89 protein-coding genes, 1 tRNA gene and 1 pseudogene are annotated in these 85,993 nt (G+C 65.7%); 55 read left to right on the top strand and 36 right to left on the bottom strand.

Annotated elements, in window-relative coordinates; translation table 11 throughout:
* The 10 genes from KNW02_RS20865 to KNW02_RS10945 form a co-directional block, all read right to left on the bottom strand.
* A partial coding sequence (locus tag KNW02_RS20865) for a phage portal protein (protein WP_252733705.1) occupies positions 1 to 398 on the bottom strand: 398 nt, incomplete at its 3' end.
* A gap of 27 nt (positions 399 to 425) precedes the next feature.
* Positions 426 to 2,213, bottom strand: a complete 1,788-nt coding sequence (locus KNW02_RS10985; RefSeq protein WP_216033316.1) for a terminase large subunit — start codon at positions 2,211 to 2,213, stop codon at positions 426 to 428.
* Positions 2,197 to 2,667, bottom strand: coding sequence for a phage terminase small subunit P27 family (locus KNW02_RS10980; RefSeq protein WP_216033315.1), 471 nt, complete (start codon positions 2,665 to 2,667; stop codon positions 2,197 to 2,199). The genes KNW02_RS10985 and KNW02_RS10980 overlap by 17 nt, the downstream gene beginning before the upstream one ends.
* A gap of 51 nt (positions 2,668 to 2,718) precedes the next feature.
* Positions 2,719 to 2,964, bottom strand: coding sequence for a DUF7220 family protein (locus KNW02_RS10975; protein WP_216033314.1), 246 nt, complete (start codon positions 2,962 to 2,964; stop codon positions 2,719 to 2,721).
* Positions 2,961 to 4,337, bottom strand: coding sequence for a site-specific DNA-methyltransferase (locus KNW02_RS10970; RefSeq protein ID WP_216033313.1), 1,377 nt, complete (start codon positions 4,335 to 4,337; stop codon positions 2,961 to 2,963). The genes KNW02_RS10975 and KNW02_RS10970 overlap by 4 nt, the downstream gene beginning before the upstream one ends.
* Before the next feature lie 110 nt (positions 4,338 to 4,447).
* A complete protein-coding gene (locus KNW02_RS10965) occupies positions 4,448 to 4,792 on the bottom strand; it encodes an HNH endonuclease (protein WP_216033312.1) in 345 nt (114 codons plus the stop codon).
* Positions 4,793 to 4,930: 138 nt separating this feature from the next.
* Positions 4,931 to 5,311 (bottom strand): DUF6362 family protein, encoded by a 381-nt coding sequence (locus KNW02_RS10960; RefSeq protein WP_216033311.1) that lies wholly within the window; start codon positions 5,309 to 5,311, stop codon positions 4,931 to 4,933.
* Positions 5,304 to 5,519 (bottom strand): hypothetical protein, encoded by a 216-nt coding sequence (locus KNW02_RS10955; protein ID WP_348524714.1) that lies wholly within the window; start codon positions 5,517 to 5,519, stop codon positions 5,304 to 5,306. Before KNW02_RS10955 ends, KNW02_RS10960 begins: the two co-directional genes overlap by 8 nt.
* A gap of 327 nt (positions 5,520 to 5,846) precedes the next feature.
* Positions 5,847 to 8,006, bottom strand: a complete 2,160-nt coding sequence (locus tag KNW02_RS10950; RefSeq protein WP_252733704.1) for an AAA family ATPase — start codon at positions 8,004 to 8,006, stop codon at positions 5,847 to 5,849.
* Between the two features lie 77 nt (positions 8,007 to 8,083).
* Positions 8,084 to 8,284, bottom strand: a complete 201-nt coding sequence (locus KNW02_RS10945) for an indoleamine 2,3-dioxygenase (RefSeq protein ID WP_216033309.1) — start codon at positions 8,282 to 8,284, stop codon at positions 8,084 to 8,086.
* A 123-nt stretch (positions 8,285 to 8,407) separates the two neighbouring features.
* On the opposite strand from KNW02_RS10945, the gene KNW02_RS10940 reads away from it, so the two are divergent.
* A complete protein-coding gene (locus tag KNW02_RS10940) occupies positions 8,408 to 8,647 on the top strand; it encodes a FitA-like ribbon-helix-helix domain-containing protein (RefSeq protein WP_018000085.1) in 240 nt (79 codons plus the stop codon).
* Positions 8,644 to 9,078, top strand: coding sequence for a type II toxin-antitoxin system VapC family toxin (locus tag KNW02_RS10935; protein WP_011748362.1), 435 nt, complete (start codon positions 8,644 to 8,646; stop codon positions 9,076 to 9,078). Before KNW02_RS10940 ends, KNW02_RS10935 begins: the two co-directional genes overlap by 4 nt.
* Here the strand turns inward: KNW02_RS10935 and KNW02_RS10930 are convergent.
* The 3 genes from KNW02_RS10930 to KNW02_RS10920 form a co-directional block, all read right to left on the bottom strand.
* Entirely contained in the window at positions 9,066 to 9,782 is a 717-nt protein-coding gene (locus tag KNW02_RS10930) for an RNA polymerase sigma factor (protein WP_216033308.1), read from the bottom strand. The genes KNW02_RS10935 and KNW02_RS10930 overlap by 13 nt on opposite strands.
* A gap of 97 nt (positions 9,783 to 9,879) precedes the next feature.
* Complete coding sequence (locus KNW02_RS10925) at positions 9,880 to 10,119, bottom strand: hypothetical protein (RefSeq protein WP_216033307.1); 240 nt, start codon at positions 10,117 to 10,119, stop codon at positions 9,880 to 9,882.
* An 89-nt stretch (positions 10,120 to 10,208) separates the two neighbouring features.
* Positions 10,209 to 12,398 (bottom strand): hypothetical protein, encoded by a 2,190-nt coding sequence (locus KNW02_RS10920; protein ID WP_216033306.1) that lies wholly within the window; start codon positions 12,396 to 12,398, stop codon positions 10,209 to 10,211.
* 339 nt (positions 12,399 to 12,737) lie between these two features.
* Here KNW02_RS10920 and KNW02_RS10915 point away from each other — a divergent pair.
* From KNW02_RS10915 to KNW02_RS10895, 5 genes and pseudogenes are all read left to right on the top strand, one after another.
* A pseudogene (locus KNW02_RS10915) lies at positions 12,738 to 13,184 on the top strand (DUF2924 domain-containing protein); the annotation flags it as partial.
* Positions 13,185 to 13,270: 86 nt separating this feature from the next.
* A complete protein-coding gene (locus KNW02_RS10910) occupies positions 13,271 to 14,593 on the top strand; it encodes a recombinase family protein (protein ID WP_216033305.1) in 1,323 nt (440 codons plus the stop codon).
* Between the two features lie 26 nt (positions 14,594 to 14,619).
* Positions 14,620 to 14,982: a hypothetical protein gene (locus KNW02_RS10905; RefSeq protein ID WP_348524713.1), complete on the top strand. Its 363-nt coding sequence runs from the start codon at positions 14,620 to 14,622 to the stop codon at positions 14,980 to 14,982.
* A gap of 73 nt (positions 14,983 to 15,055) precedes the next feature.
* Positions 15,056 to 18,193 carry a site-specific DNA-methyltransferase gene (locus KNW02_RS10900; RefSeq protein WP_216033303.1) on the top strand — a complete coding sequence of 1,046 codons (3,138 nt, stop codon included), beginning with the start codon at positions 15,056 to 15,058 and terminating at the stop codon, positions 18,191 to 18,193.
* A gap of 4 nt (positions 18,194 to 18,197) precedes the next feature.
* Positions 18,198 to 20,990, top strand: coding sequence for a BPTD_3080 family restriction endonuclease (locus tag KNW02_RS10895; RefSeq protein ID WP_216033302.1), 2,793 nt, complete (start codon positions 18,198 to 18,200; stop codon positions 20,988 to 20,990).
* Positions 20,991 to 21,036: 46 nt separating this feature from the next.
* Here the strand turns inward: KNW02_RS10895 and KNW02_RS10890 are convergent, their stop codons facing one another.
* The 4 genes from KNW02_RS10890 to ychF all read right to left on the bottom strand — a co-directional run bounded on the left by KNW02_RS10890 (position 21,037) and on the right by ychF (position 23,291).
* Positions 21,037 to 21,423: a hypothetical protein gene (locus KNW02_RS10890; protein ID WP_216033301.1), complete on the bottom strand. Its 387-nt coding sequence runs from the start codon at positions 21,421 to 21,423 to the stop codon at positions 21,037 to 21,039.
* Positions 21,420 to 21,683, bottom strand: coding sequence for a DUF6429 family protein (locus tag KNW02_RS10885; RefSeq protein WP_216033300.1), 264 nt, complete (start codon positions 21,681 to 21,683; stop codon positions 21,420 to 21,422). The genes KNW02_RS10890 and KNW02_RS10885 overlap by 4 nt, the downstream gene beginning before the upstream one ends.
* A gap of 350 nt (positions 21,684 to 22,033) precedes the next feature.
* Positions 22,034 to 22,123, bottom strand: a tRNA-Ser gene (locus tag KNW02_RS10880).
* Positions 22,124 to 22,193: 70 nt separating this feature from the next.
* On the bottom strand, positions 22,194 to 23,291 hold the full coding sequence (ychF, locus tag KNW02_RS10875; RefSeq protein ID WP_216033299.1) for a redox-regulated ATPase YchF: 1,098 nt from the start codon (positions 23,289 to 23,291) through the stop codon (positions 22,194 to 22,196).
* Between the two features lie 162 nt (positions 23,292 to 23,453).
* Here ychF and trpA point away from each other — a divergent pair, with 162 nt between their 5' ends.
* Complete coding sequence (trpA, locus tag KNW02_RS10870) at positions 23,454 to 24,251, top strand: tryptophan synthase subunit alpha (protein ID WP_216033298.1); 798 nt, start codon at positions 23,454 to 23,456, stop codon at positions 24,249 to 24,251.
* A 56-nt stretch (positions 24,252 to 24,307) separates the two neighbouring features.
* Here trpA and KNW02_RS10865 read toward each other — a convergent pair whose 3' ends face one another.
* Positions 24,308 to 24,820: a hypothetical protein gene (locus tag KNW02_RS10865; protein WP_216033297.1), complete on the bottom strand. Its 513-nt coding sequence runs from the start codon at positions 24,818 to 24,820 to the stop codon at positions 24,308 to 24,310.
* Positions 24,792 to 25,508, bottom strand: coding sequence for a helix-turn-helix transcriptional regulator (locus tag KNW02_RS10860; protein ID WP_216033296.1), 717 nt, complete (start codon positions 25,506 to 25,508; stop codon positions 24,792 to 24,794). The genes KNW02_RS10865 and KNW02_RS10860 overlap by 29 nt, the downstream gene beginning before the upstream one ends.
* A 566-nt stretch (positions 25,509 to 26,074) precedes the next feature.
* On the opposite strand from KNW02_RS10860, the gene KNW02_RS10855 reads away from it, so the two are divergent.
* From KNW02_RS10855 to KNW02_RS10825, 7 genes are all read left to right on the top strand, one after another.
* Complete coding sequence (locus KNW02_RS10855) at positions 26,075 to 29,161, top strand: hypothetical protein (protein ID WP_216033295.1); 3,087 nt, start codon at positions 26,075 to 26,077, stop codon at positions 29,159 to 29,161.
* Between the two features lie 127 nt (positions 29,162 to 29,288).
* Positions 29,289 to 31,505 (top strand): hypothetical protein, encoded by a 2,217-nt coding sequence (locus tag KNW02_RS10850; protein ID WP_216033294.1) that lies wholly within the window; start codon positions 29,289 to 29,291, stop codon positions 31,503 to 31,505.
* A gap of 119 nt (positions 31,506 to 31,624) precedes the next feature.
* Positions 31,625 to 33,520, top strand: coding sequence for a type I secretion system permease/ATPase (locus KNW02_RS10845; RefSeq protein ID WP_216033293.1), 1,896 nt, complete (start codon positions 31,625 to 31,627; stop codon positions 33,518 to 33,520).
* Positions 33,513 to 34,853, top strand: coding sequence for an HlyD family type I secretion periplasmic adaptor subunit (locus tag KNW02_RS10840; RefSeq protein WP_216033292.1), 1,341 nt, complete (start codon positions 33,513 to 33,515; stop codon positions 34,851 to 34,853). Before KNW02_RS10845 ends, KNW02_RS10840 begins: the two co-directional genes overlap by 8 nt.
* Positions 34,854 to 34,992: 139 nt before the next feature.
* Entirely contained in the window at positions 34,993 to 35,616 is a 624-nt protein-coding gene (locus KNW02_RS10835; protein WP_216033291.1) for a MarR family winged helix-turn-helix transcriptional regulator, read from the top strand.
* Between the two features lie 74 nt (positions 35,617 to 35,690).
* Entirely contained in the window at positions 35,691 to 36,437 is a 747-nt protein-coding gene (locus tag KNW02_RS10830; protein ID WP_216033290.1) for a hypothetical protein, read from the top strand.
* Positions 36,438 to 36,492: 55 nt separating this feature from the next.
* Positions 36,493 to 36,957 (top strand): TlpA disulfide reductase family protein, encoded by a 465-nt coding sequence (locus tag KNW02_RS10825; RefSeq protein WP_216033289.1) that lies wholly within the window; start codon positions 36,493 to 36,495, stop codon positions 36,955 to 36,957.
* A 10-nt stretch (positions 36,958 to 36,967) separates the two neighbouring features.
* Here KNW02_RS10825 and KNW02_RS10820 read toward each other — a convergent pair whose 3' ends face one another.
* From KNW02_RS10820 to KNW02_RS10795, 6 genes are read right to left on the bottom strand one after another with little or no spacing between them, the layout of a single operon-like run.
* Entirely contained in the window at positions 36,968 to 38,173 is a 1,206-nt protein-coding gene (locus tag KNW02_RS10820) for an NnrS family protein (RefSeq protein ID WP_216033288.1), read from the bottom strand.
* Positions 38,170 to 38,877, bottom strand: a complete 708-nt coding sequence (locus KNW02_RS10815) for a 5-formyltetrahydrofolate cyclo-ligase (RefSeq protein WP_216033287.1) — start codon at positions 38,875 to 38,877, stop codon at positions 38,170 to 38,172. The genes KNW02_RS10820 and KNW02_RS10815 overlap by 4 nt, the downstream gene beginning before the upstream one ends.
* Entirely contained in the window at positions 38,874 to 39,917 is a 1,044-nt protein-coding gene (locus KNW02_RS10810) for an NAD(P)H-dependent flavin oxidoreductase (RefSeq protein WP_216033286.1), read from the bottom strand. Before KNW02_RS10810 ends, KNW02_RS10815 begins: the two co-directional genes overlap by 4 nt.
* A gap of 28 nt (positions 39,918 to 39,945) precedes the next feature.
* Positions 39,946 to 40,290 carry a carboxymuconolactone decarboxylase family protein gene (locus tag KNW02_RS10805; protein ID WP_216033285.1) on the bottom strand — a complete coding sequence of 115 codons (345 nt, stop codon included), beginning with the start codon at positions 40,288 to 40,290 and terminating at the stop codon, positions 39,946 to 39,948.
* On the bottom strand, positions 40,283 to 40,771 hold the full coding sequence (locus tag KNW02_RS10800; RefSeq protein WP_216033284.1) for a hemerythrin domain-containing protein: 489 nt from the start codon (positions 40,769 to 40,771) through the stop codon (positions 40,283 to 40,285). Before KNW02_RS10800 ends, KNW02_RS10805 begins: the two co-directional genes overlap by 8 nt.
* A gap of 15 nt (positions 40,772 to 40,786) precedes the next feature.
* Positions 40,787 to 41,230, bottom strand: a complete 444-nt coding sequence (locus KNW02_RS10795; RefSeq protein ID WP_216033283.1) for a group III truncated hemoglobin — start codon at positions 41,228 to 41,230, stop codon at positions 40,787 to 40,789.
* 89 nt (positions 41,231 to 41,319) lie between these two features.
* Here KNW02_RS10795 and KNW02_RS10790 point away from each other — a divergent pair, with 89 nt between their 5' ends.
* The 10 genes from KNW02_RS10790 to KNW02_RS10745 are packed head-to-tail and all read left to right on the top strand — an operon-like array spanning position 41,320 to position 46,786.
* On the top strand, positions 41,320 to 41,736 hold the full coding sequence (locus KNW02_RS10790) for an RrF2 family transcriptional regulator (RefSeq protein WP_216033282.1): 417 nt from the start codon (positions 41,320 to 41,322) through the stop codon (positions 41,734 to 41,736).
* An 18-nt stretch (positions 41,737 to 41,754) separates the two neighbouring features.
* Positions 41,755 to 43,380 (top strand): cytochrome-c oxidase, cbb3-type subunit I, encoded by a 1,626-nt coding sequence (gene ccoN / locus KNW02_RS10785; protein ID WP_216033281.1) that lies wholly within the window; start codon positions 41,755 to 41,757, stop codon positions 43,378 to 43,380.
* A gap of 4 nt (positions 43,381 to 43,384) precedes the next feature.
* Entirely contained in the window at positions 43,385 to 44,113 is a 729-nt protein-coding gene (gene ccoO, locus KNW02_RS10780) for a cytochrome-c oxidase, cbb3-type subunit II (protein ID WP_216033280.1), read from the top strand.
* Entirely contained in the window at positions 44,110 to 44,280 is a 171-nt protein-coding gene (locus tag KNW02_RS10775) for a cbb3-type cytochrome oxidase subunit 3 (RefSeq protein ID WP_216033279.1), read from the top strand. Before ccoO ends, KNW02_RS10775 begins: the two co-directional genes overlap by 4 nt.
* Positions 44,277 to 45,149, top strand: coding sequence for a cytochrome-c oxidase, cbb3-type subunit III (gene ccoP / locus KNW02_RS10770; protein ID WP_216033278.1), 873 nt, complete (start codon positions 44,277 to 44,279; stop codon positions 45,147 to 45,149). The genes KNW02_RS10775 and ccoP overlap by 4 nt, the downstream gene beginning before the upstream one ends.
* Positions 45,146 to 45,304 (top strand): hypothetical protein, encoded by a 159-nt coding sequence (locus tag KNW02_RS10765; RefSeq protein WP_216033277.1) that lies wholly within the window; start codon positions 45,146 to 45,148, stop codon positions 45,302 to 45,304. The genes ccoP and KNW02_RS10765 overlap by 4 nt, the downstream gene beginning before the upstream one ends.
* A 13-nt stretch (positions 45,305 to 45,317) precedes the next feature.
* A complete protein-coding gene (locus KNW02_RS10760; RefSeq protein ID WP_216033276.1) occupies positions 45,318 to 46,115 on the top strand; it encodes a DUF2189 domain-containing protein in 798 nt (265 codons plus the stop codon).
* The gene (ccoS, locus tag KNW02_RS10755) at positions 46,112 to 46,324 is read left to right on the top strand and encodes a cbb3-type cytochrome oxidase assembly protein CcoS (protein ID WP_216033275.1); all 213 of its coding nucleotides are present in this window, start codon (positions 46,112 to 46,114) and stop codon (positions 46,322 to 46,324) included. Before KNW02_RS10760 ends, ccoS begins: the two co-directional genes overlap by 4 nt.
* Positions 46,272 to 46,505, top strand: coding sequence for a hexameric tyrosine-coordinated heme protein (locus tag KNW02_RS10750; protein WP_216033274.1), 234 nt, complete (start codon positions 46,272 to 46,274; stop codon positions 46,503 to 46,505). The genes ccoS and KNW02_RS10750 overlap by 53 nt, the downstream gene beginning before the upstream one ends.
* Positions 46,502 to 46,786 carry a DUF6522 family protein gene (locus tag KNW02_RS10745; protein ID WP_216033273.1) on the top strand — a complete coding sequence of 95 codons (285 nt, stop codon included), beginning with the start codon at positions 46,502 to 46,504 and terminating at the stop codon, positions 46,784 to 46,786. Before KNW02_RS10750 ends, KNW02_RS10745 begins: the two co-directional genes overlap by 4 nt.
* 33 nt (positions 46,787 to 46,819) lie before the next feature.
* Here KNW02_RS10745 and KNW02_RS10740 read toward each other — a convergent pair whose 3' ends face one another.
* From KNW02_RS10740 to KNW02_RS10720, 5 genes are all read right to left on the bottom strand, one after another.
* A complete protein-coding gene (locus KNW02_RS10740; protein ID WP_431356754.1) occupies positions 46,820 to 47,218 on the bottom strand; it encodes a pseudoazurin in 399 nt (132 codons plus the stop codon).
* A gap of 140 nt (positions 47,219 to 47,358) precedes the next feature.
* Positions 47,359 to 48,051 (bottom strand): Crp/Fnr family transcriptional regulator, encoded by a 693-nt coding sequence (locus tag KNW02_RS10735; RefSeq protein WP_216033271.1) that lies wholly within the window; start codon positions 48,049 to 48,051, stop codon positions 47,359 to 47,361.
* Between the two features lie 151 nt (positions 48,052 to 48,202).
* A complete protein-coding gene (locus KNW02_RS10730; RefSeq protein ID WP_216033270.1) occupies positions 48,203 to 48,502 on the bottom strand; it encodes a metal-sulfur cluster assembly factor in 300 nt (99 codons plus the stop codon).
* Positions 48,499 to 49,029, bottom strand: a complete 531-nt coding sequence (locus KNW02_RS10725; protein ID WP_216033269.1) for a DUF2249 domain-containing protein — start codon at positions 49,027 to 49,029, stop codon at positions 48,499 to 48,501. The genes KNW02_RS10730 and KNW02_RS10725 overlap by 4 nt, the downstream gene beginning before the upstream one ends.
* A complete protein-coding gene (locus tag KNW02_RS10720; RefSeq protein WP_216033268.1) occupies positions 49,026 to 50,360 on the bottom strand; it encodes a hypothetical protein in 1,335 nt (444 codons plus the stop codon). The genes KNW02_RS10725 and KNW02_RS10720 overlap by 4 nt, the downstream gene beginning before the upstream one ends.
* 471 nt (positions 50,361 to 50,831) lie before the next feature.
* On the opposite strand from KNW02_RS10720, the gene KNW02_RS10715 reads away from it, so the two are divergent.
* Genes KNW02_RS10715 through KNW02_RS10685 form a run of 7 tightly spaced genes read left to right on the top strand, consistent with a single transcriptional unit; the run spans position 50,832 to position 59,518 of the window.
* On the top strand, positions 50,832 to 53,018 hold the full coding sequence (locus tag KNW02_RS10715) for a NosR/NirI family protein (RefSeq protein ID WP_216033267.1): 2,187 nt from the start codon (positions 50,832 to 50,834) through the stop codon (positions 53,016 to 53,018).
* 17 nt (positions 53,019 to 53,035) lie between these two features.
* Positions 53,036 to 54,994, top strand: coding sequence for a TAT-dependent nitrous-oxide reductase (gene nosZ, locus KNW02_RS10710; protein ID WP_216033266.1), 1,959 nt, complete (start codon positions 53,036 to 53,038; stop codon positions 54,992 to 54,994).
* Positions 54,995 to 54,998: 4 nt separating this feature from the next.
* Positions 54,999 to 56,330, top strand: coding sequence for a nitrous oxide reductase family maturation protein NosD (locus tag KNW02_RS10705; protein WP_216033265.1), 1,332 nt, complete (start codon positions 54,999 to 55,001; stop codon positions 56,328 to 56,330).
* Positions 56,296 to 57,195, top strand: coding sequence for an ABC transporter ATP-binding protein (locus tag KNW02_RS10700; protein ID WP_216033264.1), 900 nt, complete (start codon positions 56,296 to 56,298; stop codon positions 57,193 to 57,195). The genes KNW02_RS10705 and KNW02_RS10700 overlap by 35 nt, the downstream gene beginning before the upstream one ends.
* The gene (locus KNW02_RS10695; protein WP_216033263.1) at positions 57,192 to 58,016 is read left to right on the top strand and encodes an ABC transporter permease; all 825 of its coding nucleotides are present in this window, start codon (positions 57,192 to 57,194) and stop codon (positions 58,014 to 58,016) included. The genes KNW02_RS10700 and KNW02_RS10695 overlap by 4 nt, the downstream gene beginning before the upstream one ends.
* Positions 58,013 to 58,603, top strand: coding sequence for a nitrous oxide reductase accessory protein NosL (locus KNW02_RS10690; protein WP_252733701.1), 591 nt, complete (start codon positions 58,013 to 58,015; stop codon positions 58,601 to 58,603). The genes KNW02_RS10695 and KNW02_RS10690 overlap by 4 nt, the downstream gene beginning before the upstream one ends.
* Positions 58,604 to 58,606: 3 nt before the next feature.
* Positions 58,607 to 59,518, top strand: a complete 912-nt coding sequence (locus tag KNW02_RS10685; RefSeq protein WP_216033262.1) for an FAD:protein FMN transferase — start codon at positions 58,607 to 58,609, stop codon at positions 59,516 to 59,518.
* 20 nt (positions 59,519 to 59,538) lie between these two features.
* On the opposite strand, the gene KNW02_RS10680 is transcribed toward KNW02_RS10685, so the two are convergent.
* Entirely contained in the window at positions 59,539 to 59,766 is a 228-nt protein-coding gene (locus KNW02_RS10680; protein WP_216033261.1) for a hypothetical protein, read from the bottom strand.
* 129 nt (positions 59,767 to 59,895) lie between these two features.
* Between KNW02_RS10680 and KNW02_RS10675 the strand changes: the two genes are divergently transcribed.
* Genes KNW02_RS10675 through KNW02_RS10650 form a run of 6 tightly spaced genes read left to right on the top strand, consistent with a single transcriptional unit; the run spans position 59,896 to position 65,271 of the window.
* Positions 59,896 to 60,348 carry a c-type cytochrome gene (locus KNW02_RS10675; protein ID WP_216033260.1) on the top strand — a complete coding sequence of 151 codons (453 nt, stop codon included), beginning with the start codon at positions 59,896 to 59,898 and terminating at the stop codon, positions 60,346 to 60,348.
* 21 nt (positions 60,349 to 60,369) lie between these two features.
* The gene (locus tag KNW02_RS10670; protein ID WP_216033259.1) at positions 60,370 to 61,740 is read left to right on the top strand and encodes a cbb3-type cytochrome c oxidase subunit I; all 1,371 of its coding nucleotides are present in this window, start codon (positions 60,370 to 60,372) and stop codon (positions 61,738 to 61,740) included.
* Between the two features lie 4 nt (positions 61,741 to 61,744).
* Positions 61,745 to 62,548, top strand: a complete 804-nt coding sequence (locus KNW02_RS10665) for a CbbQ/NirQ/NorQ/GpvN family protein (RefSeq protein ID WP_216033258.1) — start codon at positions 61,745 to 61,747, stop codon at positions 62,546 to 62,548.
* A 14-nt stretch (positions 62,549 to 62,562) separates the two neighbouring features.
* Entirely contained in the window at positions 62,563 to 64,485 is a 1,923-nt protein-coding gene (locus KNW02_RS10660; RefSeq protein WP_216033257.1) for a nitric oxide reductase activation protein NorD, read from the top strand.
* Positions 64,485 to 65,021 carry a cytochrome c oxidase subunit 3 gene (locus tag KNW02_RS10655; protein ID WP_216033256.1) on the top strand — a complete coding sequence of 179 codons (537 nt, stop codon included), beginning with the start codon at positions 64,485 to 64,487 and terminating at the stop codon, positions 65,019 to 65,021. Before KNW02_RS10660 ends, KNW02_RS10655 begins: the two co-directional genes overlap by 1 nt.
* A 4-nt stretch (positions 65,022 to 65,025) precedes the next feature.
* Positions 65,026 to 65,271, top strand: a complete 246-nt coding sequence (locus KNW02_RS10650) for a cytochrome C oxidase subunit IV family protein (protein WP_216033255.1) — start codon at positions 65,026 to 65,028, stop codon at positions 65,269 to 65,271.
* Here KNW02_RS10650 and KNW02_RS10645 read toward each other — a convergent pair.
* Together KNW02_RS10645 and KNW02_RS10640 are read right to left on the bottom strand one after the other, a co-directional pair.
* Positions 65,264 to 65,980: a Crp/Fnr family transcriptional regulator gene (locus KNW02_RS10645; protein WP_216033254.1), complete on the bottom strand. Its 717-nt coding sequence runs from the start codon at positions 65,978 to 65,980 to the stop codon at positions 65,264 to 65,266. The genes KNW02_RS10650 and KNW02_RS10645 overlap by 8 nt on opposite strands.
* Positions 65,981 to 66,248: 268 nt before the next feature.
* A complete protein-coding gene (locus KNW02_RS10640) occupies positions 66,249 to 67,364 on the bottom strand; it encodes a pyridoxal-phosphate-dependent aminotransferase family protein (protein WP_431356753.1) in 1,116 nt (371 codons plus the stop codon).
* Positions 67,365 to 67,517: 153 nt separating this feature from the next.
* On the opposite strand from KNW02_RS10640, the gene KNW02_RS10635 reads away from it, so the two are divergent.
* From KNW02_RS10635 to KNW02_RS10625, 3 genes are read left to right on the top strand one after another with little or no spacing between them, the layout of a single operon-like run.
* A complete protein-coding gene (locus KNW02_RS10635) occupies positions 67,518 to 68,216 on the top strand; it encodes a type 1 glutamine amidotransferase (RefSeq protein ID WP_216033252.1) in 699 nt (232 codons plus the stop codon).
* Positions 68,213 to 69,571, top strand: coding sequence for a glutamine synthetase family protein (locus KNW02_RS10630; protein WP_216033251.1), 1,359 nt, complete (start codon positions 68,213 to 68,215; stop codon positions 69,569 to 69,571). The genes KNW02_RS10635 and KNW02_RS10630 overlap by 4 nt, the downstream gene beginning before the upstream one ends.
* Positions 69,568 to 70,878, top strand: coding sequence for an NAD(P)/FAD-dependent oxidoreductase (locus KNW02_RS10625; protein WP_216033250.1), 1,311 nt, complete (start codon positions 69,568 to 69,570; stop codon positions 70,876 to 70,878). Before KNW02_RS10630 ends, KNW02_RS10625 begins: the two co-directional genes overlap by 4 nt.
* Here KNW02_RS10625 and KNW02_RS10620 read toward each other — a convergent pair.
* Complete coding sequence (locus KNW02_RS10620) at positions 70,875 to 71,336, bottom strand: tellurite resistance TerB family protein (protein ID WP_216033249.1); 462 nt, start codon at positions 71,334 to 71,336, stop codon at positions 70,875 to 70,877. The two genes, KNW02_RS10625 and KNW02_RS10620, sit on opposite strands and share 4 nt — an antisense overlap.
* A gap of 261 nt (positions 71,337 to 71,597) precedes the next feature.
* Here KNW02_RS10620 and KNW02_RS10615 point away from each other — a divergent pair, with 261 nt between their 5' ends.
* Positions 71,598 to 72,521, top strand: a complete 924-nt coding sequence (locus tag KNW02_RS10615) for a cation diffusion facilitator family transporter (protein WP_216033248.1) — start codon at positions 71,598 to 71,600, stop codon at positions 72,519 to 72,521.
* 57 nt (positions 72,522 to 72,578) lie between these two features.
* Here the strand turns inward: KNW02_RS10615 and cobS are convergent, their stop codons facing one another.
* Complete coding sequence (cobS, locus tag KNW02_RS10610; protein WP_216033247.1) at positions 72,579 to 73,550, bottom strand: cobaltochelatase subunit CobS; 972 nt, start codon at positions 73,548 to 73,550, stop codon at positions 72,579 to 72,581.
* Between the two features lie 165 nt (positions 73,551 to 73,715).
* Between cobS and KNW02_RS10605 the strand changes: the two genes are divergently transcribed.
* The 10 genes from KNW02_RS10605 (at position 73,716) to KNW02_RS10560 (ending at position 82,419) form a co-directional block, all read left to right on the top strand.
* Positions 73,716 to 74,123 carry a sigma factor gene (locus KNW02_RS10605; RefSeq protein WP_216033246.1) on the top strand — a complete coding sequence of 136 codons (408 nt, stop codon included), beginning with the start codon at positions 73,716 to 73,718 and terminating at the stop codon, positions 74,121 to 74,123.
* On the top strand, positions 74,120 to 74,473 hold the full coding sequence (locus KNW02_RS10600; RefSeq protein WP_216033245.1) for a hypothetical protein: 354 nt from the start codon (positions 74,120 to 74,122) through the stop codon (positions 74,471 to 74,473). The genes KNW02_RS10605 and KNW02_RS10600 overlap by 4 nt, the downstream gene beginning before the upstream one ends.
* 102 nt (positions 74,474 to 74,575) lie before the next feature.
* Entirely contained in the window at positions 74,576 to 75,580 is a 1,005-nt protein-coding gene (locus tag KNW02_RS10595; protein WP_216033244.1) for a DUF808 domain-containing protein, read from the top strand.
* A 173-nt stretch (positions 75,581 to 75,753) separates the two neighbouring features.
* Positions 75,754 to 77,073 (top strand): sn-glycerol-3-phosphate ABC transporter substrate-binding protein UgpB, encoded by a 1,320-nt coding sequence (gene ugpB, locus KNW02_RS10590; protein ID WP_216033243.1) that lies wholly within the window; start codon positions 75,754 to 75,756, stop codon positions 77,071 to 77,073.
* Between the two features lie 57 nt (positions 77,074 to 77,130).
* On the top strand, positions 77,131 to 78,177 hold the full coding sequence (locus tag KNW02_RS10585) for an alpha/beta hydrolase (RefSeq protein ID WP_216033242.1): 1,047 nt from the start codon (positions 77,131 to 77,133) through the stop codon (positions 78,175 to 78,177).
* Positions 78,174 to 79,052, top strand: coding sequence for a sn-glycerol-3-phosphate ABC transporter permease UgpA (gene ugpA / locus KNW02_RS10580; protein WP_216033241.1), 879 nt, complete (start codon positions 78,174 to 78,176; stop codon positions 79,050 to 79,052). Before KNW02_RS10585 ends, ugpA begins: the two co-directional genes overlap by 4 nt.
* On the top strand, positions 79,052 to 79,900 hold the full coding sequence (gene ugpE / locus KNW02_RS10575) for a sn-glycerol-3-phosphate ABC transporter permease UgpE (RefSeq protein WP_216033240.1): 849 nt from the start codon (positions 79,052 to 79,054) through the stop codon (positions 79,898 to 79,900). Before ugpA ends, ugpE begins: the two co-directional genes overlap by 1 nt.
* A gap of 1 nt (position 79,901) precedes the next feature.
* Complete coding sequence (locus KNW02_RS10570) at positions 79,902 to 80,909, top strand: sn-glycerol-3-phosphate import ATP-binding protein UgpC (RefSeq protein ID WP_216033239.1); 1,008 nt, start codon at positions 79,902 to 79,904, stop codon at positions 80,907 to 80,909.
* An 82-nt stretch (positions 80,910 to 80,991) separates the two neighbouring features.
* Positions 80,992 to 82,089: a M4 family metallopeptidase gene (locus tag KNW02_RS10565; RefSeq protein ID WP_216033238.1), complete on the top strand. Its 1,098-nt coding sequence runs from the start codon at positions 80,992 to 80,994 to the stop codon at positions 82,087 to 82,089.
* Between the two features lie 45 nt (positions 82,090 to 82,134).
* Entirely contained in the window at positions 82,135 to 82,419 is a 285-nt protein-coding gene (locus KNW02_RS10560) for a protealysin inhibitor emfourin (protein WP_216033237.1), read from the top strand.
* Positions 82,420 to 82,524: 105 nt separating this feature from the next.
* Here the strand turns inward: KNW02_RS10560 and KNW02_RS10555 are convergent, their stop codons facing one another.
* Positions 82,525 to 83,109, bottom strand: a complete 585-nt coding sequence (locus KNW02_RS10555; RefSeq protein WP_216033236.1) for an NADPH-dependent FMN reductase — start codon at positions 83,107 to 83,109, stop codon at positions 82,525 to 82,527.
* A gap of 156 nt (positions 83,110 to 83,265) precedes the next feature.
* Between KNW02_RS10555 and cobT the strand changes: the two genes are divergently transcribed.
* From cobT to KNW02_RS10540, 3 genes are all read left to right on the top strand, one after another.
* Complete coding sequence (gene cobT / locus KNW02_RS10550; RefSeq protein ID WP_216033235.1) at positions 83,266 to 85,134, top strand: cobaltochelatase subunit CobT; 1,869 nt, start codon at positions 83,266 to 83,268, stop codon at positions 85,132 to 85,134.
* A gap of 179 nt (positions 85,135 to 85,313) precedes the next feature.
* Positions 85,314 to 85,679: an acyltransferase family protein gene (locus tag KNW02_RS10545; protein ID WP_216033234.1), complete on the top strand. Its 366-nt coding sequence runs from the start codon at positions 85,314 to 85,316 to the stop codon at positions 85,677 to 85,679.
* Positions 85,680 to 85,687: 8 nt separating this feature from the next.
* Positions 85,688 to 85,894 (top strand): hypothetical protein, encoded by a 207-nt coding sequence (locus KNW02_RS10540; RefSeq protein ID WP_216033233.1) that lies wholly within the window; start codon positions 85,688 to 85,690, stop codon positions 85,892 to 85,894.
* The last annotated feature ends 99 nt before the right edge of the window (positions 85,895 to 85,993 follow it).

Below are 85,993 nucleotides of genomic sequence, written 5' to 3'. Positions count from 1 at the left end.
CCCCGCAACAGCAGATGCGCCTGCATCATGCGGCGGAATTGCGACGGTGTCTGCCAGCGGTTCGGACGCCGGCGCAACACCCGCCAGATCGGTGCATCCGAGGCATCCGCGCGGGTCCGGGCATCGACCCGGCGCTTGATATGCAAGGGCAGCGTCGCCACCGCGCCGGAGATGATGCGCACACAGGCATAGACTGCCGCCACCCGCATGGCGCTGTCGGGCGTGACCGCCATGCCGGAGCCGCTGACCGCCCCGGCCCGGAGCGCCGCATCCAGTTCGGCGGCAGAGGTGATGACCAGCCCGCCACCCGCCTCCTGGGCGGACGCGCGCGGTGATGGGGCGTGCGGAGGCGAGGCCGCAGGCGGGGCTCCTGCAAACCAGCGGGACCAGAAGGACATGGGCATTCTTTCCGTAAGACGGGTAGCCTACAGCACCAGGATGCTGCGGCTGTCATAGACCGAGCGGCCGGCATTGACGTCGCGCAGGAGCGCCCGGCCGAGGGCGTTGCAGATCGCGACAATGCCGTCGATGCGATCCGAGGAGCGTTCCTTGTCCGGCTTGATATTGCCGGCCGGATCATGGCGCACGGCGACATTCGAGGCATTCCAGCGCAGCACCGGATGGCCGCCATGCCACAAGAGCCGCGACACCGAGAGGCGCTCAAGTTCCGCGGTCGGCGCCGCCATGCTCAGAAACCCCTGACCGAACTGCACCAGGTTGATCCCCTCATCCTGCAGATGCTGAACGATCTCTCCGGCGAAGGTGCGGTCGTAAGAGAGCTCGCGCAGATCGTAGCGCCCCGCGAGTGCGATGATCTCGGCCTCGATGAAGCCAAAATCGGTGGCATTGCCGGGGGTGGCCACAAGGAAGCCCTGGTTGCGCCAGGTATCGTAGGGCACCCGGTCGCGCTTACCCCGGCGCAGAATATCTTCCTCAGGCACCCAGAAGCGGGGCAGCACGATCCATTTCTCGGCGAGATCGCCGAGCGCAGGATCCAGCGTCGGCGGAAACAGCAGCACGAATGCCGAGAGATCGTTGACCCGGGCCAGGTCCAGCCCGCCATAGCACTCCCGGCCCAACAGCTTTTGTTCCAGATCATCCAGCCCGACGCGGATATCTCGCCAATCAGCCCCGTCACCCGGCCCGCCCTCGGCCCAGACGCCCATGTCGAGCCAGCGGGTGACCTGTTCGGTCCATTCATTCAGCCGCAGCCGCCGGATCGCGTTCTGCTGCGCCGGCATCTCGCGGGCCTCGTCGATCTGGCGCTTCAGGTCATCCGGCTTCACCGTCACGCCAAGACTCGGATTGGCCTTCACCCAGACCGCAGGATCAGTCCAGTCATCGCCTTCATCGATCGTCGCGATGAAGGCAAACCAGCTATCGGCCGTCTCATGCGGCACAGACCCTTCCAGCGCCTTGACCGAGAACTCGTGATGCTGGCGACAGACCGAATGGCGGTCATGGCCGGCGGTGGTGATCTCGACGATCAGTGGCTGGCGCCGGGCACCGGTGGCGGTGTTGAGCTTCTGAATGATTTCCGGTCCGGGATGTTCATGCACCTCGTCCACGGCGGCCAGATGCACGTTGAGCCCGTCCATCTTGCTGGCATCGGCCGAGAGCGGCCGGAACCACGACGCGGTGGGCAGCACCGCGAGGTTGTTGACCGTCTTTGTGACCCGGCTTGAGAGCGCCGGGCTTGCCGCAACCATACGTTCTGCCTCGCCGAACACGATCCGCGCCTGATCGCGGGTGGTGGCAGCGGCATAGACATGGGCGCCCGGCTCCCCATCGGCAATCAGCGCATAGAGCGCGATCCCTGCCAACAGCGCCGATTTACCGTTCTTGCGGGCCACCTCCACATAGGCCGTGCGAAATCGGCGCGGGTTGTCCTGGCCCGGGCCAGCTTTGCGCTTCCAACCAAACATCGCGCCCACCACGAATTCCTGCCAGGGCTGCAACACGAAGGGCTCGCCCGCCCACTCCCCGGTCGAGTGGCGCAGATGGCTGAAAAACTCGATTGCGTGCAACGCGGCCGCGCTGTCCCAGACGAGACCACGCGCCGCGCCGGATTTGAGATCGGCCAAGTGGCGTGCGCAGGAGAGCTGTACCAGCCGCCCCGCGATGATCTTGCCGCCGGTGACCGCCTTTGCATAGGCGGTGACCGGGCACGCCGGTGCCTTTCGCCCCGCACCGGATTTACGCGCTGCTGCCACGGTTCAGATAATCCTCGAACGGGTCGCGGGTGTCAGTCGGTTCAGCCATGCGCACCCGGGTGCGACTAGATGGCGTCATCCCGAACTCACTCTCGATCTGGCCCATCTGCGCGAGGCATTTATTGGCCACGGCCAGGAACGGGTTCTGGATGATATTGCCGCCCACAGTCTTCACCACCGGGCCGCGGCGCTTGACCTCGGCCTCCGCCTCGAGCCAGCGGCGCCAGATCACCACGTAACGGGCCAGCGCGCCGACATCGAGTTCGGTCATCACCCCATGCCGGGCCAGCAGCTCGGCCATCTCGGTGAACTTCGCGGCCGCTCGCTCATCAAGGTGGTCGGGCGGCGGCGGCGTTGTCACCACCGGCTTCGGCTCGTCGGGGTTCATCCGATGCGGCCGGGCCGTGCCCTTGACCAGTTTGAGCTGCGTCGGCAGTGGCTTGCGACCCGCCATGATCCTTGTCCTTTCCGGCTGTTCTCCTCCCGCAATGCTGATGAATCGGGCTTATCCCCGAGAGTCGGACTCGTGCTCACCGCCACCGACCCGCATAGCCTCGAACACCCGCCGCAAGGCGAAGGAACGCACTATCGATACGATGGTAAAAATCCCGCCCATCGCCATGTTCTGCGTCAGCGTGACGTGCAGCCCGAAGAACGGGAAGATCAGGATCTGCGTGGCGACGGCAACGCCATATCCGACGGTGACATTGGCGATGGACTCGACCAGCGACATGAGGCGTGATTGTTTCATGCTGCCTTGCTCCGGCAGCGCTTGCGGGGGGCGGCGTCACCCTTAGCGTCGTCATCCGCTTTCTCGGCCCCGGCATCATCGCCCAGCCGCTCGGTCCTCACCTGCGCGAAGGTCCGGCCGTCGCCATCGAGGATCGCGTCCTTGCCGGTCTCGGCCTGCCAGCGTTCCACCGCGACATCGACATAGGCCGGGCTGATTTCCATGGCATTGACGCGGCGGCCATTGGCTTCGCCGGCCATTATCTGCGAGCCGGAGCCCGAGAAGGGCTCGTAGCAGAGGCCGCCGCGGGCGACATGCTGGCGCATCGGAATGCCGAAGGCGTCCAGCGGCTTCGGCGTCGGGTGGTCGGGGCGTTCGTCCTTGGCGAAGCTGGGCATCTCCCAGGTCGAAGGCAGCGTCTGCTCGGCGACCTTCGGCGGGCGGTTTGGGCGGCGCCAGCCCATGAAGCAGGGCTCGTGCTTCCAGAGGTAATGCGACCGGGTCAGAACGCCCCGGTCCTTCACCCAGATGATCTGCTGATGCACAAACGCCCCGGCCTTTTCCCAGCAGGCTTCCAGCATCGCCTGGCGGCGCGAGGCGTGCCAGCAATACCAGGCGGCGTCCTCGGTGATCGCCTCTGCGATGGCCGCGCCGATGAAGCCGTCGTAGAGTTCTGCGCCTTGGCTGCTGTCATCCCAGGTCGTGCCGTAGGACGCCGACCAGTCCTTGTTGCGGGTCGGGTGGTTGCTGCCGTCGTAATCGACCAGATACGGCGGGTCGGTCGCGAACAGCACGGCGCGCTCGCCATTCATCAGCCGGCGCACATCGGCAGCGCTGGTGCTATCGCCGCAGAGCAGCCTGTGCTCACCGAGGATCCACAGATCGCCAGCCCGGGAAACCGGGTTGCGGGGCGGCTCGGGAATGACCACGGGCGGCGTCGAACCTTCACCGTCCTCCTCCGCCCCCGACAAAAGCCGGTCGAGTTCCCCGTCTTCAAACCCCATGATCCCGAGGTCGAACCCGGCCTCCTTCAGGTCGCTCAGTTCCAGCGCCAGCAGCGCCTCGTCCCATCCGGCATTCAGCGCGATGCGGTTATCGGCCAGCACCAGCGCCCGGCGCTGGCTCTCGGTCAGGCCGGTCAGGGTGATGGTCGGCACTGTCTCCATGCCGAGCAGCCGTGCCGCCAGCACCCGGCCATGACCCGCGATCAGCGTGTCATCCTCTGCAATCAGCACCGGGTTGGTGAACCCGAACGCGCGGATCGATCCGGCGATCTCGGCCAGCTGGGCTTCGGAATGGCTGCGGGCGTTGCGCGCGTAAGGCACGAGGCGATCAAGCGCACGATATTCGATGACAAGTTCGCGATCGGACACGGCTGTATTTCCTTGTTGCATGGGCCGCTACCCCCCCCCTCGCCATTTTGGCCACGGATGCAGAAAGCTTGGCGCCCGGTCCGGGGCTGGAAGGCCCCAGAGATTTACCCTCCCCCCGGGGGGGCGGTGGTTTATGGTTGGCGGCGGGCGTTGCCGAAGCCGCCATCCTCGCTCGCGGTCTTGCGACTGTGACAGCTGGCACAGAGCGGCTGCCAACCGTCCGGGTCCCAGAACCGATCCGTATCGCCGCGATGGGGGATGATGTGATCGACGGTATTGGCCGCGCTCACCAACCCCTGTCGCTGGCATTCCGCGCAGAGCGGGTGGCGGGCGAGGAACATCCGCCGCGCGTGCTGCCAGCGGGTGGATTTGTAGAGCGCCCGGATGGCGGGGTCGCGTTTGTGGTCGGCGTCGCGATCGGCCTCACGCTTGTCACGCGTCCCCACCGGGCGATGGATGGGCGGGCGCACAGGCATGGGATGCCCTCGCAAGTCGGATGAAACGGGGAGGAAACGACCGGTGGCGCTCCGAGGCGCTCTTCTCCCGATCATATCCTGTTTATAGCACGGGCATGTTGCAGATGTCGAAGGGAAATGTGTTGCAACACATTGGAGTCACTTCGCATTCAGGCGCGCAGCTATCTTGGTCAGCGCCAGTTGCCAGCGCCGCCATGCCGTCGTGCGGTCGCAGCCGAGTTCCCCGCTGATCTGCTTCCACGGCACCCGGGCCGCGCGCGACCAGACCAGCTTGCGCTCCGCCTCCTCGATCCAGAGCACCCAGTCGAAGGTCTGCTCAAGCCGCGTGATCGCGGCGGCCGAGGGCCAGACCCGCATCGGCTGGGGTTCCATCGCCGCGATCTCGCGGCTGGTCCGCACGATGTCGGGCCAGGTGTTGAAGTAGCCCTGCGCCTTCACCGGCGGCAGCTTGCGCAGCGTGCGGAACGCCTCGGCGAAGTGGTCGGCAACATCGTCCGCGGTCCAGTCCCGATCAGCCATGGCCACGCCCTCCCTCGCCGGCGCGGGGGCCGTAGAGCTTGCGACCCAGTTGCGCGACCATTTCGCGCTCGGGCCAGGTCAGCCGCGGATCATTCACGCTGACCGCCAGCAGGCCCATTTCCTGCCAGCCGTCGCGCTTGACCTCATCGTGGCTGCGCCGCGTGCCACCGTAGCCGGGGGGCGCGTAGCGCATCGTTGTCAGTTTCATTCGGGCCATTGTCATCTCCTGTCGTTCGGGCCGCTGTGATCGGATGAGGCAGAGACGAGGGCGGACGGCGGACCGCGGGCACGGACGCAGCGTATGGGCCGCCCCGCCTGACGGCGGGCGGTCCCATACGTAGTATGGGGGGGATCATTGTTCGACTTATTCAGTGGCTCATGACATTGATATTGCTTGCCTTTCCTGCTCTGCAGAAGTCGGACAACGAAGTCGGACAGGTCTGACTTCGACTTATGTAAGCCATTGATTTGCAAGCAATCAGTCAGACAACGAGATATGTCTGACATTCTCGACATATGTCGGAGGTCGGTCTTGTCAGACATCCGAGACCTCCGGCCAGACCCAGACGAAGGGGTTTTCGACCTCGCGCGCGACTCCCGATGAGGCGCAGCGATAATGGCTTGGACGGACGGCAATACCGCGCGCGATCACCTCGCCGGTCTCGGGATCGACCTGCTCAGCCCGGCCAAAGCGCATCCCTTCGGTGCACATGTAGCCAAAGCGCGAGCGAACCAGCGGCAGATCGTAGAGCCCGCCATTGCGCTGGTATTTGACATAACCCTTCGTCGCGAGGACGTTGAGCCGGTCCTGGATGGTGTGCTGGCTGCCGAGGCCGGCGCGGTTCTCGAAGTTCGAGGCGAACTGGGTGGAGGTATAGAGCCGGCCTTCCGCAGCCTCCTCGTAGAGCAGGTCGAGGATCACCTCGGCCTTGCGATCGCGCTCGGCGTCGAGACGGGCCCCCACCTCCTGCCGCACGAGACGCTCGTGGCGGGCGTTCAGTTCGACCCAGGCGCCACCGATCTTGTCGACCAGCTTCGCCTCCAGGGCCGGTCCGTTGCGAAGTTCGATCTCGAGGCGGCGGGCGGTGCTGTCGTCGTCCGGGCGGTGCAGGATCAGGCCGCTGGTGTAATAACCCCGCAGCGCGCTGGCGCCGGAGAGAGCGAGGAACGGGTCATCCTTCACCTGCTGCTTCGAAAGCTTCTTCGTGTGGTGGACGAGGATGACACCTGCATCGCGATTGACCGCCGCCTGCAGCGCTTCGACCCGCTCCTTGAGGAAGAACATCATCGCGCTGTTGTCGTTCTCGCCGCCGCTGCCACCGTTCGGACCCGCCGAACCGCCGTCGAAGACGTTGCGGATCGGATCGACGCAGAGAATGTCGGGCGGGCTGTCGCGGAAAGCGCTCCGGATCGCCTCCAGCACGCGGGTGACGCCACCGTGGTCGAGCAGCAGCTTCAGCCGCGGGGTGGCGACGAAGCCGTCGCGCGCGGCAACAAGGACTTCGGACGGCAGGCCGATCTGGTGGAGGCGCTCGCGCAGGTAGTGATACTGCAGCTCGGCCTGCAGGTAAAATACCCGCAGCGGCCGCGGCGGCGTGAAGCCGAGGAACGGCACGCCGGCAGCCATGTGGACGAGCCAGGAGATCAGGAAGTCGCTCTTGCCGACCTTGGGCGCTCCGCCAAGGACCAGCAGGCCGCCCGGTGTGAGCACGCGCGGCGCGATGATGTCGTCGGGCAGCGCGCTGCGGTCATCGAGCAGCTGGCCGAGGCTGAAGCAGTCCAGCGGGCCTGTCGGCGCCTCCTGCCGCGGCGGCTGCGCAGGTCCGTTGCGTTCGAGATGTCGCTGCCACAGGCGACGTGTCTCGGCCTTGAGCCGATCCTCGGGCCATGGCGGGCGCAGCATCGCGGCGTTATAGCTGCAGATCGCCTCCCAGGCCTCATCGAGCGTCATGCGCCCCTCATGGGCCTGGCGCAGGTAATGGCCGATCGCGGCACTGGCGCCCTGGAACCGTGTCCAGTCATCCGCCGCGCCTTCCCGCACCGGCGTGGTGAGCACGGCATCGACGGAGGGTTTTGCATCAGAATTGAAGTCGAGGGGCTTGCCCGATGACGACGGCTCTGCCAAGACCGGCATGGCGATCGCCCGAGTCTCGAACTCGGCCAGATCGACCTCGATCGCCTGATGATCGATGATCCTGACCTGCGATCTCAGGCCGTGCTTGCCATGGATGGTGCCCGGCACCCGCACCGGCTGATGCGCCGAGCCGAAGCTGCCGTCACCACCGACCTTGCGGGCGATCTCGCCGCGCAGGCGGCAAAGACGGGCGATATCCGCACCATGCGCGGGCTCGCTCAGCTTCCACCACAGATGCAGCTTCTTCTGACCGCCCTCGGTGATGCCACCGCTTTCCACCGTGAGCGTGGCGGGACCGAGATGGCGGATGAGGTGATCGCGCTTGGCGACAATATCGCCCTGATCAAGATCGACCACGAGGGCCTGCATCTGCAGCACATGCCCGGCGCGGGCTTCGCCACACTGCGCCACCGTGCCGGGGATGACATAGATGGCTCGGCCGATGGGCGCGGCAACCTCGGCACAGCCCGCGATGGTCGCGGGCGCACCCGCATAGGCAGGCAACCAGCGCAGATCACTCGGCGGGGGCGGCGTCACGCCCTTCTCGGGCAGGCCGCGCAAGGGGATCAGCCCGTCGCACCAGGAGAAGACGACATCGAGAAAGAGCGCGATCTGCGCCGGATCGACCGCCGGCACGCTCATTGTAGCCGCCCTTCGCCGGGCTCCAGATCGGCGGGCTGGATATAGACCGCGAAGAGGTCCTCGCCATCCTCATGCTGGCCGGCTGCTTCGAAGAAGTAATACCGGTCTGGCATCACCAGCTCGGTCAGCTCCCAGCGGCGGTAATACCCCGGCAGGCGTTTCAGGAGATCAGACGGCGGAATGGGCGGCAGTGTCATCGATCGGGCTCGTGAACAGGGGCTTCACCTGTTCAAAAGCCAATCCCGAAGGCCGATCGGGACATTGAAGCCGCGATCAAATGTGATATCTATAATTAGAATTGATATCGAGCGAGCTTCATCATGGCCCAGATCGTCGTGCGTCAGATCCCGGAAGAGGTGCATCGCGCGCTGAAGGCGCAGGCCGCCGCGCATGGTCGCAGCGCCGAGGCCGAGTTGCGCGAGATCATTGCCCGCGCGGTGCTGCCGCAGTCGCGCCCGCGCGCGGGTGATCTGATGCGCAGTATCTGGTCCGGCGCCGAGACGGACGACCTTTCGGTCGAACGCGACCGGACGCCCGCGGAGCCGGCCGGTTTCGAATGATCATCCTCGACACCAATGTCGTCTCGGAGACGATGAAGCCGGCGCCAGAGCCGCGGGTGATCGACTGGCTCAACCGGCAAGAGTTGACCACCCTGCACCTGACCACCATCAGCCTGGCCGAGTTGCGGTTCGGCATTGCATGCCTGGACGCTGGGCGGCGTCGGGACGATCTTGACGCGCGGCTCGAGCAGATGCTGGCCGAGGTATTTCCGGCACGTATCCTGTCGTTCGACGAGGCCGCTGCCAGTGCCTTCGGAGTATTGATGGCAACGGCGCGCCGGCAGGGACAGGCCGTGAGTTTTGCCGATGGCGCGATTGCTGCCATTGCCGCGGCACAGGGCTATCCCGTCGCCAGCCGCGACACCGCGCCCTTCGCCGCCATGGGCGTGGAGGTGGTGGATCCGTGGCACGAGGCGGCTCAAGGCCGGTAATGGCCTCGCAGGCGCGCGGCGGCGCGTTGATAACGTTTCCGCGCCGCCCCATCGGACAGGCCGAGCGCGCTTGCCATCTCGATCTGATTCAAGCCGTCCACCGCGACGCCCAAGACCAGATCGGCATCTGACCCGATTACCGCCGACAGATCAGCCCGCAATTCCGCCCGCATCCGGGCCCGTTCCGCCCATGACGGCGGCGCGGCAATCCAGTCGGGTTCTACCTCCGCGCAAGATTGCTGGCGGTCGATCTCGCGTCGATGGGCCCGCAACAGATCGCGTTCGGTGTTCATCAGCACGGTGGCGGCGATATTGGTGACGCGACCGAGATCAAGGGTCCGGATGATTTCCGTGCTGCGGGCCAGCAGGTCGGAGTTGATCTCGTCAGCAGTGCCGACACGGCGACGCAGGCAGCGGTTGCGGATCGCATCGAGCCCCGGCCACAGGGAAAGCAGCATGACGTGCAGGGCCAATCCCGCGGGACGATCGCGGCCTTGTGACCTGCGCACGAGGGCGGCGAGAATGGCGTTTCGCCCATCGAAATCGAGATGCCCATGATGCAGGGCGCCGAGCAGCCCGACGATATCGGTGTAAGGCCGAAGCGACGGTTCGGTCGACCGGACGGCACGATAATCGCGTTGAGATTGCAGGGTCGACGACGAACGGGCGAGATCCTCGCGGATCGCGGACCAGGAGAAAGACACGGGACGCCAGCCTTCCGGCCGGGCGTCCAGCGCCTCTCTCGGGCCTCAGGGCGTCGTGCGCCTCTGATGATCGGGAAATTCAGGCGAACGGCGCGGCTTAACGCGCCGGTCCCTTCGTCTGGCTCATGGTCCCGCAGCGCCGGCAGGTCGCCGTGGCGGGATAGCTGAACAGATATTCGTGACCGCGCGCGAAGCTCACATGCATCAGGCCGTCGCGGTGGATGCCCAGCAGTGCGCCGCAGCAGCTGCAGCACCAGGCGTCAGATGCGCTGGCGGTTTTGCGCGCGCTGCCAACAGCGGTGGCTTTGTGGATGGGGCGGGAGATGTAGTTCGGCATTTGAAATGCTCCGTCGTTGATGGAGCCTTTCCAATAATCACCCGAATGTCGGACCCGCGCCCGTCAAGATTCGGATCTGCATCCGACTCTTACGTCGAGCCGGGCAAATGCCCCGTTTTCAGTCGCCAGAAATTCTGCCTGTGGTTCTCGAAATAAACGCCCGCAACACTGGCGCGCGCATGGGAGGGCCACGCATCCCGCGGGCTCCGGGCGCCAGTTCCTTCGATCAGGGTGCCAGTTCGAATTTCTGCGACGCCCGACCTATGCGCTGCAACGAGGCGTTCTATGACCAGAATTTGCTTCACGCCAGAAACGGCCAGAGGCGTCAGGCCTGGAATATACAGCATCGCGGACATCGGCCCGAACCGGGCCAGCGTGACCTCACTCCCGCCCAAGGCGAGCCATCGACCGATCTTGAACCGCTCGAGCATTGATGCTTGCGCAGCGTCATCAATCTTCCCATCGCTCAGGAGATCACCGAGTGGCATCACCACGTTGGGACCGAGATGGGTAAACGGGGTGGGTCCGGCCGTAAGGACGATCCCGACCCCCCCGTCCTGGCGGCTGCGCAGTATGACATCGAGGCGCTGCAGCGTGTTTGCCTGATCCAGACGTCGTGCGAAATAGATGGGAATTTCTGCATCCGACGTCCGCCACCGGCCAACATAGATCAGATCACCATCCAGTTGTTCGACTCCGACGCGGCCGATCAGCGGCTTGAGCGCAGTCACGAGGATTTCCTCCAGCCATTCGCGCCTGATCACATATTGCCTGATGTCTTCCAGCGAGACGCTGCCGAGGTCTTCCCCATGAAGACCGACTGCCGCAACATGCCCAGGCTCAGCCATCGGGCCAATATTGACATCGCCGAAATCGTCATCTTCGTCGATCAGGACGATGTTCTGCTTTCTCCGCAGATCAAGGATGCCGGCCTGCATCAGACGTTTGGGGTCGAGACCATGTTGCCGGATCATGCCGCCGGCGATCTCATCTTCGGGAAGATCGTGCAGGCGGAGAAGAACGGGCAGGAAGCTGCTGATCTCGCCTTGGTCCAGCGGCTGCAAACGATCGAGGATGCCCCAGAACTGCAGCAGCCGATAACCCAGATCACGCTGCTCCGCCTCGGTCTTGCTCTGAAGATTGGATCGTGTATCGCCGAATGAAATCTCGAACGATCGCTCTTTCTTGCTGCCCGGCAGGCCATATCTCACCGCCACCGCAAGCCGGCTGAACCCTTCCGCATGCTTGAGAATTCGGTCGCCACCGAGATAGCGCTGCGCAACGGCCTCGATATCGTCGTCGATGGTGACGCGAAGCGCCAGGCGTCGTGCCCAGTTGCCGAGGCGCAGCTCAACCTCGATCAGACGCGCGGCCGAGACATCCACATCGTCCCAGGAGGGCAAGGGCAATGTCAGGGACTTTCGGAACCGTGACAGATCGTATCGCCGCCAGCTCAACGGCTTGCTGGACAGGTCGGCCTTCAGAACCACTTCCGCAAACCCGTCGCCGAGAAGCTTGCGCACCTTGGGCGCGGGTCCACAGATTTCCATGGTTCTTTCTGCCGGCGTCCAGATCAGCGTCGCCTCATTTGGCGGCCGGAAATAGATCGGGCTCCGCATCCCGTTGTCCTTGTGATTGAGGACGCTGGACAAGGGACCGCCATGACGAACGATCACCATCACCGATGCGGGATGGTTCTGGGTCCTGGGGAGATCGAGACTGCGGATAGTGACACGCGAGGGCAACTCGAGCTTGGCGGTCAGAAGCGAGGCCAGGGCATCCTCGTCGATTTCGCCCGCATCTATTCGCGCGGCAGTTTCGACATTGACCTCAAACGAGTCGTACATCTTGCCGAAGTCGCGATATTGCCGCGCGGCATGAAACGCCTCGGCATCCTCGAAATCTTCCGGGTAGCGCAGGAAAAGCCAGGCGCTTCGGCACAGTGCGTCCAACTGCGCGTCGAATTCCTCGAGCTCCTCATGAGAGCGCCGTTCATTAGCCACGTGCTCCAACGACGTCGGCCCTTTGCCGCGCGCGAGGGATCGGATCCGTCGACAGCGATCTTCGATCGGGCGTAAATCATCGGCTGGCGAAGCGTTCAGTTGACCCAGCAGCACCGCGCGCCATTCCTCTTCCTCCTCCGTTGCCGGCCATTCGATCGCGATTTCGGGTTCGGTGTCGGAGCCGCGATATTCGAAGATTTCGTGCAGCAGCGGGATCGGCGCGGTTTCGACCAGCTCGTGGGTTTCCGGACCAAGATTGCGAAACTTCCGGCTCATCTCGTTGCTCCACGCCAAACGATAACATGGATGTGATTACATCCGAAGAACCCTGCCGACGGCAATATTTTTAGTCGCCCCTTGTCCCGAAATGCGGGCGGACCTGGCTTTTCATGTGCGAGAAGCATGTGAGCCCGAGATGAAGCGCCCCAATCCCCTGTCGCCCTTCCTGATGACGCCGGCCGAACGCCGCGCCGAGCTGTGCGGCCTGCTGGCGCTCGGGCTGGTTCGGTTGCGGATGCGGGATGGGGGCGAAGTATCTGACGATACTGGAGAAAGTTGCCTACACTATCCGCCCGACCAATGCCGTCATGCAACTCCAACTCACCGGAGAAATGCATGAACAAGCCCGATCCCATCCCCGCGCGCCTGGCCGCACTCAAGACCACGCCGACGCCCGACCTGAAGAAACAGTGGCGCGAGTTGTTCGACAGCGAACCGCCGCCATTCAACCGGCGCTATCTCGAAAGCCGCATCGCCTATCGCATCCAGGAACTCGCCTATGGCGGACTGAAGCCCGAGACCATCCGGCGGCTGGAGCGGCTCGGCGAGGAACTGGACGGGGGCGATCGGAAGAAGCGCAGCATTCGTGCCGACCGCGGTCGTCCCATCACCGGCACGCGGCTGCTGCGCGAGTGGCAGGGCGTCGAACAGATCGTCACCGTCACCGCCGACGGATTCAAATGGCAGGGACGACCCTACAAGTCGCTGTCCGCCATCGCCCGCGCCATCACCGGCACGCGCTGGAACGGCTGGGTGTTCTTCGGGCTCAAGAACCATCGTGGGGTGAGTGGAGGTGGCCGCGGGCCAGCGGACGATCCAGTGGATCGTTCGCAGCCGCGAACGCCCGGAGCGCAAGCGGAGGGCCGAACATGACGAAGCCACCCGATAAATCGAAACTCGTCCGCAAGCTCCGGTGCGCGATCTACACGCGGAAATCCTCCGAGGAAGGGCTGGAACAGGAGTTCAACTCGCTCCACGCCCAGCGCGAGGCCTGCGAAGCCTACATCGCCAGCCAGCGATCCGAAGGCTGGGTGCTGGTCCGCGATCAGTATGACGACGGCGGCATCTCCGGCGGCACGCTCGAACGCCCGGGCCTGAAGCGGCTTCTGGAGGATATCGAGGACGGGCTGGTCGACGTGGTCGTCGTCTACAAGATCGACCGTCTCAGCCGCTCGCTCGCCGACTTCGCCAAGCTGGTCGAGGTGTTCGACCGCAACGGCGTGACCTTCGTCTCGGTCACGCAATCGTTCAACACGACCACGTCGATGGGCAGGCTGACGCTGAACATCCTGCTGTCCTTCGCCCAGTTCGAGCGCGAGGTGACGGCCGAGCGGATCCGCGACAAGGTCGCCGCCAGCCGCAAGAAGGGGATGTGGATGGGCGGCGTCCCGCCCTACGGATATCGCGTCGAGAACCGGAAGCTGGTGGTCGACGAAGAAGCCGCCGCGCATGTCCGCTGGATCTTCGCCCGCTTCCTCGAGATCGGCTCGGGCACGGAACTGGCGCGTGAGGTTGCGAAGCGCGGCATCCGCACGCCGCGCGGCAACCGGATCGACAAGAAGTACCTGTATCGGATGCTGAACAACCGCGCCTATATCGGCGAGGCGGTGCACAAGGGAGAGAGCTATCCCGGCGAGCACGAAGCCATCATCGACCGCGCGACGTGGGACCGCGTCCATGCCATCCTGGAGGAAAGCCCCCGCAAACGCGCTGCGCGCACGCGCGCCGACACACCCGCACTGCTGAAGGGCCTGTTGTTCGGACCCGATGGCGCCGCGTTCTCACCGACACACACGCGTAAAGGCGACCGGCTGTACCGCTACTATGTCAGCCAGACAGTGCTTAAGCACGGGGCAGGAGCTTGCCCGGTTGGTCGCGTGCAAGCGGGCGAGATCGAGGCCGCGGTCATCGACCAGCTCCGCGCCGTGTTCCGCCAGCCCGAGGTGGTCGCGGGGACGTGGAAGGCGGCGCGTGCCCACGCCGACGACATCTCTGAGGCCGACGCCCGCGCGGCCCTGCAGCAGCTCGATCCGCTGTGGGACGAGTTGTTCCCCGCTGAGCAGGCGCGCATCGTGGCGCTGCTGGTCGAACGGGTCGATATCGGCATCAGCGGCCTCAACGTCCGCCTGCGCACGGACGGACTGGCGGCGCTGGCGCGTGAAATCACCGCAGATGCAGGAGCAGCCGCATGACTCGGAATACGTCGGTCCCCGACACCATGACCATCCATGTCCCGTTCCGCGTCGTGAAGCGCGGCGGGCGGAAGGAGATGGTGCTGCCGGAAGGCGCCGCACAAGCAAGAAAGCCGGACAACACGCTGGTCAAGGCGCTGGCGCGTGCGTTCCGCTGGAAGCGGATGCTGGAGTCGGGCGAGTTCGCGTCGATTTCCGAGCTGGCCGAGAAGGAAGGGATCGCCTTCACCTACATGGCGCGGCTGATGCGGTTGTCGCTCCTTTCCCCGGAACTTGTCGATGCCGTGATGGACGGCCATCAGCCCGCGCATATTACGCTCGCCAATTTGATGGACCCGTTCCCGGCCGACTGGAAAGAGCAGCACAGGCTCTGGTCCGACGTTAACTGATTCCCGCGTGCAAAATGGCAACCGGCGCGATAGGTAATTTAAAACAAGACCTTTTCGTGAGTTTCTGCGCCGCATGTCCGACATTTCCAACCTGATCCTGACCCTTTCACCCGAAGACGGTTCCACCATCGGTAACGGGGCCATGCTGGCGCTGCTGCGCGAGCACATGCCGGACCTTGCCGAAGACGACTACATCGCCGCGCGCGATGCGCTGATCGATGAGGGCGTGCTGGGGCGTGGCAAGGGGCGTGGCGGGTCGATCTTCCGCGTTACCGACGATCTGGGCGATGAGGATGACGACCTGGATGAGGATGAGGGCGACGAGGACGACGGGTTCGAACTGACCCACACCGAAGAGGCCGCGCCGCGAAAGCCGCGGGCCAAGGTCGGGAAGAAGGCCGCGCGCAGGCCGGATGGGCCGGTGCAGGTGCTGTCCTACCGCCATGGCGAGACGCGGGTGAACAACCCCGAGGTTGGGATGGTCCATGCCGGCACCGATCCTGATGGGGACAAGACGGTCTGGGCCTACGACCCGCATCTCGACCCGGTGCTAAACTTCGACTCTGCGCGGGCGGGGATCGAACGGCTGATCGACGAGGCGCTGGCCTCGGGCGACCCCGAACGGATGAAGGACGCGCTGCAGGAGCTGAAGCGGCTGCAGGCGCCCTATCTGAACTGGACGGGCAAGGCGGAGCGGACCAGCGTCGAGGTCGATACCGTCTCGCTGCATGTGCACGAACGGGTGGACCCGGCGACGATCCTCGCCAATGCGGCCAAGCGGCTGAAGGGCAAGGAACCTGCCACGCAATGGCGGCAGCCAGACCTGTTCGCGGCGCCGTTCGAGAACCTGCCGCTGCGCCAGGCGCTGGATTTCTACCACCACGAAAAGGGCTGGTCGAACCGGCTTGTGGCGGGCGACAGCTTGCTGGTGATGAACTCGCTGCTGACCAAGGAGAGCATGGGCGGCAAGGTCCAGATGATCTACATCGACCCGCCCTACGGCATCAAATACGGGTCGAATTTTCAGCCCTTCACGAACAAAAGAAAGCTGGCTGACTCGGATAAGGATGAGGACCTCAACCAAGAACCCGAGATGATCAAAGCGTTTCGAGACACTTGGGAACTCGGCATCCATTCCTACCTCACCTATCTGCGTGACCGATTAATATTGGCAAGAGAGCTACTGAACGACAGTGGATCGGTCTTCGTTCAGATATCTGATGAGAACGTGCATTTGGTCAGGGGAGTGCTGGACGAAGTATTCGGCGTAACGAATTTTGTCTCGCAGATATCATTCTCGAAAACAGGATCTGTGACTGGCAGCCACCTTGGAAAGGTGTGCGACATCCTGTTGTTTTACGCGAAGAACAAAGATCACCTAAAGTACCGGACCCTCTATGAAAAGAAGCCGGATATGGACAGCGACTTTTCTGAAGACCCGCTGAAATCGGATGGCTTCAGAACTACGACGACCTGCCCATACAATTTCATGGGAAAGAGCTGGCCGTGCGGTGCGAATGAGCATTGGAAAGTGCCGATCGAAGGACTTGATCGTGCAGCGAAAGCTGGACGGATCATTCCGAAAACTACATCGCTTCGCTTGAAGAAATTTGCGACCGACTTTGAATACAAGGTGTTTCACTCAGTTTGGCTCGGGTTTGGCGGTGCATCCAACATGCAATACGTCGTCGAAACCAACACACGCATTGTAGAGCGATGCATATTGATGGCGACTGATCCGAGTGATCTGGTTTTAGATATTACCTGTGGCTCCGGAACTACAGCGTTTACAGCTGAAAAATGGGGGCGTCGCTGGATCACTTGCGACACCTCACGTATCGCCGTCACGCTCGCAAAGCAGCGATTGATGACTGCCAGCTTTGACTATTACATTCTAAAATACCCACACGAAGGATTGAAGGGCGGCTTTGATTATGAAACTGCAAAGCGCATAAGCCTTGGGTCGATTGGCAGCAATACGGACATCGACAAGATATATGACGAGGACCACCCCAAGATTGCCGCGGCGCTGGCCGATCTGACCAGTGCGCTGGCCGCCACCCCACCAAAGCCGCTCAAGCCGGGCCAAGGCGTGCGCAAGGGTAAGCCGGTGGACTTCGCCAAAGGCGACACCCTGCACGAATGGGAGGTGCCCTTCGACTGGCCCGACGACTGGCCCGAGGTCGCCCGCGCGTCCTTCGACGGCTTCCACGCTGTCCGGCAGGCGATGCTGCGTCGCATGGACCAGTCCATCGTCGACCATGCCGAGCAGGAGACGCTTTACGACAAGCCGCGCATCGACAAATCCAAGCTGCGCATCTGCGGGCCATTTTCAGTGGAAGCCGTGCCGGCGCCGACCGTCCTGTCGCTGGACGACAGTATCCCGCAGCAAGAGGCCAACGAGACCGTCGCCCGCTCCGGCGAGACCTCGCGCCAGGCGTTGTGGCGCGACGAACTCTTGAAGACCGGCGTGCGCGGCAAGGGCGGCGCCATGCTGCGCTTCGCCGAGTTCGAGACGCTGCCGGGGCTGAAGCACGTCCACGCCAGCGGATCTCTGGCCGAGACGGGCGAACGCGTCGTCGTCAGCTTCGGCCCCGAGCACGCGGCGCTGGAGCAGCGGCAGGTGGAACTGGCGCTGACCGAGGCTGAGACCCTACGCCCATCGCCGAAATTCATCCTGTTCTGCGCCTTCACCTTCGACCCGGAGGCCGCGAAGGACATCGACGAGGTGAACTGGCCGGGCGTGACGCTGCTCAAGGCGCAGATGAACACCGACCTTTTGACAGAGGATCTGAAGAAGGGCCGAAGTTCCAACCAGTCGTTCTGGCTGATGGGCCAACCCGATGTGGACCTGCGCAAGCGCAAAGACGGGTTGTGGGAGGTTCAGGTCAACGGCTTCGACTATTTCGATCCGCGCAAAGGCGATCTGATCTCGGGCGGCACCAAGCAGATCGCCATGTGGTCGCTAGATGTGGATTACGACAACCGCTCGCTGATGCCGCATCAGGTGTTCTTCCCGATGGCGGATGCCAAGGGCGGCTGGAACCGCCTGCGCAAGACGGTGCGGGCAGAGCTGGACGAGGATCTGCTGGAACAGTTCCACGGAACCGTCTCGCTGCCCTTCGAGGCGGGCGAGAACCGGCGCATCGCGGTCAAGATCGTGGACGACCGCGGGATCGAGTCGCTCAAGATCATGTCGCTGGAGGGATAAGCCCATGTCCCTCATCATCAATTCGCCCTTCGTCTGCCCAGGCCAGCATTGGGTCGAAGCCAAGGGCGGCAAGCTGGAGATCAAGCCCGAACGGCGGCCGGCGAGCTACGAGGTCTTTGACGCGCGCAACAACACCAAGCGCACCGAGGTGCTGGATCTGGTGAACACGATCCGCACCCGCGTGGATCAATGGCGCGCCGACGGTTGGCCCGGCGTGACCATCGTCACCCGCAAGCTCTTGGAGCACTGGCACGACCGCGAGGCGCGGCAGCATCCGTTCTACTTCTGCCAGCTCGAGGCCATCGAGACGCTGATCTGGTGGGTCGAAGGTGCCGAGGCCTACAAGCAGGGCATCGCGATCCCCGGCGATGGCGGGGTGTGGGAGCGGCTCTGCAACAAGATGGCGACGGGCGCGGGCAAGACCACGGTGATGGCGATGATCATCACCTGGCAGGTGCTGAACGCGCTGACCTATCCGAAGCGGAACAAGGATTTCAGCCGCGCCGTGTTCATCGTGGCACCGGGGCTGACCGTGAAGGAACGGCTGCAGGTGCTGCTGCCCAGCGAGGGCAGCTACTACGACGAGTTCAACCTGTGCCCGTCCGAGGCCCTGCGCCAGAAGCTGAACCAGGCCGAGGTGCTGATCGAGAACTGGCACACGCTGATGCCGCTGAAGGAAGCGGACCGTTCGGTGGTGAAGAAGGGGCGCGAGTCCGACGAGGCCTTCACGCGGCGGGTGCTGGGCAAGCTGGCGGCGCACAAGGATATCATCGTCATCAACGACGAGGCGCACCACGCCTATCGCAAACCGCCCGAGGTGAAGATCAGCAAGAAGCATGCCGAGGAGCATGGCATCGACCTCGACGAGGCGACGCGCTGGATCGAAGGCCTCGACCGCATCCACAAAACCCGGCGCATCCAGCGCTGCTTCGACCTCTCGGCCACGCCTTTCGCGCCGACTGGCAAGAAGAGCACCGACACGGCGTTGTTCGACTGGATCATCTCGGATTTCGGCCTGAACGACGCGATCGAGGCCGGGCTGGTGAAGACACCGCGCGTGGTCGTCCGCGACGATGCGGTTCCGGATGCGAAGACGCTGCGTTCAAAGCTCTACCACATCTACCGCGACCCGACCGTTTCCGAAGACCTGAACCGCAAGGCCGAAGCGCATGAGGCGCTGCCAAAGCTGGTCCAGGACGCCTATACGCTGCTCGGCGCCGACTGGCGGGAAACCCGGGCGCAATGGCAGGAGGCCGGGCATCATTCCCCGCCGGTCATGCTGACGGTCTGCAACCGCACCGAAACCGCAGCCCGCATAGAGACCTATTTCAACAAGGGCGATGCGCACTGGCCAGAATTGCACGCACCGACCCGAACGCTCCGGGTCGATTCCAAGGTGCTGGAGAAGGCCGAGATCGGCGAGACCGCGACCTCCGACAAGGATTACGAGGCGCGGCTGAAGGCAATCATCGACGCTGCAACCATCCCCGAGACCCGCCGCCAGCAGTTCCGCGGCCTGAAGAAGGAAGAACTGCTGCGTGAGATCGTGGACAACGTCGGGAAGCGAGGAGCGGCCGGACAGGATCTGCAGAACGTCATATCGGTCGCGATGCTGTCGGAGGGATGGGACGCCAAGAACGTCACGCACATCATGGGGCTCCGGGCCTTCACATCCCAGCTGCTCTGTGAACAGGTTGTTGGGCGCGGATTACGTCGGGTGTCCTATGACACGGACGAGAATGGCCTGTTCCTGCCCGAATACGTCAATGTCTTCGGTGTGCCGCTTTCCATTTCGGAAACAGGCGAAGGCGGGGAAGCTCCGCCGCCGCCGAAGCCGACCACCCAGATCGAAGTCCTGCCCGAGCGGGCTCATCTGGAGCTTCGCTGGCCGAACGTGCTGCGGGTTGAAACGGTCGTGAGACCGCAGCTGACCATGGACTGGGGCAAAGTAACGCCGCTCGTGCTCGACCCTGCCAGCACGCCAATCAGCGCGGAATTGGCTCCTGCGCTCGGCGGCGCGACCGATATGGGCAAGGTGACAGCGATCGACCTCGAGAAGCTGCCAGACGGCTTCCGCCTGCAACGTCTCGTCTTTCAGGCAGCACGGAAGGCCTTCGCCGAACTCAGCCACGGTTTTTCGGGTAGCCACGAGTATCTCGCGGCGCAGCTGGTCAGGATCGTCGAGGCGTTCCTCAACTCCGACCGCCTCGACATCCCGTCGCTGTTCCACTCCGACCCGCTTCGGCGGCGGATTCTGATCGCGCTCAACATCGATCTTGTGGTCCAGCATGTACTGAACAGCGTGACCGAGCAGAACACGGAGCGTCTGACGCCGGTGTTCGACGAGGAAAACCCGATCGGCGCCACCGGCCAGATGCGGACCTGGTACACCACCAAGCCGTGCTTTCCGACCGGCAAGTCGCATATCAGCCACCTGGTCGGGGATTCATCCTGGGAGGGACATGCAGCGAACATCTTCGAGAAGCGTGAAGACGTCATCGCCTATGCCAAAAACGATCATCTGGGCTTCCAGATCTACTACATGTGGGCCGGTTCACGGCGCCGGTATATTCCGGATTTCCTCGTGCGCCTTGCCAGCGGCACCATTCTGGCGCTTGAGATCAAGGGTACCGACAGCCCCCAGAACAAGGCCAAGCGGGACGCAATGAACGAGTGGGTGAAGGCGGTCAACGCGGCGGGCGGCTTCGGCCACTGGGCATGTGACGTCGCGTTCAAGCCCGCGGAAATTCAGGACATTGTCACGAAGCACTCGGCCGTTGTGGAACCCGTTGCATAATGGGATCCGGCGACCCTCCGTCGAAGCCTGAACTGACCGAAAATGGCTATCTCGGCAGTTTGGCTTCCCCGCGGGAGATGGTCGCAAGGAAGGTCTCATCCAGCTTCGGCTCGTCCCATCGTTCGGCGACGGCAAGCCAACGGTCGAGGTGGTCTCGGAACCCCGGATCGTTAGCCTTGAGGTGAAAGGTGTAGAGCCGGTCGACGATCTGCCGCATCAGGCTTCGCATCTGGTCGTCGTCGAGATGGGACGCGTCAGACCATGGAATCTGGCGGCCGTCGGCATCGGTGATGAACACGTCCGAACAGTCGCCCGTGTGGGTGACCGGGACGGTCCCCGCGTGCAATTCCTCGATCCCCGTGTTGCGCACACAGATCATCGCCATCAGTTTCGCCAGCCGGGCGGCGATGCGCTCCTCGTCGGCCGGTTTCATTGTTCCGACCTCTTTGGATCGTCCGACCGCTTCACGAACAACTCGACGAGAGCCGCTTCGGCTCGCGCCAGTCCATCTTCTGTCAGGGCGAGCGATTTCGCCTTGCCGATGGGATCGTAGATCAGCCCCTTGGCGTGCAGCCGGTCGGTAATCGACCAGTCGATCCCTTTCCAGACGCGATTGCCGTCATGCAGCGTCAGGCTGAGGATCGCCAGCGCCGCGTCGTCGAGCTTGTCGGTGTCGAGGTCCGGTTCCGTCATGTATGGCCTCCTTCACCGATAGGATGCCGCGTCGCCGGAAATTCTCAATGCCGGAAGGGATTTGCGAGGCTGTATGGGGGAAGAACGGGTTGGATTTCTGTTCCTTTCCACAAGCGCCACTGGCGTCGAAGTGTTTAGGTGGCGCGGGAAAATGTCCCTATACTTTCAACTGGTTACGGGCTCTACACTGAATGGGCGCAGTCGAGAGGTCCGGAGAATATGGGGCCTCAGAAAAAGTGTCCGGCTGCTGTGGCGAGGACGCCGGTGCAAAGCCCCTCCCGCATAACCCTCGAAAACAACGGAAAAATCCGGCCGCAGCCGGATGGGGAGAACGCTTTCGCGGGGGCAAGTGGCGGAGACGAAGGGATTCGAACCCTCGAGACGGTTTCCCGTCTACTCCCTTAGCAGGGGAGCGCCTTCGACCACTCGGCCACGTCTCCGCCGATCCGTCTAAACGGGCTGGCGGGAGGGTGCAAGCGGGTTTTGCGGCGGCGCGACAAGGGCATCGGGTCAGGTGTTGAAAAGGAAATGCAGCACGTCGCCGTCCTTGACCTCGTAGGTCTTGCCCTCGACGCGCAGCTTGCCGGCTTCGCGGGCTCCGGCCTCGCCATTACCCGACACATAGTCGTCATAGGCGATGGTCTCGGCGCGGATGAAGCCCTTCTCGAAATCGCCATGGATCTCGCCCGCCGCCTGCGGCGCCAGCGTGCCCTTGCGGATGGTCCAGGCGCGCGCCTCCTTGGGGCCGACCGTGAAATAGGTCTGCAGGCCAAGAAGGTCGTAGCCGGCCCGGATCAGCCGGTCCAGACCCGCCTCGTCCAGCCCCATTTCGGACAGGAACATCTGCGCTTCCTCGGGGTCGAGTTGGCTGATCTCTTCCTCGATCCGGGCCGAGATCACCACATGGCCGGCGCCTTGCGCAAGGGCCATCCCGGCGACGCTGGCCGTCCGGTCATTGCCCGAAGCGGCCTCGTCCTCGGCCACGTTGCAGACATAGAGCACGGGCTTTGCGGTCAGAAGCTGTAGCATCTTCCAGGCTTTCGCGTCCTCCTCGGCCACGGCGACGCTGCGGGCCGGCTGGCCCGATTCAAGCGCAGCCAGCGCGGTTTTCAGTAGGCGCTCTTGCGTCACGGCCTCCTTGTCGCCCCCTTTCAGCTTGCGCTGAAGCCCGGCCAGCCGGCGCTCGATCGACTCCATGTCGGCGATCATCAGCTCGGTCTCGATCACCTCGGCATCGGCAAGGGGGTCGACGCGGCCCTCGACATGGGTGACATCGCCGTCCTCGAAGCAGCGCAGCACATGGGCGATGGCATCGACCTCGCGGATATTGGCGAGGAACTGGTTGCCCAGCCCTTCGCCCTTCGAGGCGCCCTTCACCAGCCCGGCGATGTCGACGAAGGTGATCCGGGTCGGGATGATCTGCTTCGAGCCGGCGATGGCGGCCAGCCGGTCGAGGCGCGGATCGGGCACCGCAACTTCGCCAACATTCGGCTCGATCGTGCAGAAGGGAAAATTGGCCGCCTGGGCCGCGGCCGTTCTGGTCAGCGCGTTGAACAGCGTCGACTTGCCGACATTCGGCAGCCCGACAATTCCCATGCGAAAGCCCATGATCCGTTCCTCTTGCGAATGACTGGGCCGCTTCTAAGCATCGCCCGATCCCGGCGCAAGCCGTCGACCCGGCGGGGATCGCGGCCGTCGCCCGGGCGGTGGGAGATTGAACTGTCCGGGGCTTTCCGGTTAGACCGGCACGGTTCTGCCCGGAGTAAACGCATGACACGGATCGATACCACCTTCGCCGCGCTGGCCAGGTCCAACCGCAAGGCCTTTGTCGCCTATATGATGGCTTCCGATCCCGATGAGGCGACGTCGCTGCAGATCATGCGTGGCCTGCCTGGGGTCGGGGTCGATATCATCGAACTGGGCCTGCCTTTCACCGATCCCATGGCCGACGGCCCGACCATCCAGGCCGCGGGCCAGCGGGCGCTGGCGGCGGGCGGCAGCGTGACGCGCACCCTGGCCATGCTGCGCGAGTTTCGCAAGACGGACGATACGACCCCGGTCGTGCTGATGGGCTATTACAACCCGATCTATGCCCGCGCCGGCGGCGTGACCCGGTTTCTGGCGGATGCGGCAGAGGCGGGCGTGGACGGGCTGATCGTCGTCGATCTGCCGCCCGAAGAGGATGACGAGCTGTGCATTCCCGCCGGGAAAGCAGGACTGAACTTCATTCGCCTGGCCACCCCCACGACCGATGATCGCCGGCTGCCCGCCGTGGCAAGGAACACCAGCGGCTTCATCTACTATGTCAGCGTGACCGGCATCACCGGCGGCCCCGCCGCCAATGCGGCCGAGGTTGCCCCCGAAGTCGCCCGTATCCGCAAGGCGACCAATCTGCCGGTGGTGGTGGGCTTTGGCATCTCGAGCCCCGAGGCGGCCGAAAGAATTGCCTCGGTGGCGGACGGCTGCGTGGTCGGCAGCGCCATCGTCAGGCTGATCGGCGAAGGTCGTCCGGTCAGCGAAATTCTCGACTATGTGCGCGATCTGGCTGCCGGGGCGCATCGCGGCTGACCGGACCGGACCTTCCGAAGATCATGATGCCGGCCAAGGCGCCGGCATCATGCGGGTCAGAGCGGATAGCCAAAGCGGCGGGCGACGGCCCAGAAGCGCATGTTCAGGTCGGCCAGCTGTTTCAGCGTGTCATCGATCTCGGCAATGGCGTCATCGTCGATCTCGTGCATCTCGCCGACCCGGATGTTCTTCTTCCGGTCGGCGATGCGCATCAGGATCGAGCGGGTGTTGCCGCCTTCGGGATCGAAGGCATAGATGCAGTGATTGTATCGGTTGCGCAGCCGCGACAGGCTGGACATCTCATGCGCCAGTTCCAGGACCGCCTCGCGCTCTTCCGCCGCCACGCGGGGCAGCTTGGCGAGACGCTCGACCAGATCGAGCCTCGCGCGCGAGGTGTTGAGGGTCAGGAAGATGATGACCCCGGTTTCCTTGTCGCAACCCGCAAGCCCCGCAATGAAATGGATCAGCAGGCTTTCGGTGTTGGTCCAGGTATAGTTCAGCCGGCCGACCTTCAGCAGGAAGCTGTCGAAGGTCCTGCGGCTATCCGGTTGCGGCTGATGAAGCGACATCCGCCCCGTCCTCCAGCTGCGACAGGTACCAGTTGGCAGCGCCTGTGCGGTTGGACACGCCAAGCTTGGCAAAGATATTGTGGATATGCAGCTTGACCGTGTGTTCGGAAAGATCGAGTTCCGCGGCGATCACCTTGTTCTGCTTGCCTTGGGCAAGCAGTGGCAGGACTTCCATCTCTCGCCGGGTCAGCAGCGATGCGGCGCGGGATTCGATCGCTTGCGGCAGGGCGGGCGCCGCAGCCCGCGGTTCATCTTCCGTCGCGATCGCGACCGGAACCCAGACATGTCCGGACAGCAGAAGCCGCAGAACCGCCAGCCAGATGTCGATCTGCGCATTCATCTGCAGCGGGCTGATCGGCGGTGAGAACCGGGACAGGTTGAGCCGTTGCAGGATCGTGCAGTCGTTGCAGGCGACGGCGATCAGGGCCGAGGGCAGGGTCGCCCTGATCTCGCTGATCCGGGTGTCGAGCGACGGGACGGCTTCGTGAAGGACGACGACATCCGAACGGACCTCGCCATCCAGAAGATCCCGCGGGTCGCCGATCCGATCGAAATGCACACCTTCGAATTCCTGTCCGAGAAATCGGAGGATCTGGTCAGAGAACTGCAGCGACGTTCCGATTAAGGCGACATGGGGTTGTCGGGCGGCGACAGTTGCGGTGCTTACGGCTAGGCCAGACTGGCGCATGGTAAAAGTCTCCTAAATACAAACTTAACACTCTCCTCCGGGGTCGCCCTAGCCAGAAGGACTAATCCCCTCGCCATCCAGTATAGCCGATCGGCTTGGATTTTCGAGCATTTCATCGTGAATCGCCGCAGATACAACCGTATGGCGATCAGGCCTCCGGCTAGGGTTATTGGGCAGAGAAAATATAGAAAACAGTATTCATTAGATAATAATTAATACTTGCATTATGTGAAACGCCAATAGGTTGTGCTCCCCCGGCGCTGACACCTAGTCGAACGGGGCTGACTTATTTTCCGAATATGCCCAAGCGGTTGCGCATGAGACGGTGAAAACCGTGAACGGAGCAACGTGATTCGACTCCACTGGGGTCGATTGGCCACTCACTCGGCGCGCTTGCTCATCGTTGCATCACAAGGAAAGGAGGCTGCCCACAAAGTCAGCGAAGTTTCCCCGAGCGCTGGTGGCGTTCGGAAAGCCCATCAAACGGTTCAACACTGCAGTGAGCTGAAGCCGCTTTTAGAATGACTGGCGGACAGCGGACTGCGTTTTTTCGAAGTGAGGAAACAATGTCTAAGCGTAGCAATATTTCCAACTCCATCTTCGACACCACGGATCCCGTGCCCGTGGATGAGGTCGAAACCCCCGAGGTGACCAGGGACGGCGGTCACAAGGGCGACAAGGACTATGCCAAGGCGGATGCCGATGCTGACGCAGATGCCGATGCGGACGCTGATGCGGACGCCGATGCCGATTCCGATGCGGATGGCAAAGCCAAGGCGTCCAGCGACAGCGATTCCGACAGCGACGCGGACAGCGACAGCGATTCCGACAGCGACAGCAAGGCTGACAGCGACTCGGACAGCGACAGCGATTCCGACAGTGACAGCCACAGCAGCAGCGAAAGCGATGTCGATGTCGACGTGAATGTCGATGTCGGGCTGGACACGCTGCCGAACGATGACGACTTCGCCGATTTCGATCTGGAAGACAGCAAGGTCGAGGATGTGATCATCGCCAAGGGCGATGTGAACTACGACCCGGGTCACGACATGACCATGGGCGACATCCTGAACAACAACACCTTTGGCGGCGGCAATGACGCGGCCATCTCGAATGGCCAGTCGAACGTCCTTGAGGACAACGACTATCTGAACAATCCCGTTGTTTCGAATGCGGGTGACTTCAAGCAGGATGCCGAAGCCAAGGGCGGCTATGCCCGCGCCGAGGAAGGCATCGCCGTCGACTCGAATGGCGGTGAAGGCGGCAGCGACGCCGAAAGCAATGGCGGCGATGCCAGGGGCGGTGAAGCCGATGGCGGCAATGCCGATTCCGACGTCGACAGCGGTGATGCCGGCGGCGCCACGGCAAGTGGCGGCGACAGCGGCAGCGGCGGCGACGCCCGGGCCTCGGGCAACGATGCCGAAGGCGGCGATTCCAGCTCTGACGCCGAAGGCGATGGCGGCAGCGGTGGCGACAACGACGCCGATGTGGAAGCCGACTCGGATTCCGACAATGACTCGGATGTCGACGGCGAAGGCGGCAATGGCGGCGACTCGCGCTCGACCAACGAGTCCGAGTCCGAGGTTGAGGCCGAAGCCGAATCCGACGACGAAGGCGGCAATGGCGGCGACACCGACAGTGAAGCCGAAAACAACGGCGACAACGAAGCCGATGCCGACAACGATTCGGATGGCGGCAACAGCGGCGACACCGATGCCGATGCGGACAACGAAGTCGATGCCCGCAGCGACTCCGAGGCTGATGCCGAGGGTGGCAATGGCGGTGACGTCGATGCCGACTCCGACAATGACGGCGACGCCGATGCCGACGGCAATGCCGATGGCGAAGGCGGCAATGGCGGCGATATCGACGGCAATGTCGATGTCGAATCCGAAGCCGAAACCGACAGCGATGCCGATGCCGATGGCGGCAACGGTGGCGATGCCGAAGGCGAAGCCGAAACCGAGGGTGATGCCGAGAGCGACAGCGACGCTGATGCTGACGGCGGAAATTCGGGCGATGCCCGTGCCGAAGGCGAAGGCGAAGTCGAGAACGACGCCGACAGCGATGCTGACAGCGATGCCGGCAACTCGGGCGACGTAGAGGCCGAGGGCGAAGGTGAAGGCGAAGTCGACAACGACGCCGACTCCGATGCCGATGGTGGCAACACCGGTGACTCGGGTGCCCTGGGCGGCGGCCTTGGTGGCGGTCTTGCCGGCGCTGATGCCGATGGCGAAGCTGGCGACACCGATGCGCACAACACCGGCGGCGACGGCGGCGACGGCGGAGATGGCGGCGACGCGGGTGACGCGGGTTCCGGTGGCGGCAGCTACCGGCTTGTCGAAGTCGATCCGGTGGCTGACGACGCCGACGGCGACAACACCGGCGGAGCTGGTGGATCCGGCGGCGGCGGCGGCGGTTCTTCCGAGGCCGGCGATGGCGGTGCTGGCACCGGCGGTTCGCCGAGCGTGAACGGCACCGGCACCGGAACCGGCACCGGCACCAATACCGGTGGTGATGGTGGCGCGGCCGATTCGTCGAACGGTCCGAACACCGGCACCGGAACGGGTACCGGCACCGGCACCGGCACCAGTGGTGATGGTGGCGCGGGCGCTGCGACCAACGGCCCGAACACCAATACCGGCACCGGCACCGGCACCGGCACTGGCACTTCGGGTACGGGCGGGGCCGGCATGGCCACGACCGACGATGATGCCAGCACCAACGGCACCAGCCGCAACGACACCGACTCGGGTGCGGGCGGAGCGGCCAGCGGTCAGACCGATGACGATGCCGACAGCACCGGCACCGGCAGCACCGACTCGGAGTCGGGCGCTGGCGCGACCGGCACCGGTATGGCCGACAACGACGCCACCAACAGCGGAAGCGCGCGCACCGACGCCGATTCCGGTTCGGGCGCCTATGGCCGGGCCGACAACGATGCCGATAACACCGGCACCGGCATGTCGGACGCGGCGGCGACCGGTGGTGCAGGTGGTGCGGCCGATGGCAGCGCGACCGGTACCGCGAACAGCGCCGATACCGCGACTGCGGACGGCACCGGTGGCGCCGGCGGCTGGGCGAGGTCGGATACCGACTCGACCGCGACCGGAGGCACCAACACCGGCTATGCCGATGGTGACGGTGGCTATGGCGGTCTGTCGGAAATCGCGGCCGAGGCCCTGGCGCAGTCCACCACGGATGTCGACACGGCCCAGACCGGCGGTGCGGGCGGCAGCGGCGACGCTACCAGCTCGGCCACGGCCGACGGCATGGCGACCGGTGACACCGCGGCGACCGGTGGCGCTTCCGGCAACTCGCTGACCACCGCGACCGGTGGTGCCAGCGGTGCGGCCATGGGCGCTGCGACCAACGGCGGCGACGGCATCAACGGTGATGTCCTGGGCGGCGCCGGCGGCACGGCGACCAACGGCGCCGGTGGCGCTGGCGGCACCGCCGGAAGCTGGGGTTCGGGCAACGCCGACGACGGGATCGTCACCGGCGAGTCCTATGCCTCGGCTGCTGCGGCCGTCGACCAGTCCGCGTTCAACATGGACGTGGTCATGGGCGCCAACGTGCTGGGCAACACCGTCGACATGAACGTCGTCGGCGGCTCGTTCAGCTCGACCTACGCTGGCGAAGACGACTCGTAACTTCGGAACCCGGTTCGGGGCCGCCCAGGAGGCGGCCCCGAGCTTTTGTTGATGCGGCACGTCGAGGTCCGGGTCGCTGATGGTAACGGCCCCGTTCGCGGCCAGAGCGTTTTGGTGAGGCAAGGCTATGGACCCGAGAACACTTGAAATCGCTCATTTTGCCGGCGTCTTCGACCTGCTGATCGAGGAGTTGCGGCTTCGCTACGACTATCTGCGGTTCAAGCAGAAGCGTGCCGAAGAGCAGGATGACGAGCCGATCGAGTCCGCGGGTGTCCGCATTCAGGCTCCCTATCAGCTTGAACCCTATGATCCCGGCCTCGCTTACACGCCTGAAGGTCTTGCATCCGCCCCGCTGCCAATTCCGCAGAGGCTGGGCGCCTATGATCACGGCGAGGTGTGGATCGCCGCCTCGCAAACCGCGGACGAGATGGAATGGGCCGAGAACGGCACCGGTTTCTCGCCGGCCGGCCCCGTGACCATCATCGTGCCTCCGACGGATATCGACATTCCCTTTCCGCAGCCCGGCAGCATCGTCACCGTGACGGTGCAGGTCGCCACGCTGTCGGATAACGACCTTTTCCGCGACGGGCTGAACACCAAGTTCACCAGCCCCGACAAGCTTGAGGCCAAGCTCGAGGCGATTGCCCAGCAGGCCGATGCCCTGTCCGGCCTTGACCTGCCCGAGTTGCCCACCAATGGCGACTGGGCGGGTTTTTCGCACAAGATCATCAAGCAGTTTGACTCGGCCGAGGAGATTTCCGCCGAACAGCTTGCCGCCGACGGCATCGTCGGCGAGGTGGAGACGGCCACTTTCCGCGGCGAGGATGCCGCCGGGACCGTCGTGAACGGCGAAAAGGTGGATGAGGCCCCGGCCTGGAAGGATCTGCTGCCGTCCTATATGCGACCCGATGACGACGACGAGGCGCCTGCCGCCAATGCCGGTAAGGACGAGGACGGGGCGGGCGAAGGCCCGAACGCGGTCGAAGACGGCAAGACGATCGTCCGCAAGAGCAGCGGCACCGATGACGAAGGCACGGTCAAGGTTCTGGCCGAGCATGATTTCAAACGGGACTTCGGCGATGATGCGCCCGATCCGGACGGGTTGGAGCCCGGGCACGAGGTCGTCGCCGGCGCCAACATGGCGATCAACGAGGTCGTGATCACGTCCAAGTGGCTGGATGCACCGGTCTTCGTCGTGCAGGGCGATGTGGTCAGGTTCGATGCCATCAACCAGGTCAACGTGCTGGTCGAACATGACAGCGTTGACGGTGTCGCCGTCAGCGGTTCCGACTCGGTCGGCTACAATATCGCCTCGATCACGGCCGAATCCTCGGCCGATCCCGACGCGCCGGCCGTCAATACGGATGTGCTGCCCAGCCTGTCCTTCGTGGTTCGTGTCGAAGCCGACCTGATCCAGATCAACTGGATAAAGCAGGTCACCTTCGTCACGGATTTCGACCGGATCGAGATGACCTTCAGTGCCTCGGCCACCTTCCTGGGAACGGGCGAGAACGAGATCGTCAATACGACGGTCCTGAACGAATTCGGGTATTTCTACGACGCCATCTTCGTGTCCGGTGACATGGTGGACGGAACCGTCGTGACCCAGAAGAACGTGCTGTTCGACAGTGACAAGGTGGTGACCGGGGCGACTGCCGTGGCGGAAGCCGGCAGCGTCACACCGGCCGCTGCAACGGATGGGACTGCGGGTCCCGGCGCAGGGTCGGACGCAGCCCCCACGCTTTCCCTGAGCGACAACCTGCTGTTGAACCAGGCAACGGTGAAGACGACCGGCATCGATACGTTCGAGGACATGAAGCAATCCTTCGCCAAGACCGCGGAGGATCTGTCCAACGGCGCCGACGAACTGGCCCGCGACGTGACGCAGGATGCGCTTTTCGCCGGCAAGGAGGCGCTTCGCGCCCTTCAGATCGACGGCGATCTGATCAAGATGAACATCATCGAACAGATCACGGTCATGGGCGATGCAGACCAGATCAGGCTGGAAATGCAGGCGCTGCGCGACAAGATCGATGCCGAGATGAAGGTGATCGCCGGCTCGAACGCGCTGCTCAACATCACCAGCGTCAACGAACTGGGCATGGATTCGACCATCATGGCCGGTGGGCAGATCTATGACGATGCGCTGATCCATCAGGCGGAACTTTTCGATACCGATGCCACGCCGACCGGCGTCGCCATGACCGACCTGACTAATGAGGCAGTTGCGGCCTTCCTGTCCGACAGTATTCTTGAGGTTGCAGAAGTCAGCGACGGGATCGCGCCGATGATCGACTATGACGGCGTGTCGCAACTGGATGTGATGCAGACGGCGCTCGGCTGAGTTCCGTCGCGGAGGAGTAGATAGTGAAGGATTTGCATGCTGAGGCCGCGTCCAGCGGCGGGGCAGGGGCGGCGCAAACCGCTGCTGTGAAGGATGGTGCCGAGCCGCCGCTGAAATTGATGCCGGAGGCACGCGGTGACGATCCCGCGCCAGCCGCGCGGAAGGGCAGCGAGGCCAAGGGCATGGGTGCCACGATCGAAGGTTCGACCGGCCCGATCATGAAGCGCCCCGGCCCCCCCGCGACGGGCGGCGGCGGAGGCGGCGGCAAGGGACCCGGGTTCCATCGCCGCCTGGGTCCGCAGAATTTCGATGAAAGCCTGCGCAAGGGCCTGACCGTCGTGCGAAGCAACATGGCCTTCGTCATGCTGATGACGCTGGCGACGAACGTGCTGATCCTCGCCATTCCGGTCTATCTGTTCCAGATCTCGGACCGCGTCCTGACCAGCCGTTCGGTCGACACATTGGTCATGCTGACGCTGGTCATCGGCGGCGCGGTGGTGCTGCAGGCGATCTTCGACGCCGTGCGGCGCTTCATGCTGATGCGGACCGCGGTCGAGGTCGCCGTCCAGTTGGGTGCGCCGATCCTCAGTGCCGCGGCACATGCCTCGCTGCACAGCAACGGGCGCGAATACCAGACCCTTGGCGATCTGCAGACGCTGCGCGGGTTCCTGACCTCGGGCACGCTGATCTCGTTTCTGGACGTGCCCTTCGCGCCGCTGTTCATCCTGGCGATCTTCCTGATCCACCCGCAGCTTGGCGTGATCGTCGTGGTTACGGCGCTGATGCTGTTCGTGATCGCCGTGATGAACCAGAGGATGACCTCGAAGCCCTTCGCCGAGGCGAATTTCTCGCAGAGCAAGGCGAACCTGCATCTGGATTCGATGTCGCGCAACAGCCAGATCATCAATGCCATGGCGATGATTCCCGAGGCGGTGGCGATCTGGGGCCGGGATACCGCGCAGTCGCTGCGCGCGCAGGTTCAGGCGCAGGATCGCAACATCACCTCGGCGGCGGTGTCGCGGGCGGTGCGGTTGCTGACCCAGGTCGCGATGCTGGGATGGGGCGCCTATCTGGCCCTCGACGGCCAGATCACCGGCGGCATGGTCATCGCCGCCTCGATCATCGCCGGCCGGGCGTTGGCACCGGTCGAGGGGTCGATCGAGGGCTGGAACGCCTTCCTGCTGTCGCGCGCGGCCTATGGCCGGATCGCGACCCTGCTGCGCGGCTCCAGGCTGCAGTATGAGCGGCTGCATCTGCCGCAGCCCGAAGGGCGGCTGGATGTCGAGCGTCTGCTCTACATTCCGGGCGGAACCAAGCAGGTCGTGCTGAACAGCGTCAGCTTTGCGCTGTCGCCCGGTGAAACCCTTGCCGTGATCGGCAATTCGGGTGCCGGCAAGACCACGCTCGGCAAGATGCTGGTGGGTTCGATCCTGCCGACCTCGGGCAATGTCCGTCTTGACCTGATGGATCTGCGGAACTGGGATCCGCGCCAGTTCGGCGAAAACATCGGCTATCTGCCGCAGGACGTGCAACTGTTCCCCGGCACCATCAAGCAGAACATCGCCCGCATGCGCGAGGATGCGACCGATGCCCAGATCCACGAGGCCGCCGTTCTGGCCGATGTGCATGAGATGATCGCATCGCTGCCGCAGGGCTACGAGACGCTGGTATCCGCCGATGGCTCGCCGCTGTCGGGCGGGCAGAAACAGCGGATCGCGCTGGCTCGCGCCTTCTTCGGCAACCCGCGCATGGTGGTGCTGGACGAGCCGAACTCGAACCTCGATGCGGCCGGAGACCGGGCGCTGGCGCGGGCGGTCGGCCATGCCAAGGCGAACAGGATCACGACCGTGGTGATCACGCAAAAGCCCTCGCTGCTGTCGGTGGTGGACAAGATCATGCTGCTGGCCGATGGCAGCGTCGCCATGTTCGGCCAGCGCGAGGCGGTCCTGCGCAAGCTGGCCGGCAAGAAGGCCGGCGCCCAGATCCCCGAACAGGGAGGGAAACCCGATGCGTGAACTGGTTACCGTCGGCGGTCACGATCAATGGTACCGCGATGTTCCCCGCTCGATCCGGCGTCAGGCCCTGTTCGGAATCCTGTTGCTGGTGGTCAGCTTCGGCGGCTTCTCGGCCTGGGCGTTCCGCGCCCCTCTGGCCGCGGCCGTGATCGCCCAGGGGTCCTTCGTGGCGACCGGGCAGAACAAGATCATCCAGCACCTCGAAGGCGGGATCATCAAGGAAATCCGCGTCAGCGAGGGCGACCGGGTCGAGGCCGGCGAGATCCTGCTCAGGATGGATGAGACCGCCTCTCTGGCCAATGAGCGGGAACTGCAACTGCGCCGCTATCGGCTCGAGGCGACCGAGGCCAGGCTTCTGGCGGAATATGCCGAGAAGGAAAAACTGACCTTCCCCCGCCACATCGTCGCCCTGCGCGGTGACAGTGAGTTCGAGGCGATCATCGCGAGCCAGGAACTGGCCTTCGAAGTCTCGCGCCGGGCCCTCAAGCAGGATCTGATCCTGCTGGTCCGGAATACCGAGGCATTGGGGGTCAGGAAGGTCGGCTACGAGACCCAGCTTGCCTCGTTGCGGGCTCAGCTCGAACTGCTGATCGAGGAACTGGCCGCGAAGAACGAACTGTTCGAGAAGCAGTTGACGCGCCGGCCCGAGGTCATTGCGGTCGAACGTGTCAAGATCGAGGCCGAGGGCCAGATCGGTCGGCTCGAGGCCGAGATCGGCGAAATCGAGCAGATGCAGCTGAAATCCGAGGACCAGATCGAGAAGGCGCGCAGCGAATACCGGCAGGCGTCACTTGACCAGTTGCAGGCCGTTCAGGCGGAACTGGAAAGTATCCGCGAACAGTCGCGCAAGGCGCAAAGCGTTCTTGATCGTTCCGAGGTCGTGGCGCCGGTGGCGGGCACCGTGGTCCGGCTTTATTACCACACCTCTGGCGGCGTCGTCGAAAGCGGCAAGCCGATCCTCGAGATCCTGCCGTCGGATGCTCCGCTGATCATCGAGGCGACGATCTCGCGCAATGAGGTCGACAGCGTCAAGACCGGGCAGAAGGCCAGCGTGCGACTGACCGCCCTGAACCAGCGCATCACTCCGATCCTCGAGGGCGAGGTCTATTATCTGTCGGCCGACTCGATCGTCGAGGCGTCGACCGGAGAGATGCAGGAGGTCTATCTTGCCCGTATCTCGCTGAGCGAAGACCAGATCGCCCGCGTCGCCAACTTTTCCCCGACGCCGGGGATGCCCACCGAGATCATGATCCAGACCGAAGAGCGGACCTTCGCGCAATATCTGGCCCGGCCGATCATCGACAGCATGTCGCGGGCGTTCCGCGAACAATAGCTTCGGCCTCGCGGCATCCTGCCCGCATCGGGCGGCCCGTGAGGGCCGCCCGTTCTGTTTGGTGGTTCGCCCTGCCCATTTCGTCGACAGGGCTTGAAAATAATTAGGACTCCTATATTGTAAGGCATGGAGGTGCCCCATGCCCGGAAGTTCCCGACAGATCGCAACTGCCTTGCAGCGCCTCGCCGTATTCTGGCGGGCCAGTCAGTGGCAGGTCTTCGGGGCTGCCGGTCTCAACCCGACGCAGGGCGAGGTGCTGTTGCGGGTCGCGGCCCGGCCCGAGCGTGCGGCCGAACTGGCCGCCTTGCTGGGCGTGTCGCAGGCCAGCCTCAGCGACACGGTGTCGGCGCTGGCGAAGAAAGGGTTGGTGGTCCGCCGTCCCGATCCCGATGACGGGCGTGCCCGCCGCATCGAGGCCACGGCGGCAGGCCATTCCCTTGCCAAGCGGATCCCCGAGGCGCCCGAGGCATTGTTTGGGGCGATCGCAGGTCTTGGCGATGCCGAGCGCGGGGCGCTGCTGCGCTCGCTGACCCAGGTGATCCGGTCACTGCAGGAGGCGCGCGCGATCCCGGTTCAGCGCATGTGCGTGACCTGCCGCTATTTCCGCCCCCATGTCCATGATGATGCCGCCGCGCCGCATCATTGCGCGCTGGTCGATGCCGCCTTCGGCGATGCCGGCCTGCGGATGGATTGCGGCGACCACGAAACCGCCACGGCAGAGCAGGCGGCCCTCGCGGGCGCGCGTCTGCTGGCCGTGGGGTAAGGCGGGCACCCGGAAAGCCGCGGCAACGGCCCGGGTGCCCAATGCAACCCCTCTGTCACGAAAGGAAGCACCTGATGATGACACAGAAACGATCCCTTCGCCATGTGTTCGGCGCGGCGGCGATGCTGGGCCTTGCGGCCGGCGCGGCCGGCGCGCACGAGCTTGCCGCCGAGGCGGGAAATGCCGAGCGGGCGGCCTTCGATATCGTGGCCGCCGATATCACCACCGATCGCCGGCTGGCCACCTTCTCGATGTCGGTCGCCGGCACGCCGGGCGAAGACGGGCCCGAGGCGGCCGGCGCGCTGGCCGGGGCGCCGGTCTTTTCCTATGTCTGGCCGACGACGCTGGATCCCGCCACGGTGGGGTTTGAGAGCGGGGCCGGGATCCTCGCCTTCGCGGTCACCATCCATCCCGATTTCGACGACACGCCGCTGTTCGATGAAAGCCGCTCGGGCAGCACCGATGACGACGGCGCGCTGTGGCACAGCCACTGGGTCGTCCTTGGCCCGGACGACGCCTGCGGGCCGGGCGCGCTCAAGGTGATCGACATTCCCGAAGGCGCGACCCCGCCCTTGCCGCTGACCTGGCCGGGGCTGCCGATCCTGATCGACAGCCCCGGCTGGTCGCCGGTCTTCGAGGGGCCGAAGCTGAGCGTGAAGGTACCCTTCGCCGATATCGGCGCGGTGGGTCAGGCACGGTTCGATGCGGTCACCTCGGCCTTGCAGGTGAACGCCAATGTCCACGCGCCGCTGCTTTGCGTGACCGATGTGTTCGACATCGCCTCGGGCGATCTGAGCCTGCCGGGCCAGGCCGGGCAATAGCCAAAAGGGCGCGGCGTCGCTTGCCGCCGCGCCCGACAGCACAAGGATGCAGGATATGGATGATCCCCCCTTCTTCGCCGCCGAATGGCTGAATGCCGACCGGCCGATGGCGCTCGCGGATTTCCGGGGCCGGGTTCTGGCGGTCGAGGTGTTCCAGATGCTCTGCCCGGGCTGTGTCCTGCATGGCCTGCCGCAGGCGCAGCGCCTGAGCCAGACCTTCGAGGCGGCGGATCTGGCTGTGATCGGGTTGCACAGCGTCTTTGAGCATCACGACGGCAACAGCCGCGCCGGACTGGCTGCGTTCCTGCATGAATGGCGCATCCGCTTTCCGGTCGCCATGGACGCGCCGGGCACCACCGGACTGCCGCGCACGATGGCGGCCTGGGGCCTGGAGGGAACGCCCAGCCTCGTGCTGTTCGACCGCCAGGGCAGGATGCGGGCGCGCCATTTCGGGCAGGTGGCGGATCTGGCGCTTGGGGCAGAGGTCATGGAACTGATCCGTGAGGCGCGGGCCGCTTGACGCCCTTACCTCAGATGCGCGCGCGCTGGCGCGGGCGCAGCAGGGCCGGGCCGTAGAGCAGGGCGAAGCCGCCGAACGCGCCGATCCATGCCAGCCCGGACAGTGTCAGCAATGCCGTTGACTGCGAGGGCCAGAGGCCCGCGGCCAGCCGCGCGGCGACGGCCAGCAGCAGCGACAGATACAGCACCAGCGTTCCGCGCCCGGCCTCGGGCCGCTGGCCGGTATGGGTCAGGGTCGAGCGCGTCATCACCGCCAGCGTCATGGAGCCGATTGCGCCGGCCATCCACAGGTGCTGCGCCGGTGCCGGGCCCAGCAGGCCGGGCCAGAGGATTGCGGCAGCGATCACAAGGGCACCGGCGGGAAGGAACGCATAGCCCAGATGCAGGATCCACAGCAGCGGCTCGGGTCCGGTCCGCTCTCCCGCCCACCGCGACAGCCGCAGCAGGTGCAGCGCCCCGGCTGCGGCCAGCATCAGTGCTGACAGCCGCGCCTCGGGTGCCGCGATCCAGACCACCAACGCCGCCAGCAGCGCCATCAGGCCGATCCGGTCGAAACCCTGCATCGGCGGCACCGGCAGCCGTCCCGGGCCTTGCCGCACCAGCCAGTTGCGGGTGAACGAGGGCAGGATCCGGCCCCCGACCAGCGCGATCAGCATGACGGCGGCGCCAAGGCCGATCCGCAGCCCAAAGCCCTGCGCTGCGGCATGGCCCTGCGCCGCCTCCCAGTGGAACACGGCATTGCCAAGCGTGAAGACGCCCAGCAAGGTCAGCGGCGGCAGGTTGCGCCAGTTCCGGCCCCTGATGACCTCGCGGGCGAGGAAGGCGAGCAGCGCCACCGGCATCGCCAGATCGGCAAGCGCCGCGGCCGCGGGGGGCATCGCCGTCGAAAAGAGGATCGCCAGCCGCCCGGCGATCCACAGGCACAGCAGCCCGCCCAGCGGCCAGCCGATGACGGGCAGGTGTCCCGTCCAGTTCGGCACCGCCGTCAGCAGGAAGCCGGCAATGACGGCCGAAAGATAGCCGAACAGGAACTCATGGGCATGCCAGCTTGCGGGATCGAACCGGGTCGGCAGGTCGATCCGCCCGGCCATGGCCAGCAGCCACAGCACCATCGCCAGCGCCGCCCAGATCGCGGCACCCAGAAACATCGGCCGGAAGCCAAAGCTGAGCAGCGCCGGCCCGCGCCAGGCGCGCATCTGCTCGGCGGTGCTGGTCATCCGGTCTGGCGGGCGGGGTACGACCCGGCCTCGGTCAGGATCACATTCAGCGGGATGTCATGGGGCTGGGGATAGATCGTCGGCAGGCGCGCGGCCTCGAAGCCGATTCCGATGGCGAAGGGGCGCGGCTTCAGCGCCGCCAGGGTGCGGTCGAAATATCCGCCGCCATAGCCCAGCCGGAAGCCGTCGCCGCTCCAGCCCAGCAGCGGCGCCAGCACGATCGCGGGGATGACGGAAGGCGCCTCGGGGGGCGGGACGGGGATGTTCCAGTGCCCACGGATCATCCGCGTTTCGGGTGTCCAGCGCCGGAAGATCAGCGGGGCGGCCCGGGTCTCGACCACGGGCAGGGCGATCTCGACGCCGCCCAGGTGCAGATCGGTCATCAAGGGACGCAGGTCGGGTTCGCCCTTGATCGGCCAGTAGGCCGAGAGAACCAGCCCCCTTGCGCCGTCGAAACGGTCCCGCAACAACTCGCGCAGCGATCGGCTCAGTGCGGCGTCGGCGCGCTGCCGTTCGGCGATCGACAGCCCGCGGCGTGCCGCGCGCAGGCGGTCCCTTTCCGCCCTGCGCCAGCGGCCGACATCGGCGGCCTGCTGCGGATCGACGGCCAGTGGATCGAAATAGTCGGGGGCGATCCCGGACGCATAGCAGGGGGGCGACGAGAAACCGCTCTGGCAGCGAAAGCTTTTGAAGGCCTCGCTCATGGCGCGCTTTCCGATATCCGTGCAGGTGCGGTGTCTCCAAGGATCCGTCGCGCCTCGGCTGCCATCCGTTGCAGCCTCTGGGCGGCCGGCATGATCGAGGTCACCCGGCCGGCGCCCTGTCCGGCATAGATTGCCATCGCCTCAAGATCGCCGGTGGTCAAGCGCAGCGGCGAGTCGGTGCTGAAACGCAGCCGCGGCACATCGTCGTCCCAGGCGATGGGTTCGCGGGGCAGGGCGGCGGGATCATGCCCCAGATAGCGGCCCGCCAGCGCATCGGTGACGGAATTGCGCAGGACCCGTACCGCCGCGCCCTTGGGCCAGTTCAGAACGAAGATGTCGGTCAGGACCGTGTCCTCGCCGGTCGCCTCGGCCACGCGCGTCTTGTGATAGGCATGCGCGAAGGATTCGTCGGTCGCGATGAAGGCGGTGCCACATTGCACCCCGTCCAGCCCGGCCGCGATGGCACGGGCAAGGTCCTCGCCGGTCGAGATGCCGCCGGAGACCGCCACCGGCAGATCGCTGGCGGCGCGGATCGCTTCGGCCAGCGCGAAGGCCGGCTGGCGCCCGTGGACATGGCCCCCGGCCTCGATCCCCTGGGCGATGATCAGATCGGCGCCCGCGGCTTCGGCCGCGCGAGCGGCATCCGGGTTTCCGACCTGATGCAGCACCAGGCAGCCCGCGGCCTTGACCCGTTCGATCGCCGCGGGAACCACATCCCAGAAAAAGGAAAAGGCCGGCACGGCAAGATCGAGACAACGCCCGATCTGCGCGTCCAGCAGCGTCGGATCGGTGGCCGAAGGGATCAGGTTCACGGCGAAGGGCCGGTCGGTTGCCGCGCGCAGGGCGGTGACTTCGCGCTCGATCAGGTCGGGGTCTTCGCGCACCATGCCGAGGGTCGCATAGCCGCCGGCCTCGGCGATGGCGGCGGCCAGTTCCCATCGCGCCACGCCACCCATGCCGGCCAGAATGACCGGAACCTCGCACCCCAGCAACTCGCACAGCGCCGTCTGCAGCGGGTCCTTGCCGCGCGCGGGTATCATCTTCGTCCGGCCCTTGCCCGCAGCTGCATCAGGCCCCGTCCGCTTCGCTGTCGTCCAGCAGGGTCACGGCCTTCAGGGCGTGGGCCCAGGACGCCCCGGCACGCATCTCGGCGGCGACCCAGATCGCCTCCATGACCTGCTCGGAACTGGCGCCGGCACGCCGCGCGGCCTTGACATGGCCCTCGATGCACCAGGGGCACTGCGTGACATGGGCGACGGCCACGGCGATCAGCTGCTTGGTGCGCCCGTCCAGCGCGCCGTCCGCGAAGACCGTCTTGGAGAAGGCGCGAAAGGCATCCTCGGCCTCGGGGGCGAGCGCGCGACGGCGGTCGACAAGCTCTCTGGTCGGTTTCGGCAGGTTCAGATCAGCCATGGTGCGCTCCGTCGGGTTCGAACTGCGGAAACAGTACCTCATTTTCCAGCCGGATGTGTTCTTCCAGATCCGCCACGAAACCCTGCAGGTCCTGATAGAGCCGCGTCCAGCTGCGGCAGGCTCCCTCGGGCAGGGTCAGGTCGTCGGTCAGCGCGCGGATCTGCCGGATCTCGGCCGCGTGGTCGTCATGGTCGCCGCGCATCGCCGCGATGGGCGCCTGAAGGCCGCCGCCCGAGGCCCGGCGCATGGCCGGAAACAGGATCAGTTCCTCCTTCTTCATGTGCACCTCCATCTCGCCGATCATCCGCTGCAGCAGCACGGACAGGCCGGCCGGCACATGCGCCTGGCCGGCATGCACCGTCTCGACCTTGTTCGAGAGGGCGGCAAGTTCGGGCAGTTGCTGGCGATGCTTCGCGTGATACTGCGTCTCGATGAAGGCCGTAAGCCCGGCGGGATCCTGCGGCGGATGCGCGGCAGTCATGTCCTTTCCTTTCGATTACAGCAGGGATGGAACCTGCCCTGGGTTTGCATTCCGGATCGCCATGTTCAACGAGCGGGCGATGCGCTCGGCCCGCTCGATCAGGTGGCGGGCACCGTCGGGCGGGCAGGTCTCGAAGGCGGTTTCCCGAAACAGGGCCAGCCAGCGCTCGAATTCCGGCCAGTCGACCGGCAGGTCCAGATGGGCGGGAACCGGGGCGCCGTGATAGCGGCCGGTCATCAGCGCGACCGAGGACCAGAAGTCCTTCATCCGCGCAAGATGCGGCCCCCAGTCGGCAATCCGCGCCTCGAAGATCGGTCCAAGCACCGGATCCCGGCGCACCTTGGCATAGAAGCCATCCACCAGCCGGGCAAGCCGGGCCTCGTCCAGACCGGTCCGGGCCATGATCTCGGCCGTCATCCGAGGGCGGGCGCTGACGATCTGCGGGGCTGTGGAAGTCATGCATCTCTCCTGATGCTCAGGACTTGATTTGAGGACTACACCTGTTAATAGGTATTGTAAATGCCGATTCAATTCGGGTGCTGGACCTGATGCGTCTGACCTCATTCACCGATTATGGCCTGCGCATGCTGATGCGCATGGCAAGCGCGCCCGAGAGGGCCTTTTCGACCGCCGAACTGGCCGATGAATTCCGGCTGTCGCGGCATCACCTGACCAAGATCATGCAGCGGCTTGCCCGGGGCGGCGTCGTCGAGACCCGGCGCGGCAGCGGCGGCGGGGCGCAGTTGCGGCGCCGGCCCGAACATATCCGGCTGGGTGATGTGGTGCGGCTGCTGGAGGAAGGGCAGGCGCTGGTCGAGTGTTTCGGGGCAGATGGCGGCTGTTGCACCGTCGAAGGATGCTGTAACCTCAAGGCGCGACTGCGCCGGGCCGAGGCGCGGTTCATGGACGATCTGAACCAGTCGACGCTGGCGGATATAGCGCTGCCGGCCCCTGTGATGGCATAGGTGAAAGGGCGTGCGCGGATGATCAATACCCTCAGTCTTTCGGAACGCCGGCTGGGACTCGTCCTGTCGGTTCTGCTGGCCGTTCTCGGGCTGGTGATGGCGGCTGCGGCGCGTCACGGCGCGATGGCCGTTCACGGCGGCATGGCAATGGTCCTGGGCGTGGCGCTGGCGGTGAAGCTGGCGGCGGCGCTGGACGATCCCCTCCCGGCCGCCGGGCGGGCGAGCCGCTATTACGACGCGCCGACACGCTTTGGCATCGTGATGACGCTGATCTGGGCGATGATCGGCATGGGCGCGGGCGTCTGGGTGGCGGCGCTGCTCTACTGGCCCGAGGCGACGCCCTTGCTGCCCTGGACCAGTTTCGGGCGGCTGCGCCCGGTTCACACCACCGGCATCATCTTCGGCTTTGGCGGCAATGCGCTGATCGCGACCTCGTTCTTCGTCGTCCAGCGGACCTCGCGCACGCGGCTGGCCGACTCGGTCAGCCCCTGGGTGGTTCTGCTGGGCTTCAACCTGTTCTGCCTCTGGGGGGTCAGCGGCTATCTGATGGGCAGCACCCAGTCCAAGGAATATGCCGAGGCCGAATGGTATGCCGATATCTGGCTGGTCGTCGTCTGGGTGACCTATTTCATCCTGTATCTGCGCACCCTGGCCCGCCGGCATGAGCCGCATATCTATGTCGCCAACTGGTATTACCTGGCCTTCATCCTGGTCGTGGCGATGCTGCATATCGTCAACAACCTGGCGCTGCCGGTCCGCCTGACCACGGCCGAAAGCTTTCCGATCTGGGCCGGGGTGCAGGATGCCATGGTGCAATGGTGGTACGGCCACAATGCCGTGGCCTTCTTCCTGACCGCCGGCTTCCTGGGGATGCTGTATTATTTCCTGCCGGTGCGCTCGGGCCGGCCGATCTGGTCCTACCGGCTGTCGATCCTCAGCTTCTGGGGGATCGTGTTCTTCTATATCTGGGTCGGCTCGCACCACCTGCATTACACCGCGCTGCCCTATTGGGCGCAGACCCTGGGGATGACCTTCTCGGTGATGCTGCTGGTGCCGTCCTGGGCCTCGGCCGGCAATGCCATCGCCACGCTGAACGGCGCCTGGCACAAGGTCCGCGACGATGCCACGCTGCGCTTCATGTTCGTGGCCGCCGTCTTCTACGGCCTGTCGACCTTCGAGGGGTCGTTCCTCGCCATCCGCCCGGTGAACTCGCTCAGCCATTACACCGACTGGACGGTGGGCCATGTCCATTCCGGCACGCTTGGCTGGGTGGCGATGATCATCTTCGGCGCCATCTATACGCTGGTGCCGCAGATCTCGGGGCGCGAGACCATGGCCTCGCCCCGCGCGGTCGAGTGGCATTTCTGGCTCGCCGTGACGGGGACGCTGATTTACGTCGTCGCGATGTGGAACGCCGGCATCACCCAGGGGCTGATGTGGCGGGCCTATGACGAGAACGGCGCGCTGTCCTACAGCTTCATCGAATCGGTGCGCGCCATGGCGCCCTATTACCTGTTGCGCACCATCGGCGGGGCGATGTTCCTGGCCGGCGCGGTGATCTGTGCGCTGAACTGTCGGGCGACGATGCGGGCGGCGCCGATCGAGGCCGCCGACCGCCCCCTTGCCACGCAACCGGCGGAGTAGGGCGATGCTGAAGCTTCACTACAATCTGGAAAAGGTTTCCATGGGGCTGGTCGTGGGGATCATCGTCGCCGCCTCGATCGGTGGCATCGTCGAGATCGCGCCCCTGTTCAGCATCAATGAGACGGTCGAACTGCCCGACGATCTGCGCCCGCATACGCCGCTGGAACTGGCCGGGCGCGAGATCTATATCCGCGAGGGCTGCTATGCCTGCCACAGCCAGATGGTGCGCAGCCTTGCCGACGAACTGGACCGTTACGGCCCCTATTCGCTGGCCGCCGAAAGCGCCTATGACCGGCCGATGCTGTGGGGGTCCAAGCGGACCGGCCCCGATCTGGCGCGGCTGGGCGGGAAATATTCGGATGACTGGCATGTCGCCCATCTGATCGACCCGCGCAGCGTGGTGCCGGCCTCGATCATGCCCTCCTATCCCTGGCTGATGCGACCGCTGGAGATCGGGCTGTTGCGCGACGAACTGGCGACGCTGGCCCGGCTGGGCGTGCCCTATGACGAGGCCATGATCGAGGGCGCGGCGAACGATGCCTTGGCCCAGAGCCGCCCCGACAGCGACGGCGCCGAGGCGGTCATCGAACGCTATGGCGAAACCGTCGCCATCCGAAGTTTCGACGGTGATCCGTCGAAACTGACGGAAATGGATGCGGTGGTGGCCTATCTGCAATCCCTGGGAACGCTGACCAACGCCCCCTATGAACTGCTGGCGGAGGGCGCGGAATGAGTTACGACCAGCTTGTCTATCTGTCCCAGACGGTCGGTCTGATCTGGCTGATGGGGTTCTTCCTGATCGTCCTGATCCGTGCCTACAGCCCCTCGCGCCGGGCGTCCTACGAGGCGGCGGCGCGCTCGATCCTCGAACCCGATCCCGAAGAGGAGGTCACGGAATGAGCGATCACCACCAGCGCGAGATCGACCCGGTCACCGGCTATGACACCACCGGGCATGAATGGAACGGCATCAAGGAACTGAACACGCCCTTTCCCCGGATCGCGATCTGGGCACTGCTGATCACGGTGGTCTATGCGGTCATTGCCTGGATCCTGCTGCCGGCCTGGCCGCTGGGGCGCGACTATACGCGCGGGCTGCTGGGGCTGAATCAAGGCGACATGGCGGTTGCGGGCTATCGCGACATCTCGGACTGGCGCGGCGAATGGCTGGCCAAGATGGAGACCGGCGATTTCGAGGTCTTGCGGGCCGATGCCGATCTGATGGCCACGGCGATGCCGGCCGCAGAACGGCTGTTTGCCGACAATTGCGCCGCCTGCCATGGCGAGACGGGGCAGGGCGGTCCGGGCTTTCCGGTGCTGTCCGACGCGCATTGGCTGTGGGGTGCCGATCCCGAGGCCATTGCCGAAACCATCCGCTTTGGCATCAATTCCGGCCATCCGGATGCGCGCATCGCCGAGATGCCGGCCTTCGACTGGATGAGCCGCGAGGAACGGGCCGCCGTCGCGCGCTATGTATCGGGTCTGCCCGAGGGGCGTGACGGGGCGGGTGTGGCGGCCGACCTCTTTGCCGAGAACTGCGCCAGTTGCCACGGTGACGGCGGCGAGGGCGGGCTCGAGATCGGCGCCCCGTCGCTGCGTGATGCCGCGGTGATCTATGGTCAGGACAGCCGCACCGTGCAGGAAACCCTGCGGGGCGGGCGTGCCGGCACCATGCCGGCCTGGACCGACAGGCTGTCCGAGGCCGAGATCAGGCTGCTGACCCTCTATGTCGCCGGGCTGGCCGAGGCTGGCGGAGAGGGGGCGGAATGACCGGGCGCGCCCAGAAGCGGCTGGCCATCGCCGGCGCCGTCGCGGTCGTGGCGGTGTTCGTTGCGGCCAATGCGCATTTCCTGAATGCTGCGCTGCGCTCGCAGCCCGATTGCATCCTGCGCGCGGACGCCGCGCCAGCCAAGCGCGCCTGCTGAAAGGAGCCTCGCCATGCTGGAACCGCTTCCCGCCGTTCTGCGCCCGGATCGCCCGGAATCTCCCTATGCCCGGCATCTGCCGGCGCGCACGGCCTTCGACTGGCTGTCGGCGGGCTGGCGCGACCTGCGCGCCGATCCCTGGCCCAGCCTTGCCTACGGGCTGTGCCTGACGGCACTGTCCTATCTGGTGCTCTGGGCGCTCTATGCCAGCGGCCTGCTGTATCTGGCCCTTCCGGCGATCTCGGGCTTTCTCATCATCGGTCCGTTTCTGGCGGTCGGCTTGTATGAGAAAAGCCGCGCGCTCAGCGAGGGCCGCAATCTCGGTCTCTCCGAGATGCTGTTCGTCCGCCCGGTCTCGGGCGGGCAGATGGCCTATGCCGGGCTGCTGCTGGGCCTGCTGGTCCTGTTCTGGCTGCGCGCGGCGGATCTGCTTTACGCGCTGTTCTTCGGGCTGGTGCCCTTTCCGGGGGCGGCGGATGCCATCGCCAATACCCTGACCACGCTGCGCGGCTGGGGCCTGATCCTTACCGGAGGCGCGGTCGGGGCGCTGTTTGCGGCCTTTGCCTTCGCGCTCAGCCTGTTCTCGGTGCCGATGCTGGTGATGGAGCGGCGCGATGCGCTGACCACGCTGGGCCTCAGCTTCGTGATGACCACCAAGAACCTTGGCGTCTGCCTGACCTGGGGCGTGATCGTCGCGGTGGGCATCGGCCTGTCGGTGGTCACCGGCCTTCTGGGGCTGATCGTGGTGTTTCCGGTCCTCGGCCACGGCACATGGCATGCCTATCGCGCCATCCGCGGAGAGGCGGGATGAGCCTTGCGGTCCTGATCCCCGTGTCCATCGCCCTCGGGCTCGTCGGGCTGGCCGCGTTCTTCTGGGCATTGCGCGGCGGGCAGTTCGACGATCCCGACGGCGCCGCCTGGCGCGTCATCACACCACAGGACCCACCCAAAGAGGAAGGTAATGGCCATGTCCGACTGGCTTCCGACACTCATCACCCCGACGCCCGAAGCGGGCTATGACCTTGCGGTCAAGCTGGCCCGGGTCGCGGTCAAGCTGACCCAGCCGGATGCGGCCGTGAGGGACAAGCTTCGTCCGGAATATGCCGGGGATGCGGATGCGCTGATCGCCGTCAGCCAGGTGGTGGCGACCCATTTCGCCACCGTCGCCGCCGCGAACGGCTATTGGCGAGGCCAGTCATGAGCGATGTGGAACTGACCGCCGAGGGGTTCGTGGTCGATGCCGGGCTTCTGGCGGCGGCGTTCGGCCTGCAATCCTCGGTGGTTCAGGACATGATGCGCAATGGCCGGATCACCTCGCGCAGCGAACGCGGCCAGGGCGAAGACGAGGGCCGCTGGCGGCTGACCTTCTATTACGAGGCCCGCGCGCTGCGCCTGACCCTCGATGCCGACGGGACCGTTCTCAGCAAAGCCAGCTTTCCGGTGTCCGGAAACGAAGCCGCCGCGAGTTCTCGCGGCGGCTGACAGCGTTGTTTCCGCGGTGAAGCGCGGCCGGCCTCAGTTCACCTCGGCCAGCGCCGTGTCAAAGCGTTCGCGCGCCTTCTTGGGCATCTTGACCGCCTTCGTAGCCTCGACATCGAACGGGCCTTCACCGACCTGGATCAGGGCGACCATGCCCATGCCGAAATGCGGCGTGCATTTCACGCCGTAAAGGCCGCCTTCGGCCACGGTCAGGTCGAAACTTTCATTGACCTTGCTCTTGAACGGCTCGACGCCGGCGGGCAGCACGTCCTTGATCGCCTCGACATTGTGGCTCTTGTCGGTGGGGATGAAACGGATCACGTCGCCCGGCTCGGCGCGGACATAGGCCGGCTCGAACACCATCGCGCCGCTTTCGCCCTTGTTCAGCATATGCACCTCGTATTCGGCGGCAAACGCGCCTGTCCCGGCCAGCATGGCGGCCAGCGCCGAGGCGATGACAAAGGTTCTGTTCTTCATCTTGAATTCCTTTCCAGGGGCCATCGAGGCCCGTGGCCCCTGACTAGCGCCCGGGATCGCTGGACTGTTTGACAAAACGCAAAGAGTGACGAAAAAACTCAGATTTCGGGATCGGCAATCTGCCGCAGCGCATCGCTGTCCACCAGGGTCAGCCGCTGCCGGCCGCCACGCACGATGCCCCTGCTTTCCCATCCCGACAGGATGCGCGAGACGGTATGCAGCGTCGTGCCGGTCATCTCTGCGATATCCTGGCGCGAGATCGGGAAATCGATGCGGGTGCCGTCGCCGTCACGGCGTCCGGCCTTCTGGGTCAGGCGCAGCACCGTATGGGCCACCCGCCGTTCGACCTCTTCGGTCGAAAGTTCGCGCAGGCGTGTATGGGCCTCATCAAGGCGCTGGCCGATGGTCTGCATGGCGTTGAGCGCCAGTTGCGGGGTCGATTCGACCACCGCATCCCAGTCGGCCATCGGCCAGCCGATCACCTGGCTGTCCACCGCCGCCCGCGAGGTGCCGGGATAATCCGACCGTGACAGCGCGCGGGCAAAGCCGAAAAGATCGCCGGGATGAACCACCCGTACCATGACCTGCCGGCCGTCCGCCGTCACCTGCGTCACCTTCAGACGCCCCGAGATCAGCATGAAGAACGTACGCGCGGGCGCGCCCTGCTCGAACACGGTGTCGCCCGCGGCGAACCGCCGGAGGGTCGCGCGTTTCATCAGCCGGCTCAGCGTCGTCTCGTCCAGTTGCCGAAACAGCGCCAGTCCCCGCAGCAGGGAGATATCCACGGTCATGGGCAGATCCGTTCTTGTCCGCGCCGCAGGAGATTACAGGAAATCGCCCGGATCGAAAGGTGGCAAAAGGCTGCATCACATCCGCCGGCCATCCGGCGGGCCGGGGCCGCGGCAGGGGCCGAACGATGTCCCATGACATGCAGCTTCGCCTTTATGACCAGACGCCGCGGCCGACGCGGTCGGGCGTCCAGGGCGGATCCCAGCCCATGTCCACCTTTGCCTCAGAGACGCCGGGCACCGAGGCCAGCGCGGCCTCGGCCCCCAGCCGAAGCGCCTCGGTCATCGGACAGCCCTGAACGGTCGTGGTCATCGAGACATGGACCCGGCCATCCTCGATCCGGATGGCACGGATCAACCCCATGGCGATCAGATCATACCCCGTTTCGGGGTCGATGATCGTGGCCAGCGCGGCCTCGACCGGCTGGCGCAGGGCAGACCCGGCCGTGTTCATTTCTCACCGCCACGCCGGATCAGCAGCCGGTAGCCGGCCCCGTCGGCGGCCAGATTGCCCGCCCAGTCATGCTCGCGCGCGCTCAGTTCGGGAAACAGGAAGACCGGCTCGCGTTCCAGCAAGGCAAACAGCACCTCGCCCGGGGCCATGTCTTCCAGCGTGGCGAGGATGCGCACCATCGGCTCGGGTGGCATCAGGCCGGTCAGGTCCAGAGATTGCGCGGGATCGGGCCAGAACATCGCCTCGCGGTTGCTGCCGGGCGACAGGTCCTGTTCCGTGGTGCTGCCGGTGTCCGGGCTGAACAGAACCTCCCACGCGCCATCCCCGCGCTGGCGGGGGGCGGCGGCATAGCCCTGGCGGGCCATGACGCTGAACAGCGGGGTGGGCTGGAAGGGCGCGATCAGCCGCAGCGACGTGCCGGGAGGCAGCGAGCCGACGACATCCATGATGGCGCCGAAGGGATCCTGGCCGGAGGCAAGGATCGGGCGGACATCCAGTTCGCGGATCGGGTCTGTTGTCTGGGTCATTGCAGGGGTTCCGTTCGAGCGGGGGGAAGAAACAGAGGCGGCAGGCAGTCGGGGCGCATGGCGGGCGGGACAAGGGCCAGACGGCGGATCCGCCAGATCTGGCGGACAATACCCAGTGCCGCGACAAGAAGCAGGGCGAAAGACAGGCGCAGCGCCACGGATTGCCCGGCCAGCAGCGCCAGGGTTCCCAGTGCTGCCGCGCCGAACCACAGCGACAGCCAGCGCCGGCTGGCGGTTTCATCGACAAGTTCATGCACCTGCGGCAGCGCACCGCGCCCGATCCGGGCCGCGAAGACCTGAATCCAGGTCAGAAAGCTGATGATCTTGATCATCTGCGTCAGGGTCAGTCCCGACAGCCAGCCGATCAGGGCGGCAAAGACGGTGGCCTCGGCCAGATGGCCTCCCTTCAGAACCGCAGCCGGCGCCATCAGCGCGGCGGCGGCGAGAAAGGCAAGGGCGGGCCGGCTCATCTGCATGTTCACCTCGGGGACGCTGCGCCGACGCGCGCGCCACAGCCGGATGATGTCGGTCAGATAGAGGCCGGCCGTCAGGCTGATGCAGAACGCCGCCGCCAGCAGAAGGGACGGGGCGGCGCCGGTGGCAATCTCGCGCAGCAGGCCCGCGGCCAGCAGGAACAGCAGGACAAGCGCCGCGCCGGCGGTTACCGTCCGCAGCCTGCTGCCGCCATCCGGCGCGATCAGGAACATCGCAAACAGCCGATAGCTGACCCCGGCCGTCCCAAGACCCAGCCAGCCTGCGACGGCCAGACCGATGTGAAAGGGCAGGGCGTCCAGACCGATTGCGAAGGCCCCGTCCAGACCGGCGACGGTCATCGCCATGCCCTCACCGCTGGCAAAGGCAAAACCGAGCGCTACGAAAGCAAGGATCACCGGCCGACCGGTCCCCTCGCGCCATCCGCGGGCCGGCACCAGCGAGCCCGCGGCCATGACCGCGATCAGGCCGAACCCTGCCCCCAGCAGCACCGGGGCCAGCGGCAGCAGCAGGAAACCGGGGCTCCAGCCCTCGAGGCCGGTAAAGCCGAGCGCCAGAAGCAGCGTCCCGGCCCCGGTCAGTGCCAGCGCCACGGGCGAGAGATGCGGCCACAGCAGCGGGTGCGCCAGCAGGACCGGCAGGAACTGGGTCAGGGCGCCGAACATCATCTGGCTCAGCCAGCCGATCGCCAGCAGATGCACCAGCGCCAGCCCGCGCCCGCCCGTCCACTCGCCCGGAGCGGGGGCCAGAAGGACGGCAAGGGCCAGCGCCGCGATCAGAAACAGCAACGCGCTGGCAAACCAGCTCAGCGTCCAGCGCGCAAGATGTCTTCCGGGCATGGCGACTCCGCTCAGCGTCGTTTCTGCCAGAATGTCGCGGCGGGGCGGCCCGATCTTTGACTATTGTCAAAGAGCCCGGTCGATTGGTCAAATTCGTAACTGACGCCCGCTTGTTTGATAAATATCAAGGTAGAGTCATCATTGTCGGCCTAGAAGCCGTGGCATGAAGCGCGCGATCCGCCCCTTGCCGATTCGGACCTGGCTGACATTTGTGTCGGTTTTCCTGCTGCTGGCCGGCTGGGGCGAGGGTCGCATGGACGGGGCGCAACCGGCCGGAACCGATGTCAGCCCGCGCCGCCTATCCCGCCCAGCCGGGCCTGAGGTGGCGTTGCATCGCGCCTCGTTGCGCCCGCTGTCGCGCGGCCTTCCCCGTGACTTTCCCCGGATTGAAGCCCCGGCCTCCGACTCCGGCCGGGGCGCGGATAGCGCCTTGGCGGATCCGCTCCGGGCATATGCAAGGAATGTCCGAGCATGAAGTTCCTCCGCCTCGCCCTTTGCCTCGTCCTCGCTCTGGTTCTTGCCGGGCCGGTCAGCGCCGAAACGGTCCTGTCCGGATTGCTGCCCGGTCAGGTGGCCTCGGATCTGGTGCCCGGCGCCGAGGGTTTCGGGCCGATCCGCGAGGATCTGCCCGTCGCCCCGGTCCTGAAGGACGGCGAGACCGTCGCCTGGGCCTTCATCACCTCGGATTTCGTCGGGACGACCGGCTATTCGGGCAAGCCCATTCATTCGCTGGTCGTGGTGGACAAGGACGCGAAGGTTCTGGCCGTCCGCCTGCTCAAGCATTCCGAGCCGATCGTGCTGATCGGCATCCCCGATTCGAAGGTCAAGGCGCTGGTCGAAGGCTATGCCGGGCTTGATCTCGTGGCCGAGGCGCGTTCGGGGGGAACCTCGCATGAGGTGGACATCATCTCGGGCGCGACGGTCACGGTGATGGTGATCGACGATTCCATCATCCGCTCGGGGCTGAAGGTTGCCCGGACATTGGGCCTGGGCGGGCTGCAGCCCGACAAGGCGGCGACGGGTCCGCAACTGGAGATCGATCCCGACGCGGCCCCTGCCGCCGACTGGTTCGAGGCCGAGGGCGACGGCACGCTGCGCCGGCTGTCGCTGGATGTGGGGCAGGTCAACAGTGCCTTCGCCGCCCATCCCGATGCGCGTGCCGCCGAGCGGGCCCTGACCGAGGCGCCCGAGGCTACCTTCATCGAGATGCAGGTGGCCCTCGTCTCGGTTCCGGCGATCGGTGAGGCGCTGCTGTCGGATGGCGACTTCGCCAACCTTGGCACCTGGCTGGACGAGGGCGATCAGGCCATCGCGGTCATGGGCCGCGGGCTCTACAGCTTCAAGGGATCGGGCTATGTGCGCGGCGGCATCTTTGACCGGATCGTGCTGATTCAGGACGATGTCTCGGTCCGGTTCCGCGACCGCGACCATCGCCGGCTGGGCGGAGTAAAGGCCGAAGGAGCGCCGGAATTCACCGAGATGGACCTGTTCCGGATTCCGGCCTCGTCGGGTTTCGATCCGACCCGGCCCTTCCGCATCCAGCTTCTGGTTCATCGCGAGGTCGGGCCGATCGAGAAGGTCTTCCAGACCTTCGATCTGGGCTATCAGTTGCCGCAGAAATACCTGCGCAAGATCGCCGCGCCCGAGGCCCCGGCCGAGGTCGAGCAGATCGCCGATGCCGATGAGGACCAGGCGCAGGCCGTTCTGTGGAAACGGATCTGGAGCGATTCGACCGTGAAGATCGCGGGCCTCGCGGGAATGCTGCTGGTGCTGACGGGCGCGTTCTTCTTCCAGAGCTTCGTCACCCGGAACGAGCGCGGCTTCTTCATCTTCAGGATGACCTTCCTGACGGTCACGCTGGTCTTTCTGGGCTGGTATGCCAATGCGCAGCTGTCGGTGGTGAACCTGATGGCGCTGTTCGGCAGCCTGGTCAACGGCTTCAGCTGGCAGGCCTTCCTGCTGGATCCGCTGACCTTCATCCTGTGGTTCGCGGTCGCGGCCGCGCTGCTGTTCTGGGGGCGCGGTGCCTATTGCGGCTGGCTTTGCCCCTTTGGCGCCTTGCAGGAAATCACCAACCGTATCGCGCGCCGGCTGGGGGTGCCGCAATGGACTCTGCCCTGGGGCCTGCACGAGCGGCTGTGGCCGGTCAAGTACATGATCTTCCTCGGGCTGTTCGGCGTGTCGCTGGTCAGCGTCGAACAGGCCGAGCATCTGGCTGAGATCGAGCCCTTCAAGACCGCGATCATCCTGAAATTCCTGCGCGCCTGGCCTTTCGTGGCCTATGCCGCCGCGCTGCTGATCGCCGGGCTGTTCGTCGAGCGCTTCTATTGCCGCTATCTCTGCCCGCTGGGCGCGGCGCTGGCGATCCCGGCGCGGCTGCGGATGTTCGACTGGCTCAAGCGCTATCACGAATGCGGAAATCCCTGCCAGACCTGCGCCCATCAATGCCCGGTGCAGGCCATCCATCCGACCGGTGAGATCAACCCGAACGAATGCGTGAACTGTCTGCATTGTCAGGTGCTCTACCAGTCCGAAACCACCTGCCCGGTCGTCATCAAGAAGATGAAGCGGCGCGGTGCCGTCGCGGCCAGCACGCCGCCGAAACTGGGCAATCCACCGGCCGGGCATCCCAATGCCGCCCGTGCCGGCAACCTTTAACCAAGAGGAGTTCGATCATGGAATCGAAAGACAACAAGGGACTGAGCCGGCGCGCGATGCTAGGCGCTACGGCGGGCGGCGCGGCCGCAGCCGGTGCGCTTGGCGGTCGGCTGGCGTTGGGCCCCGTCTCGCTGGGGCTGGGCGCCGTCGGAACGACCACGGCGCTGACCGCGGGCGCGGCCGCCGCTGCCGAGGGCAATGGCGCCATCCTGCCGGGCCAGCTTGACGATTATTACGGCTTCTGGTCCTCGGGCCAGGCGGGCGAGATGCGCATCCTCGGCGTTCCCTCGATGCGCGAACTGATGCGGGTGCCGGTGTTCAACCGCTGCTCGGCCACCGGCTGGGGCCAGACCAACGAATCGATCCGCGTCCACCAGCGGACCATGAGCGAGGCGACCAAGCGCCAGCTGGCCGCCAACGGCAAGCAGATCCACGACAATGGCGACCTGCACCATGTCCACATGTCCTTCACCGATGGCAAGTATGACGGCCGCTACCTGTTCATGAACGACAAGGCCAATACCCGCGTGGCACGGGTCCGCTGCGACGTGATGAAATGCGACGCGATCCTCGAGATCCCGAATGCCAAGGGGATCCATGGCCTGCGCCCGCAGAAATGGCCGCGCTCGAACTATGTCTTCTGCAATGGCGAGGACGAGGCACCGCTGGTCAATGACGGCTCGACCATGAATGACGTCTCGACCTATGTGAACGTCTTCACCGCCGTCGATGCCGACAAGTGGGACGTGGCCTGGCAGGTTCTGGTCTCGGGCAACCTCGACAACTGCGACGCCGATTACGAAGGCAAATGGGCCTTCTCGACCTCCTACAACTCGGAAATGGGGATGACCCTGGCCGAGATGACCGAGTCCGAGATGGATCATGTCGTCGTCTTCAACATCGCCGAGATCGAGCGGGCCGTGGCCGCCGGCGAATTCCAGGAGGTGAACGGGGTCAAGGTTCTGGACGGGCGCAAAGACGCCAACAGCCAGTTCACCCGCTATATCCCGATCGCCAACAACCCGCATGGCTGCAACATGGCGCCGGACAAGAAGCATCTCTGCATCGCGGGCAAGCTGTCGCCCACGGTCACGGTGCTGGACGTTACCAAGTTCGACGCGCTGTTCGCTGAGAATGCCGATCCCCGCAGCGCCGTCGTCGCCGAGCCGGAACTGGGCCTCGGGCCGCTTCACACCGCCTTCGACGGGCGCGGCAATGCCTATACCTCGCTGTTCCTCGACAGCCAGGTGGTGAAATGGAACATCGAGGACGCCATCCGCGCCTATGCCGGCGAACAGGTCGATCCGATCAAGGACAAGATCGACGTGCATTACCAGCCCGGCCACCTGAAGACGGTGATGGGCGAAACGCTGGATGCCGGCAATGACTGGCTGGTCTGCCTGTGCAAGTTCTCGAAGGACCGCTTCCTGAATGTCGGGCCGCTGAAGGCAGAGAACGACCAGTTGATCGACATCTCGGGCGACAAGATGGTTCTGGTCCATGACGGCCCGACCTTCGCCGAGCCGCATGACGCCATCTCGGTCCATCCCTCGATCCTGTCGAACATCAAGTCGGTCTGGGACCGCAACGACCCGATGTGGGCCGAGACGCGCGCGCAGGCCGAGGCCGATGGCGTCGATATCGACGACTGGGTCGAGGAGGTGATCCGCGACGGCGACAAGGTGCGGGTCTACATGTCCAGCTCGGCGCCCAACTTCTCGCTCGAAAGCTTTACGGTGAAGGAGGGCGACGAGGTCACGGTGATCATCACCAATATCGACGAGATCGACGACCTGACCCACGGCTTCACCCTGGGCAATCATGGCGTGGCGATGGAGATCGGGCCGCAGCAGACGGCCTCGGTCACCTTCGTCGCGGCGACGCCGGGGGTCTACTGGTATTACTGCCAGTGGTTCTGCCATGCGCTGCACATGGAGATGCGCGGTCGCATGTTCGTCGAGCCGAGGGGCGTCTGATCCCATGCGCTGGCTTGCCCTGATCCTTGCCCTCGTGCTTGCCCCGCCGGCTCTGGCGGCGGCCGAGCGCACGGTCGCGCCGGGTCAGGGCGATCTGGCCCGTGCCATCGCGACGGCCGCGCCGGGCGATGTGCTGATCCTGGGTGACGGGGCCTATCGCGGTCCCGTCACCATCGACCGCCCGCTGACCCTGCGCGGGTCGCGCGATGCGGTGATCGACGGCGGCGGCAGCGGCACGGTCGTGACCATCACCGCCCCGGATGTCACGCTCTCGGGCTTTTCGGTCACCGGATCGGGTCATGCGAACGAGGAACTGGATGCCGGGGTGAAAATCCTCAAGGGCGCGGATCGGGTGCGGGTCGAGAACCTGCTGCTGACCGGCAACATGCATGGTATCGACGTTCATGGCGGCCGCGACGCGAAGGTCGTCGGCAACGAGATCATCGGCACCCGCAACCCGCGCATGAACGAGCGCGGCAACGGCATCTATGTCTGGGACAGCCCCGGCACATTGCTGGAAGGCAATACCATCCGCTACGGGCGCGACGGCATCTTCTCGAATACCAGCGCCGACAGCATCTATCGGGGCAATGTGATGCGCGACCTGCGCTTCGCGGTCCATTTCATGTATACGCGCAACACCGAAATCTCGGGGAACGTCTCGATCGGCAACCATCTGGGCTTTGCCATCATGTTCTCGGACCGGGCGGTGATCCGCGACAATCTCAGCCTTGGCGACCGCGAGCACGGGCTGATGCTGAACTATGCCAACAATGCCGACGTGACCGGCAACCTGATCCGTGGGGGGGCGAAGAAATGCCTCTTCATCTATAACGCCCACAAGAACCTGATCTGGAACAACCGCTTCGAGGGCTGTGGCATCGGCCTGCACTTCACCGCCGGATCCGAGCGCAACGTGCTGACCGGAAACGCCTTCATCGGCAATCGCGAGCAGGTCAAATATGTCGGGACCCGCAACATGGAGTGGAGCCACGAGGGCCGGGGCAATTTCTGGTCCGACCATCCGGCCTTCGACCTGAACGGCGACGGTATCGCCGACAGCCGCTATCGGCCGAACGACCTGATGGACCAGATCCTCTGGTCGCAACCCGCCGCCGCCCTGCTGACCGGATCGCCGGCGGTCCAGCTGGTGCGCTGGAGCCAGCAGAGCTTTCCCGCGACCCTGCCCGGCGGCGTGCAGGATTCCGCGCCGCTGATGCGGCCCCTGACCATTCCCGTCCCGCCCGCGATCCTGCCGCTTGAGGCCGAGGTTGCCGGACGATGGACGAAAGGACGTTTCGATGACATCGACCCTCAAAATCTCGCATCTCACTAAGCGCTTTCAGGCGGTCGAGGCGCTGACCGGGGTGTCGCTGGCGGTAGAACCCGGCATGCGAGTGGCGCTTCTGGGCCATAACGGCGCCGGGAAATCGACGCTGATGAAGATCGTTCTGGGCCTGATCCCCTTCGATGGCGGCACGGTCGAGGTCTGCGGTGCCGCGCCCGGATCGCCCCGGGCGCGGGCGCAGGTCGCCTATCTGCCCGAAAACGCGGCCTTTCATCCGGCCCTGACCGGCGAGGAACAGATCCGCCAATACCTGTCGCTGCGCGGCGAGAATCCGCGTCAGGCGATGGACCTGCTGGCGCGGGTCGGGCTTGCCGATGCCGCGCGGCGCCGGATCGGCACCTATTCCAAGGGCATGCGGCAGCGCGTCGGCCTTGCGCAGACCCTGATCGGCCGGCCGAAGCTGCTGGTCCTTGACGAGCCGACTTCGGGGCTGGATCCGGTTTCGCGCCGCGATTTCTACGCCCTGCTTGACGGGCTGGCGGCCGAGGGCGCGGCGATCCTGCTGTCCTCGCATGTGCTGACCGAGGTCGAGGCGCGGACCGACCGCATCCTGATCCTGTCGCGCGGCCGCCTGGTGGCCGAGGGCACGCTGGCCGATCTGCGCCACCGGGCCGCGCTGCCGGTGGCGCTGCATGTGACGCCGGCCAATGGCTATGCGGCGGATCTGGCCGCGGTCCTGCCCGGCGCAAGGCCGGGGGCCGGCGGCCAGTTGCATCTGGACTGTCCGCAATCCGAAAAGCTGGCGCTGCTGGCGCGGATCGCGGGGCAGGGCGCGCGGGTCGCCGATCTTGATCTGGTCCCGCCCAGTCTCGAGGATATCTACAGCCATTTCAGCCGGAGGGACGGCCAATGATCGCCCCGATCCTTGCCACCGCCGCCAGCGAGTTCCGCATTGCGCTGCGCAACCGCTGGGTCGCCATCGCCACGCTGCTGATGCTGCTCTTTTCGCTGGTCCTTGCCGCCGCCGGCGCGGCGCCGACCGGCGATATCGGCGCGGACCGGCTGTCGGTCACCGCCGCTTCCCTGACCTCGCTGGCGGTCTATCTGGTGCCGCTGCTGGCCCTTCTGATGAGCTTCGATGCAATCGCCGGCGAGGCCGAGCGCGGCACCCTGCCGCTCTTGCTGACCTATCCGGTCTCGCGGCTGCAGATCCTGCTGGGCAAGCTGCTGGCCCATCTGGCGGTCCTGACGCTTGCCGTGGCGCTTGGCTATGGCGCGGCGGCGCTGGCGGCGCTGCTGGTCGATCCGGACGCCGCTGCCGGACTGCCGGCGCTGTGGCGGCTGGTCTGGTCGTCGGCCCTGCTGGGGGCGACCTTCCTCGGGGCGGGCTATGCGCTGTCGTCGCTGTCGCGGCGCCCGTCGGGGGCTGCGGGGCTGGCCATCGGGCTGTGGCTGGGGCTGGTCGTCCTCTACGATCTGGGGCTGCTGGCGCTGATCGTCTCGGATGGCGGCGGCGGTTTCACCACCGAGGTCCTGCCGATCGCCCTTCTGGCCAATCCGGCGGATGCGTTCCGTCTGTTCAACCTTGCCGCCGCCGAGGCGACCGCCGCAGCCGGCGGGATCGGCGGGGCGGCCGGCTCGGTCCCGCTCTGGCAGTCGGCGGCGTCGCTGCTGCTGTGGCCGGTTGCTGCACTCGCCCTTGCCTGGGCGGCATTCCGCAAGGTGACACCATGATGATGACAGCCAAGGCAAGAACTGTCCTGCTGGCGCTGGCCCTGCTGGGTCTGGTCGCCTGCCGCGACGAGGTGGCGCAGGATGTCTCACCCGTCGAGGTCAGCGCCGAGACGCTGGGCCATTTCTGTCAGATGAACCTGCTGGAACACCCCGGCCCCAAGGCGCAGGTCCATCTGGAAGGCGTACCCGGCGGTCCGCTGTTCTTCAGCCAGGTGCGCGATGCCATCGCCTATGCCCGCGCGCCCGAGCAGATGGCCCCGATTCTTGCCATCCATGTCAACGACATGGGCGCGGACGGAGCCACCTGGGAGATGCCGGGAGACGGCAACTGGATCGACGCGGACGCGGCCTTCTATGTCCTCGGCTCCGGTCGCGAGGGCGGGATGGGGGCGCCCGAAACCGTGCCCTTCGCCTCTCGCGCGGCGGCCGAGAACTTTGCGGCGCGGGAAGGGGGGCGGGTCCTGACCCTGGCCGAGATTCCGGATGCCGCGGTCCTCGCTCCGGTCGAGCAGGGCGGCCCGCAGGCCGCGCCCGATGATGATTTCGAACAACGTCTGCGCGCCCTGTCGCGCCCGAACGGAGGTTGACCCATGCTGACACGCCGCCGCTTCATCGCCATTTCCGCGGCCATGGCCGCCACCACCCGGACCGCCCTGGCCCGACCGGCAGCGCGGGTCTGGACCGGGCAGGCCATGGGCGCGCGGGCCTCCTTGCGCCTCGATCACCCGCAGGCCGAGACCATCGCCGCCCGGGCGCTGGCCGAAATCGACCGGCTGGAGGACATTCTCAGCCTCTACCGGCCGGACAGTGCCCTGTCGCGTCTGAACCGGGACGGGGATTTGCCCGCGCCGCCGTTCGAGCTGCTGGACTGTCTGGCACTGGCCGGCGCGGTTCATCGCGCCAGCGAGGGCGCCTTTGATCCCAGCATCCAGCCGCTCTGGACGCTTTGGGCCGAGGCGGCTGCGGCCGGGGATCGCCCGGATCCCGCCGCGATCAGGGCGGCCCGCGCGCGCAGCGGCTGGGCGGGGCTGCGGTTCGATCCCGCTCGTGTCAGCCTGCGGCCTGGCATGGCGCTGACCCTGAACGGGGTCGGGCAGGGTTATGTCGCCGACCGGGTGGCCCTGCTGCTGGAGGCCGAGGGGCTGACCGACATCCTGATCGATACCGGCGAGTTTCGCGCCTTGGGGGGGCAACCCGATGGCGGCGACTGGCCGGTGCGGCTGCAGGCCGGTGGCTCGGTCGACCTTCGCGACCGGGCGCTGGCGACCTCGGCGCCGCGCGGGACGACCTTCGATTCGACCGGTGCGGATGGCCATATCATCGACCCCGCCACCGGCCGGCCCGTGGCAGCCATCTGGCGTGAGGTCAGCGTCTCGGCCGCCTCGGCCGGCTTGGCTGACGCGCTGTCGACGGCCGCCTGCCTGACCCGCGACGAGGCGCAGATGAAGCGGCTGATCGCAGGTTTCGCCGGCGCCCGGCTGGAAGCCGCGGTCCGCGCGTGAGTCGAGAGGCGGGCGGGGCCTCAGCCCTCCTCTGCTTCGTCCAGCAGGTGCCGCACCCAGCGGCCGGCAGCCCAGGCTGCGGGGATCCCCAGCGGGATCGAGATCAGCAGGGTTCGGACCGGTGACAGGGCGGTGAAGCCGAAGGCCTGCATCATCAGGCCCAGCATGAACAGGTTGATCGCCACCGCCGCCGCCGCGAAGACATAGAGCAGCAGCGCAAGCTTCCAGACTGGCCAGCGATCATGCATTCCCGTCTCCTTTGCCACGGCGCGCAACCTCTCATAACGAATATGTCATCACCTTGACTTATGTTAAGGTCGCCCGCGTGTCATTCGGGCACATCGGAAGCATCGTCAACAACTTCGGAGAATCTCGCCATGCGCGAAGTTCTGACGAAGAGCATGGCCCGCAACATCTTCTATGGCGGGTCGCTGTTCTTCATTCTCATCTTCATAGCCCTGTTCGTGCATGGCCATTGGTATATCGTGAACGTCTCCACCAACGAGGAGGAACTCACGGACAGCGTGGCCCTGGGCAAGCATGTCTGGGAACGCAAGGCCTGCGTGAACTGTCACTCGATCCTCGGCGAGGGGGCCTATTTCGCACCCGAACTGGGCAATGTCATGGTCCGCTGGGGCGTTCAGGACGATCCCGATTCCGCCTTCGAGACGCTGAAAGGCTGGATGGAAGCCCAGCCCACCGGCATCGAGGGGCGCCGCCAGATGCCGCAGTTCAACCTGAGTGACGAGGAGATTCGCGGACTGTCGGACTTCCTGCTCTGGACCAGCACGATCAATACCCAGGGCTGGCCGCCCAACGACGCCGGTTGATCGCGGCTCTAGGAGAACAACATGAAATATCAGTCACAAAAGATCGCGCTGGCCTATATCTATGTCGCCCTTGCCCTGTTCGCCGTTCAGGTGACCATGGGGCTGGTGATCGGCTATATCTATGTCCAGCCGAATTTCCTTTCCGAGGTGCTGCCCTTCTCGATCGGGCGCATGCTGCATACCAACTCGCTGATCGTCTGGCTGCTGACCGGGTTCTTCGGCGCCGCCTATTTCGTGATCCCCGAGGAGGCCGAGCGTGAAATCCACTCGGTCAAGGCCGCCTATATCCAGCTGGCCATTCTGGTGATCGGCACCGCGGGTGTCGTGGTGACCTATCTGTTCAACCTGTTCGAGGGGAACTATCTTCTGGGCCGTCAGGGGCGCGAGTTCCTGGAACAGCCCACCTGGGTCAAGATCGGGATCGTCGTGGCGGCGCTGATCTTCCTGTGGAACGTCACCCTGACGGTGGCCAAGGGCCGCAAGACGGTGATCTCCTCGATCCTGCTGATGGGGCTGTGGGGGCTGGCACTGCTGTTCCTGTTCTCCTTCTACAACCCCGTGAACCTGGCGCTGGACAAGCAGTACTGGTGGAACGTCGTCCATCTGTGGGTCGAGGGCGTGTGGGAACTGATCATGGCCTCGGTCCTTGGCTTCCTGATGCTGAAGCTGACCGGCGTCGACCGCGAGGTGGTCGAGAAATGGCTTTACGTCATCGTCGCCACGGCGCTGTTCTCGGGCATCCTCGGCACCGGCCACCATTACTACTGGATCGGCCTGCCCGGCTACTGGCAGTGGATCGGCTCGATCTTCTCCAGCTTCGAGGTGGTGCCCTTCTTCGCCATGATGGCCTTTGCCTTCGTGATGGTCTGGAAGGGCCGTCGCGAGCATCCGAACAAGGCGGCGCTGCTGTGGTCGCTGGGTTGCGCGGTGCTGGCCTTCTTCGGCGCCGGGGTCTGGGGCTTCCTGCATACGCTGCACGGGGTGAACTACTATACCCACGGCACGCAGGTCACCGCAGCGCATGGCCACCTGGCCTTCTATGGCGCCTATGTCTGCCTCAACCTCGCGCTGTTCACCTATGCGCTGCCGATCCTGCGCAAGCGCGAGCCCTATAACCAGGTGCTGAACATGATCGGGTTCTGGGTGATGTCGGGCGGCATGCTGTTCATGACCTTCGTGCTGACCTTCGCCGGCACCATCCAGACGCATCTGCAACGCGTCATGGGTGAGTACTTCATGGAGGTTCAGGACCAGATCGTGCTGTTCTTCTGGATGCGGCTGGGTGCGGGCGCGATGGTGGTGCTGGGCGCCTACATGCTGATCTATGCGCTGCTGATCCCGCGGCGCGAGGTGATCGAGCCGGGTCCCGTCGTCCAGCATGCGGCGGAGTGAACCCATGGACGGAAACTTCCACGTGAAGGGGGCGGATGCCCCCTTCTACCTCGCGCAGGGCGACGAATGCGATGTCTTCGCCGCCGCCCATGCCGCCCGCCTGCCCCTGCTGCTGAAGGGGCCAACCGGCTGCGGCAAGACCCGCTTTGTCGCGCATATGGCTGCGCGGTTGGGCCGGCCGCTCTATACCGTGGCCTGCCATGACGACCTGTCCGCGGCCGACCTGATCGGGCGTTATCTTCTGAAGGGCGGCGAGACGGTCTGGGTCGACGGCCCGCTGACCCGCGCCGTGCGCGAGGGCGCCATCTGCTATCTCGACGAGGTGGTCGAGGCGCGCAAGGACGTGGCCGTGGTGCTGCACCCCCTGACCGACGACCGCCGCATCCTGCCGATCGACCGCACCGGCGAGGAATTGCAGGCGGCACCGGGCTTCATGCTGGTTGCCAGCTATAACCCCGGCTACCAGAATATCCTGAAGACGCTGAAACCCTCGACCCGGCAACGCTTCCTGTCGGTCGAGTTCACCTTTCCCCGGCCCGAGCACGAGATTCCGGTGGTCGCCCAGGAAAGCGGGCTGTCCGACGACCGGGTCGAGCTTCTGGTCCGGCTGGCCGGCAAGCTGCGCGGTCTGAAGGGGCAGGATCTGGAAGAGGGCGTCTCGACCCGGCTGGTGGTCTATGCCGCGACGCTGATCGCCGGCGGCATGGGCTTCGACCGCGCCATCCGCGCCGCCATGATCGAGCCGCTGACCGATGATCCGGACACCCGCAGGGGGTTGATGGATCTGGTTACGGCCGTGACCGGCTGAGGCAGGAGCAGGGCATGGGTCACCTCGAGATCGCGCCGTGGGAGCCGGAGGAAACCGTCGGCAAGCTGTGGCATCTGCTGGCCTCGCGGATGGATCCGCCGGTGCGCTATCCCGACGCCGCCGTGCGCTTCGACGACATGCGCGGCCGTATCGCCGTGCTGTTTCGCGGGCTGGGCGGCGATCCCGATGTCGAGATGAAGCCGGTCGCGGACGAGACCAGCCGCCACCGCATCTCGTGGCGGCGGCGGCTGGCCTTCGAATCCGAGTCCCTGTCGCGCACCAGTTTCGATGGCGAGGCGCTGCGCCTGCCGGCCGAACTGTCGGTCTTTCCCGAACGCGAGGATAACGAGGCGCTGTATCTGTGGCTGGCGGCCGCCAGCGCCCATGCGCCCGGCCACGCGCCCGCGCCCGATCCGTTCCGCGCCGATCTGGCGGCGATCCGGGCCGGTGTCGCCATGACCCGCGCCACGCTGGCGCAGGCGCCGGGGCTGCGTGCGCTGTGGCAGCGGCTCTGTGCTGCGCATCTGCAGGAACGCAATCGCCCGCGGCTGACCGGGACCGAGGCACAGGTGGAACGGCTTGTCCGGCATCTGCTGGGCGATCCTGCCCGCCCCGAGGCGGGGCTTCTGGCGGGCTATGACAACCCGCCCGCCCATTGGCGCGCACCGAAGGGCTATCGTCCCTTCCTGCCGGTGCCGCTCTGGCCCGATCTGCGCGGGTTTGCCGTCTCGGCCGGAACCGAGGTGGCCAGCCTGCCGACCGACGGCACGCCCGAGGAGGCCGGCGATGGCACCGCCCGCAAGGCGCGGCGGATGGCGTCCGACCAGGCCGAGCGCAAGGACAGCATCATCCTCTACAAGTTCGAGGCACTGCTGTCCTGGGCGGAATTCATGAACATCAATCGCCGCGTCGAGGACGATGACCTCGACAATGCGAAGAAGGCGGCCGAGGATCACGAGGAAATCGTCCTGGGCCAGCTTTCGAAGGCCCCGGCAACCAAGTTGAAGCTGCATCTCGACCTTGCCCCAGAGGACGTGGACCGCGAGCGGATTGCCGGGGCCTTTACCTATCCGGAATGGGATGCGCGCGGCGGCGTCTGGCTGCCCGATCACTGTCGGGTTCTGGCCGCGCCGGTCGAACCCGATCCCGATTTTCAGGGCATCACCGACCCGGCCAGCCAGCGCCGCATCCAGGCGGTGCGGCGGCAGTTCGAGGCGCTGCGCCCGGCCAAGCTGATCCGCCACGCCCAGCCCGATGGCGAGGAACTGGATCTCGACGCGGCGCTGCGCTCGGTGACGGATCTGCGCGCGACGGGGCGCGGATCGGACCGGATCTGGCAGCAGGCCCGGCCCGAAAACCGCGATCTGGCGGTGTCGATCCTGCTCGACGTGTCGCGCTCGACCGAAAGCGCGGTCACCGGCCGGCCGGTGATCGAGATCGCGCGCGAGGCGCTGACCGCGCTGGCCTGGGGGCTGGATGCCTGCGGCGACCGCTGCGCCATCCAGGGCTTTTCATCGCTGAAGCGCAACCGGGTCTGGCTGCACGACTGCAAGGATTTCGACGAGCCGATGGGGCCGGTGATCGAGGCCCGCATTCATGCCCTGCGCCCCGGCTTCTACACCCGGCTGGGGGCGGCGATCCGCCATGCCGCATCGGGGCTGGCCAAGGAGGGCCGCTCGCGCCGGCTGCTGATCGTCATCACCGATGGCAAGCCCAACGATCTGGACCACTACGAGGGCCGGCACGGTATCGAGGATTCGGCCATGGCGGTGCGCGAGGCGCGTCGCGCCGGGCATGCGGTCTTCGGCATCACCATCGACCGCGACGCGCAGTCATGGTTTCCGCGCATCTTCGGGCAGGGCGGCTTCTCGGTCATCCGCGACCCCGACCGCCTGACCACGGCGCTGCCCGAGATCTATCGGCAACTGGTGATGTGATGCGGCTCGACGATTTGCCGGGCGAGCTGATCATGTGGATCCTGATCGCCTCGGAGGTTCTGGTCTTCGCCGCCGGGGTCACGGTGCTGATGGCGCTGTGGCTGACCGATCCACAGGGGTTTTCGGCCGCGCAGGGACAGCTGGAAGGGCGGATGGCGGCGCTGAACACGGTGATTCTGGTCACATCCGGCCTGTTCGCGGCAAGGGCGGAACGGGCGGCCGCCGCCGGGCAGCGGCGCGAGGCCCGGATCGGGCTTCTGCTGGCCGCGCTTGGCGGCATCCTGTTCCTGGTCGTGAAGGGGGTGGAATACAGCCGCGACATCGGCGCCGGCCTCGGCATGGAGAGCCATCCCTTCTTCACCTTTTACTATCTGCTGACCGGGTTCCACGCCGCCCATGTGATCGCCGGCGTGGTCGTCCTTGGCCTTGTCGCGCTGCGGGCGCGGGCCGACGCGGTGCAGGCGGGCGCGATGTTCTGGCACATGGTCGATCTGGTCTGGGTGCTGATCCTGCCGCCGATCTATCTACTGGGGTGATCCGATGGACAAGCTGACCCGCACCTGGCTGACCCTGATCGCGCTGATCCTGGCGACGGTGTCTCTGGCGCCCTTCGGCGGCCGGATCGCCTCGGCCGGCCTGCTGGCGCTGGCCTTCCTCAAGGCGCGGACGATTCTGGGCCGTTTCCTGCATCTGGATGGCGCGCCGGGCTGGCTGTCCGTCGCCACCGTGCCGCTGGCGATCTGGCTGATCGTGCTTTGGGGGCTGAATGCCGTCGCGCTCAGATGACCCGGCCGAGGGCCTGCACCTGATCCGCATGGGCCAGATCGCGCAGGCCGCTGACCGAGGCGATCTCGGCGCTGGCCTGGTCGATCCGCACCCCATGGTCGCGCAGCCGGGCGAAGGCGCGGCTCAGGCTTTCGGGCTTCATCCCCAGCCGGCCCGCGATCAGAACCTTGTCATAGGGCAGGGTGACGGTCGCGCTTTCGACGCCTTCGGGGCAGAGTTCCAGCAGGAATTCGGCGACGCGCTGCGCGCCGGAGCGGGCCTTCAGCTGCTCGATCTGCTCGACCAGACCCTGCAGGTGCAGGAAGGTCGCCGCCAGGATCGAGACCGCGGCTTCCGGCGAGGTCTGCAGCAGGCCGAGTACCGCCTGCGCGGGCACCGAAATCAACTGGCAGATGGTCGATGCCTCGGCCGAAACCGGATAGCTGGCCCGGCGCAGCGCCACCGGCTCGCCAAAGCTCTGGCCGCGGGTCATGACGCCCACCACCGCCTCGGTGCCATTGGGCGCGATCCGATACAGCTTTACCCAGCCCTCGGCGACGATATGGATCGCATGGGCGGTGTCGCCGTGATTGAAGATCGTCTCGCCACGGGAATAGCGGTCGATCCGCGCGGCATCCAGAAGCGGCTCGCGCACATCCGGCGGCATGGTCGAGAACAGGCGCGACTGGCTGGCGATCTGGCGATGTGCGGGGGTCAGCTTCAGGCTCATCGGATCGGGGTTCCTGGAATGGCTGGCGGGACGAAGCGGGCGGGTCGGCAGATGTTGTTGGCGGCGTCGACCGTTCAGGCAGGCTCGCACGGGCGCAAGGGGCGATCCGTGGCGAGTCGCTGCCATGCCGGTCGGGCAGGGGCGTGACGCGCAATAAGCGCGAATTGACCAGTCTGCAATGGCGGGACGCGCCGGACGGGCGCGGGCCTGCCTTATCGGCAAGACAATGCCGCCGGCCCGCTGGTCGCAGGGGCGCAGGCGCCGCTGCTCAGAACAGCTTGTCCACCGCCCTTTGCAGCCGCGCCAGCGTGCCCTCGACATCCTTCAGCTTGTCGAGCCCGAACAGCCCCAGCCGGAAGGTCGAGAAATCGGCCGGCTCCTCGATGGCCAGCGGCACCCCGGCTGCGATCTGCAGCCCTTCGGCGGCGAATTTCCGCCCCGACTTGATCTCGGGGTCGTCGGTATAGGAGACGACCACGCCCGGTGCGCCGAAACCGGGGGCGGCAACGGGGCGGATGCCCTTTTCCGCCAGCAGGGTGCGCACGCCCTCACCCAGCTGCCATTGCGCGTCGCGGGCGGCATCGAAGCCCATCGCGGCGGTTTCGCGCATCGCCTCCAACAGCCCGGTCAGCGCATCCGTGGGCATGGTCGCGTGATAGGCATGGCCGCCATCCTCATAGGCGGCCATGATCGCGCGCCATTTCTTCAGGTCCAGCGCGAAACTGTCGCTTTCGGTCTCGGCCAGCCGCGCCGCGCCGCGTTCCGACAGCATCACCAGCCCGGCCGAGGGCGAGGCCGACCAGCCCTTCTGCGGGGCCGAGATCAGCACATCGACGCCGGTTGCGCGCATATCGACCCAGGCCGCGCCCGAGGCGATGCAGTCCAGCACCATCAGCGCGCCGACCTCATGCGCCGCCCCGGCCAGCGCGGTGATATAGTCGTCGGGCAGGATCAGCCCGGCCGAGGTTTCGACATGCGGCGCGAAGACGGCGTCGGGCCGGGTCTCGCGTATCTTCGTCACCACCTCCTCGATGGGCGGCGGGGCATAGGCGGGCTGCGGCGCATTGCCGGCGGGCCGGGCCATCGCCACCGTGGTTTCGCGTGCGAATCCGCCCGTCTCGAAAATCTGGCTCCAGCGATAGCTGAACCAGCCGTTGCGCACGATCAGCGCATGCGCGCCCCGGCCGAACTGGCGGGCCACCGCTTCCATCGCATAGCTGCCGCCACCGGGCACGATGGCGACCTGATCGGCGCCATAGACCTGGCGCAGGGTCGCCGACAACTCGCGCATGATGCCCTGGAATTTCTGCGACATGTGATTGAGCGAGCGGTCGGTGAAGACCACCGAGAATTCCTGCAGGCCGTCGGGATCGATGGCGGACATGGGCGACTCCATTGTCGGACGGGTTCGGGCGCAGGCTAGCCTGCCACGCCGCCGCGTGCCAGACTACAAAAGCGGGCCGGCGGGCGATCCCCCTTGCGGCCCCCCCGTCCGGGCGACTACCTTTCGGGGTATCGGCAACATCGCAGGCTTTTCATGCGTATCGGCATACTTCAATGCGGTCAGTCGCCCGCGCAGCTGAAGGACGAACTGGGCGACTATCCGGACATGTTTCTCCGCCTGCTGGACGGGCGCGGCTTCGAGTTCGACATCTATCACGTCGAGGAGATGCAGTTTCCGCAGGACATCCATGACGCCGACGGCTGGCTGCTGACGGGTTCGCGTCACGGCGCCTACGAAGGCCACGCCTTCATCCCGCCGCTGGAAGAGTTCATCCGCCGCGCCTATGCGGCCTCGGTGCCGATGGTCGGCATCTGCTTCGGCCACCAGATCATCGCCCAGGCGCTTGGCGGCAAGGTGGTCAAGCATCCGGGCGGCTGGGCCGTGGGGGCGCAGGATTACGATTTCGGCGGCCAGCCGGTGCGGCTGAACGCCTGGCATCAGGATCAGGTCGTCACCATCCCGCGCGAGGCCGAGGTGGCCGGGCGCAACGAGTTCTGCGAACACGCGGCGCTGGTCTATGGCGACCGGGCCTTTACCGTGCAGGCGCATCCCGAATTCGACGATGCCTTCATCCAGGGCCTGATGGAGACCCGCGCCAGGGGCGTGGTGCCGCAGGACGTGCTGGACCGCGCGGCGGCCCGGATGGGCGAGGCGAAGGGTTCGGCTGGCATCGCCGACCGGATCGAGACATTCTTCAAGCAGGCCCGCCCGAAGGCCGAGGGGGCAGCATGAGCGCGGCATGGATGGAAAAGGCCCCCGAGGCCGCACGCGAATACATGGCCGGCCGCCGGCTGGACGAGGTCGAATGCATTCTGGCCGACATCGCCGGGGTGGCGCGGGGCAAGGCCATGCCGGCCTCGAAATTCGCCCATCAGGACAAGTTCTACCTGCCGAACTCGATCTTCCTGCAGACGATCACCGGCGAATGGGCCGAGAACCCGTCCGGAGCCTTCACCGAGCCCGACATGATCATGACCCCGGATTTCAGCACCGCCACCGCGGCGCCCTGGACGGCGGACTGGACCATGCAGGTGATCCACGACGCCTATGACCAGCAGGGCAACCCGGTGCCCGTGGCGCCGCGCAACGTGCTGAAGCGCGTGCTTGGCCTCTATCGCGAGAAGGGTTGGAAGCCGGTCGTGGCGCCCGAGATGGAATTCTTCCTCGTTGCCCGCAACCTCGACCCGAACCAGCCGATCATCCCGCCGATGGGCCGCACCGGCCGGCGGGCCGCCGCCAAGCAGGCCTATTCCATGTCGGCGGTGGACGAATACGGCAAGGTCATCGACGACATCTACGATTTCGCCGAGGCGCAGGGGTTCGAGATCGACGGCATCCTGCAGGAAGGCGGCGCCGGTCAGGTCGAGATCAACCTCAATCACGGCGATCCGGTCGCCCTGGCCGACGAAATCTTCTACTTCAAGCGCCTGATCCGCGAGGCGGCGCTGCGCCATGACTGCTTTGCCACCTTCATGGCCAAGCCGATCGAGGGCGAGCCGGGCAGCGCCATGCATATCCATCATTCGGTGGTGGAACTGGACAGCGGCCGGAACATCTTTTCGGACGCGCAGGGCCGCGAGACGCCGGAGTTCCTGCATTTCATCGCCGGGATGCAGAAGCACCTGCCGGCGGCGGTGGCCTTGCTGGCGCCCTATGTGAACAGCTATCGCCGCTATGTCCCGGATTTCGCGGCGCCGATCAATCTGGAATGGGGACGCGACAACCGCACCACCGGGCTGCGGGTGCCGATCTCGGGGCCCGAGGCGCGGCGGATCGAGAACCGGCTGGCCGGCATGGACTGCAACCCCTATCTGGGCATCGCCGCCAGCCTGGCCTGCGGCTATCTGGGCCTTCTGGAGGCCGAGAACCCGCGCGCCGAATGTCTGGGCGACGCCTATATGTCCGAGGACGAACTGCCCTACAATCTGGGCGACGCGCTGGACCTGATGTCCGAAAGCGCGGCCATGCGCGGTGTTCTGGGCGAAGAGTTCACGGCCGTCTACGAGGCGGTGAAGCGCAACGAATACAAGGAGTTCCTGCAGGTCATCAGCCCGTGGGAGCGCGAGCATCTGCTGCTGAACGTATGAACCTGCTCTATGTGAACGACCGGCGCGGGCAATATCCGCGCAGCCTCTATGCCGAAACCCGGCTGCCGCTGGAGCCGTTTCCTGCGCTGAAGGGCGAGACGCGGGCCGATGTGGCGGTGGTCGGCGGCGGCTATGCCGGCCTGTCGGCGGCGCTGCATCTGGCCCGGCGCGGCTATCGGGTGGCCCTGCTCGAGGCGCATCGGGTGGGGTTTGGCGCCTCGGGCCGCAATGGCGGGCAGGTGGGGTCGGGCCAGCGGCAGGAGGTGGACTGGCTCGAGGCCCGGCTGGGCCGCGACGACGCCCGCCGGCTGTGGGATCTGGCCGAGGAGGCCAAGGCACTGGTGCGCGCGTTGGCCGCCGAGGCCGGGGTGCCGGTCCGCGACGGCATCGCCCATGCCTGCCGCAGCAAGGCCGAGATCGATCACGCCCGCCACATGGCCGACCATCTGGCAGGGCATTACGGCTATGACCGGATCCGGCCGCTGGACGGGCAGGCGCTGGCCGGACTGATCGGCAGCGACGCCTATATGGGCGGTGATCTGGACCGGGGCGCGGCGCATCTGCATCCGCTGGACCTGGCCATCGGCATGGCCCGGCTGGCGCGCGATGCGGGGGCGCATATCTTCGAGAACAGCCATGTCCACCGCATCACCCATGCCCGCAAGGCCGGCGAGACCAGCGTGGTCCATTGCGATACCGGCCGGGTGATCTGCGACCATGTGATCCTGGCCGGGAACGGCTATCTGGGTGATCTCGACCGCCATGTCGCGGCCCGGGTCATGCCGATCAACAATTACATCGTTGCGACCGAGCCTCTGGGGACGGATTTCCCCGAGATCCTGCCCGAACATACCGCCGTGGCAGATACCAAGTTCGTGGTGAACTACTGGCGCATGGATGACGAGCGGCGGCTGATCTTCGGCGGTGGCGAAACGGTGACCTATCGCTTTCCCAAGGACATCGCCGCGACCGTGCGCCCGCATCTGCTGTCGGTCTATCCGCAACTGAAGGATGTGCGCCTGACCCATGCCTGGGGCGGCACGCTGGCGATCACCATGAACCGGATGCCCTGTTTCGCGCGCCCGGCACCGAACTGCCTGTCGGCCAGCGGCTTTTCCGGCCATGGCGTGGCGCTGGCCACATTGGCCGGGCGGCTGATGGCCGCGGCGGTGGCGGGGCAGGCGGAAGGCTTCGACGCCATGGCCGCCCTGCCGTCACGGGCCTTTCCGGGGGGCACCTTGCTGCGCAGTCCGATGCTGGTCGCGGGCATGGCCTGGTTCGGGTTGCGCGACCGGCTGGGGTTCTAATTCTCCGACAGTCCCATGTCGTCCAGAACCTTCTGCCGGATCAGCGCCGAATCGCGGTCGGCCACGCCCAGAAGGCCGGCCACAAGCCGGATCATCGATTCCTCGTCGGGGTCGCGGCGGTGATCGGCATAGGCCACCTCCCACAGCGCCGCGATGACGCCGGCACGATCCTCCAGCGCGATACGTTCCTTGACCACCCGGGTGAAGCGCACGGTATCCGGGGCCTCGGCCTCGATCATCTCGGCGGCGGCCCGGCGCTCGGCCGCCTCATCGCTGCTCAGCCCCCGACGGCGCGCCAGAACCTGATCGATCCGCTGCTTTTCGGCCTGATCGTAATGATCGTCCGAGCGCGCAAGCCGCACAAGCAGCGCCGCAATGGCAACCTCGGCATCCTGCGATGCCAGGGGGCGCGGAGGAAGGTCGTCACCGAACAGGCGGGGCAGAAGATTGCGGAACATGCGTCGGATCATACGGTTTTTCAAAGCTGCGACAAGCGCCTGCGGGGCCTGCGTTGCATTTCGACGGGTGCTGGCCCAGGATGGGCGGGTCTTTCCCTTCCCATCGCTTCTGCGGGCAACCGAGCGGAGGTCTGCCACCGCCCCGCAGCAGGTCGGATTGTAACGCCGCCACCGCCCGAGCGTCTTGGCCTGTGACGCCGAAACCCGCGCATCCTTGCGGGAACGCTGACCGGACTGACCATTAGCAGAGGACCGAAGACCATGAGCAGCGCACATCAGGGCCACCTTCCCTCCAGCGGCCGGGCCATGACCGTATCGGCCTGGCTGACCGGCATCTATTTCGTGGTGGAGCTCGGGATCGGATTCTGGACCGGGTCCATCGCCGTTATTTCGGATGCGTTCCATACCTTCTCGGCGGTGGGCGGCGTTCTGGTCGCGATCACCGCCGCACGGCTGGCCCGCCGCCCCGCGGATGAGGACCGCAGCTTTGGCTGGTACCGGGCCGAGATCGTCGGGGCGCTGGTGAATGGCGGCTTCCTGCTGGGCATGGCCCTGGTGGTGATCGCAATGGCGGCGATGCGGCTGTCGGAACCGATCGATCTGCCCACCGGCCCGATGCTTCTGGCGGCCGCGGGCGGGCTGGTGACCGAGTTCATCTCGCTCGGCCTGATGTGGAAGCAGAGCAAGGACGACCTGAATGTCAGGGGCGCGTTCTGGCATGTCATCCAGACCTTCGTCGGCAGCCTTCTGATCATCGTGACTGCCCTCGTCATCAGGTTCACCGGCTTCCTGCTGATCGACCCGCTGCTTGGCATGGCCTTCGGCTTTGTTCTCATCTGGGCAAGCTGGGGCATCCTGCGGGATGCCGCGCATCTGCTGATGGAGGGAACGCCTGCCGAGGTGAGCCTGCCGGAGGTTGCCCGCCAGCTTGAGGACCTCGAGGGTGTCGCGGATGTCCACCATGTCCATGCCTGGGCGCTGACCAGCGGCAAGCATGTCTTCTCAAGCCACCTGCGGGTCGCGCAGGACCATGACCCGCAAGAGGTTCTGAAGGCCGCCCATGCGATGCTGCGCGAGCGGTTCGGCTTCTTCTTCGTCACCTTGCAGGTCGAAGACCAGTGCCTCGACGAAAGCGGCGCCGAGCCGATCGACATTCTCGGCCGGAACCGCGAGGCGCATCACTGACGCCGGCAGCGCCGGTCCCGATCGCGCGGTTTCAGACAGCCGCAGGCATCGCGCCGCTCAGCCGGCCTTTGCCGCCGCGCTTTCGGGCAGTTCCTCGTCGAACAGGCGCTGATAGAACTCGGCCACGGTCTGGCGTTCCAGCTCGTCGCATTTGTTCAGGAAGGTCAGCCGGAAGGCATAGCCGATGCTGTCGAAGATGCGCGCGTTCTGGGCCCAGCTGATGACCGTGCGCGGCGACATGACGGTGCTGAGATCGCCCTGCATGAAGGCGGTCCGGGTCAGGTCGGCCAGCGTCACCATCTGGTTGATGATCTTGCGGCCCTTCTCGGTATTGTAGGTCGGGCTCTTGGCCAGCACGATCGCGGCCTCGGCATCGTGCGACAGGTAGTTCAGCGTCGAGACCAGCGACCAGCGGTCCATCTGGCCCTGGTTGATCTGCTGGGTGCCGTGATAAAGCCCGGTCGTGTCGCCCAGACCCACGGTGTTCGCGGTCGCGAACAGGCGGAAATAGGGGTTCGGCGTGATCACCTCGTTCTGGTCCAGCAGGGTCAGCTTGCCATCGGCCTCCAGCACCCGCTGGATCACGAACATGACATCGGCGCGGCCGGCATCGTATTCGTCGAAACAGATCGCCGTCGGATTGCGCAAGGCCCAGGGCAGGATACCCTCGTGGAACACGGTCACCTGCTTGCCGTCGACCAGCTTGATCGCGTCCTTGCCGATCAGATCGATGCGGCTGACATGGCTGTCGAGGTTCACGCGCACGCAGGGCCAGTTCAGGCGTGCCGCCACCTGCTCGATATGGGTGGATTTGCCGGTGCCGTGATAGCCCTGGATCATGACCCGGCGGTTATAGGCAAAGCCGGCCAGAATCGCCAAGGTGGTGTCGGGGTCGAACTTGTAGGTGCTGTCGGTCTCGGGCACCCGGTCGCTGCGTTCCGCGAAGCCCTTGACTTTCATGTCGCTGTCCAGCCCGAACACCTCGCGCAGGTCGATATCTTCGGTGGGTTTCGCGTTCATGTCCAGCATCGTCGGGCCCTTTCCTCGCATCCGCGCCTTGATCGCGCATAAGTCAGGCTTGTGCAAGGCGGGCGCGCGTTGACGATGCCGGCCGGGCTGCCTAAGTTCGGGCCGCGATCCCAGGACAGGGCGGCGAGATCGGTGCAGGACCCCCAGAGACTTCAGCCGGATGAGATGATCGCCCGGACCGCGCAGGGCGACCGGGCAGCCTTCGATGCGCTTTATGAGGCGACATCGGCGCGCCTGCATGCACTGTGCCTGTCGATCCTGAAGCACCGCCCCGATGCCGAGGAGGTCCTGGAAGAGGTTTATATCCGGGTCTGGCAGGATGCCGGGATCTTTGCCGCAAGCGGGCTGTCGCCGATGACCTGGCTGATCACCATCGCCCGCAACGGCGCCATCGACCGGCTTCGCAGGGCGCGCGCCCGGCCCGAACTTGTGCGGGACAACGCCATCCGTGCCGCCTATCTGGAAGGGGCCAGCTATGCCGACCTCGCGCGCAGCATGGGCGAGCCGGTGGATGTCATCCGCGACCGGCTGCGGCGCGACCTTCAGCGGTTGAGGGAGGGCGCGGGCCAATGACCGACAGCGACGCGCTGCCCCCGCCGGACGACGACATTCTGGCCGCCGAACTGGCGCTCGGGCTGTTGGAAGGGGCCGAGGCCGAGGAGGCGGCCAGACGGCTTGCGGGCGATCCGGGTTTCGCGCAATCGGTGCGGGACTGGCAGGAGGTGCTGGCGGTTCTGGCCGACGGCCTGACCCCGGTGATGGCGCCCGCCCGGGCCCGGCAGCGGATCCGCGAGGCGTTGGGACATGGCGCACCGCCCCTCAGCCAGGACCCGAATCCGCGGCGCCCCTGGTGGCGCGGCCCCTTTGGCGTTCTGCTGGCCTTGCTGATCGCCGGGGCGGCGGCGGCCTTCCTGTGGGGCTAGGCGTTGCGGATCGCCGGGGAAGGGCGCGCGGCGGCCTTCTTGCCTCTTGCGCCCCGGCCATTCGCTGTCCAGACAGGCCACAGAAACAGGATCGGGTGAGACATGAGCGGGTTGATAGCGCTGCTGGATGACGTTGCGGCCATCTCGAAGGTGGCGGCGGCCTCGATCGACGATGTGGCGGGGCAGGCGGCCAAGGCCGGAGCCAAGGCCGCCGGCGCGGTCATCGACGACGCGGCGGTGACGCCGAAATACGTCAATGGCTTCGAGGCCGACCGCGAATTGCCCATCGTCTGGAAGATCGCCCGCGGCTCGTTCTTCAACAAGCTGGTGATCCTCTTGCCGGCGGCGCTGATCCTGTCGCAATTCGCGCCGTGGCTGATCACGCCGCTGCTGATGATCGGCGGCGCTTATCTGTGCTTCGAGGGGGCCGAGAAGGTCGCCCATGCCTTCACCCGCTCCGACACCCATGACAGCAAGAAGCACACCCATCCCGAGGGCGATGGCGCGGCGCTGGAAGAGGCGCGGGTGGCGGGCGCCATCAAGACCGATTTCATCCTCTCGGCCGAGATCATGACCATCGCGCTGTCGACCATCCCGGCCGGCGACGCGCTGTGGATGAAGGGGATCATCCTCGCTGTCGTCGCCATCGGCATCACCGTCGCGGTCTATGGCGCGGTGGCGCTGATCGTGAAGGCTGATGATGCCGGCGTGCATCTGGCCACCGAGCGCAGCGGCGCGCTGGCCGCATTGGGGCGCGGAATCGTGAAGTTCATGCCCGGCTTCATGACTGCGCTCACCGTCGTCGGCACGGCGGCGATGCTGTGGGTTGGCGGCAATATCGTCATCCACGGCATTTCCGAACTGGGATGGCATGCCCCCTATGACTGGATTCACGACGTCTCGGAAGCCGCGGCCCTCGCCGTGCCGCAGATGCCCGGCGCGGTCGCCTGGGCGACCACCGCGCTTCTGGACGGCATCTTCGGGCTGCTGCTGGGGCTGGTCCTGATCCCGCTGGTGAAGCATGTGATCAACCCGCTGCTGGCGGCAACGGTCCTGCCGCTGATCGCGGCCGTCAAGGGGCTGTTCGGCGCCGCCGACAGGGCCTGAACATTGGGCCGCGCGTCAGGCGCGGACAAATCTGACAATAAGGACGGGAATCTCGGCGCGTTGACCGTTCGATCAAAGACTGTCACATTTCCTTCATAATATCGTTGCGCATCCGTCACCTGGCGTCGCTAGGCCCGGCTGAGAACCGCAACTCCAATGGGAGGATAATCGACATGACCCGTCTTATGACCGCTTCGGCGCTGGCGCTGATCGCATCGCTGTCGGCCGCGCAGGCCCAGAGCAAGACCGACCTTCAGTGGTGGCACGCCATGGGTGGCGAACTGGGCGCCAAGCTGGAGGAAATCGTCAAGGGCTTCAACGACAGCCAGGACGAATACAACGTCATCCCGTCCTACAAGGGCACCTATCCCGAGACGATGACCGCCGCCATCGCCGCCTTTCGCGCCAAGGAACAGCCGGCCATCGTGCAGGTCTTCGAGGTCGGCACCGGCACCATGATGGCCGCGCAGGGCGCCATCATCCCGGTCTATCAGCTGATGCAGGATCAGGGCACGAATTTCGACCCGAACGCCTTCCTGCCCTCGGTCGTGGGCTATTACACCGATACCGACGGCAACATGCTGTCGATGCCGTTCAACAGCTCGACCCCGATCCTCTATTACAACAAGACCGTGTTCGAGAAGGCCGGCCTCGACCCGAACACGCCGCCCAAGACCTGGGCCGAGATGGAAGAGTTCTCCAAGAAGATCATGGAATCCGGCGCGGCCTCCTGCGGCTTTACCACCGGCTGGGTCAGCTGGATCCAGACCGAGAATTTCAGCGCTTGGCACAACGCCCCGATCGGCACCGAGCAGAACGGCTTTGGCGGCCTTGGCGCGCGCCTGACGCTCAATGGACCGGCGCAGGTGCAGCACTGGGGCAACCTGAAGCGTTGGGCCGATGAAGGCATCTTCAAATACGGTGGCCCGGTCGGCGGCGACAACGCGCCCCCGATGTTCTATTCGCAGGAATGCGCGATGATCATGAACAGCTCGGCCAGCCGCGCCGGGGTTCTGGCCAATGCTAAGGATTTCGAACTGGGCTTCGGCATGTTGCCCTATTACGACGATATCGAGGGCGCGCCGCAGAACTCGATCATCGGCGGGGCGACGCTTTGGGTCCTGTCGGGCCGTCCGGACGCGGAATATGCCGGCGCCGCGAAGTTCTTCGAATACCTGTCCAGCCCCGAGGTTCAGGCGGACTGGGCGTCCTTCTCGGGCTATCTGCCGATCACCCAGGCCGCGGGCGAGCAGATGGCCGGCTTCTTCGGGGAAAATCCGGGCGCCGATACCGGGTTGCGCCAGATCACGCTGAACACGCCGACCGAGAATTCCAAGGGCCTGCGTTTCGGCAACTATGTCCAGATCCGCGGCATCATCGACGAGGAATTCGAGCAGCTTCTGGCCGGGTCCAAGGACGCCCAGGGCGCGCTGGACAGCGTGGTCGAGCGCGGCAACAAGCTGATCGAGGAATTCCAGGCTCAGAACCAGTAAGGCGTGATCGCGCCCGCGGGTCTCGACCCGCGGGCGCGGCTGCGGCATGATCCGGCCATGTGGCTGACAGACTCTTTCCAGAAATACACGCTGCGCGCCCTGGCGCGGCTGCCTGAACCGGCCATGCGCCCGCTTGCGGGCGCGCCGATACGCCATGAGGGGCAGCAGTTGCACGCGGTGGCGCAGCTTCTGAACCGCTTTGCGCCGCAGGGTACCCCGCCCGACAGCGACCCCGAAACGCTGGCCCGGATGCGCGACGATACCGAGACGCATGCCAGCTGGCTTGCGCCCTGGGCGAACCGGCTGATCGAGGCCGAGGACATCGCCCTGCCCGGTGCCGAGGGCGCGCGGCCGGCGCGGCTCTACCGTCCGGCGCAATTGTCGCGACCCGGCCCGGCGCTGCTGTATTTCCACGGCGGCGGTCATGTGATGGGCTCGATCCGTTCGCATGACGGGATCTGCCGCGCGCTGGCCGGGGATGGCGGGTTGCGGGTGATCTCGTACGATTATCGGCTGGCGCCCGAACATCCTTTCCCGGCCGGGATCGAGGATTGCATCGCCGCGTTTCGCGGGCTGGCCGCCCGAGCCGGCGATCACGGCATCGACCCCGCGCGGATCGCCGTGGGCGGCGACAGTTCCGGGGCCAATTGCGCTGCGGTCGTTACCCAGACCTGCCGCACCGACCGGCCGGCCCCGGCCTTCCAGCTGCTGTTCGTGCCCTGGCTGGATCTGGCCAGCAAGCATAATTCCTACGAACTGTTCGGCCGCGGTTTCATGCTGGAGGAAAGCTGGATCGACTGGTTCGCGGATCTCTATCTGAACGGCGCCGATGCCTCGGACCCGCGCGTCTCACCGCTTTACGGCAATCTGGCCGGGCTGTGCCCGGCGCTGGTGATGACGGCGGGGTTCGATCCGCTGCGCGACGAGGCCGAGGCCTATGCCGCCGGGATGCGGCGCGCCGGGGTCGAGGTCGAGCATGTCCGGGCCGAGGGCATGACCCATGCCTTCCTCAGCTTCTCGGGCGGGATCCCGGCGGCGCGGGCGCTGCTGCAGCAATCCGCCCTGCGGCTGGCCGATGCGCTGAACGTGGCGGAGACGGCATGAAACGCACCATCTTCCGCAACCAGCTTCTGCCCTGGCTTTTGCTGGCCCCGCAACTGGCGATCACCTTCATCTTCTTCCTGTGGCCCGCCGGGCAGGCGATCCGGCAAAGCTTCCTGCGCGAGGACGCCTTTGGCATCAAGTCCAGCTTTGTCGGGCTGGCGAATTTCCGCGGCCTGCTGGACAGCGCGGAATACCTGAACTCGTTGAAGGTGACGGCGGTGTTCGCGGTCTCAGTCACGGTCATGTCGATGGGGGTGGCGCTGCTGCTGGCCGTCGCCGTGGACCGGATGCTGAAATCGGCGCGGGTCTATACGACGCTGCTGGTCTGGCCCTATGCTGTCGCGCCCGCTGTCGCGGGCATCCTGTGGTGGTTCATCTTCAACCCGACCGTCGGCGTCATGCCCTATGTGCTTGAGGTCGTAGGCTATGACTGGAACCATATCAGTTCCAAGACCGACGCGATGATCCTCGTTGTCATCGCCAGCGCGTGGAAGCAGATCAGCTATAACTTCCTGTTCTTCGTCGCGGGCCTGCAGGCGATCCCGGCCTCGATGCGCGAGGCCGCAGCCATCGACGGCGCCGGCCCGGTCAGGCGCTTTTTCGACATCACCTTCCCGCTGTTGTCGCCGACCACCTTCTTCCTGCTGGTCGTCAACATCGTCTATGCCATGTTCGAGACCTTCGCCGTGATCGACGCCACCACCGAGGGAGGCCCGGCGCAGGCCACCAACATCATGGTCTACAAGGTCTATTTCGACGGCTTCATCGGCCAGAACATCGGCAGTTCCGCCGCCCAGTCGGTGATCCTGATGCTGATCGTCATCACGCTGACGGTGATCCAGTTCCGTTATGTCGAGAAGCGGGTGGAATACTGATGATCGAGAACCGCCCCGGCCTGAACGCCCTTGCCCATCTGGCCCTGATCGCCGGCGTCGTGATCGTCGCCCTGCCGGTCTGGATCGCCTTCGTCGCCTCGACCCATACCGCGACCGATTTCAGCTCGGGCACGGTGCCGATGTGGCCCGGGCCGCATCTGGTGGAAAACTATTCCAGAATGCTGGATGCCGGTGTTTCGACCAGCGGCACACCGCCGGTCGGGCGGATGATGCTGAACAGCCTGATCATGGCGCTGCTGATTGCCTGCGGCAAGATCGCCATCTCGATCCTGTCGGCCTTTGCCATCGTCTATTTCCGCTTTCCGCTGCGCGGCCTGGCCTTCTGGTGCATCTTCGTCACCCTGATGCTGCCGGTCGAGGTGCGCATCGTGCCGACCTTCCAGGTGGTCGCCGGACTGGGCCTGCTGAACAGCTATGCCGGCCTGTCGGTGCCGCTGATCGCCTCGGCGACCGCGACCTTCCTGTTCCGGCAGGTGTTCCTGACCATGCCGGATGAACTGGTCGAGGCGGCCCGCATCGACGGCGCCGGGCCGATGAAATTCTTTCGCGACATCCTGCTGCCGCTGTCGCGGACCAATATGGCGGCGCTGTTCGTGATCCTGTTCATCTATGGCTGGAACCAGTATCTGTGGCCGCTGCTGATCACCACGGACGCGCAGTATTACACCATCGTCGCGGGCATCAAGCGCATGGCCGACGCGGTGGACGGCCTGCCGCAATGGCATCTGGTCATGGCCACGGCCGTTCTGGCGATGCTGCCGCCGGTGGCGGTGGTGATCGGCATGCAGAAGCTGTTCGTCAAGGGCCTCGTCGAGACGGAGAAATAACGTGGCATCCATCACCCTCGACAATCTGGGCAAGATCTATCCGGGCGGCACCCGCGCCGTGGGCGACGTGAACATCGACATCGCGGATGGCGAGTTCATCGTGCTGGTCGGCCCTTCGGGCTGCGGCAAGTCCACGTTGCTGCGCATGGTCGCGGGGCTGGAATCGATCACCGAGGGCGAGGTCCGGATCGGCGATCGCGTCGTCAACAGGATCGAGCCCGCCGATCGCGACATCGCCATGGTGTTCCAGAACTATGCGCTTTATCCGCATATGTCGGTGCGCCAGAACCTCGCCTACGGGCTGAAGAACCGCCGCACGCCCAGGGCCGAGATCGAGCGTCGTGTGACCGAGGCCGCCGAGATCCTGCAGATCGGCCCGTTCCTCGACCGCAAGCCCCGCGCCCTGTCGGGCGGTCAGCGCCAGCGTGTCGCCATGGGCCGCGCCATCGTGCGCGAACCCGCCGCCTTCCTGTTCGACGAGCCGCTGTCGAATCTCGACGCGAAGCTGCGGGTGCAGATGCGGCTGGAGATCAAGGAATTGCAGCGACGGCTGCGCACGACCTCGCTTTACGTCACCCATGACCAGTTGGAGGCGATGACGCTGGCTGACCGGCTGGTGGTGCTGAATGGCGGCCGGGTCGAGCAGATCGGCACCCCGCTGGAGGTCTATCGCAAACCCGCCAGCGCCTTCGTCGCAGGCTTCATCGGCTCGCCCGCGATGAACCTGCTGGACGCCCGTGCCGTGCCGCATCTGCCGGGCACCGCCCATGCCGGCACCATCGGCATCCGGCCGGAGGATCTGAGCATCGCCGCGAACGGCCCGATCGAGATGGAGGTGACGGCGGTCGAGGAACTGGGCGCACAGCGGCTGGTTCACGGCCTGACCGGCGGCGAGGCGATCACCATCACATTGCCCCCGGACGCGCCGCTGTCGGAAACTCTGCGCCTCGGCTTCGACCGCGGCAACCTGCATCTGTTTCAGCGCGAGACCGGGGCACGGATCAACTGACCGGTGGCGTCGTGATCGCGTTGCTGCGCGGCGGGCGTTTCCATGCTACCCTGACGGGACACCAGTATTCGGAGGTCGCCTCATGTGCTTTTCGCTGACCTGTTCCACACACCACCCGATCAACTGCATCATTCCGCCCTATATGCTGAAGGTGATGGCGCTGCGCGGCGATGAAAAGACCGCGCAGATGGCCCGCACGCTGCTGAAGCAGACCGAGAAGCTGCGCGAGGAGCGGGCCGAGCACAACTCGCCCACACCCCCGCCGGCGGCCGAGCGCGGCGTTTTCGTCAGCCGGGCGGTGACCGAAGCGGGATCGCTGTGTTGCCCCGAGCGGCGCATCCATGACGGTGAGTTCAAGGCGGCACTTCCCGGCAAGCTGATCCGCAGCGAGGGGGATCCGGCCACCGGCGACGCCGATGCCGATCTGGCCTATGACGGGGCGGGCGAGGTCTTTGGCCTGTTTGCCGAGGAATACGGCCGCAACTCGCTGGACGGGGCGGGCATGCCGCTGGTCGCCACGGTCCGGCATCGCCGGAACTACAACAACGCCTTCTGGGACGGCACCCAGATGGCCTATGGCACCGGCGACGGCAAGCTGTTCCAGACCTTTCTGGAACTGTCGGTCATCGGCCACGAGATGGCCCATGGCGTGATCCAGCATTCCGGTGGCCTGATCTACGAGAACCAGTCCGGCGCGCTGAACGAAAGCATCGCCGATGTCTTCGGCAGCCTCGCCCTGCAGCGCAGCCTCGGCCAGCAGGTCCACGAGGCGGACTGGCTGGTCGGGCGCGGCATCCTCGGCCCCGGCATCAACGGCGTGGCCCTGCGCAGCATGAAGGCGCCCGGCACCGCCTATTCCGATGATCTGCTGGGGCAGGATCCGCAGCCCTGGCACATGGATCATTTCGTCACCACGACCGATGACAATGGCGGCGTGCATATCAATTCGGGCATCCCGAACCACGCCTTCTACCTGTTCTGCAACTATATCGGCGGCAAGTCATGGGATCTGCCGGGGCGTGTCTGGTACCGGGCCCTGCAGAACCTGAACAATCCCATGGCCACCTTTGCGGATTGGGCGGATCAGACCATGGATGCGGTGATCGAGCTGACCGGGATGGGCAGCATCGAGACGCAGATGCTGCGCCGGACCTGGAAACTTGTTGGAATCAGCATCTGAGCCTACATTCGTGGCATGAGTTCCATTCTGGGCGGGTGCATCGCCATGATCATCGAAATCGCGGCCGAAGGCGGCGTCGGTGGCACTGCCACCTCGGCCCTGCACAAGCGCATCGACGTGGATCAGCAGGCCGAGCCGATACGTCAGGAACTGTGCGAGGCGTTCGAGCCCGAAGAGCTTGCGCGGCTGGCCGGCAGCCCCCGCGCCCGCGGCGCCGATCGGCTGACCTATCGCATCACCGTCACCGATCATCAGCAGAAGAGCCAGATATTCAGCATCCGCGAGGATCAGCTACCGCCGCAGATGCTGGATCTGATCGACCAGATGTAGCCGGGCGGCGGATCATCGGCGGCAGGCGCAGAGCGGGCCACCACGCTGCCCGCGCGGAACTGGCGGCGTTGGCACTGCCCCTGCCGCCAGGCCGGTGACGGCGGATTACGCCTGGCGCGCGGCCTTGGTCGCCCCGGTCCACCAGACCAGCTCGTCCAGCATCGCGGTCAGCGCGGCCTGCAGATGATCCTCGATGGCCGAGATCGGGGCGTTCTCGCCAAGGGGCGAGACCTTGAAGAAATCCGCGCCGCCGATATGGACCGCGTTGCGCAGCGGCACCATCTGCAATTCGATCCCGATCAGGCGCAGATGCTCCAATGCACGGGCGCCGCCAAGGCTGCCATAGGCGACCGCCGCCAGCGGCTTGCGGTTCCATTCCTTGTAGGACTGGTCCAGCGCGTTCTTCAGCGCCCCGGTGATCGAGCGGTTGTATTCCGCCACCACGAAGACGTAGCCGTCGTAACCCGCCAGCTTGTCCTGCCAGGCGCTCGCGTTCGGATCCTGCGAGGGCATCCAGAGATTCGAGGCCGGTTCGTCGAAGAAGGGCAGGTTCTGGTCGCGCAGATCGATCAGGTCGAAATCCAAATCGGGGTGATCGGCGACCTTGTCCATGAACCAGTTTGCAGGCTTGTCCGCAAACCGGGTCTTGCGGGTCGAACTGATGATGACGGCGATTCTCGGTTTACTCATGGCGTGTCCCTTTGACCTGACGGGTGATGTCGTCACAGGCGAAAGCTAGGCGAGGGGCTGCCGCTTGTGAAGGCGCGCCGCCGCACAGGCGCGGTGCATCCGCGCGCAGATGATCTGACCCTTGCCCCGCCTCGCGCGTGGTGGTCTATGGAGGGGATGAAGAATTCCGACAATCCCGCCGATCCGTTCAAGAAGGCGCTGGCCGAGGCCACCCGCGCGCTGGCCGACGAACGCGAACTGAACGTCACCTTCAGCGCCGATCCCTCGGGCGTGGCGGGCGATACCATGCGGCTGCCACAGGTCAGCCGCCGGATGGGCCGCGACGAGATCCTGCTGGCGCGGGGAACGGCTGACGCGCTGGCCATGCGGATGCGGCATCACGACCCGGCGACCCACACCCGCTTTGCGCCGGCGGGTCCGATGGCGCGCGAGCTTTACGAGGCTTTCGAGACCGCCCGCTGCGAGGCGCTTGGCGCGCGCGACATGCCCGGCGCCCTGTCCAATATCGACGCCAAGATCGGCGCCGAGGCAGCCAAGAAGGGCTATGAGCAGATCAAGGCCCCGGCCGATGCGCCGCTGTCGGTTGCCGCCGGCTATATCCTGCGGCAGGCGGCGACCGGCCGCAAGCTGCCCGCGGGTGCCCAGCACGTCGCCGACCTGTGGCGGCCCTTCGTCGAGCAGCAGGCCGGCGACGCCCTGGCCGATGTGAACGAGGTTCTGGCCGATCAGGCGGCTTTCGCCCGTCTGGCCCGCCGGGTCATCAGCGATCTGGGCTATGGCGATCAGTTGGGCGACGACCCCGACGAGCCCGAGGACGACGATACCGACGAGAATGCCGAGCAGGACGAGGAGTCCGGCGACAACCAGTCGCGCGAGCAGGACGACAGCGAGGATGCCGAGGCCTCGGCCGACCGCACCCAGGAGCAGCAGCAGGACGAGCGGCAGGCCCAGGTCAGCATGGACGACCAGTCCGATGACGAACTGACCGACGAGGCCGAGATGCCCGAGTCGGAGACACCGCCCGACATCCCGCCCCCGGTCAGCGAGGCCAGCCCCGATTACAAGGTCTATTCCCAGCAATGGGACGAAGAGATCAAGGCCGAGGATCTGGCCGACCCGGCCGAGCTGGAGCGTCTGCGCGCCTATCTGGACAAGCAGCTGGAACCCCTGCGCGGCGCGGTCAGCCGGCTGGCCAACAAGCTGCAGCGGCGGCTGCAGGCACAGCAGAACCGCAGCTGGGAATTCGACAAGGAAGAGGGCGTCCTGGATGCCGGCCGGCTGGCGCGCGTGGTCGCCAACCCGACCACGCCCCTCAGCTTCAAGGTCGAAAAGGACATGGAATTCCGCGACACGGTGGTGACGCTGCTGATCGACAATTCCGGCTCGATGCGGGGGCGGCCGATTTCCATCGCGGCGATCTGCGCCGACGTTCTGGCCCGGACGCTGGAACGCTGCAGCGTCAAGGTCGAGATCCTCGGCTTCACCACCCGGGCCTGGAAGGGCGGGCAGGCGCGCGAGGCCTGGCTGCAGGCGGGCCGCCCGGCGCAGCCGGGGCGGCTGAACGACCTGCGCCACATCATCTACAAGGGCGCGGATGCGCCCTGGCGGCGGGTCCGGCCCAATCTGGGGCTGATGATGAAGGAAGGCCTGCTGAAGGAGAATATCGACGGCGAGGCCCTGGAATGGGCGCATAAGCGCCTGGTCCGGCGCGGCGAGGCGCGCAAGATCCTGATGGTCATTTCCGATGGTGCGCCGGTGGACGATTCGACGCTGTCGGTCAATCCGGCGAATTACCTCGAAAAGCACCTGCGCGACGTGATCGCCATGGTCGAGCGCAGGAAGGCGGTCGAGTTGCTGGCCATCGGCATCGGCCACGACGTGACCCGCTATTACGAACGCGCGGTCACGATCACCGATGCCGAACAGCTGGCCGGGGCCATCACCGAACAACTGGCCGCGCTGTTCGACAGCGACCCACGCAAGCGCGCCCGGGTGCTGGGCATGACGGCCATGCGCCGGGCCTAGGCAGGCCGGGCTCGCGCTGAGGTTGACCTGCGGTCCTTCACCCGCGTTTTGACGACCGCTGCCAGCTACAAGCTGGAAATCTGCGCCGAGTTGGTAATAATGAAGCGTGCCTGGTTCGGCCTGTTCCGTATGCCGAACCCGATGGCTGTGTTCAGAGTGGTAGGGTGATGTTGCAAGGCATGTTCGTCTATCTGATTGTGGTCGTGTCCGCGCTGCTGTCCACGGCCTTCTTTTCCCGGCTGTTCGGCGTGGCGCCACCGGAAGGACGCATCGGTGCCGTGGACGGGTTGCGGGGCTTTCTGGCTCTTGGCGTATTCGCCTATCATTTCGTGCTGTGGCGCGAGGTGCTGCAGGGACAGTATTGGGGCGCGCCCGTCAGCCATTTCGAGTATCAGCTGGGTCAGGTCGGCGTCTCGTTCTTCTTCATGATCACCGCCTTCCTGTTCTGCCGGACGGTTGTCTTTTCCACCCGGGTGGACTGGCGATCACTTTATATCGGCCGTTGTTCAGGATCTATCCGCTTTATATCTTCGTGGTCGTGCTGATTTCGAGCATGGCGTTCATGATCTCTGGTGCGCCGCTGCTTGGGGTCGGCGAATTGCTGATTGCGTGGGGGCTTTGGATGATCTTCGATCAGCCCCCGATCAATGGCTATCAGGATACCCGCCAACTGGTGGCCGGTGTGGTATGGACGCTGGCCTACGAACTTGTCTACTATCTGTTCCTGCCGGTGCGGGAGTGTCCGATCTTTTGTGTATGATTGATCGGGTCCATGCTTCACCGAAAGGAAGCATGTATGACGATCTCCAAGGAAATTCTGGACGAGTTGCTGAAAGGCGTTGAGCGCCCGGAGGACCTG

Source organism: Paracoccus marinaquae, from assembly GCF_018860165.1.
GTDB lineage: Bacteria > Pseudomonadota > Alphaproteobacteria > Rhodobacterales > Rhodobacteraceae > Paracoccus > Paracoccus marinaquae.
This window is presented reverse-complemented; position numbering and strand designations above follow the sequence as displayed.

What these genes read in the sequence shown, in the direction of transcription:
- KNW02_RS10980 (WP_216033315.1), bottom strand. Translation starts at nt 2,667, where the DNA reads ATGGCGGGTCGCAAGCCACTGCCGACGCAGCTCAAACTGGTCAAGGGC.
- KNW02_RS10975 (WP_216033314.1), bottom strand. Translation starts at nt 2,964, where the DNA reads ATGAAACAATCACGCCTCATGTCGCTGGTCGAGTCCATCGCCAATGTC.
- KNW02_RS10970 (WP_216033313.1), bottom strand. Translation starts at nt 4,337, where the DNA reads ATGCAACAAGGAAATACAGCCGTGTCCGATCGCGAACTTGTCATCGAA.
- KNW02_RS10965 (WP_216033312.1), bottom strand. Translation starts at nt 4,792, where the DNA reads ATGCCTGTGCGCCCGCCCATCCATCGCCCGGTGGGGACGCGTGACAAG.
- KNW02_RS10960 (WP_216033311.1), bottom strand. Translation starts at nt 5,311, where the DNA reads ATGGCTGATCGGGACTGGACCGCGGACGATGTTGCCGACCACTTCGCC.
- KNW02_RS10955 (WP_348524714.1), bottom strand. Translation starts at nt 5,519, where the DNA reads ATGAAACTGACAACGATGCGCTACGCGCCCCCCGGCTACGGTGGCACG.
- KNW02_RS10945 (WP_216033309.1), bottom strand. Translation starts at nt 8,284, where the DNA reads ATGACACTGCCGCCCATTCCGCCGTCTGATCTCCTGAAACGCCTGCCG.
- KNW02_RS10940 (WP_018000085.1), top strand. Translation starts at nt 8,408, where the DNA reads ATGGCCCAGATCGTCGTGCGTCAGATCCCGGAAGAGGTGCATCGCGCG.
- KNW02_RS10935 (WP_011748362.1), top strand. Translation starts at nt 8,644, where the DNA reads ATGATCATCCTCGACACCAATGTCGTCTCGGAGACGATGAAGCCGGCG.
- KNW02_RS10925 (WP_216033307.1), bottom strand. Translation starts at nt 10,119, where the DNA reads ATGCCGAACTACATCTCCCGCCCCATCCACAAAGCCACCGCTGTTGGC.
- KNW02_RS10920 (WP_216033306.1), bottom strand. Translation starts at nt 12,398, where the DNA reads ATGAGCCGGAAGTTTCGCAATCTTGGTCCGGAAACCCACGAGCTGGTC.
- KNW02_RS10910 (WP_216033305.1), top strand. Translation starts at nt 13,271, where the DNA reads ATGACGAAGCCACCCGATAAATCGAAACTCGTCCGCAAGCTCCGGTGC.
- KNW02_RS10905 (WP_348524713.1), top strand. Translation starts at nt 14,620, where the DNA reads ATGACCATCCATGTCCCGTTCCGCGTCGTGAAGCGCGGCGGGCGGAAG.
- KNW02_RS10900 (WP_216033303.1), top strand. Translation starts at nt 15,056, where the DNA reads ATGTCCGACATTTCCAACCTGATCCTGACCCTTTCACCCGAAGACGGT.
- KNW02_RS10895 (WP_216033302.1), top strand. Translation starts at nt 18,198, where the DNA reads ATGTCCCTCATCATCAATTCGCCCTTCGTCTGCCCAGGCCAGCATTGG.
- KNW02_RS10890 (WP_216033301.1), bottom strand. Translation starts at nt 21,423, where the DNA reads ATGAAACCGGCCGACGAGGAGCGCATCGCCGCCCGGCTGGCGAAACTG.
- KNW02_RS10885 (WP_216033300.1), bottom strand. Translation starts at nt 21,683, where the DNA reads ATGACGGAACCGGACCTCGACACCGACAAGCTCGACGACGCGGCGCTG.
- ychF (WP_216033299.1), bottom strand. Translation starts at nt 23,291, where the DNA reads ATGGGCTTTCGCATGGGAATTGTCGGGCTGCCGAATGTCGGCAAGTCG.
- trpA (WP_216033298.1), top strand. Translation starts at nt 23,454, where the DNA reads ATGACACGGATCGATACCACCTTCGCCGCGCTGGCCAGGTCCAACCGC.
- KNW02_RS10865 (WP_216033297.1), bottom strand. Translation starts at nt 24,820, where the DNA reads ATGTCGCTTCATCAGCCGCAACCGGATAGCCGCAGGACCTTCGACAGC.
- KNW02_RS10860 (WP_216033296.1), bottom strand. Translation starts at nt 25,508, where the DNA reads ATGCGCCAGTCTGGCCTAGCCGTAAGCACCGCAACTGTCGCCGCCCGA.
- KNW02_RS10855 (WP_216033295.1), top strand. Translation starts at nt 26,075, where the DNA reads ATGTCTAAGCGTAGCAATATTTCCAACTCCATCTTCGACACCACGGAT.
- KNW02_RS10850 (WP_216033294.1), top strand. Translation starts at nt 29,289, where the DNA reads ATGGACCCGAGAACACTTGAAATCGCTCATTTTGCCGGCGTCTTCGAC.
- KNW02_RS10845 (WP_216033293.1), top strand. Translation starts at nt 31,625, where the DNA reads ATGCCGGAGGCACGCGGTGACGATCCCGCGCCAGCCGCGCGGAAGGGC.
- KNW02_RS10840 (WP_216033292.1), top strand. Translation starts at nt 33,513, where the DNA reads ATGCGTGAACTGGTTACCGTCGGCGGTCACGATCAATGGTACCGCGAT.
- KNW02_RS10835 (WP_216033291.1), top strand. Translation starts at nt 34,993, where the DNA reads ATGCCCGGAAGTTCCCGACAGATCGCAACTGCCTTGCAGCGCCTCGCC.
- KNW02_RS10830 (WP_216033290.1), top strand. Translation starts at nt 35,691, where the DNA reads ATGATGACACAGAAACGATCCCTTCGCCATGTGTTCGGCGCGGCGGCG.
- KNW02_RS10825 (WP_216033289.1), top strand. Translation starts at nt 36,493, where the DNA reads ATGGATGATCCCCCCTTCTTCGCCGCCGAATGGCTGAATGCCGACCGG.
- KNW02_RS10820 (WP_216033288.1), bottom strand. Translation starts at nt 38,173, where the DNA reads ATGACCAGCACCGCCGAGCAGATGCGCGCCTGGCGCGGGCCGGCGCTG.
- KNW02_RS10815 (WP_216033287.1), bottom strand. Translation starts at nt 38,877, where the DNA reads ATGAGCGAGGCCTTCAAAAGCTTTCGCTGCCAGAGCGGTTTCTCGTCG.
- KNW02_RS10810 (WP_216033286.1), bottom strand. Translation starts at nt 39,917, where the DNA reads ATGATACCCGCGCGCGGCAAGGACCCGCTGCAGACGGCGCTGTGCGAG.
- KNW02_RS10805 (WP_216033285.1), bottom strand. Translation starts at nt 40,290, where the DNA reads ATGGCTGATCTGAACCTGCCGAAACCGACCAGAGAGCTTGTCGACCGC.
- KNW02_RS10800 (WP_216033284.1), bottom strand. Translation starts at nt 40,771, where the DNA reads ATGACTGCCGCGCATCCGCCGCAGGATCCCGCCGGGCTTACGGCCTTC.
- KNW02_RS10795 (WP_216033283.1), bottom strand. Translation starts at nt 41,230, where the DNA reads ATGACTTCCACAGCCCCGCAGATCGTCAGCGCCCGCCCTCGGATGACG.
- KNW02_RS10790 (WP_216033282.1), top strand. Translation starts at nt 41,320, where the DNA reads ATGCGTCTGACCTCATTCACCGATTATGGCCTGCGCATGCTGATGCGC.
- ccoN (WP_216033281.1), top strand. Translation starts at nt 41,755, where the DNA reads ATGATCAATACCCTCAGTCTTTCGGAACGCCGGCTGGGACTCGTCCTG.
- ccoO (WP_216033280.1), top strand. Translation starts at nt 43,385, where the DNA reads ATGCTGAAGCTTCACTACAATCTGGAAAAGGTTTCCATGGGGCTGGTC.
- KNW02_RS10775 (WP_216033279.1), top strand. Translation starts at nt 44,110, where the DNA reads ATGAGTTACGACCAGCTTGTCTATCTGTCCCAGACGGTCGGTCTGATC.
- ccoP (WP_216033278.1), top strand. Translation starts at nt 44,277, where the DNA reads ATGAGCGATCACCACCAGCGCGAGATCGACCCGGTCACCGGCTATGAC.
- KNW02_RS10765 (WP_216033277.1), top strand. Translation starts at nt 45,146, where the DNA reads ATGACCGGGCGCGCCCAGAAGCGGCTGGCCATCGCCGGCGCCGTCGCG.
- KNW02_RS10760 (WP_216033276.1), top strand. Translation starts at nt 45,318, where the DNA reads ATGCTGGAACCGCTTCCCGCCGTTCTGCGCCCGGATCGCCCGGAATCT.
- ccoS (WP_216033275.1), top strand. Translation starts at nt 46,112, where the DNA reads ATGAGCCTTGCGGTCCTGATCCCCGTGTCCATCGCCCTCGGGCTCGTC.
- KNW02_RS10750 (WP_216033274.1), top strand. Translation starts at nt 46,272, where the DNA reads ATGTCCGACTGGCTTCCGACACTCATCACCCCGACGCCCGAAGCGGGC.
- KNW02_RS10745 (WP_216033273.1), top strand. Translation starts at nt 46,502, where the DNA reads ATGAGCGATGTGGAACTGACCGCCGAGGGGTTCGTGGTCGATGCCGGG.
- KNW02_RS10740 (WP_431356754.1), bottom strand. Translation starts at nt 47,218, where the DNA reads ATGCTGGCCGGGACAGGCGCGTTTGCCGCCGAATACGAGGTGCATATG.
- KNW02_RS10735 (WP_216033271.1), bottom strand. Translation starts at nt 48,051, where the DNA reads ATGACCGTGGATATCTCCCTGCTGCGGGGACTGGCGCTGTTTCGGCAA.
- KNW02_RS10730 (WP_216033270.1), bottom strand. Translation starts at nt 48,502, where the DNA reads ATGAACACGGCCGGGTCTGCCCTGCGCCAGCCGGTCGAGGCCGCGCTG.
- KNW02_RS10725 (WP_216033269.1), bottom strand. Translation starts at nt 49,029, where the DNA reads ATGACCCAGACAACAGACCCGATCCGCGAACTGGATGTCCGCCCGATC.
- KNW02_RS10720 (WP_216033268.1), bottom strand. Translation starts at nt 50,360, where the DNA reads ATGCCCGGAAGACATCTTGCGCGCTGGACGCTGAGCTGGTTTGCCAGC.
- KNW02_RS10715 (WP_216033267.1), top strand. Translation starts at nt 50,832, where the DNA reads ATGAAGTTCCTCCGCCTCGCCCTTTGCCTCGTCCTCGCTCTGGTTCTT.
- nosZ (WP_216033266.1), top strand. Translation starts at nt 53,036, where the DNA reads ATGGAATCGAAAGACAACAAGGGACTGAGCCGGCGCGCGATGCTAGGC.
- KNW02_RS10705 (WP_216033265.1), top strand. Translation starts at nt 54,999, where the DNA reads ATGCGCTGGCTTGCCCTGATCCTTGCCCTCGTGCTTGCCCCGCCGGCT.
- KNW02_RS10700 (WP_216033264.1), top strand. Translation starts at nt 56,296, where the DNA reads ATGACATCGACCCTCAAAATCTCGCATCTCACTAAGCGCTTTCAGGCG.
- KNW02_RS10695 (WP_216033263.1), top strand. Translation starts at nt 57,192, where the DNA reads ATGATCGCCCCGATCCTTGCCACCGCCGCCAGCGAGTTCCGCATTGCG.
- KNW02_RS10690 (WP_252733701.1), top strand. Translation starts at nt 58,013, where the DNA reads ATGATGATGACAGCCAAGGCAAGAACTGTCCTGCTGGCGCTGGCCCTG.
- KNW02_RS10685 (WP_216033262.1), top strand. Translation starts at nt 58,607, where the DNA reads ATGCTGACACGCCGCCGCTTCATCGCCATTTCCGCGGCCATGGCCGCC.
- KNW02_RS10680 (WP_216033261.1), bottom strand. Translation starts at nt 59,766, where the DNA reads ATGCATGATCGCTGGCCAGTCTGGAAGCTTGCGCTGCTGCTCTATGTC.
- KNW02_RS10675 (WP_216033260.1), top strand. Translation starts at nt 59,896, where the DNA reads ATGCGCGAAGTTCTGACGAAGAGCATGGCCCGCAACATCTTCTATGGC.
- KNW02_RS10670 (WP_216033259.1), top strand. Translation starts at nt 60,370, where the DNA reads ATGAAATATCAGTCACAAAAGATCGCGCTGGCCTATATCTATGTCGCC.
- KNW02_RS10665 (WP_216033258.1), top strand. Translation starts at nt 61,745, where the DNA reads ATGGACGGAAACTTCCACGTGAAGGGGGCGGATGCCCCCTTCTACCTC.
- KNW02_RS10660 (WP_216033257.1), top strand. Translation starts at nt 62,563, where the DNA reads ATGGGTCACCTCGAGATCGCGCCGTGGGAGCCGGAGGAAACCGTCGGC.
- KNW02_RS10655 (WP_216033256.1), top strand. Translation starts at nt 64,485, where the DNA reads ATGCGGCTCGACGATTTGCCGGGCGAGCTGATCATGTGGATCCTGATC.
- KNW02_RS10650 (WP_216033255.1), top strand. Translation starts at nt 65,026, where the DNA reads ATGGACAAGCTGACCCGCACCTGGCTGACCCTGATCGCGCTGATCCTG.
- KNW02_RS10645 (WP_216033254.1), bottom strand. Translation starts at nt 65,980, where the DNA reads ATGAGCCTGAAGCTGACCCCCGCACATCGCCAGATCGCCAGCCAGTCG.
- KNW02_RS10640 (WP_431356753.1), bottom strand. Translation starts at nt 67,364, where the DNA reads ATGTCCGCCATCGATCCCGACGGCCTGCAGGAATTCTCGGTGGTCTTC.
- KNW02_RS10635 (WP_216033252.1), top strand. Translation starts at nt 67,518, where the DNA reads ATGCGTATCGGCATACTTCAATGCGGTCAGTCGCCCGCGCAGCTGAAG.
- KNW02_RS10630 (WP_216033251.1), top strand. Translation starts at nt 68,213, where the DNA reads ATGAGCGCGGCATGGATGGAAAAGGCCCCCGAGGCCGCACGCGAATAC.
- KNW02_RS10625 (WP_216033250.1), top strand. Translation starts at nt 69,568, where the DNA reads ATGAACCTGCTCTATGTGAACGACCGGCGCGGGCAATATCCGCGCAGC.
- KNW02_RS10620 (WP_216033249.1), bottom strand. Translation starts at nt 71,336, where the DNA reads ATGTTCCGCAATCTTCTGCCCCGCCTGTTCGGTGACGACCTTCCTCCG.
- KNW02_RS10615 (WP_216033248.1), top strand. Translation starts at nt 71,598, where the DNA reads ATGAGCAGCGCACATCAGGGCCACCTTCCCTCCAGCGGCCGGGCCATG.
- cobS (WP_216033247.1), bottom strand. Translation starts at nt 73,550, where the DNA reads ATGCTGGACATGAACGCGAAACCCACCGAAGATATCGACCTGCGCGAG.
- KNW02_RS10605 (WP_216033246.1), top strand. Translation starts at nt 73,716, where the DNA reads ATGATCGCCCGGACCGCGCAGGGCGACCGGGCAGCCTTCGATGCGCTT.
- KNW02_RS10600 (WP_216033245.1), top strand. Translation starts at nt 74,120, where the DNA reads ATGACCGACAGCGACGCGCTGCCCCCGCCGGACGACGACATTCTGGCC.
- KNW02_RS10595 (WP_216033244.1), top strand. Translation starts at nt 74,576, where the DNA reads ATGAGCGGGTTGATAGCGCTGCTGGATGACGTTGCGGCCATCTCGAAG.
- ugpB (WP_216033243.1), top strand. Translation starts at nt 75,754, where the DNA reads ATGACCCGTCTTATGACCGCTTCGGCGCTGGCGCTGATCGCATCGCTG.
- KNW02_RS10585 (WP_216033242.1), top strand. Translation starts at nt 77,131, where the DNA reads ATGTGGCTGACAGACTCTTTCCAGAAATACACGCTGCGCGCCCTGGCG.
- ugpA (WP_216033241.1), top strand. Translation starts at nt 78,174, where the DNA reads ATGAAACGCACCATCTTCCGCAACCAGCTTCTGCCCTGGCTTTTGCTG.
- ugpE (WP_216033240.1), top strand. Translation starts at nt 79,052, where the DNA reads ATGATCGAGAACCGCCCCGGCCTGAACGCCCTTGCCCATCTGGCCCTG.
- KNW02_RS10565 (WP_216033238.1), top strand. Translation starts at nt 80,992, where the DNA reads ATGTGCTTTTCGCTGACCTGTTCCACACACCACCCGATCAACTGCATC.
- KNW02_RS10560 (WP_216033237.1), top strand. Translation starts at nt 82,135, where the DNA reads ATGATCATCGAAATCGCGGCCGAAGGCGGCGTCGGTGGCACTGCCACC.
- KNW02_RS10555 (WP_216033236.1), bottom strand. Translation starts at nt 83,109, where the DNA reads ATGAGTAAACCGAGAATCGCCGTCATCATCAGTTCGACCCGCAAGACC.
- cobT (WP_216033235.1), top strand. Translation starts at nt 83,266, where the DNA reads ATGAAGAATTCCGACAATCCCGCCGATCCGTTCAAGAAGGCGCTGGCC.
- KNW02_RS10545 (WP_216033234.1), top strand. Translation starts at nt 85,314, where the DNA reads ATGTTCGTCTATCTGATTGTGGTCGTGTCCGCGCTGCTGTCCACGGCC.
- KNW02_RS10540 (WP_216033233.1), top strand. Translation starts at nt 85,688, where the DNA reads ATGGCGTTCATGATCTCTGGTGCGCCGCTGCTTGGGGTCGGCGAATTG.